101 protein-coding genes and 2 pseudogenes (2 of these 103 only partly in view) are annotated in these 115,343 nt (G+C 70.6%); 72 read left to right on the forward strand and 31 right to left on the reverse strand.

Features of this window, described 5'->3' with window-relative positions; genetic code table 11:
* The 6 genes from coaD to mutM form a co-directional block, all read left to right on the forward strand.
* On the forward strand, positions 1–439 hold the 3' portion of the coding sequence (gene coaD, locus ACVW19_RS24175) for a pantetheine-phosphate adenylyltransferase (RefSeq protein ID WP_202276186.1). It extends 41 nt beyond the left edge of the window; only the last 439 of its 480 coding nucleotides appear in the window; the start codon falls outside the window, past its left edge; it ends in the stop codon at positions 437–439.
* 132 nt (positions 440–571) lie between these two features.
* Positions 572–1,705 carry a cell division initiation protein gene (locus ACVW19_RS24180; protein WP_457461681.1) on the forward strand — a complete coding sequence of 378 codons (1,134 nt, stop codon included), beginning with the start codon at positions 572–574 and terminating at the stop codon, positions 1,703–1,705.
* A gap of 151 nt (positions 1,706–1,856) precedes the next feature.
* A complete protein-coding gene (locus ACVW19_RS24185) occupies positions 1,857–2,510 on the forward strand; it encodes a YceD family protein (RefSeq protein WP_457461683.1) in 654 nt (217 codons plus the stop codon).
* A gap of 2 nt (positions 2,511–2,512) precedes the next feature.
* Positions 2,513–2,686 (forward strand): 50S ribosomal protein L32, encoded by a 174-nt coding sequence (gene rpmF / locus ACVW19_RS24190; protein ID WP_003951102.1) that lies wholly within the window; start codon positions 2,513–2,515, stop codon positions 2,684–2,686.
* A 19-nt stretch (positions 2,687–2,705) separates the two neighbouring features.
* A complete protein-coding gene (rnc, locus tag ACVW19_RS24195; protein ID WP_457464764.1) occupies positions 2,706–3,554 on the forward strand; it encodes a ribonuclease III in 849 nt (282 codons plus the stop codon).
* 93 nt (positions 3,555–3,647) lie between these two features.
* Positions 3,648–4,505: a bifunctional DNA-formamidopyrimidine glycosylase/DNA-(apurinic or apyrimidinic site) lyase gene (gene mutM / locus ACVW19_RS24200; RefSeq protein WP_457461685.1), complete on the forward strand. Its 858-nt coding sequence runs from the start codon at positions 3,648–3,650 to the stop codon at positions 4,503–4,505.
* Here the strand turns inward: mutM and ACVW19_RS24205 are convergent.
* Together ACVW19_RS24205 and ACVW19_RS24210 are read right to left on the reverse strand one after the other, a co-directional pair.
* Entirely contained in the window at positions 4,481–4,879 is a 399-nt protein-coding gene (locus ACVW19_RS24205; protein ID WP_457461687.1) for a winged helix-turn-helix transcriptional regulator, read from the reverse strand. The genes mutM and ACVW19_RS24205 overlap by 25 nt on opposite strands.
* A 132-nt stretch (positions 4,880–5,011) precedes the next feature.
* A complete protein-coding gene (locus tag ACVW19_RS24210; RefSeq protein WP_457461689.1) occupies positions 5,012–6,379 on the reverse strand; it encodes a CAP domain-containing protein in 1,368 nt (455 codons plus the stop codon).
* Between the two features lie 161 nt (positions 6,380–6,540).
* Here ACVW19_RS24210 and ACVW19_RS24215 point away from each other — a divergent pair, with 161 nt between their 5' ends.
* The 5 genes from ACVW19_RS24215 (at position 6,541) to ftsY (ending at position 14,407) form a co-directional block, all read left to right on the forward strand.
* The gene (locus ACVW19_RS24215) at positions 6,541–6,822 is read left to right on the forward strand and encodes an acylphosphatase (RefSeq protein ID WP_109381744.1); all 282 of its coding nucleotides are present in this window, start codon (positions 6,541–6,543) and stop codon (positions 6,820–6,822) included.
* 379 nt (positions 6,823–7,201) lie between these two features.
* Positions 7,202–7,405, forward strand: coding sequence for a hypothetical protein (locus tag ACVW19_RS24220; RefSeq protein WP_109381746.1), 204 nt, complete (start codon positions 7,202–7,204; stop codon positions 7,403–7,405).
* Positions 7,406–7,674: 269 nt separating this feature from the next.
* Entirely contained in the window at positions 7,675–11,277 is a 3,603-nt protein-coding gene (gene smc, locus ACVW19_RS24225) for a chromosome segregation protein SMC (protein WP_457461691.1), read from the forward strand.
* A 236-nt stretch (positions 11,278–11,513) separates the two neighbouring features.
* A complete protein-coding gene (locus tag ACVW19_RS24230; RefSeq protein ID WP_457461694.1) occupies positions 11,514–12,932 on the forward strand; it encodes a sugar porter family MFS transporter in 1,419 nt (472 codons plus the stop codon).
* 275 nt (positions 12,933–13,207) lie between these two features.
* On the forward strand, positions 13,208–14,407 hold the full coding sequence (ftsY, locus tag ACVW19_RS24235) for a signal recognition particle-docking protein FtsY (protein ID WP_457461695.1): 1,200 nt from the start codon (positions 13,208–13,210) through the stop codon (positions 14,405–14,407).
* A 127-nt stretch (positions 14,408–14,534) separates the two neighbouring features.
* Here ftsY and ACVW19_RS24240 read toward each other — a convergent pair whose 3' ends face one another.
* Complete coding sequence (locus ACVW19_RS24240; RefSeq protein ID WP_457461696.1) at positions 14,535–15,200, reverse strand: bifunctional DNA primase/polymerase; 666 nt, start codon at positions 15,198–15,200, stop codon at positions 14,535–14,537.
* A gap of 443 nt (positions 15,201–15,643) precedes the next feature.
* Here ACVW19_RS24240 and nsdA point away from each other — a divergent pair, with 443 nt between their 5' ends.
* The 5 genes from nsdA (at position 15,644) to ffh (ending at position 23,512) form a co-directional block, all read left to right on the forward strand.
* Positions 15,644–17,137, forward strand: a complete 1,494-nt coding sequence (gene nsdA, locus ACVW19_RS24245) for a transcriptional repressor NsdA (RefSeq protein ID WP_457461698.1) — start codon at positions 15,644–15,646, stop codon at positions 17,135–17,137.
* Positions 17,138–17,593: 456 nt separating this feature from the next.
* Positions 17,594–18,934, forward strand: coding sequence for an ammonium transporter (locus ACVW19_RS24250; RefSeq protein WP_457461700.1), 1,341 nt, complete (start codon positions 17,594–17,596; stop codon positions 18,932–18,934).
* Positions 18,931–19,269: a P-II family nitrogen regulator gene (locus ACVW19_RS24255; RefSeq protein WP_457461702.1), complete on the forward strand. Its 339-nt coding sequence runs from the start codon at positions 18,931–18,933 to the stop codon at positions 19,267–19,269. Before ACVW19_RS24250 ends, ACVW19_RS24255 begins: the two co-directional genes overlap by 4 nt.
* Before the next feature lie 27 nt (positions 19,270–19,296).
* Positions 19,297–21,738 carry a [protein-PII] uridylyltransferase gene (locus tag ACVW19_RS24260; RefSeq protein WP_457461704.1) on the forward strand — a complete coding sequence of 814 codons (2,442 nt, stop codon included), beginning with the start codon at positions 19,297–19,299 and terminating at the stop codon, positions 21,736–21,738.
* A gap of 223 nt (positions 21,739–21,961) precedes the next feature.
* Entirely contained in the window at positions 21,962–23,512 is a 1,551-nt protein-coding gene (ffh, locus tag ACVW19_RS24265; RefSeq protein ID WP_457461705.1) for a signal recognition particle protein, read from the forward strand.
* 107 nt (positions 23,513–23,619) lie between these two features.
* Here the strand turns inward: ffh and ACVW19_RS24270 are convergent, their stop codons facing one another.
* Positions 23,620–24,501 carry a methyltransferase domain-containing protein gene (locus ACVW19_RS24270; protein ID WP_457461707.1) on the reverse strand — a complete coding sequence of 294 codons (882 nt, stop codon included), beginning with the start codon at positions 24,499–24,501 and terminating at the stop codon, positions 23,620–23,622.
* Positions 24,502–25,129: 628 nt separating this feature from the next.
* On the opposite strand from ACVW19_RS24270, the gene ACVW19_RS24275 reads away from it, so the two are divergent.
* The 14 genes and pseudogenes from ACVW19_RS24275 to ACVW19_RS24340 form a co-directional block, all read left to right on the forward strand.
* Complete coding sequence (locus ACVW19_RS24275; RefSeq protein ID WP_457461708.1) at positions 25,130–25,732, forward strand: hypothetical protein; 603 nt, start codon at positions 25,130–25,132, stop codon at positions 25,730–25,732.
* Between the two features lie 337 nt (positions 25,733–26,069).
* Positions 26,070–26,498 carry a 30S ribosomal protein S16 gene (gene rpsP, locus ACVW19_RS24280; protein WP_457461710.1) on the forward strand — a complete coding sequence of 143 codons (429 nt, stop codon included), beginning with the start codon at positions 26,070–26,072 and terminating at the stop codon, positions 26,496–26,498.
* 2 nt (positions 26,499–26,500) lie between these two features.
* Entirely contained in the window at positions 26,501–26,740 is a 240-nt protein-coding gene (locus tag ACVW19_RS24285) for an RNA-binding protein (RefSeq protein WP_005479813.1), read from the forward strand.
* 81 nt (positions 26,741–26,821) lie between these two features.
* Positions 26,822–27,397: a ribosome maturation factor RimM gene (gene rimM, locus ACVW19_RS24290; RefSeq protein WP_457461712.1), complete on the forward strand. Its 576-nt coding sequence runs from the start codon at positions 26,822–26,824 to the stop codon at positions 27,395–27,397.
* Entirely contained in the window at positions 27,397–28,230 is an 834-nt protein-coding gene (gene trmD, locus ACVW19_RS24295) for a tRNA (guanosine(37)-N1)-methyltransferase TrmD (protein WP_457464766.1), read from the forward strand. The genes rimM and trmD overlap by 1 nt, the downstream gene beginning before the upstream one ends.
* Positions 28,231–28,363: 133 nt before the next feature.
* On the forward strand, positions 28,364–28,714 hold the full coding sequence (rplS, locus tag ACVW19_RS24300; protein ID WP_109381761.1) for a 50S ribosomal protein L19: 351 nt from the start codon (positions 28,364–28,366) through the stop codon (positions 28,712–28,714).
* Positions 28,715–28,759: 45 nt separating this feature from the next.
* Positions 28,760–29,500, forward strand: a complete 741-nt coding sequence (gene lepB, locus ACVW19_RS24305; protein ID WP_457461714.1) for a signal peptidase I — start codon at positions 28,760–28,762, stop codon at positions 29,498–29,500.
* Positions 29,493–30,587 carry a signal peptidase I gene (gene lepB, locus ACVW19_RS24310; protein WP_457461716.1) on the forward strand — a complete coding sequence of 365 codons (1,095 nt, stop codon included), beginning with the start codon at positions 29,493–29,495 and terminating at the stop codon, positions 30,585–30,587. The genes lepB (ACVW19_RS24305) and lepB (ACVW19_RS24310) overlap by 8 nt, the downstream gene beginning before the upstream one ends.
* On the forward strand, positions 30,475–31,452 hold the full coding sequence (gene lepB / locus ACVW19_RS24315; protein ID WP_457461718.1) for a signal peptidase I: 978 nt from the start codon (positions 30,475–30,477) through the stop codon (positions 31,450–31,452). Before lepB (ACVW19_RS24310) ends, lepB (ACVW19_RS24315) begins: the two co-directional genes overlap by 113 nt.
* Positions 31,453–31,506: 54 nt before the next feature.
* A complete protein-coding gene (gene lepB, locus ACVW19_RS24320) occupies positions 31,507–32,286 on the forward strand; it encodes a signal peptidase I (protein WP_457461719.1) in 780 nt (259 codons plus the stop codon).
* Complete coding sequence (locus ACVW19_RS24325; protein ID WP_457461721.1) at positions 32,276–32,800, forward strand: NUDIX hydrolase; 525 nt, start codon at positions 32,276–32,278, stop codon at positions 32,798–32,800. Before lepB (ACVW19_RS24320) ends, ACVW19_RS24325 begins: the two co-directional genes overlap by 11 nt.
* 106 nt (positions 32,801–32,906) lie before the next feature.
* On the forward strand, positions 32,907–33,215 hold the full coding sequence (locus ACVW19_RS24330) for a DUF2469 domain-containing protein (RefSeq protein WP_003965949.1): 309 nt from the start codon (positions 32,907–32,909) through the stop codon (positions 33,213–33,215).
* 97 nt (positions 33,216–33,312) lie between these two features.
* Positions 33,313–33,714, forward strand: a complete 402-nt coding sequence (locus ACVW19_RS24335; RefSeq protein ID WP_457461722.1) for a YraN family protein — start codon at positions 33,313–33,315, stop codon at positions 33,712–33,714.
* Position 33,715: 1 nt separating this feature from the next.
* A pseudogene (locus tag ACVW19_RS24340) lies at positions 33,716–34,459 on the forward strand (magnesium chelatase domain-containing protein); the annotation flags it as partial.
* 55 nt (positions 34,460–34,514) lie between these two features.
* Here ACVW19_RS24340 and ACVW19_RS24345 read toward each other — a convergent pair.
* Complete coding sequence (locus ACVW19_RS24345; RefSeq protein ID WP_457461724.1) at positions 34,515–34,775, reverse strand: GntR family transcriptional regulator; 261 nt, start codon at positions 34,773–34,775, stop codon at positions 34,515–34,517.
* Between the two features lie 121 nt (positions 34,776–34,896).
* On the opposite strand from ACVW19_RS24345, the gene ACVW19_RS24350 reads away from it, so the two are divergent.
* Positions 34,897–35,202: a hypothetical protein gene (locus tag ACVW19_RS24350; RefSeq protein WP_457461725.1), complete on the forward strand. Its 306-nt coding sequence runs from the start codon at positions 34,897–34,899 to the stop codon at positions 35,200–35,202.
* 1,254 nt (positions 35,203–36,456) lie between these two features.
* Here ACVW19_RS24350 and ACVW19_RS24355 read toward each other — a convergent pair.
* The 7 genes from ACVW19_RS24355 to ACVW19_RS24385 form a co-directional block, all read right to left on the reverse strand.
* The gene (locus ACVW19_RS24355; RefSeq protein WP_457461727.1) at positions 36,457–36,663 is read right to left on the reverse strand and encodes a hypothetical protein; all 207 of its coding nucleotides are present in this window, start codon (positions 36,661–36,663) and stop codon (positions 36,457–36,459) included.
* A 281-nt stretch (positions 36,664–36,944) separates the two neighbouring features.
* A complete protein-coding gene (locus ACVW19_RS24360) occupies positions 36,945–37,370 on the reverse strand; it encodes a P27 family phage terminase small subunit (protein WP_457461729.1) in 426 nt (141 codons plus the stop codon).
* A 611-nt stretch (positions 37,371–37,981) separates the two neighbouring features.
* Positions 37,982–38,263 (reverse strand): hypothetical protein, encoded by a 282-nt coding sequence (locus ACVW19_RS24365; RefSeq protein ID WP_457461738.1) that lies wholly within the window; start codon positions 38,261–38,263, stop codon positions 37,982–37,984.
* A gap of 215 nt (positions 38,264–38,478) precedes the next feature.
* Positions 38,479–39,315 (reverse strand): phage major capsid protein, encoded by an 837-nt coding sequence (locus tag ACVW19_RS24370; RefSeq protein WP_457461744.1) that lies wholly within the window; start codon positions 39,313–39,315, stop codon positions 38,479–38,481.
* A gap of 206 nt (positions 39,316–39,521) precedes the next feature.
* The gene (locus tag ACVW19_RS24375; protein ID WP_457461746.1) at positions 39,522–39,983 is read right to left on the reverse strand and encodes a hypothetical protein; all 462 of its coding nucleotides are present in this window, start codon (positions 39,981–39,983) and stop codon (positions 39,522–39,524) included.
* The gene (locus ACVW19_RS24380; protein ID WP_457461748.1) at positions 39,976–40,233 is read right to left on the reverse strand and encodes a hypothetical protein; all 258 of its coding nucleotides are present in this window, start codon (positions 40,231–40,233) and stop codon (positions 39,976–39,978) included. The genes ACVW19_RS24375 and ACVW19_RS24380 overlap by 8 nt, the downstream gene beginning before the upstream one ends.
* A gap of 1,754 nt (positions 40,234–41,987) precedes the next feature.
* On the reverse strand, positions 41,988–43,538 hold the full coding sequence (locus ACVW19_RS24385; RefSeq protein WP_457461750.1) for a recombinase family protein: 1,551 nt from the start codon (positions 43,536–43,538) through the stop codon (positions 41,988–41,990).
* A gap of 29 nt (positions 43,539–43,567) precedes the next feature.
* On the opposite strand from ACVW19_RS24385, the pseudogene ACVW19_RS24390 reads away from it, so the two are divergent.
* The 4 genes and pseudogenes from ACVW19_RS24390 to ACVW19_RS24405 form a co-directional block, all read left to right on the forward strand.
* Positions 43,568–44,464: pseudogene (locus tag ACVW19_RS24390) on the forward strand (ATP-binding protein); the annotation flags it as partial.
* Positions 44,461–45,660: a DNA-processing protein DprA gene (gene dprA / locus ACVW19_RS24395; RefSeq protein ID WP_457461752.1), complete on the forward strand. Its 1,200-nt coding sequence runs from the start codon at positions 44,461–44,463 to the stop codon at positions 45,658–45,660. The pseudogene ACVW19_RS24390 and the gene dprA, both read left to right, overlap by 4 nt.
* A gap of 320 nt (positions 45,661–45,980) precedes the next feature.
* Complete coding sequence (whiG, locus tag ACVW19_RS24400; protein ID WP_109381784.1) at positions 45,981–46,823, forward strand: RNA polymerase sigma factor WhiG; 843 nt, start codon at positions 45,981–45,983, stop codon at positions 46,821–46,823.
* 119 nt (positions 46,824–46,942) lie between these two features.
* Complete coding sequence (locus ACVW19_RS24405) at positions 46,943–47,500, forward strand: TetR/AcrR family transcriptional regulator (protein WP_457464767.1); 558 nt, start codon at positions 46,943–46,945, stop codon at positions 47,498–47,500.
* Positions 47,501–47,537: 37 nt separating this feature from the next.
* Here ACVW19_RS24405 and ACVW19_RS24410 read toward each other — a convergent pair whose 3' ends face one another.
* Complete coding sequence (locus ACVW19_RS24410; protein WP_457461754.1) at positions 47,538–48,203, reverse strand: M23 family metallopeptidase; 666 nt, start codon at positions 48,201–48,203, stop codon at positions 47,538–47,540.
* Positions 48,204–48,496: 293 nt separating this feature from the next.
* On the opposite strand from ACVW19_RS24410, the gene rpsB reads away from it, so the two are divergent.
* The 10 genes from rpsB (at position 48,497) to ACVW19_RS24460 (ending at position 58,749) form a co-directional block, all read left to right on the forward strand.
* Positions 48,497–49,420, forward strand: coding sequence for a 30S ribosomal protein S2 (gene rpsB, locus ACVW19_RS24415; RefSeq protein WP_457461756.1), 924 nt, complete (start codon positions 48,497–48,499; stop codon positions 49,418–49,420).
* A 158-nt stretch (positions 49,421–49,578) separates the two neighbouring features.
* The gene (tsf, locus tag ACVW19_RS24420) at positions 49,579–50,415 is read left to right on the forward strand and encodes a translation elongation factor Ts (protein WP_457461757.1); all 837 of its coding nucleotides are present in this window, start codon (positions 49,579–49,581) and stop codon (positions 50,413–50,415) included.
* Between the two features lie 189 nt (positions 50,416–50,604).
* Positions 50,605–51,363 (forward strand): UMP kinase, encoded by a 759-nt coding sequence (pyrH, locus tag ACVW19_RS24425; RefSeq protein ID WP_361453077.1) that lies wholly within the window; start codon positions 50,605–50,607, stop codon positions 51,361–51,363.
* Between the two features lie 180 nt (positions 51,364–51,543).
* Entirely contained in the window at positions 51,544–52,101 is a 558-nt protein-coding gene (gene frr, locus ACVW19_RS24430; protein WP_055593130.1) for a ribosome recycling factor, read from the forward strand.
* Positions 52,101–53,225: a phosphatidate cytidylyltransferase gene (locus ACVW19_RS24435; protein ID WP_457461760.1), complete on the forward strand. Its 1,125-nt coding sequence runs from the start codon at positions 52,101–52,103 to the stop codon at positions 53,223–53,225. Before frr ends, ACVW19_RS24435 begins: the two co-directional genes overlap by 1 nt.
* 148 nt (positions 53,226–53,373) lie before the next feature.
* A complete protein-coding gene (locus ACVW19_RS24440) occupies positions 53,374–53,550 on the forward strand; it encodes a hypothetical protein (RefSeq protein ID WP_457461761.1) in 177 nt (58 codons plus the stop codon).
* Between the two features lie 66 nt (positions 53,551–53,616).
* Positions 53,617–54,723: a 23S rRNA (adenine(2503)-C(2))-methyltransferase RlmN gene (gene rlmN / locus ACVW19_RS24445; RefSeq protein WP_457461763.1), complete on the forward strand. Its 1,107-nt coding sequence runs from the start codon at positions 53,617–53,619 to the stop codon at positions 54,721–54,723.
* 247 nt (positions 54,724–54,970) lie between these two features.
* Entirely contained in the window at positions 54,971–56,059 is a 1,089-nt protein-coding gene (locus ACVW19_RS24450) for a thiamine ABC transporter substrate-binding protein (RefSeq protein ID WP_457461764.1), read from the forward strand.
* A gap of 68 nt (positions 56,060–56,127) precedes the next feature.
* On the forward strand, positions 56,128–57,729 hold the full coding sequence (locus tag ACVW19_RS24455) for an ABC transporter permease (RefSeq protein ID WP_457461766.1): 1,602 nt from the start codon (positions 56,128–56,130) through the stop codon (positions 57,727–57,729).
* Positions 57,730–58,749, forward strand: coding sequence for an ABC transporter ATP-binding protein (locus ACVW19_RS24460; protein ID WP_457461768.1), 1,020 nt, complete (start codon positions 57,730–57,732; stop codon positions 58,747–58,749).
* A gap of 64 nt (positions 58,750–58,813) precedes the next feature.
* Here the strand turns inward: ACVW19_RS24460 and ACVW19_RS24465 are convergent, their stop codons facing one another.
* The 6 genes from ACVW19_RS24465 to ACVW19_RS24490 all read right to left on the reverse strand — a co-directional run bounded on the left by ACVW19_RS24465 (position 58,814) and on the right by ACVW19_RS24490 (position 64,669).
* Positions 58,814–59,500, reverse strand: a complete 687-nt coding sequence (locus ACVW19_RS24465; protein ID WP_457461769.1) for an LAETG motif-containing sortase-dependent surface protein — start codon at positions 59,498–59,500, stop codon at positions 58,814–58,816.
* A gap of 372 nt (positions 59,501–59,872) precedes the next feature.
* Positions 59,873–60,280, reverse strand: a complete 408-nt coding sequence (locus ACVW19_RS24470) for a VOC family protein (protein ID WP_457461770.1) — start codon at positions 60,278–60,280, stop codon at positions 59,873–59,875.
* A 109-nt stretch (positions 60,281–60,389) separates the two neighbouring features.
* Positions 60,390–61,769, reverse strand: coding sequence for a hypothetical protein (locus ACVW19_RS24475; RefSeq protein WP_457461771.1), 1,380 nt, complete (start codon positions 61,767–61,769; stop codon positions 60,390–60,392).
* Positions 61,751–62,500 carry an ABC transporter ATP-binding protein gene (locus tag ACVW19_RS24480; protein WP_457461772.1) on the reverse strand — a complete coding sequence of 250 codons (750 nt, stop codon included), beginning with the start codon at positions 62,498–62,500 and terminating at the stop codon, positions 61,751–61,753. The genes ACVW19_RS24475 and ACVW19_RS24480 overlap by 19 nt, the downstream gene beginning before the upstream one ends.
* A gap of 265 nt (positions 62,501–62,765) precedes the next feature.
* Positions 62,766–64,154 (reverse strand): aspartate aminotransferase family protein, encoded by a 1,389-nt coding sequence (locus ACVW19_RS24485; protein ID WP_457461774.1) that lies wholly within the window; start codon positions 64,152–64,154, stop codon positions 62,766–62,768.
* Complete coding sequence (locus ACVW19_RS24490; protein WP_181383412.1) at positions 64,151–64,669, reverse strand: Lrp/AsnC family transcriptional regulator; 519 nt, start codon at positions 64,667–64,669, stop codon at positions 64,151–64,153. Before ACVW19_RS24490 ends, ACVW19_RS24485 begins: the two co-directional genes overlap by 4 nt.
* Positions 64,670–64,850: 181 nt before the next feature.
* Here ACVW19_RS24490 and ACVW19_RS24495 point away from each other — a divergent pair, with 181 nt between their 5' ends.
* A complete protein-coding gene (locus tag ACVW19_RS24495) occupies positions 64,851–66,290 on the forward strand; it encodes a gamma-aminobutyraldehyde dehydrogenase (protein ID WP_457461775.1) in 1,440 nt (479 codons plus the stop codon).
* Positions 66,291–66,428: 138 nt separating this feature from the next.
* Here the strand turns inward: ACVW19_RS24495 and ACVW19_RS24500 are convergent, their stop codons facing one another.
* Together ACVW19_RS24500 and ACVW19_RS24505 are read right to left on the reverse strand one after the other, a co-directional pair.
* Positions 66,429–67,133 (reverse strand): glycerophosphodiester phosphodiesterase, encoded by a 705-nt coding sequence (locus tag ACVW19_RS24500; RefSeq protein WP_457461777.1) that lies wholly within the window; start codon positions 67,131–67,133, stop codon positions 66,429–66,431.
* Between the two features lie 53 nt (positions 67,134–67,186).
* Positions 67,187–68,254 (reverse strand): adenosine deaminase, encoded by a 1,068-nt coding sequence (locus tag ACVW19_RS24505; RefSeq protein WP_457461779.1) that lies wholly within the window; start codon positions 68,252–68,254, stop codon positions 67,187–67,189.
* A 152-nt stretch (positions 68,255–68,406) separates the two neighbouring features.
* Between ACVW19_RS24505 and ACVW19_RS24510 the strand changes: the two genes are divergently transcribed.
* Entirely contained in the window at positions 68,407–69,297 is an 891-nt protein-coding gene (locus tag ACVW19_RS24510) for a DUF4190 domain-containing protein (protein ID WP_457461780.1), read from the forward strand.
* A gap of 14 nt (positions 69,298–69,311) precedes the next feature.
* Here the strand turns inward: ACVW19_RS24510 and ACVW19_RS24515 are convergent, their stop codons facing one another.
* Positions 69,312–69,899: an NADAR family protein gene (locus ACVW19_RS24515; RefSeq protein WP_457461781.1), complete on the reverse strand. Its 588-nt coding sequence runs from the start codon at positions 69,897–69,899 to the stop codon at positions 69,312–69,314.
* 223 nt (positions 69,900–70,122) lie between these two features.
* Here ACVW19_RS24515 and ACVW19_RS24520 point away from each other — a divergent pair, with 223 nt between their 5' ends.
* The 6 genes from ACVW19_RS24520 to ACVW19_RS24545 are packed head-to-tail and all read left to right on the forward strand — an operon-like array spanning position 70,123 to position 77,280.
* Complete coding sequence (locus ACVW19_RS24520; protein WP_457461783.1) at positions 70,123–71,658, forward strand: gamma-aminobutyraldehyde dehydrogenase; 1,536 nt, start codon at positions 70,123–70,125, stop codon at positions 71,656–71,658.
* A 50-nt stretch (positions 71,659–71,708) separates the two neighbouring features.
* Complete coding sequence (locus ACVW19_RS24525) at positions 71,709–72,956, forward strand: polyamine ABC transporter substrate-binding protein (RefSeq protein WP_457461784.1); 1,248 nt, start codon at positions 71,709–71,711, stop codon at positions 72,954–72,956.
* A 5-nt stretch (positions 72,957–72,961) separates the two neighbouring features.
* On the forward strand, positions 72,962–74,128 hold the full coding sequence (locus ACVW19_RS24530) for an ABC transporter ATP-binding protein (RefSeq protein WP_457461786.1): 1,167 nt from the start codon (positions 72,962–72,964) through the stop codon (positions 74,126–74,128).
* Complete coding sequence (locus tag ACVW19_RS24535; protein WP_457461788.1) at positions 74,128–75,060, forward strand: ABC transporter permease; 933 nt, start codon at positions 74,128–74,130, stop codon at positions 75,058–75,060. Before ACVW19_RS24530 ends, ACVW19_RS24535 begins: the two co-directional genes overlap by 1 nt.
* Entirely contained in the window at positions 75,061–75,870 is an 810-nt protein-coding gene (locus ACVW19_RS24540; RefSeq protein WP_457461790.1) for an ABC transporter permease, read from the forward strand.
* A 6-nt stretch (positions 75,871–75,876) separates the two neighbouring features.
* Positions 75,877–77,280, forward strand: coding sequence for an NAD(P)/FAD-dependent oxidoreductase (locus ACVW19_RS24545; protein ID WP_457461792.1), 1,404 nt, complete (start codon positions 75,877–75,879; stop codon positions 77,278–77,280).
* A 6-nt stretch (positions 77,281–77,286) separates the two neighbouring features.
* Here the strand turns inward: ACVW19_RS24545 and ACVW19_RS24550 are convergent, their stop codons facing one another.
* The gene (locus ACVW19_RS24550) at positions 77,287–77,937 is read right to left on the reverse strand and encodes a phosphatase PAP2 family protein (RefSeq protein WP_457461794.1); all 651 of its coding nucleotides are present in this window, start codon (positions 77,935–77,937) and stop codon (positions 77,287–77,289) included.
* A 476-nt stretch (positions 77,938–78,413) separates the two neighbouring features.
* Positions 78,414–79,748, reverse strand: coding sequence for a 4-aminobutyrate--2-oxoglutarate transaminase (gabT, locus tag ACVW19_RS24555; protein ID WP_457461796.1), 1,335 nt, complete (start codon positions 79,746–79,748; stop codon positions 78,414–78,416).
* Between the two features lie 272 nt (positions 79,749–80,020).
* On the opposite strand from gabT, the gene ACVW19_RS24560 reads away from it, so the two are divergent.
* The 3 genes from ACVW19_RS24560 (at position 80,021) to ACVW19_RS24570 (ending at position 85,756) form a co-directional block, all read left to right on the forward strand.
* The gene (locus tag ACVW19_RS24560) at positions 80,021–82,183 is read left to right on the forward strand and encodes an ATP-binding protein (RefSeq protein WP_457461798.1); all 2,163 of its coding nucleotides are present in this window, start codon (positions 80,021–80,023) and stop codon (positions 82,181–82,183) included.
* A gap of 256 nt (positions 82,184–82,439) precedes the next feature.
* The gene (locus ACVW19_RS24565; RefSeq protein WP_457461800.1) at positions 82,440–84,062 is read left to right on the forward strand and encodes a PucR family transcriptional regulator; all 1,623 of its coding nucleotides are present in this window, start codon (positions 82,440–82,442) and stop codon (positions 84,060–84,062) included.
* A gap of 233 nt (positions 84,063–84,295) precedes the next feature.
* A complete protein-coding gene (locus ACVW19_RS24570) occupies positions 84,296–85,756 on the forward strand; it encodes an aldehyde dehydrogenase family protein (protein WP_457461802.1) in 1,461 nt (486 codons plus the stop codon).
* 133 nt (positions 85,757–85,889) lie between these two features.
* On the opposite strand, the gene ACVW19_RS24575 is transcribed toward ACVW19_RS24570, so the two are convergent.
* Positions 85,890–88,754: a glycoside hydrolase family 3 C-terminal domain-containing protein gene (locus ACVW19_RS24575; RefSeq protein WP_457461803.1), complete on the reverse strand. Its 2,865-nt coding sequence runs from the start codon at positions 88,752–88,754 to the stop codon at positions 85,890–85,892.
* 376 nt (positions 88,755–89,130) lie between these two features.
* Here ACVW19_RS24575 and ACVW19_RS24580 point away from each other — a divergent pair, with 376 nt between their 5' ends.
* The 6 genes from ACVW19_RS24580 to ACVW19_RS24605 all read left to right on the forward strand — a co-directional run bounded on the left by ACVW19_RS24580 (position 89,131) and on the right by ACVW19_RS24605 (position 97,907).
* Complete coding sequence (locus ACVW19_RS24580) at positions 89,131–90,825, forward strand: extracellular solute-binding protein (RefSeq protein WP_457461805.1); 1,695 nt, start codon at positions 89,131–89,133, stop codon at positions 90,823–90,825.
* 27 nt (positions 90,826–90,852) lie between these two features.
* Positions 90,853–91,893 carry an ABC transporter permease gene (locus ACVW19_RS24585; protein WP_457461806.1) on the forward strand — a complete coding sequence of 347 codons (1,041 nt, stop codon included), beginning with the start codon at positions 90,853–90,855 and terminating at the stop codon, positions 91,891–91,893.
* Positions 91,890–92,825, forward strand: coding sequence for a carbohydrate ABC transporter permease (locus tag ACVW19_RS24590; RefSeq protein WP_457461808.1), 936 nt, complete (start codon positions 91,890–91,892; stop codon positions 92,823–92,825). The genes ACVW19_RS24585 and ACVW19_RS24590 overlap by 4 nt, the downstream gene beginning before the upstream one ends.
* Before the next feature lie 143 nt (positions 92,826–92,968).
* Entirely contained in the window at positions 92,969–94,936 is a 1,968-nt protein-coding gene (locus tag ACVW19_RS24595) for a beta-galactosidase (protein WP_457461810.1), read from the forward strand.
* The gene (locus ACVW19_RS24600) at positions 94,933–97,158 is read left to right on the forward strand and encodes a glycosyl hydrolase family 95 catalytic domain-containing protein (RefSeq protein ID WP_457461812.1); all 2,226 of its coding nucleotides are present in this window, start codon (positions 94,933–94,935) and stop codon (positions 97,156–97,158) included. Before ACVW19_RS24595 ends, ACVW19_RS24600 begins: the two co-directional genes overlap by 4 nt.
* A gap of 35 nt (positions 97,159–97,193) precedes the next feature.
* Positions 97,194–97,907 (forward strand): glycoside hydrolase family 12 protein, encoded by a 714-nt coding sequence (locus tag ACVW19_RS24605; protein ID WP_457461814.1) that lies wholly within the window; start codon positions 97,194–97,196, stop codon positions 97,905–97,907.
* A gap of 79 nt (positions 97,908–97,986) precedes the next feature.
* On the opposite strand, the gene ACVW19_RS24610 is transcribed toward ACVW19_RS24605, so the two are convergent.
* From ACVW19_RS24610 to ACVW19_RS24620, 3 genes are all read right to left on the reverse strand, one after another.
* Entirely contained in the window at positions 97,987–99,090 is a 1,104-nt protein-coding gene (locus ACVW19_RS24610) for a LacI family DNA-binding transcriptional regulator (RefSeq protein ID WP_457461816.1), read from the reverse strand.
* Positions 99,091–99,315: 225 nt separating this feature from the next.
* Positions 99,316–99,954 (reverse strand): response regulator, encoded by a 639-nt coding sequence (locus ACVW19_RS24615; RefSeq protein ID WP_457464769.1) that lies wholly within the window; start codon positions 99,952–99,954, stop codon positions 99,316–99,318.
* Positions 99,955–99,966: 12 nt separating this feature from the next.
* Positions 99,967–101,262, reverse strand: a complete 1,296-nt coding sequence (locus ACVW19_RS24620) for a sensor histidine kinase (RefSeq protein WP_457461817.1) — start codon at positions 101,260–101,262, stop codon at positions 99,967–99,969.
* 169 nt (positions 101,263–101,431) lie between these two features.
* On the opposite strand from ACVW19_RS24620, the gene ACVW19_RS24625 reads away from it, so the two are divergent.
* The 9 genes from ACVW19_RS24625 to ACVW19_RS24665 all read left to right on the forward strand — a co-directional run bounded on the left by ACVW19_RS24625 (position 101,432) and on the right by ACVW19_RS24665 (position 113,007).
* The gene (locus tag ACVW19_RS24625; protein WP_457461819.1) at positions 101,432–102,535 is read left to right on the forward strand and encodes an ABC transporter permease; all 1,104 of its coding nucleotides are present in this window, start codon (positions 101,432–101,434) and stop codon (positions 102,533–102,535) included.
* Complete coding sequence (locus ACVW19_RS24630; RefSeq protein ID WP_457461821.1) at positions 102,532–103,266, forward strand: ABC transporter ATP-binding protein; 735 nt, start codon at positions 102,532–102,534, stop codon at positions 103,264–103,266. Before ACVW19_RS24625 ends, ACVW19_RS24630 begins: the two co-directional genes overlap by 4 nt.
* A 102-nt stretch (positions 103,267–103,368) precedes the next feature.
* Positions 103,369–105,348, forward strand: coding sequence for an acyl-CoA dehydrogenase family protein (locus ACVW19_RS24635; RefSeq protein ID WP_457461823.1), 1,980 nt, complete (start codon positions 103,369–103,371; stop codon positions 105,346–105,348).
* An 88-nt stretch (positions 105,349–105,436) separates the two neighbouring features.
* The gene (gene dxr, locus ACVW19_RS24640) at positions 105,437–106,699 is read left to right on the forward strand and encodes a 1-deoxy-D-xylulose-5-phosphate reductoisomerase (RefSeq protein WP_457461824.1); all 1,263 of its coding nucleotides are present in this window, start codon (positions 105,437–105,439) and stop codon (positions 106,697–106,699) included.
* Positions 106,700–106,707: 8 nt separating this feature from the next.
* The gene (locus ACVW19_RS24645) at positions 106,708–108,000 is read left to right on the forward strand and encodes a M50 family metallopeptidase (protein WP_457464770.1); all 1,293 of its coding nucleotides are present in this window, start codon (positions 106,708–106,710) and stop codon (positions 107,998–108,000) included.
* 227 nt (positions 108,001–108,227) lie between these two features.
* Complete coding sequence (gene ispG / locus ACVW19_RS24650; protein WP_457461826.1) at positions 108,228–109,385, forward strand: flavodoxin-dependent (E)-4-hydroxy-3-methylbut-2-enyl-diphosphate synthase; 1,158 nt, start codon at positions 108,228–108,230, stop codon at positions 109,383–109,385.
* 155 nt (positions 109,386–109,540) lie between these two features.
* A complete protein-coding gene (locus tag ACVW19_RS24655; protein ID WP_457461827.1) occupies positions 109,541–110,389 on the forward strand; it encodes a GNAT family N-acetyltransferase in 849 nt (282 codons plus the stop codon).
* Between the two features lie 98 nt (positions 110,390–110,487).
* Positions 110,488–111,054 (forward strand): N-acetyltransferase family protein, encoded by a 567-nt coding sequence (locus tag ACVW19_RS24660; RefSeq protein ID WP_457461828.1) that lies wholly within the window; start codon positions 110,488–110,490, stop codon positions 111,052–111,054.
* A 252-nt stretch (positions 111,055–111,306) separates the two neighbouring features.
* A complete protein-coding gene (locus tag ACVW19_RS24665; RefSeq protein WP_457461830.1) occupies positions 111,307–113,007 on the forward strand; it encodes a proline--tRNA ligase in 1,701 nt (566 codons plus the stop codon).
* Positions 113,008–113,096: 89 nt separating this feature from the next.
* On the opposite strand, the gene ACVW19_RS24670 is transcribed toward ACVW19_RS24665, so the two are convergent.
* The 3 genes from ACVW19_RS24670 to ACVW19_RS24680 form a co-directional block, all read right to left on the reverse strand.
* Entirely contained in the window at positions 113,097–114,008 is a 912-nt protein-coding gene (locus tag ACVW19_RS24670; RefSeq protein ID WP_457461832.1) for an aminoglycoside phosphotransferase family protein, read from the reverse strand.
* A 62-nt stretch (positions 114,009–114,070) separates the two neighbouring features.
* Positions 114,071–114,535: a ferritin-like domain-containing protein gene (locus ACVW19_RS24675; RefSeq protein ID WP_457461834.1), complete on the reverse strand. Its 465-nt coding sequence runs from the start codon at positions 114,533–114,535 to the stop codon at positions 114,071–114,073.
* 3 nt (positions 114,536–114,538) lie between these two features.
* Positions 114,539–115,090 carry a hypothetical protein gene (locus tag ACVW19_RS24680; RefSeq protein WP_457461836.1) on the reverse strand — a complete coding sequence of 184 codons (552 nt, stop codon included), beginning with the start codon at positions 115,088–115,090 and terminating at the stop codon, positions 114,539–114,541.
* A 232-nt stretch (positions 115,091–115,322) separates the two neighbouring features.
* Between ACVW19_RS24680 and rimP the strand changes: the two genes are divergently transcribed.
* Positions 115,323–115,343 carry the 5' portion of a ribosome maturation factor RimP gene (rimP, locus tag ACVW19_RS24685; RefSeq protein WP_457461837.1) on the forward strand. The gene runs 546 nt beyond the window's last position, so 21 of the gene's 567 nt are visible here — the first part of the coding sequence; it begins with the start codon at positions 115,323–115,325; its stop codon lies beyond the right edge, outside the window.

Below are 115,343 nucleotides of genomic sequence, written 5' to 3' on the forward strand. Positions count from 1 at the left end.
CAATGGACATCTCGACATCATCGGCCGCGCCTCCAGCCTCTACGACGAGGTCTACGTCGCGGTGATGATCAACCAGTCCAAGAAGGGCCTGTTCGAGGTCGAGGAACGGATAGACCTGATCGGCCGGGTCACCGCCGAGTACGGAAACGTACGGGTCGAGGCCTTCCACGGTCTCCTCGTCGACTTCTGCAAGCAGCGCGACATCCCCGCGATCGTCAAGGGCCTGCGCGCGGTCAGCGACTTCGACTACGAGCTGCAGATGGCCCAGATGAACAACGGCCTCTCGGGTGTGGAGACCCTCTTCATCCCCACCAATCCCACCTACAGCTTCCTGTCGTCCTCCCTGGTCAAAGAGGTCGCCACCTGGGGCGGCGACGTCTCGCACCTGGTGCCCCCGGAAGTCCTCTCCGCTCTCTCCGAGCGGCTGCGCAGGGACTGAGCGCCGCCGGGGCGGCCGGCCCGGGGCGGCGGGGGCCCCGGCAATCCGACGGCCGGTGTTCCCCGTCCGGCCCAGGGCCGTACAGTCGTTGCGTCCGTCTCCAACACAGCTGTAGAGAGTGGCGAGCACACGGTGGACGTGCAGAAGAAGCTGGACGAGATCGTCGCCGCGGTCTCCGGTGCCCGGTCGATGCCCATGTCGGCCTCGTGCGTGATCAACCGCGCAGAGCTGCTCTCGATGCTCGAAGAGGTGCGCGCGGCGCTGCCCGACTCCCTCGCCCAGGCCCAGGAACTCATCGGCGACCGCGAGCAGATGGTCGAGCAGGCCCGCCAGGAGGCCGAGCGGATCATCGAGGGCGCGCACGCCGAGCGCGGCTCCCTGATCTCCGGCACGGAGGTCGCCCGCCGCTCCCAGTCCGAGGCCGACCGGATCCTCGCCGAGGCCCGCAAGGAGGCCGAAGAGGTCCGCGCGGAGGCCGACGACTACGTCGACTCCAAGCTCGCCAACTTCGAGGTCGTCCTCACCAAGACACTCGGCTCCGTCGGCCGCGGCCGCGAGAAGCTGCTCGGCACCGGGCCCGGCCTCGGCGAGCAGGGCTATGTGGACCCCGAGGAAGACGACGCCCCCGAGCGCAGTCACGACCCGGAGACCCTGCGCCGCAGCGCCGACGAGTACGTCGACGTCAAGCTCGGTGCCTTCGAGGCGGTCCTCGCCAAGACCCTGGAGGCGGTGGGCCGGGGCCGTCAGACCCTGCACGGCCGGATCGCCAGCGACGACCTCGGCGCCCTCGCCGAGGACCCCACCACGATCCAGCACTCCAGCGACGCCGACTACCTCGCCGACCTCGCGGCCATGCCGGACATCCCGGCCCAGCGGGCCCCGCAGCGGCCGCAGGAGGCTCCGCAGGTCCCCCAGCAGGCGCCGCACATCCCCCAGCAGGACCCGCAGCAGCAGGACTACGCCCAGCAGCAGGCGGCGTACGGCTACCAGGAGCCCGACCCGTACGGCGGCTACCAGCAGGAGTACGGCGGCGGGCAGGACCCGTACGGCTACCAGCAGCAGGCCGCCCAGCAGGACCCGTACGCCGCCTACCAGGGCTACGAGACCCCGCAGCAGCCGGCGTACGACCCCGGCCAGGCCCAGCAGGGCTACGTCCCGCAGCAGCAACAGACCCCGGCCGTCCTCGACGAGACCAGTTTCTTCGACACCAGCATGATCAGTGCCGAACAGCTGCGGGCCTACGAACAGGACCGCGGCAACGGCTGACCGGCCCGTCGCCGGTCGCCCCGGGACCGGATTGGGCGGAGAGCCGAAGGTCCAGTATCCTGACTCATCGGTCGTGTGCACCTCCGCGATCCACGCTGCCCGGGAACTCCACGGGTCGGCGTTCCCCCAAGCTCGAAGATCGAAAGCAGGAATGGCTCTGAACGCCCGCCTCGACCACCGCAATCCCCTCGTGTTCGACACGCACGAGCTGGGACGGAGGCCGGGCGCGCTGCAGCGGCTGACCCGCTCGGTCGAAGCGCCCAGGGACTTCGGTGTCCAGGGAGTCGTCGGAGTGCCGGAAGGCGCCCCGGTGGAGCTTGAACTCCGGCTCGAGTCGGTCATGGAAGGGGTGCTCGTCACGGGCACCGCCCGTGCCACGGCCGAGGGGGAGTGCGTAAGGTGTCTGGAGCCGCTCGAGCTGGAGCTCGTGGCGGATTTCCAGGAGATGTTCTCGTACCCTGACGCCGACGACCGGGGCCGTGTGATCGCGGAGCCGGGCGACGACGCCGAGGACGACGAGGACAGGTTCTTCCTCGAGGACGGCATGCTCGACCTCGAGACCGTGCTGCGTGACGCGGTGGTGCTCGCACTGCCGATGCAGCCGGTGTGCCAGGACGACTGCCCCGGCCTGTGTTCCGAATGCGGAGCCCGGCTCGCGGACGACCCGGACCACCACCACGACGCCGTCGACATCCGTTGGGCGGCACTGCAGGGACTCGCCGGTTCACTCGAAGATGGCGAGAAGGACGAGATGAGCGGCGACGGGCCAGGTCCTGCGAACGCCGCCGAGAAGCAGGAGAAGTAGCCGTGGCTGTTCCGAAGCGGAAGATGTCGCGCAGCAACACGCGCCACCGCCGGTCGCAGTGGAAGGCTGCGGTCCCCACCCTGGTTGCGTGCGAGCGCTGCCACGAGCCCAAGCAGCAGCACATCGCGTGCCCGTCTTGCGGCACCTACAACAAGCGCCAGGTCCTCGAGGTCTGAGCGGCCGGTGAGAGGCACTGTGTCCACGCCCAAGAAGCAGTCGTCCCGCGTGAGCGGGAGCGGATCGGCGGACAACAACCAGGCCTCGTCCCACACGCTTCTGGAAGGGCGGCTCGGCTACCAGCTCGAGTCCGCCCTTCTGGTGCGTGCGCTGACCCACCGTTCCTACGCGTACGAGAACGGCGGCCTGCCGACGAACGAGCGGCTGGAGTTCCTCGGGGACTCCGTGCTCGGCCTCGTCGTCACGGACACGCTGTACCGCAGCCACCCCGACCTGCCCGAGGGCCAGCTGGCCAAGTTGCGGGCCGCGGTGGTCAACTCGCGTGCGCTGGCGGAGGTGGGCCGCGGGCTCGATCTCGGTTCCTTCATCCGGCTCGGCCGCGGTGAAGAGGGCACAGGTGGCCGGGACAAGGCGTCCATCCTCGCCGACACCCTCGAAGCGGTGATCGGCGCGGTCTATCTCGACCAGGGCCTCGAGGCGGCCTCCGAACTGGTGCACCGCCTGTTCGACCCGCTGATCGAGAAGTCCTCGAACCTCGGTGCCGGCCTGGACTGGAAGACCAGTCTCCAGGAGCTCACCGCGACCGAAGGGCTCGGGGTGCCCGAGTACCTGGTCACGGAGACCGGCCCCGACCATGAGAAGACCTTCACTGCTGCCGCCCGCGTCGGAGGCGTCTCGTACGGCACCGGCACCGGCCGCAGCAAGAAGGAAGCGGAGCAGCAGGCCGCCGAGTCCGCCTGGCGGTCCATCCGGACCGCGGCCGACGAGCGTGCCGCGGCGGCGGCCGAGGCCGAGACGGACGAGCCGGCCGCCGACGTCGACGCGGGTGCCGAACCGGCCGCCGGCGCACCGTCGGCCTCCGCCTGACGCCACACACACGCCGAGTGCGACCCGAGCGCCCGCCCCTGGCGGGGTGGGCGCTCGGGTCGCACTCGTGGACCGATCCTCGGAGGGGGAACGATGCCCGAGTTGCCCGAGGTCGAGGTCGTACGGCGGGGACTGGAGCGGTGGGTCGCCCACCGGACCGTCGCCGAGGCCGAGGTGCTGCACCCGCGTGCGGTACGCCGCCACATCGCCGGCGCCGAGGACTTCACGCACCGTCTGAAGGGTCGTCGTGTCGGTGTCCCCAGCCGCCGCGGCAAGTACCTGTGGCTGCCCCTGGAGGGCACGGGCCAGTCCGTCCTGGCCCACCTCGGCATGAGCGGCCAACTGCTGGTCCAGCCGCACACGGCGGTGGACGAGAAGCATCTGCGGGTCCGGGTCCGCTTCACGGACGACCTGGACACCGAGCTCCGCTTCGTCGACCAGCGCACCTTCGGCGGGCTGTCGTTGCACGAGAACACTCCCGAGGGCCTGCCCGACGTCATCGCGCACATCGCCCGCGACCCGCTCGACCCGCTCTTCGACGACGACGCCTTCCACCGGGCACTGCGCCGCAAGCGCACCACCATCAAGCGGGCCCTGCTGGACCAGTCGCTGATCAGCGGCGTCGGCAACATCTACGCGGACGAGGCGCTGTGGCGGGCACGCATCCACTACGAGCGCCCGACGGAGACCTTCACCCGCCCGCGCTCCCAGCTCCTCCTGGACCATGTGCGGGACGTGATGAACGCCGCCCTCGCGGTGGGCGGCACCAGCTTCGACAGCCTCTACGTCGACGTCAACGGCGAGTCGGGCTACTTCGACCGGTCCCTCGACGCCTACGGGCGGGAGGACCTGCCCTGCCGTCGCTGCGGTACGCCGATACGCCGACGGCCCTGGATGAACCGGTCCAGCTACTTCTGCCCGAGGTGTCAGCGGGCTCCGCGCGCGTCGTAACTCTCCCGCGCCAGGAGCACGTCGTCCATGCTGTCCTCCAGGAAGTGGATGAGGGACAGCACGCGCCGCGCCGCCTCGTGGCCCAGCGGGGTGAGTTCGTAGTCCACCCGGGGCGGGTTGGTGGGCTGGGCCTCGCGGTGCACCAGGCCGTCGCGTTCCAGTGCGTGCAGCGTCTGGGACAGCATCTTCTCGCTCACACCGTCGACGCGGCGGCGCAGCTCGTTGAAGCGCAGCGAGCCCTCGGACAGCGCCCCGAGCGTCAGCGCGCCCCAGCGTCCCGTCACATGCTCCAGCGTGCCGCGTGAGGGGCACTCCTTGGCGAACGCGTTGTAGGGAAGCCCCGGATCCCCCGGGTACCGCCGCGTGGTCGTCATGCGATCAGCGTACTTCAGCGCAGCGCTTACCAGCAGAATGCACTAACCAGGAGTTAGTCCCGGGAGGCACGGACGGCGGCTCGGGAAGTCCCGAGCCGCCGTCCACGTACCGCACGTACCGCTGATGTCCGGCTAGTAGCCGAAGTTCTGGGTCCACCACGGGCCGCCCGGCCCGAAGTGCACGCCCACGCCCAGCGTCTTGAAGTCGCAGTTCAGTATGTTCGCCTTGTGGCCGGGGCTGTCCATCCAGGCTTCCATCACGGCCGCGGCGGTCGCCTGGCCGCGGGCTATGTTCTCCCCGCCGAGGTCGGCTATCCCGGCAGCCTTCGCCCTGTCCCACGGGGTGTCGCCGTCGGGGTCGGTGTGGTCGAAGAAGCCGCGTTCGGCCATGTCCTGGCTGAACGCCGCGGCCAGACCCGTCAGCGCGCTGTTCGCGGCGACCGGGCTGCAGCCCACCTTCGCCCGCTCCTGGTTGACCAACTGGAGCACCTGGGCTCCGGCGGCGGCCTCCTCGGAGACGGTCACCGGGCTGCTCGGCGTCTGCTTCTCCGGCTCCGGAGCGGTCTTGCGAGGCGGCGTCGTCTCGGGCTTCTCGCTCGGCGTCACCGCCGGCTTCTGCTGCTCCGGAGCCTTCTCCGGTGCCTTCGTCTCCGGCGTCTTCGACTGTTCGGCCGAGGGGACCGACGGCGAGGGCTCCGGCGAGGTGGAGCGCTCGGAGTCGCGGCTGGCGGGGGTGCCGGCCTCACGGCCCGGGCTCTCGAGGCTGCCCGAGGTGCCGCCCTGCTCGCCGGGTGTGTTGGTCGGGGTGCCCGCGGCCTCCACCGTCTCGCCGGGGGAGCTGTCGCCGCCGAGCTTGTAGTTCTCGAGGCCCGGCACCGCGCCCGTGGCCACCGCGACCGTGCCGAGGGCCATCGCGGCGGAGACCCCGAGCAGTCCGGTGCGCACCGGCGTCGCGGCCTTCTTCTTCCGGCGCCGCCCACCCGAACCGCCCGAGTGCCGGTCGCCGTCGCCGGGCGTGAAGCCGTCGTCGGGGAAACCGCCCCGCGGGGTGTTCCTGGGCGGGAGACCGTCGCTCGCGAAGACAGCCGTCTCGGCGGCGGCCCCGGAGCGGTCGGGTCCGGCCGGGAAGTCGCCGGGGCGGTCGTTCCCGTGGCTTCCCTGGAAGGCGGTTCCAAAGTGGTCGCCCTGAGCGAAGTCGCTCTGAGCGAAGTCGCTCTGCGCGAAGCCGCTCTGTGCGAAGCCGTCCTGCGCGAAGTCGCCGACGGCGTAGCCGTCGCCTGGGCCGTCCTCCGTCGCGAAGAGGTAGGCATCGCTCCTCGCGGACGTCTCGGCGTACGCCTCCGGGTTCAGGTAGGGGGCGATGCCCATCGTCGGGGCGTCAGCCACGTGTGCGCTCAGCGGGTCGTGACTCCCGTCGTACCGGCCGTCGTGCTGAGTGACCTCTGTGGCGGCGCGGCCCGTGGCGGCGCGGCCGGCGTCGGAGCGTCGGTGGCGTCCCATGTCCTGGCCTTCCTGGTCCTTGCGGTCGACCCGTCCTCGCGATCAACACGAAACTCACACGATCGAGTGAGTTTCATATGAGATTCGTTCGATCGGGACGGTACCGCATGGCGCATGGGGAGGGAGTGCCCCGAGTGACATTGTCCGGTTAGGTTGCAGTCATGAGCGAGGATGTGCGACTGGTCGCCTGGGTGCGAGGACGGGTCCAAGGTGTGGGTTTCCGCTGGTTCACCCGGGCCAAGGCGCTGGAGATCGGCGGCCTGAGTGGCTTTGCTCTCAATTTGGGTGACGGACGGGTCCAGGTGGTCGCGGAGGGCTCCCGGGAACGCTGCGAGGACCTGCTCGACTGGCTCCAGGACGGCGACACGCCCGGACATGTGGACGGGGTCACCGAGATATGGGACACACCCCGCGGCGGCTACGAGGGCTTCGCCATCCGCTGATCCCGCCGCCCTCCCGGAGCGCCCGGGGCCCGGGGAGGGAGTCCCGGTCGGTCCGAAAGCGCGGAAAGCTCCTGGTGATTGCCAAGAACGCCCCCGCCGTGGGAAGCTCGCCCGCACATCCGACCCACCACGCCCCGAGAGCCTGCACGAGCGGCGCCGCCACCGCCCGACGGCCGTGCGCGCTCGGCCATCCGCCGATACGGGGCGTGATCGTGTTGACCGTCAAACTTTTTGGTGAGACGCTGAAAGCCCCGCGCACCTTAGCTGTTTGGCATGGCTGAACGGCAGTACAACTCCAGGTCTGCCAAGCACCGCGGGTGCTCATCCCTCACGACCCACACCGCACAGGTCGGTCACGCATTGTGGAGGACCATCCATCATGGCAAAGGCGCTTCTCGGTTACGTCGGCGGCTCCGACCCGCGACTCCTCGCCGAGATGCGACGGCTCCAGCGGCGCGTCCAGGACCTGGAATCCGAACTCGTACGGATCCAGGCGGAGAACGACGAGCTCGCGGCTGCCGCTTCTCACGACAGGATCATGGAGAGCGTTGACGCACACCAGGCGGAGCCTGCGCTGACCTGATCGCTGCACCGCTCCACCCCGGCACGGCAGCGGTCGGTTCGCCCGTCACCACCGCCACGTTGTCAGAAGTGCAAGGGACGCCCCGGCGTCCCTTCTTTCCTGCCTCCGTACCCCCCGGCACTCCCTGCGCCGCCCGGTTTCCCCAGTTCCCCGGTTCCTTGACCCGCGCGTCCTTTCACCGTCTTTAACGTTTGGTTTGCCCTGCGCGTTCACCCGTGAAACCGCCGGTTCATGGAGTGGGACATCCCGGGCAGGTAAAGTCCGGCCACGTGCACCTCAAGGCCCTGACCCTCCGAGGCTTCAAGTCGTTCGCCTCGGCGACCACGCTCCGGTTCGAACCGGGCATCACATGCGTCGTGGGTCCGAACGGCTCGGGCAAGTCGAACGTCGTGGACGCGCTCAGCTGGGTCATGGGCGAGCAGGGCGCCAAGTCGCTGCGCGGCGGCAAGATGGAGGACGTCATCTTCGCCGGCACCACCGGCCGCCCGCCGCTCGGCCGCGCCGAGGTGTCGCTGACCATCGACAACGCCGACGGGGCCCTGCCCATCGAGTACGCCGAGGTCACCATCACGCGGATCATGTTCCGCAACGGCGGCAGCGAGTACCAGATCAACGGCGACACCTGCCGCCTCCTCGACATCCAGGAGCTGCTCTCCGACTCCGGCATCGGCCGCGAGATGCACGTCATCGTCGGCCAGGGCCAGCTGGACTCCGTGCTGCACGCCGACCCGATGGGCCGCCGCGCCTTCATCGAGGAGGCGGCAGGTGTCCTCAAACACCGCAAGCGCAAGGAGAAGGCGCTGCGCAAGCTGGACGCGATGCAGGCCAATCTCGCGCGCGTACAGGACCTCACCGACGAACTGCGCCGCCAGCTCAAACCCCTCGGCCGACAGGCCGCGGTCGCCAGGAGGGCCGCCGTCATCCAGGCCGACCTGCGCGACGTCCGCCTGCGCCTCCTCGCCGACGACCTCGTGCGGCTGCGCGACGCGGTCGCGGCGGAGATCGCCGACGAGGCCGCCCTCAAGGAGCGCAAGGACGCCGCCGAGCAGGAACTGCGCAAGGCGCTCCAGCGGGAGGCGGCCCTCGAGGGCGAGGTGCGCCGGCTCACTCCGCGCCTGCGCAGCGCCCAGCAGACCTGGTACGAGCTCTCCCAGCTCGCCGAGCGGGTGCGCGGCACCGTCTCGCTGGCCGAAGCGCGTGTGAAGAGCGCCACCTCCGCACCCCCCGAGGAGCGCCGCGGACGCGACCCCGCGGACATGGAGCGCGAGGCCGCCCGCGTCCGCGAGCAGGAGGCCGAGCTGGAGGCCGCCCTCGAGGCCGCCGAACACGCCCTGGAGAACACGGTCGCCCACCGCGCGGAGCTGGAACGCGACCTCGCCCTGGAGGAACGGCGACTGAAGGACGCCGCGCGTGCCCTCGCCGACCGGCGCGAGGGGCTCGCCCGGCTCACGGGCCAGGTGGGCGCGGCCCGTTCGCGTGCCGCGGCGGCCCAGGCCGAGATCGAGCGCCTGGCCGCGGCCCGCGACGAGGCCCAGGAACGGGCCGTCACCGCCCAGGAGGAGTACGAGGCCCTGCAGGCCGAGGTCGACGGCCTCGACGCCGGCGACGCGGAACTCACCGGACGGCACATGGAGGCCAAACAGCGGCTCGCCGAGGCCGAGGCCGCCCTCACCGCCGCCCGCGAGGCGGTCACCGCCGTCGAACGTGAGCGCGCCGCGACCCGGGCCCGCCACGAGGCCCTCGCCCTCGGCCTGCGCCGCAAGGACGGCACCGGCGCGCTGCTCGCGGCGCAGGACCGGCTCGCCGGACTGCTCGGCCCCGCCGCCGAACTGCTCACCGTCACCCCGGGCCACGAGGTCGCCCTCGCCGCCGCCTTCGGGGCCGCCGCCGACGCCCTCGCCGTCACCGGGCCCGCCACCGCCGTCGGCGCGATCCGCCTGCTGCGCAAACAGGAAGCGGGCCGCGCCACCCTGTTGCTCACCGGCACCTTTGACGACGGACCGCGGGAAGCGCCCGCCGACGCACCGCACGAGCCGCGCGCGGATGCTCCCGGCAGGCCGCCGTACGCGGCCGACCTGGTAGGTGGGCCCGCCGAACTCCTGCCCGCCGTGCGCCGGTTGCTGCGCGACATCGTCGTCGTCGGCACCCTGGAGGACGCCGAGGAGCTGGTGTACGCACGGCCCGAACTGATCGCTGTGACCGCCGAGGGCGACCTGCTGGGCGCGCACTTCGCGCACGGCGGCTCGGCGGGAGCCCCGAGCCTGCTCGAGGTGCGGGCGTCCGTGGACGAGGCCGCCGCCGAGTTGGAAGAGCTCGGTGTGCGGTGCGAGGAACTGACCCTGGCACAGCACACCGCGGCCGAGGAGCGCGGCCGGTGGGCGGCCCTCGTCGAGGAACTGGGGGAGCGGTGCCGGGCCGCCGACCGGGAAAAGTCCTCCGTCGCCCAGCAACTGGGCCGACTCGCCGGGCAGGCACGTGGGGCGGCCGGGGAGGCCGAGCGCTCCGCCGCCGCGGCCACCAGGGCACAGGAGGCCCTCGACGAGGCGCTCACCGATGTGGAGGAACTCGCCGAACGGCTCGCCGTCGCCGAGGAGAGTGCTTCCTTCGGGGAGGGAGGGATGGAGGAGCCCGACCCCTCCGTGCGTGACCGGCTCGCCGCCGACGGGGCCAACGCCCGCCAGACCGAGATGGAGGCCCGGCTCCAGGTGCGTACGCACGAGGAGCGGGTCAAGGGGCTCGCCGGGCGGGCCGACTCCCTCGACCGGGCCGCCCGCGCGGAACGCGAGGCACGCGCGCGTGCCGAGCAGCGGCGGGCCCGGCTGCGGCACGAGGCAGCCGTCGCCGAGGCCGTCGCGGGCGGTGCCCGTCAGTTGCTCGCGCACGTCGAGGTGTCCCTCGCGCGCGCCGAGGAGGAGCGCACCGCCGCCGAGGCCGCGAAGGCCCGCAGCGAGCAGGAACTCGCCCGGGCACGCACCGAGGGACGCGATCTCAAGGCGGAACTCGACAAGTTGACGGATTCAGTTCACCGGGGCGAGGTACTCGGCGCCGAGAAACGGCTGCGGATGGAGCAGTTGGAGACCAAGGCGCTGGAGGAACTGGGTGTCGAACCGGCCGGACTGGTGGCGGAGTACGGACCGCACCAACTGGTGCCGCCCTCGCCCCCCGCCGACGGGGAGGACCTCCCGGACGACCCCGAGCACCCGCGCAACATGCCTCGCCCCTTCGTACGGGCGGAGCAGGAGAAGCGGATGAAGGCCGCCGAGCGGGCCTACCAGCAGCTCGGCAAGGTGAACCCGCTCGCGCTGGAGGAGTTCGCGGCACTGGAGGAACGCCACCAGTTCCTCGGCGAGCAACTGGAGGACCTGAAGAAGACCCGCGCGGATCTGCTCCAGGTCGTCAAGGAGGTCGACGAGCGCGTCGAGCAGGTCTTCAGCGAGGCCTACCGGGACACGGCCCGGGAGTTCGAGGGCGTCTTCTCCCGGCTGTTCCCGGGCGGTGAGGGGCGGCTGGTGCTGACCGACCCCGACAACATGCTCACCACGGGCGTGGACGTCGAGGCGCGTCCACCGGGCAAGAAGGTCAAGCGGCTGTCGCTGCTCTCGGGCGGTGAGCGGTCACTGACCGCCGTGGCGCTGCTGGTGGCGATCTTCAAGGCGCGGCCGAGCCCGTTCTACGTCATGGACGAGGTCGAGGCCGCTCTCGACGACACCAACCTCCAGCGGCTGATCGGCATCATGCGGGAGCTGCAGGAGGCCTCGCAGCTGATCGTGATCACCCACCAGAAGCGCACGATGGAGGTCGCCGACGCGCTCTACGGCGTCTCCATGCAGGGCGACGGTGTCTCCAAGGTCATCAGCCAGCGCCTCCGCTAGACAAGTGCAGCCCGCATGCATTCATGACCGTCCACCCTGCGTCCCACATAGGTGACTTCGACTTTTGAACTCAATCTCACGGGATCCGAGAACATCTGTCCCGTACCCCCCTGTTGGCTTCGAAACTTGAACACATAGTCTTCGTCATGTTGCTTTTACCTTCAGGTACCTTCAGGTGGACCTCGAAGGGCTGACCCCCCATCCGGCGATGTTGCCGGTGGCCCGAGGAGTTACACGTGACCAGCTCAGCGCAGGCACAGACGTCAGGAGCCGGGACGGCTCAACCCGAGCATCTCGGGCACGTCATCTTCATCACGGCGGCAGCCGCCATGGGCGGCTTTCTCTTCGGCTACGACAGCTCCGTGATCAACGGCGCCGTCGAGGCCATCCGGGACCGCTACGACATCGGCTCGGCCGCGCTCGCCCAGGTCATCGCCATCGCGCTGATCGGCTGTGCCATCGGTGCCGCGACCGCCGGCCGCATAGCCGACCGCGTCGGCCGCATCCGGGTCATGCAGATCGCCGCGCTCCTGTTCACCGTCAGCGCCATCGGCTCCGCCGTCCCCTTCTCCCTCTACGACCTCGCCTTCTGGCGGGTCGTCGGCGGTGTCGCCATCGGTATGGCCTCGGTGATCGGCCCGGCCTACATCGCCGAGGTCGCCCCGCCCGCCTACCGCGGACGGCTCGGCTCCTTCCAGCAGGCCGCGATCGTCGTCGGCATCGCCGTGTCGCAGCTGGTCAACTGGGGCATCCTGAACGCCGCCGACGGCGACCAGCGCGGCATGCTGCTGGGTCTGGAGGCATGGCAGCTGATGCTCGGCGTCATGGTCGTCCCGGCCGTGCTGTACGGACTGCTCTCCTTCGCCATCCCCGAGTCCCCCCGCTACCTGATCTCCGTCGGCAAGCACGAGCGCGCCCGGAAGATCCTCGAAGAGGTCGAGGGCAAGAACGTCGACCTGGACGCCCGTGTCAGCGAGATCGAGACGGCGATGCACAGCGAGGAGAAGTCCCGCTTCAAGGACCTGCTCGGCGGCAGCTTCTTCTTCAAGCCGATCGTCTGGGTCGGTATCGGCCTGTCGGTCTTCCAGCAGTTCGTCGGCATCAACGTCGCGTTCTACTACTCGGCGACGCTGTGGCAGTCGGTCGGCGTCGACCCGGCGGACTCGTTCTTCTACTCCTTCACCACGTCGATCATCAACATCGTCGGCACCGTCATCGCGATGATCTTCGTGGACCGCATCGGCCGCAGGCCGCTCGCGATCATCGGCTCCGTCGGTATGGTGATCGGCCTCGCGCTGGAGGCCTGGGCGTTCTCCTTCGACCTCGTCGACGGCAAGCTGCCCGCCACCCAGGGCTGGGTCGCGCTGGTCGCCGCCCACATGTTCGTCCTCTTCTTCGCCCTGTCGTGGGGTGTGGTCGTCTGGGTCATGCTCGGCGAGATGTTCCCGAACCGGATCCGCGCCGCCGCGCTCGGCGTGGCCGCCGCCGCGCAGTGGATCGCCAACTGGGCCATCACCGCGAGCTTCCCGTCGCTGGCCGAGTGGAACCTGTCGACCACCTACGTGATCTACACGTTCTTCGCGGCGCTCTCCATCCCGTTCGTCCTGAAGTTCGTCAAGGAGACGAAGGGCAAGGCCCTGGAGGAAATGGGCTGACCGCGCCCGCGGGGCCGACGGTCCACGGACCCGTCCCGCACAAGCCCGAGGAGAGGGGTTCAAGTCCCCGCTGCCCCTCTCCTCGTACCCTGCCGCCCCGCTCCGGACAACCGTCCGGGCCGGGGCGGCGGTGTGTCCGTGCCGTGTGCCGCACGTCCTGACCCGCGCGTCGTCGGCCGCCGGCCACCGGGTCGCCGACCCGGGACGGCACGGGCCGTTCCACGGGGGTCGACCTAGGCCCGTCCGGGCTGCCCATGGCTGATACTGGACCCGTTATGGACATCGTCATCCTTGCTGTAGTCATCGCCGTGGTCGTGTTCGGTGTGCTCGGCGGGCTCATCGTCGGCAGCCGCCGCAAGAAGCAGCTGCCCCCGCCGCCGCCCACCGCGCCCGACATCACCGCCCCTCCGGCCGAGCCGCACGTCGGCGACGAGGCCGAGACGCCGCGGGAGGAACCGCGGCGCACCATCGAGGAGGTTGATCTTCCGGACGGCTCCGCCCCGGTCGTCGTCGAGGAGCCGCCCACCGAGGCTCCCGCGATCGAGATCCCGGAGCCCACCGCCGGCCGGCTCGTCCGGCTGCGCGCCCGTCTCTCCCGTTCACAGAACGCCCTGGGCAAGGGCCTGCTCGTCCTGCTCTCCCGCGAGCACCTCGACGAGGACACCTGGGAGGAGGTCGAAGACACCCTGCTCACCGCCGATGTCGGCGTGCAGCCCACCCAGGAGCTGGTCGAGCGGCTGCGCGAGCGCGTGAAGGTGCTCGGCACCCGCACCCCCGCCGAACTGCGCGGGCTGCTCCGCGAGGAGCTGATCACCCTGGTCGATCCCACGATGGACCGCACCGTGCGCACCGAGACCGAGACCGGTGGTCCGGGCGTCGTGATGGTCGTGGGGGTCAACGGCACCGGCAAGACCACCACCACCGGCAAGCTCGCCCGTGTCCTGGTCGCCGACGGCAACACCGTCGTCCTCGGCGCCGCCGACACGTTCCGCGCCGCCGCCGCCGACCAGCTCCAGACCTGGGGCGAGCGCGTCGGCGCCCACACTGTGCGCGGCCCGGAGGGCGGCGACCCGGCCTCCGTCGCGTTCGACGCGGTCAAGGAGGGCAAGGAGATGGGCGCGGGTGTCGTGCTCATCGACACCGCCGGCCGACTGCACACCAAGACCGGCCTGATGGACGAGCTCGGCAAGGTCAAGCGGGTCGTGGAGAAGCAGGCCCCGCTGGACGAGGTGCTGCTCGTGCTCGACGCCACCACCGGTCAGAACGGCCTGGTCCAGGCCCGGGTCTTCGCCGAGGTCGTCGACATCACCGGCATCGTGCTCACCAAGCTGGACGGCACGGCCAAGGGCGGCATCGTGATCGCCGTCCAGCGCGAACTGGGCGTCCCGGTCAAGCTGATCGGTCTCGGCGAGGGCGCGGACGACCTGGCACCGTTCGAGCCCGACGCGTTCGTGGACGCGCTCATCGGGGAGTGACTCCGAGGCGCCCCGCCGGACGGCACCCGCACCGACGCGAAGAAGCGCCCGCTTCCGGAAACCCGGAAACGGGCGCTTCGCCGTGCTGCTCCACGTACGGCTTCGGGGCCTACGCCTACGCCTACGCCTACGTCTGCAACCGATGCACGACGTACGCCAGCGTGCCCAGGACCAGACGGGCCTCGGGCGGGCGGGGAACCGAGTCGAGGGCGGGGGAGCGCAGCCAGCGCACCGGGCCGAGGCCGCCCCGGTCCGACGCCGGTGCCGTGATGTGCGTACCGGGACCGAGGCCGCGCAGGTCGAGGGCGGCCGGGTCGTCCCAGCCCATGCGGTAGAGCAGCTCGGGGAGCGCGGCGGCGGCGCCGGGGGCGACGAAGAACTGGGCCCGGCCGTCCGGGGTGGCGGCGACCGGGCCGACGGGCAGGCCCATGCGCTCCAGTCGGGCCAGGGCGCGGCACCCGGCGGGTTCGGCCACCTCGATCACGTCGAACGCCCGCCCGACCGGCAGCATCATCGCGGCGCCCGGGTACCCGGCCCAGATCTCCGTCACGTCGTCCAGCGGAGCCCCGGCGGGGATCTCCGGGGCGAGGTCCAGCGGATGTGCGCCCGGCGCCCGGCATCCCGCCCGGCCGCAGGAGCAGGCGCCGGCCGCGGCGCGGGCGCCCGGCACCACGTCCCAGCCCCACAGCCCGGTGTACTCCGCCACTCCGGTGCCGTCCGGCACGCGGCCCCGGCGGCGTGAGCCGGACCGGATGTCGCGGATGCCCCGGCTGATGCCGATCGTGAAGCCCATGCCCCCTCCAACGGGTCCGACGCACCGGTGGTTACGCAGCGGGCGCGACACGTGACTCTCTGTTCTCGACTTCCCCGTGCCGCGCGGCTCAGTCGGCGCCCGGAAGCGTCCGGGGTGGTGTGCGGGGCGGCTTGCACCCCCGAGTGCCTCGCCGCATCCACTGTGGCTGCCCTGTGTCAAGTGAATCGTGAGTCGGCCACCGTGAGTTCATTCGATGGGGTGGCGAATGGTGGCGATTACCGGTTCGCCATGGCTGGACGGGTGATCGTAGCGCTACGTTGTGTGCACGGCTTCTTGGGGCACATGCACACACGGGTATGCCGGAGGCAACTCGGCTTTCCGTTCGGTGGGTGGCATCCGCCGGACGGCGGCCCCGGCAACCGGCATTCTGATAGGGCTTGGCGCACTCAGCGGCGAGTGGTTTCAGGGATGGGGGCGTTCCAGTGAGCGGCAACGGCGGTGGCGGGACGAGCGCTGCGGGTACGGAGAAGCGTCCGAACGAGCTGCTCGCCTCGTGGTTCATCCGCAGCGGCTGGTCCAAGGGCGAACTCGCCCGCCAGGTCAACCGCAGAGCCCGCCAACTGGGCGCCAACCACATCTCCACCGACACCTCGCGCGTGCGCCGCTGGCTGGACGGCGAGAACCCGCGCGAGCCCATCCCGCGCATCCTGTCCGAGCTGTTCTCCGAGCGCTTCGGCGTCGTCGTGTCCGTCGAGGACCTGGGGCTGCGCACCACCCGGCCCTCGCCCTCCGCGACCGGCGTCGACCTGCCCTGGACGGGCCCGCAGACCGTGGCCCTGCTCAGCGAGTTCTCGCGCAGCGACCTCATGCTCGCGCGGCGCGGCTTCCTCGGGAGCTCGCTGGCCCTCTCCGCGGGCCCGTCCCTCATCGAGCCCATGCAGCGCTGGCTCGTCCCCACACCGTCCGCCGCCCCGTCCCGCCCGGAGTCCGAGTCCGCCGTCTTGGGGCAGACCCGCGGCCGGCTGTCCCAGCCGGAGCTGGACCTGCTGGAGACCACCACCGTGATGTTCCGGCAGTGGGACGCCCAGTGCGGCGGCGGCCTGCGCCGCAAGGCCGTCGTCGGGCAGCTGCACGAGGTGACGGACCTGCTCCAGGAACCCCAGTCCGACCCGGTCCGGCGGCGGCTGTTCAAGGTCGCCGCCGAGCTCGCCGAACTGGCCGGCTGGATGTCGTACGACGTCGGGCTCCAGCCCACCGCGCAGAAGTACCTCGTGCTCGCCCTGCACGCGGCCAAGGAGGCGGGGGACCGGCCGCTGGGCTCGTACATCCTGTCGAACCTGAGCCGTCAGATGATCCACCTCGGCCGGCCCGAGGACGCTCTGGAACTCATCCATCTCGCGCAGTACGGCAGCCGTGACTGCGCGAGCCCGCGCACCCAGTCGATGCTGTACGCGATGGAGGCCCGCGCCTACGCCAACATGGGCCAGCCCGGCCGGTGCAAGCGCGCGGTCAGGATGGCCGAGGACACCTTCGCCGAGGTCGGCGAGTGGGACGAACCGGACCCCGACTGGATCCGCTTCTTCTCCGAGGCCGAGCTGTACGGCGAGAACTCCCACTCCTTCCGCGACCTCGCCTACGTCGCCGGCCGCAGTCCCACGTACGCCTCCCTCGCCGAGCCGCTGATGGAGCGGGCCGTGGAGCTGTTCGCCCAGGAGAGCGCCGACTACCAGCGGTCGTACGCGCTCAACCTGATCGGCATGGCCACCGTGCATCTCCTCCAGCGTGAGCCCGAGCGGGGCGCGGTCCTCGCCACCGAGGCCATCAGGGCGGCCAAGAGGGTCCGCTCCGAGCGGGTCAACACACGTATCCGAAAGACGGTCGACACGGCCGTCCGTGACTTCGGGGACCTCGCCGAGGTCGTCGACCTCACCGAGCGGCTCGCCATCGAGCTGCCGGAGACCGCCGAAGCGGTCTGACTCCCGAAGCGGTCCGATCCCCGAAACTCGACAGGAACACCCCGAAGGACCGCAGGAATCTCCGGGAAAACCCCAGGCTCCGGCCGCGGCCGGCCCTCCCGAACTGCCCGACTCGGCTCCCCCATGCCAGGTCATCGGAAGGCCCGCCGCGGTCGGTTTTTTCGCGCCTGGACCGGTGCAGCTCTCGCGGACCTGATGCTCGCCGTCGGAGTTCCTCCATTGATGGTTGCGGCGCCCTGTGGCGAAGACTGCGTCACGACCAGGATCGGCACCCCCCCCGGATCCGGCGGTTCATCGGCCCGTAACACACGGGGTGCCTTCGTCACGGCGGTGAAACAGCGAGGGGCTTCCACCGAAACGGCGCTGCGCGAATCTCTTGGCGCAGAACCGGCCCACCCCTCACGACCCGCTCGGGTTTCGCCCGCACGGGGCCGTACCGACGACGAGGAGACGCCGATGGCAACAGCCGTCACCCTTGCCGCGGAGGCGCCCACGCTCTCTGCCGCCAACACAGGGTTCATGCTCATCTGTTCCGCCCTGGTGATGCTCATGACCCCGGGCCTGGCCTTCTTCTACGGAGGCATGGTCCGCGTCAAGAGCACCCTGAACATGCTGATGATGAGCTTCATCAGCCTGGGAATCGTCACCGTCCTGTGGGTGCTGTACGGCTTCTCCATGGCGTTCGGCACCGACTCCGGCGGCCTGGTCGGATGGAACTCCCACTGGGTCGGCCTCGGCGACATCGGCCTGACCGAGCTGTGGGACGGCTACACCATCCCCGTCTTCGTCTTCCTGGTCTTCCAGCTGATGTTCGCCGTCCTCACCCCCGCCCTGATCAGCGGCGCGCTCGCGGACCGCGTGAAGTTCACCGCGTGGGCGCTGTTCATCACCCTGTGGGTCACCGTCGTCTACTTCCCGGTCGCCCACTGGGTCTGGGGCGCCGGCGGCTGGGCCTTCGAACTGGGCGTCATCGACTTCGCCGGCGGGACGGCCGTCCACATCAACGCCGGTGCCGCCGCGCTCGGCGTGATCCTGGTCATCGGCAAGCGGATCGGCTTCAAGAGGGATCCGATGCGCCCGCACAGCCTCCCCCTGGTCATGCTCGGCGCCGCCCTGCTGTGGTTCGGCTGGTTCGGCTTCAACGCCGGTAGCTGGCTCGGCAACGACGACGGCGTCGGCGCGCTGATGTTCGTCAACACCCAGGTCGCCACCGCCGCCGCCGTACTCGGCTGGCTCGCCTACGAGAAGGTCCGCCACGGCGCGTTCACCACGCTGGGCGCCGCCTCCGGCGCGGTCTCGGGCCTGGTCGCCATCACCCCGGCCGGCGGCGCGGTCTCCCCGCTCGGTGCGATCGCCGTCGGCGCCGTCGCCGGTGTGCTGTGCGCCATGGCCGTCGGCCTGAAGTACCGGTTCGGCTACGACGACTCCCTGGACGTCGTCGGCGTCCACCTCGTCGGCGGCGTCATCGGCTCTTTGCTCGTCGGCCTCTTCGCCAGCGGCAAGGGCCAGTCGGACGTCCGAGGACTCTTCTACGGCGGCGGCCTCGACCAGTTCTGGAAGCAGTGCGCCGGAGTCTTCGGCGTCCTCGCCTACTCCCTGGTCGCCTCCGCGGTCCTCGCCTTCCTCCTGGACCGGACGATCGGCATGCGTGTCTCCGAGGACGAGGAGGTGGCCGGCATCGACCGGGTCGAACACGCCGAGACCGCATACGACTTCAGCGGCGCCGGCGGCGGTGCCGCCCGCAACGGCGCCCAGGCGCCCCTCGTCCCGGCCGAGAGCAAGAAGGTGGACGCATGAAGCTCATCACCGCCGTCGTCAAGCCGCATCGGCTCGACGAGATCAAGGAAGCCCTGCAGACCTTCGGGGTGCACGGCCTGACCGTCACCGAGGCCAGCGGCTACGGCCGCCAGCGCGGCCACACCGAGGTCTACCGCGGTGCCGAGTACACCGTCGACCTGGTGCCCAAGATCCGTATCGAGGTGCTGGTGGAGGACGAGGACGCCGAGCAGCTGATCGACGTCGTCGTGAAGGCGGCCCGCACCGGCAAGATCGGCGACGGCAAGGTCTGGTCGGTCCCGGTCGGGACCGCCGTACGGGTCCGCACCGGTGAGCGCGGCCCGGACGCGCTCTGAACAGGGCGAACAAAACAGAAACCACCGATGACGGGGACGGGCATGTACGACGAGACGAAGGGATCGGGGCCCGGCGGCTACGCGGCGGCCCGGCTGCACCTCCTCACCGAGGAGACGCGGTCCGGGCCGCCGCGCCGCGCCGCCCTCGCGAACCTCACGGACGACTGGCTCGCCGGGCTCTTCGCGGCGGGTGCCGAGAGGGTGCGCGGGGTGTCCCTGGTCGCCGTGGGCGGCTACGGGCGCGCGGAACTGTCCCCGCGCAGCGATCTCGACCTGCTCCTGCTGCACAACGGCGGCGACCCCAAGGCGGTCGCCGCCCTCGCCGACCGCCTCTGGTACCCCGTCTGGGACCTGGGCCTCGCCCTCGACCACTCCGTCCGCACCCCGGCCGAGGCACGCAGGACCGCGGGCGAGGACCTCAAGGTCCAGCTCGGCCTGCTGGACGCCCGGCACATCGCCGGTGACCTCGACCTCACCACCGCACTGCGCACGGCGGTGCTCGCCGACTGGCGCAACCAGGCGCCGAAGCGGCTCCCCGCCCTCCAGGAGCTGTGCGCCGAACGCGCCGAACGCGTGGGCGAGTTGCAGTACCTTCTGGAACCCGACCTCAAGGAGGCCCACGGCGGGCTTCGCGACGCCACCGCCCTGCGCGCCGTCGCCGCCTCCTGGCTCGCCGACGCCCCACGTGAGGGCCTGGCCGACGCCCGCCGCCGTCTCCTCGACGTACGGGACGCACTGCACCTGGCCACCGGGCGCGCCACCGACCGGCTCGCGCTGCAGGAGCAGGACCAGGTCGCGGCCGAGCTGGGCATGCTCGACGCGGACGTGCTGCTGCGGCAGGTCTACGAGGCCGCGCGCGTCATCGCCTACGCCGGTGACGTCACCTGGCGCGAAGTGGCGCGCGTGCTGCGCTCCCGTGCCGTACGCCCCCGGCTGCGCGCCCTGCTCGGCGGCAGCAGGCCCGGCGCCGAGCGCCGTCCGCTGGCCGAGGGCGTCGTCGAGCAGGACGGTGAGGCGGTGCTCGCCCGCACGGCACGACCCGAACGTGACCCCGTGCTCCCCCTGCGTGCCGCGGCCGCCGCCGCACAGGCCGGGCTCCCGCTCTCCTCGCACGCCGTCCGGCGGCTCGCGGCCACCGCGCGCCCGCTGCCCACACCCTGGGCCGCCGAGGCCCGCGAACAACTGGTGACCCTGCTGGGCTCCGGCCGGCCCACCCTCGACGTCTGGGCGGCGCTGGAGGCGGAAGGCATGGTCACACGGTTGCTGCCCGACTGGGAGCGGGTCCGCTGCCGCCCGCAGCGCAACGCCGTGCACCTCTGGACCGTCGACCGGCACCTCGTCGAGACGGCCGTCCGCGCCTCCGAGTTCACCCGACGCGTGCACCGGCCCGACCTGCTCCTCGTCGCCGCGCTGCTGCACGACATCGGCAAGGGGTGGCCCGGCGACCACTCCGTGGCCGGCGAGACCATCGCCCGGGACACGGCCGCGCGGATCGGCTTCGACCGCCACGACGTCGCGGTGATCGCCGCCCTCGTCCGGCACCATCTCCTGCTCGTCGAGACCGCCACCCGGCGCGACCTGGACGACCCGGCCACCGTGCGCGCGGTCGCCGAGGCCGTCGGCTCCCAGGGCACCCTCGAACTGTTGCACGCCCTCACCGAGGCGGACGCCCTCGCCACCGGACCGGCCGCCTGGTCGTCATGGCGCGCCTCACTCGTCGCCGACCTGGTCAAACGGGTCTCGGCGGTACTGGCCGGGGACCTCCCGGCCGGGCCCGAGGAGGCCGCGCCCACCGCGGAACAGGAACGGCTAGCCATCGAGGCCGTCGCCACGGGCGCGCCCGTGCTGTCCCTGCGGGCGCAGACCGAGCCGCCCGCCGAACCTTTTGGCGACCCCGAACCGCAGGGCGTGGAACTGCGCATCGCCGTACCCGACCAGGAGGGCGTGCTGCCCGCGGTGGCCGGGGTGCTCGCGATGCACCGGCTGACCGTACGGACCGCGGAGCTGCGGGCGCTGGACCTCCCGGCCGGCGTGGACGGCTCCGTGCTGCTGCTGGACTGGCGGGTCGCCGCCGAGTACGGCTCCCTGCCCCAGGCCGTCCGGCTCCGCGCCGACCTGGTACGTGCCCTGGACGGCAGCCTCGACATCGTCGGCCGACTCGCCGACCGGGACGCCGCGCACCCCCGCCGCCGGGGCGTGGTCGCACCGCCGCCGCGCGTGACGGTCGCCCCGGCCGCCTCCCGGCACGCCACGGTGCTCGAGGTCCGGGCGCAGGACGCGCCGGGTCTGCTGTTCCGCATCGGACGGGCGCTGGAGGACGCGGGGGTGCGGGTGCGGAGTGCACATGTGAGCACGTTGGGGGCGAACGCGGTGGACGCCTTTTACGTGACGCAGGAACAGGGTGTGCCTCTGCCGGGTGATGAGGCGGTGGCTGTGGCCCGGAAACTGGAGGAGACGTTGCGGGCGTGACCTTCCGGGAGGCCCTGCGCTTACCGGATACGCTCCCCGCTGCTGCGGGGATGACCCGGAGCGCGCCCTTGGCGCTGAGGTGTGCAATGCGTGCTCCCCGCCACTGCGGGGCTCCTTCCGTCCCTGCCCGCTCTCCCGAGCGGGCAGGGACGATTTGCTTGCGCGGCCGGATACCCTGGAGTGCGACCCGAAACTGCTCCCGACTCCAAGGACCGACGCCGCCGTGTTCGATACTCTCTCCGACCGCTTGTCAGCCACTTTCAAGTCTCTCCGGGGCAAGGGCAGGCTGTCCGAGGCGGACATCGACGCCACGGCGCGCGAAATCCGTATCGCGCTCCTCGAGGCCGACGTGGCCCTCCCCGTCGTCCGGGCATTCATCAAGAATGTCAAGGACAGGGCTTTGGGCGCCGAGGTCTCCAAGGCGCTCAACCCGGCGCAGCAGATCATCAAGATCGTCAATGACGAACTGATCACCATCCTCGGCGGCGAGACCCGGCGGCTGCGCTTCGCCAAGCAGCCGCCGACCGTGATCATGCTGGCCGGTCTGCAGGGCGCCGGTAAGACCACGCTCGCGGGCAAGCTCGGCAAGTGGCTCAAGGACCAGGGGCACTCCCCGGTGCTGGTCGCCGCCGACCTCCAGCGCCCGAACGCGGTCAACCAGCTCAGCGTCGTCGCCGAGCGCGCGGGCGTCGCCGTCTACGCGCCCGAGCCGGGCAACGGCGTGGGCGACCCGGTGAAGGTCGCCGAGGACTCCATCGAGTTCGCGCGGACCAAGGTCCACGACATCGTCATCGTGGACACCGCCGGCCGCCTGGGCATCGACCAGGAGATGATGAAGCAGGCCGCGGACATCCGCGACGCCGTCCGGCCCGACGAGATCCTTTTCGTCGTCGACGCGATGATCGGTCAGGACGCGGTCAACACCGCCGAGGCCTTCCGCGACGGCGTCGGCTTCGACGGAGTGGTGCTCTCCAAGCTCGACGGTGACGCCCGCGGTGGTGCGGCGCTGTCGATCCGGCAGGTCACCGGCAAGCCGATCATGTTCGCGTCGAACGGTGAGAAGCTCGACGACTTCGACGCCTTCCACCCGGACCGGATGGCCTCCCGCATCCTCGACATGGGTGACCTGCTCACCCTGATCGAGCAGGCGGAGAAGACCTTCAGCCAGGAAGAGGCCGCCCAGATGGCCTCCAAGCTGGCGTCCAAGAAGGGCCAGGACTTCACCCTGGACGACTTCCTGGCCCAGATGGAGCAGGTCAGGAAGATGGGCAGCATCTCCAAGCTGCTCGGCATGCTGCCCGGCATGGGGCAGATCAAGGACCAGATCAACAACCTCGACGAGCGGGACGTCGACCGCACCGCCGCGATCATCAAGTCGATGACCCCGGCCGAGCGCCAGGACGCGACCATCATCAACGGCTCCCGCCGCGCCCGTATCGCCAAGGGTGCCGGTGTCGAGGTCAGCGCCGTGAAGTCCCTTGTGGAGCGGTTCTTCGAGGCCCGCAAGATGATGTCCCGCATGGCCCAGGGCGGCGGCATGCCGGGGATGCCCGGGATGCCGGGCATGGGCGGCGGCCCCGGCCGGCAGAAGAAGAAGCAGAAGCAGGCCAAGGGCAAGCAGCGCTCCGGCAACCCGATGAAGCGCAAGCAGCAGGAGCAGGAGGAGGCCGCGCGCCGCGCGGCGGCCGCGGAGGGCGGCAACGCCTTCGGGCTGCCCCAGCAGGGCGGCCAGGACTTCGAGCTGCCCGACGAGTTCAAGAAGTTCATGGGCTGAGAAGTCCGGGGCTGACGGCCCCCTCCGTACGGCACGGGGCGAGGAGCCCCTTTGCCGGAGGGGGTCAAGTGGGGCCAAGGGGCGGCGAGGGGTGCCCCGTGACGGCGTCAGGGTGTCCGTGCGATCAGGTACCGGAACACGTTCGGCATCCACACGGTGCCGTCCTGCCGCTGGTACGGGTGCAGTGCCTCGGCCAGTTCCTTGTTCACCTGCACCTGGTCCGTCGCGGCGATCGCCGGGTCGAACAGCCCTGTCGAGAGCAGTCCCCGTACGGCGCTGTCCACGTCGGCGTATCCGAAGGGGCAGGCCACCCTTCCCGAGCCGTCCGGCCGAAGCCCCGCGCGCTGGGCGACCTGCTCCAGATCGTCGCGGTGCGCGGGACGCCAGGTGCCCGTGCCGCGCACCGGCTCCGCCAGCCTGGTGGCCACCCGGAGCACGGACGCCGTGGCGCAGCGTTCCGGCGGGCCCCAGCCGGTGAGGACCACGGCCGCTCCGCGTCCGGCGAGCGGCGTCGCCTCGGCGAGCAGTCCTCCCAGTTCTTCCGCGTCGCCCGCGAGGCATCCGATCGGTTCGAAGGCGGTCACCACGGTGTACCCGGCGGCGTCCGCTCGGGCCGCCCCGGGGGAGCCGTCCACGATCCGGGTGTCCGCACGCCCCCGCGCGCGTGGGTCCCGCCCGGCGGGCAGCAGTCGTTCGCGCGCGTGGGCCAGCCGGTCGGACGAGGTGTCGACACCGGTGACCGCGGCGCCCCGGGAGGCCGCCATCAGCAGGGCGAGCCCCGCACCGCAGCCGAGGCCGAGCAGCCGTGTCGCGGGCCCCACGTCCAGCCGCTCGTAGACGGCCTCGTAGAGCGGTACGAGCATCCTCTCCTGTATCTCGGACCAGTCACGCGCGCGTGCCCGTCGGTCCACGCGAGGACCGGGCTCCGCAGGACCGTGTCCCGTACCAGTACTACGAGGAAGGTGCTGCCCCACGAGCGTAGGTGTCATAGGTAAGCGCCCCAATCAGCCGAGAGTTGCCGCCGTGCCCGATTACGTGCCCCCCGTGCAGTGCGCTCGCACTCCCCCGTATGCCAGGAAACTCCGCCCTCGACCCGGCGTCCAGTGGAACGGGGCGGCGGCTTGGGAGTCGCTCGTGCCAGTGGCAAGAATTCACATTCCGGCAATCGGGGGGCGATGAGCCGGTTTTGGCCAAGGTCCGCAAACCCCTGATCGAGGTCGTGTCCGGTCGTGTCCGGTCGCGTCCCCTCATAAGGGCCGGGCCGGTGTCGGGTGCCGTCGACGGACCCGGTAACGTCGCGGTCGTGGCACTCGTCCACCGGGCGTCGTGGCACTCGTCCGCCGGGCTGAGGTGCTCCGCCGCGAGAGAGCGGCCGAAACGCCTCTTGCGTACCCGTGGATCGCAGACGCACCGGCGCGCGGGCCCCGCGTACGCGCCGGGCCGGGGGACGGTGTACGTCGGCCTACGCACCACCTTGAGGTGAGCTGCGAGGCTTCTCCGCAGATCAGCGCACCCGCCCGTCGTCGGGACGCATGAGCGGGTACTGACGGGTAAGGGCAAATTATTTGGGATGCCCCGGAATCGGAACACAGAGGCACCCCGGCTCGTTGTCATTACGTGAGCACGACACAGACACCACCTGTACTCGCCGCAGAACTGGCGCAGGCGTGGGCCGATATTCAGCGGTACCACCCCGAGCTGCCCGATCTTGCCGCGCCCGAGTCCCTGATCGGGGAGTCGTCGTCCGCGTGCGGTCACGAACTCTCCTTCGAGCGACTGCTGCATGAGGCAGTCCACGGTGTCGCCGCCGCGCGCGGCGTACGCGACACCTCCCGCGCCGGCCGCTACCACAACCGCCGTTTCCTCGCGATCGCCGAGGAACTGGGCCTGGACCATCCCGACGAGCCGCATCCCAGCAGCGGCTTCTCGCTGGTCGCACTCACCCCGGAGGCGAAGCGCCGCTACCGCCCGACGGCGGAGCGTCTCCAGCGCGCCCTGAAGGCGCATTCCGCCGCGACCGCGGGTGACACCGCCCGCAGCTTCCGAGGTCCGGCGGCACGGCACGGTTCGTCCGGCGGTGGTGTGCGCGTCAAGGCCGTCTGCGACTGCGGTCGCAATGTGCGCGTCGTCCCGTCGGTGCTGGCCCAGGCTCCCATCGTCTGCGGCGGCTGCGGCAAGCCGTTCAGGATCCCTGAGACGGTGGCCTCGGCGGCGAGCTGACAGCGACCCGGCATCTCGTGGGTGCCGGACGCATCGGGACGGGCCCCGAAGGCGTGCGGGTGCCGTTCCGCACACCGCTCCGGGGCCGGTCGCGCCGCAGGGCGGCCCCGCCCGGCGCGATGGCGCCACCGTGCCGGGCGGGTCTGCGGCCTGCCCGCGTGCGGGCCCGCGGTCCCGGGTGCCCCGCGGTGTGTGGCACAATGGCTAGCTGTACTCGACAGCCGCACAGGAACCCTCTCGCCTCCGGCTGACGCGTCCATCGGGCAATCGGGTACCGCAACCCCACGCGGCCGTCCCGCCGTGCCCAACCACGTCAAATCCAGGAGAACTCACTCCCGTGGCAGTCAAGATCAAGCTGAAGCGTCTGGGCAAGATCCGTTCGCCTCACTACCGCATCATCGTCGCCGACTCCCGTACCCGCCGTGACGGCCGGGCCATCGAGGAGATCGGCAAGTACCACCCGACGTACAACCCGTCGGTGATCGAGGTCGACGGTGAGCGCGTGGCGTACTGGCTCGGTGTCGGCGCCCAGCCGACCGAGCCCGTGCTCGCCATCCTCAAGAAGACCGGCGACTGGCAGAAGTTCAAGGGCGAGCCCGCCCCGGCTCCGCTGCTGCAGCAGGCCGAGAAGGCCGCGCGCCCGTCGTTCGACGTGCTCGGCGGCGAGGACGAGGGCAAGGGTGAGGCGATCACCCAGAAGAAGAAGACCGAGAAGAAGGACGAGGCCGCCGCTGAGTCCTCCTCGTCTGCGTCGACCGAGGCCTGAGCATGCTCGAGGAGGCTCTCGAGCACCTCGTGAAGGGCATCGTCGACAATCCTGACGATGTGCAGGTCGCCTCGCGCGACCTGCGCCGCGGTCGGGTGCTCGAGGTCCGGGTCCACCCGGACGACCTCGGCAAGGTGATCGGCCGCAACGGCCGCACCGCACGCGCTCTGCGGACCGTCGTGGGCGCCATCGGCGGCCGCGGTGTCCGTGTCGACCTCGTCGACGTGGACCACGTCCGCTGACGCTCAGCGCAACCGGCTCGGGCCGGGGAGGGCCTCAGGGCCGTCCCCGGCCCGTCGTCGTACGACAGGAGATCAAGCACAGTGCAGCTGGTAGTCGCTCGCATCGGCCGTGCCCACGGCATCAAGGGCGAGGTCACCGTGGAGGTCCGCACCGATGAGCCGGAGCTGAGGCTCGGGCCCGGCGCCGTCCTGGCCACCGATCCCGCCACCGCCGGTCCGCTCACCATCGAGACCGGCCGGGTGCACAGCGGTCGCCTCCTGCTGCGTTTCGAGGGCGTCCGCGACCGCACCGGCGCCGAGGCGCTGCGCAACACCCTGCTCATCGCCGAGGTCGACCCGAACGAGCGGCCCGAGGACGAGGACGAGTACTACGACCATCAGCTGATCGACCTGGACGTCGTCACCGAGGACGGGCAGCACGTCGGCCGGATCACCGAGATCTCCCACCTGCCGACGCAGGACCTGTTCGTGGTGGAACGCCCCGACGGCAGCGAGGTGTTCGTGCCGTTCGTGGAGCAGATCGTCACCGGGATCGACCTCGAGGAGCAGCGCGCGGTCATCGACCCGCCGCCGGGCCTGATCGACGGCACCCCGGACGGCGGCGGCCCCGACGAAGCCGCCGAGGAACACGGTGCCTCCCCGCGGGACGAGGCGTGATGCGGCTCGACGTCGTCACCATCTTCCCCGAGTACCTCGAACCGCTGAACGTCTCCCTCGTGGGCAAGGCACGCGCGCGGGGACAGCTGAACGTCCGGGTGCACGACCTCCGCTCGTGGACCCACGACCGGCACAACACCGTCGACGACACCCCGTACGGCGGCGGCCCCGGCATGGTCATGAAGACCGAACCGTGGGGCGAGGCGCTCGACGAGGTCCTGGCGGAGGGCTACGAGGCCGGCTCGTACGCGCCCGTCCTGGTCGTCCCCACTCCCAGCGGCCGCCCCTTCACCCAGGAACTCGCCGTCCAGCTCTCCGAGTGTCCCTGGCTGATCTTCACGCCGGCCCGTTACGAAGGCATCGACCGGCGCGTCGTCGACGAGTACGCGACCCGTATGCCCGTGCACGAGGTGTCCATCGGCGACTACGTCCTGGCCGGCGGAGAGGCGGCCGTCCTCGTGATCACCGAGGCCGTGGCCCGGCTGCTGCCCGGCGTCCTGGGCAACGCCGAGTCCCACCGGGACGACTCCTTCGCCCCGGGCGCGATGGCGAGCCTCCTGGAAGGACCTGTCCACACCAAGCCACCCGTCTGGCGGGGCCGGGGGATTCCCGAGGTGCTGCTCAGCGGGCACCACGGGAAGATCGCCCGTTGGCGGCGCGACGAGGCGCTCAGGCGCACCACCGCGAACCGGCCCGATCTCATCGAACGCTGCGATCCGGGGGCCTTCGACAAGAAGGACCGCGAGATGCTCTCCATCCTGGGCTGGGAACCGGACCCGGAGGGGGAGCCGCACGGCCGATTTTGGCGCAGGACCGGCGGCGTGGAAGAATAGGCCGCTGTCGTGCGCCGTCCGGCGTGCGCCCCTGCCGCAGGGGGACACGACGCCCGCCCCGGACCGCACACCCGAGATCCGAACCCCTAGTTGCCGTTGATGACCTGCGGCATCAGCGAAGAAAGCAGACGAAATGTCTCACCTGCTCGACTCCGTCGACTCCGCGTCGCTGCGCAGCGACGTCCCGGCCTTCCGTCCCGGTGACACCGTCAACGTCCACGTGCGCGTCATCGAGGGCAACCGCACTCGTGTGCAGCAGTTCAAGGGCGTGGTGATCCGCCGCCAGGGTGCCGGCGTGCGCGAGACCTTCACGGTCCGCAAGGTCTCCTTCTCCGTCGGCGTCGAGCGCACCTTCCCGGTGCACACCCCGATCGTGGAGAAGATCGAGCTCGTCACCAAGGGTGACGTCCGTCGCGCCAAGCTGTACTACCTGCGTGACCTGCGCGGCAAGGCGGCGAAGATCAAGGAGAAGCGCGAGAACTGAGCGCTTTTCCGAGGTGAGCCCGGGGCCGGATAACATCTGGCCTCGATGGACACCGAAGCACAGCCGACGGAGCGCGACCGCTCCTCCCACCCGGCCGGACCCGAGGAGACCTCGGAGGCCCCGGGTCCGGAGGAACGGTCGCGTTCCTCGTTGGTGCCGCGTCTCGTGGGCGGGCTCCCCGGAGGGTGGATCACCGCGACCCTGCTGTCGGTGCTGCTGCTCCTGCTGGTGCTCAGCACGTTCGTGGCACGGCCGTTCCAGATCCCCAGCGGATCGATGGAGCCCTCGTTGAGGGCCGGGGACCGCGTTCTCGTACTGAAGTCGGCATACCTTTTCGGAGCCGGGCCGCAACGTGGCGACGTGGTTGTGTTCGACGGCACCGGGTATTTCGGGGACACCGACTACATCAAGCGCGTTGTCGGTGTGGGCGGGGACCACGTGATCTGCTGCGACAGGGAGGGGAGGATCCGGGTGAACGGCCGGTCGGTCGACGAGTCGGGCTTCCTGTTCCCCGGCGAGAGCGCGTCCACCGTACCCTTCGACGTCGTCGTGCCCGAGGGGCGCCTGTTCGTCCTCGGCGATCACCGCGGCGACTCCAGCGACTCCCGCGACCATCTCGGATCGCCCGGCGGCGGCATGATCCCGGTGAGCGCGGTGATCGGCCGCGCCGACTGGATCGTCTCGCCCTTCGACCGCACCACCCGGCTGCGCCGTCCCGACGCCTACGCGCGCGTGCCGGCACCGGGGACGGACGCGGCACACCCCGGGGAGGGGGCCCATGGGTAACCGGGGCAAACCCCGCGGCCTCCCGGTGAGCGCCGCGGAGAACCTGCTGCCCACCGGCGCTCGCCGCGCGGTCAGCTCGGCCGACGGACGGAGCCGGGCCGACCGGCGCAAGCTCCAGCGGAAGGTCAAGCGGCGGCGCAGGCGCGGCGCGGTCAAGGAGATACCGCTCCTGATCGGGGTCGCCGTCGTGATAGCGCTGGTGCTGAAGACGTTCCTCGTCCAGGCCTTCGTCATCCCGTCCGGCTCCATGGAGCAGACGATCCAGGTCGGCGACCGCGTCCTGGTCGACAAGCTCACCCCGTGGTTCGGCTCCAAGCCGCAGCGCGGGGACGTCGTCGTGTTCAAGGACCCCGGCGGCTGGCTGCAGGACGAGCAGACCACTCCCACGAGGGACGACCCGGTCGGCGTCAAGCAGGTCAAGGACGGGCTCACCTTCATCGGGCTGCTGCCGTCGGAGAACGAGAAGGACCTCATCAAGCGGGTCGTCGGAGTCGGCGGCGACCAGGTCAAGTGCTGTGACACACAGGGCCGGGTCACCGTCAACGGCGTACCCCTGGAGGAGGGCGACTACCTCTACCCGGGCAACGCCCCGTCCACGACGCCGTTCGAGGTCACCGTGCCCGAGGGGCGCCTGTGGGTGATGGGCGACCACCGGTCCAACTCCGCCGATTCCCGCTCCCACCAGGACACCGACTACGGCGGCACCGTCTCCGAGGAGGAGGTGGTGGGCCGGGCCATGGTCATCGCCTGGCCGTTCGCTCACTGGAACACTCTGGACGAACCGAAAACCTATGCGTCCGTGGCTGACCCGACGCGCGGGTCGACCGCTGCCGCCCCGCTGTCGCATAGGGTTGCCCAGGACCATTCGAACGGAATGGTTCAGCTCCCGAGCCCTGCGGAACTCCCGCTCGTTATGGGAGTGGTGGGCCTGCGCCGCGTATGGGGCAGGCGGCGGCACAGAGTGAGGAGCTGGCGTGGGGGATGTGGCGGTTGGCGCACGATCCGGAGCCGACGGCGAGGAGCACCGCGATCGAACCGCGGGGCCGGACGTCCCGGCCGAGGACAGCGCCGCGACCTCCGGGAATGACTCCCCGGCGGTCGAGGAGGGCAGCGTGAGGGACTACCGGACGAGGACCGGGGACCAGGGGCCGGGCGAGCCGTCCCGCCAGGAGAAGAAGCCACGCTCCTTCTGGAAGGAACTGCCCGTCCTGGTCGGTATCGCGCTGGTGCTGGCGCTGCTGATCAAGACATTCCTGCTGCAGGCGTTCTCGATTCCGTCGGACTCGATGCAGAACACCCTCCAGCAGGGTGACCGCGTCCTGGTCGACAAGCTCACCCCCTGGTTCGGTTCCGAGCCCGAGCGCGGCGAGGTCGTGGTCTTCCACGACCCCGACAACTGGCTGGCGGGCGAGCCGACGCCGGAGGCCAACGCGCTGCAGAAGGTCCTCAGCTGGATCGGCCTGATGCCGTCCGTGGAGGAGAAGGACCTGATCAAGCGGGTCGTCGGAGTCGGCGGAGACGTCGTCGAGTGCAAGGGCACCGGGCCGCTGACGGTCAACGGCGTCGCCCTGAACGAGGCGTCGTACGTCTACCCGGGCAACACACCGTGCAGCCAGGACGACCAGGGCGGCCAGTTCAGGGTCGAGGTGCCCGAGGGCCACATCTGGGTCATGGGCGACCACCGGCAGAACTCCCGGGACTCCCGGTACAACCAGGCCGACAAGAACAACGGCATGGTCCCGGTGAAGGAAGTCGTCGGCCGTGCCGTCGTCATCGGCTGGCCGGTCAACCGCTGGGACTACCTCGAGGTCCCTGACACCTTCGACCAGCCCGCGCTGAACAACGAGGCGTCGGCCGGGGCGGCCCGGTCGGTGGCGCCCCAGGGGCTCGCGCTGGTGGGCGCCGTGCCGCTGGTGCTGTGGCGGCGCAGGCCCGGTGGTGGCGAGCGCTGAGCGCCGCCGAGGAGGGGCTGACCCGGTTCGGTACCGCCGGGTAGGGTGCCGTCCATGACTGGTCGGAGCACGACGCGTACGGCTTCGCGGGGCGGCGGTGCGGGCCGGGGACCGGCGGGCGGCCGGACCGGGCAGCGACTGTCCTCACTGGCCGTGGCGCTGGGCATGGTGCTCTTCCTCGGCGGGTTCGCCTGGGGAGCGGTCGTGTACCGGCCGTACACCGTGCCCACCACCTCGATGGCGCCGACGATCGGCGCCGGTGACCGGGTGCTGGCCCAGCGCACCGACAGCGGTGCCGTCCGCCGCGGTGACGTCGTGGTCTTCGAGGACACGAACTGGGCGAACGTACCGGTCCTCAAGCGGGTGGTCGCCGTCGGCGGCGACACCGTCTCCTGCTGCGAGGACGGTCGGCTGAAGGTCAACGGTACGTTGATCGACGAACCGTACCTCTCCGAGGACGAGGTGGCCGGGTTCAGCGGCTTCCCGGAGGTGACCGTGCCGAAGGGGCGGCTGTTCCTGCTCGGTGACGAGCGCGCCGGTTCCGTGGACTCCACCTCCCATCTCACCGACGCCGCGAACGGCACCGTCTCCCGCAAAGCCGTCCAGGCCCGGGTCGACGCCGTGGTCTGGCCGATGGAGGGCATGCTGAAGGCCCCCACCGGCTTCGAGGAGCTCGGCGCCCTCTCTGCGCCGGGGCCGCTGCGGACGATCGTCGCCCTGGTGATCGCCGGCGCGGTGCTCATCTTCGGCGGCGCCGCGTACGGCCCCCTCGCCGAGCGGGCCGGAGCCTCCCGGGCGCGGAAGGCGGACGTGGGGGCGTCCGGTGGCCGCTGAGCCGGCCCGGCCGGCCGAGGACTCCTACGACGGCGGACTGCGCAGGGTCGCCCGCGTGGTGCTGCTCGACCCGCGGGACCGCATCCTGCTGCTGCACGGCCATGAGCCGGACGACCCGGCCGACGACTGGTGGTTCACACCCGGCGGCGGCGTGGAGGGCGACGAGACCCGGGAACAGGCCGCGCTGCGGGAGCTCGCGGAGGAGACGGGCATCACCGAGGTGGAGCTGGGGCCCGTGCTGTGGCGGCGGCAGTGCTCCTTCCCGTTCGCGGGCCGCCGCTGGGACCAGGACGAGTGGTACTACCTCGCCCGCACCACCCGGACGGCCACCGGAGCCACGGCGCTGACCGAATTGGAGCGGCGCAGTGTCGCCGGAGCGCGCTGGTGGACGTGCCCGGAACTGGCGCGGGCGCATGAGACGGTGTACCCGACCAGACTCGCCGAACTGCTGCGCACGCTGCTCGAGGAGGGCCCTCCGGCCGGACCCGTGACCCTCGACACCGAGATCGTCTAGCGGAAGGTCCCGGGAGCTGTCCGGCAGGGCGGACCGGCTTCAGAAAACGGAGGCCCACGGGACTGGCGCACAATGGTGGGATCGCACGGGTGAAGGGGAACATGCCATGAGCGCCGAGGACCTCGAGAAGTACGAGACCGAGATGGAGCTCAAGCTCTACCGGGAGTACCGCGACGTCGTCGGTCTGTTCAAATACGTGATCGAGACCGAGCGCCGCTTCTATCTGACCAATGACTACGAGATGCAGGTGCACTCGGTCCAGGGCGAGGTGTTCTTCGAGGTTTCCATGGCGGATGCCTGGGTCTGGGACATGTACCGGCCGGCCAGGTTCGTGAAACAGGTGCGCGTCCTCACGTTCAAGGACGTGAACATCGAGGAGCTCAACAAGAGCGATCTGGAGCTCCCCGGCGGATGACAGGAGCTCTGGGCGGGTGACAGGGCCCCCGGCGGGTGACGGAGTTGTCCACAATCCCCGGGTTGTCCACCAAGATCCACTTCGGGCGGCCGACTGCGTGACGGTTGGCGCCGGAGGTGGTGCCGACATGTACACCCAGCAGGCACGCAGCGCACTCGGCAGGTACGGCGAGGCGCTGGCCGCGCGGCGGCTGGCGCAGGCCGGAATGACGGTCCTGGAACGCAACTGGCGCTGCGGTAGAACCGGCGAGATCGACATCGTGGCCAGGGACGGAGACGTCCTCGTCGTCTGCGAGGTGAAGACCCGCAGGGCCGCGTCCTTCCAGCACCCCATGGCGGCCGTCGACCCCGCCAAGGCGAGCCGCCTGCGGGACCTGGCGCAGCGCTGGCTCCAGGCGCACGGGGGAGCGCCGCCCGGCGGCGTCCGCATCGACCTGGTCGGCGTCCTGCTGCCGGAGCGGGGCGCGCCCCGGGTCGAGCACGTCCGGGGGGTGGCCTGAGATGGGGTTCGCCCGTACCTGCTCGGTGGCGCTGGTGGGCGTCGAGGGCGTGGTCGTGGAGGTCCAGGCCGACCTGGAACCGGGAGTGGCGGCGTTCACCCTGGTGGGGCTGCCGGACAAGAGCCTGACGGAGAGCCGGGACCGGGTCAGGGCCGCCGTGGTCAACTCCGGTGCGGAGTGGCCGCAGAAGAAGCTCACCGTGGGGCTCAGCCCGGCATCGGTGCCGAAGGCCGGCAGCGGCTTCGACCTGGCCGTCGCCAGTGCCGTCCTGGGCGCCGCCGAGCGGATCGATCCTCGGGTGCTCGCCGACCTCGTGATGATCGGTGAGCTGGGACTGGACGGCAGAGTGCGACCGGTCCGGGGCACGCTGCCCGCAGTCATCGCGGCGGCCGACGCGGGATACGAGCAGGTGGTGGTGCCCGAGTGCGCCGCCGCCGAGGCCTCGCTGGTGCCGGGTGTGTCGGTACTGGGTGTCCGCAGCCTGCGCCAGCTGATCGCCGTCCTCACCGACGAACCCGTTCCCGAGGAGGAACCGGGCGGCCGGGGGCGGCCCGATCCGCTCCTGGCCGGGCTGCGGGTCCCCGGCACCGGTGCGGCCACCGGTATGCACAGCGCCGGCGCGGCCCACTACGACCCCGGCCACGACCTCTCCGACGTCGTCGGCCAGCTTCCGGCGCGGACCGGGGTGGAGGTGGCGGCGGCCGGCGGGCACCACCTGTTCCTCGAAGGACCGCCCGGCGCGGGTACACACTGAAGGAGACAGACTAGCAGCATGCGCCAAACAGGCCGCTGACCAGGGGTTATGTGCGCGGCAGCGGGTCCACGACGAAGGTTCCCAGCCCAACCTCTCCGCGCGTCCACCCCTCCTCGCGGACATGCCGCATGGCCTTCGCTGCCGTGGCATTGACGACGTCGAACTCTTGGGCAATCTCCAGCGTGGACGGCACACGGCTTCCCGGCGGATAGGTGCCGTCCTGAATCCGCCGGATGATCTCCGCTGCAATCTGCCGCCACAGTGGGCGCGTGCGGTCAAGCTCCATAATCTCAGCGTGGGTGACCATGGTTTTCTATGCATCCGTAGATAACCGTGGATAACTACGGGTACCGTGGCAGACGCAAAAAGACCCCGGCGACGGGGGCAACCGTCCCGGGGCGTGGCAGACACGATCGGAGCGTGCCCACATGAGCGAGAGTATCGAAGCGATTTCCGGCCTTCGCCGTCTTCCGTGGCGAACCGATAGCGGCAAGCCCGCATACCTGGACAGCGACGACCCGAACAGTCTCCTGTCTCTCATGGCTGACAGCGTCGAGAGCCAGCAGATCGAGAGCGCTGAAACCATGCTGGGGCTTGTCCGGCCCATGTACGCGCCTGAGGCACGCCTGACGGCCGCTGAAGCCCTGTTCATGCTGCGACGCACGGCGGAGTGCCTGAGCGACGTAATCGACGTGGCGCGGATGCGTGGCGAACGGTTGGGGACAGCGGACTGAGTCAAGGCACAGCGAAGCCCCTACCCGCTGATCAGTAGGTAGGGGCTTCGTCATGGCCACCAGCGGCCCTCTGAGCGGCCACCAGTAGCTAGGTGGGGCACAGGGCCGGACAGCGCCTAGGGAGCCCTCAGCGGGGCGGCAACGGCGCCGGGGCAGCAATGGCAAATGTCCGATATGGCGCCAGGCGACTCGATGCTTACGCATAGTGCATAGGTATTGAGCGGAGAGTTATCTAATATCACCCCTGTTCGGATCCTGCAAGTTTGCATACGCGTGACAGTGAATCTCTCATGCATGGAATGCAGGATCTGTCAAGTCGCTAGGTCAACACGCCGTTTGGATCGTCGATACGTTCTGTCGAGTTGCCAGCGGGAAGTACCTGCAAACTTGATGCTGTGTCAGCACTGCACTTGTCAAGCTATTTGACGTAACATCATAAACTGACTGATCACATAGAAGCGGAGATGTCAAGCAATCTGACTTGCTGTTAGGAACTGAGTGGTCACTCAGGGAACGTTCTGTCAAGCCCTTGAGCGCCGAAGCCACGCCACCGACAAACACCAGGCACACCGACGAAGAATGCCCCGCACCGGCCACCAGGAAAGGCAGCGGGTGCGGGGCACGGTCATGCGGCCATCGTCAGATATCGGCGGCCAGTCCGTTCGGACACTCCGAAGTGGTCAGCCATCATGCGGCCGGTCACGGGTCGGCCATTCCGGGATGCGAGCACGGCCACAGCAGCGCGAATGTCCTCAGCGGAAGGCGGAGTTACCGGGAGTGCATCCGCACTGTCCGGTTCGCTGTCCTTGAAGTCTTGCCACAGGTCATCAGTCGGCCAACTGTCCGGCAAGCCCTGTGCGCCGTTCTGAGGGGCTATCACTGACGCGCTGGGCTCAGGCTCCGCCAGGGTGACCGTAGGGCGCTCAGGCAGCCGCTCAGGGCTTTCTGTGCGATGCATCCGCCAGACGGTCAGCGGGAAGACGGCATGCAGCCCAGCGGCCACCCATGTACCTACGGCCGTAAGGCTTTCTGTCGTAAGGACACCAGCCACATTCGCGGCCACGGCAACGGACACGGCCAGCGCGATATCCCGCCGTGACCGGACAGCCCAAACCATAAACAGATCAATGGCCACGGGTACGGCCGGAGCAACGGACTCAGGGACACCATGAGCCAGCGCCAAATCCCGCTGTGTCGCATAGCTGATCACCATGGCCGCAGCAAGGGCCGCGTACCGGACAGCGTTAGTGAAAGTCATTCGGTAGCGCTCCATTCGGTCACGCGCTGGTGAGCTTCCGGCATTTGGAAATCATCGCCCTGGACGAATTGGCGCCGGGTGCGCGCTGACAGGAAAGCCTTACGGTCATTCCAGGGGACTTCCCACAGTGGCTTACCTAGGTCTTCGTCGGGCAACGCCAGGAAGGCGGCAACGCGCGCCTTGAAATCGGGGGTCATGGTCACTCTCAGGGCATACGAAAGCCCCGGCCAATCGCCGACCGGGGCTCAGGGGTTATCGCTTCATCTTCCAGCCATCGGGTTTCAACGCTGTCAGCCAATCCGGATCACGCTGCGCAAACGGGTCCAGTGCGTTGCCCCAATTGATGGCCCTCAGAATGTCAGCTTCCCGCGCTGTAATGCGCCCAGCGTCGGCATGCCTGGCGATAGCCGCGTGAAATGCCTGAGCCGTAGGCCGGTCAATTGAGCCAGCGGAGCGGAAGGCAGCATGCAGCGCGCCGAAGGTGCTAGTCATCAAGACCAGCCACCAGCCTTAGCGCTGCCGCACTGGCATCCGTAGGGCCAGCGTCACCATAGTCTTCGTACGGTTCACGGCCGTTCTTTACCATGGCACGATTACGGGCAGCCGCATACGGGTTAAGCCCCAGGGAGTTTTGCAGCGCGCGAATACCGGCCGAATACATGTTGATGATGGTTATTGCCGGATGCTTGACGGGAACGCCGTTGGCGCCGGTAAGGATCATGCCGTCACGGCTCAGTTGGCGCTCAGCCTCAGCGACACGGGCGACCGACAGGCAATAGGTCGTTGCCGCATCCCGTTGACTCGCCGGAATGTCAATGTCAGCGGTCATGCGCTGCCATGCTGCGGAAGCATCGGCCGTTGTCTGGGGGTCCGTACCAAATTCAGCGGACCAATCAGGTTCGATAATCAAGGTTTGCATCATCCTTTGTGCCACGAAAAAGGTCTTACCCCCCTACGCGATAACTTCCCCTCCCTGCCGCGCGGACAGGATGAGGGTCGGGAGTCACCCCCCAGGGGGTAGGGCTCAGAACGGCGGCTCTTCCGTCCGGGCCTCATGCTCTGCTGTCCAGCGTTGCCATTCACGCTGAGCCTGTGTCTGCCTCTGCCGCTCAGCCACAACACCACCAGGCTGCGCACGGCCAGTCTCGCGGTTATGACAGCTGACGCACAATGCCCTCAGGTGCTCATGGGCATTCGGGTCAGCGACGCCACGCGCCTTTAGTTCCTTCCTGCTCACAGGAAAGTGATCGGCAACACGCGCTTCGCGCCCGCACAACACACACCATGCGTTTAGGTAAAGGAATGACTCCCGTCTCCGTGGCCAATCCTTGCCGTATGCGCTGGTTCCCTTCTCGGCGCGATTGGCAGTCAACATGTGCGCATGGTCAGCGCATGCCCGCGCCTTGCCGGTTAGCAGGTTCGGGCAATTGGGGGTGGCAGTGCAACGGCGACGGGGGAGGCTTGGCATAGGGGGTATTCCTTCGGAAGGAGGTGGGGGGCTTAGCACCAGCACGGGGGCACCTACGGATTTCCGGAGGTGAGGGCGCGGAATAGCTCAGCGTCGCTCAGGCCGTGGATTGCTGCCCCGGCGTCTAGCTCTGTCTGTACGTCGTCCAGTTGGTCTAGCTCATCTTCCGCAGCACACAGCATGTTCCGAATGGCTTGCACCAGTCGCGCGGCTTTCTCAGGGTCGGGCTTCCCCTCTTCGAGCATGCGGCGAATGTCTTCGGAATAGGTACGCGCATAGCTCAGGGCTTCCACCAGCGAAGCGGCATGCGAAGGTGCACAGTCATCGGACAGCATGGAATTCCGTTCACGTCAGCACACGCGCCAGCAACGTTACGGCGCGTCATAAGTGCAGGTCAGGAAATGGGTAGATTCTCGCCGACTGAGGGTGCCTGGTAACACCAGCGAACGGCTACGAATACAAAAAAGCCCGGTAGTTGCCCCTGACTCGAACCCTGCAAAGGGGGAAACAGGATTGGGCAACTACCGGGCTAGATCATGTGGCTACGCCATTAGGCGGCAGCATTGGTAATGCGGACGTGAGCACCAGCAACCGGCATTCCGAAAGCCACCCGCATGGTGCCTCGCACGGCGACACGGTCAGAGGAGAAATACGCCGAGGTGTCGACGTCAAGGCGCGTATCCTCGCGGGTCACAACGAGGAAATCATCCTTGCTGACGCCGTAAACCGTGTCAGCCGGAACGTACGGGCTAACAACGATCGGACGGCCGAGAATGGTACGCCGACCATCAGCGGTCAGGTCCGGGTTTAGAAGAGCCTTATTGGAGCCGGTTGCATCCTTGAGCTTCGCGATTTCCAGCGCGGTAGCCGCACCGGTAACCCACGAAGTGATCCGTCCCCCGGCAGCCTCGCTGAGCGAAACAGCCTCCTCGAACGGGTCAAGGTTGGCGTAAGTCGCCGGAGCCTCAACCGTCGAGATACCGGCCAGCGAAGCGAAGCCAGCAGGGTTCGGAGCGGAAAGCACATTGAATAGCGCGTTATCCACGCTGTTGGCAATCTGCCGCGCGATGCTCTTACCAACCTGGTCAGCCGCAGAAGGGTTGGAGTCGTCGTGAAGCTCACGGCTAACGATGCTCAGACCCGCGAACTTGACCGGAGCGACGACCAGTTCATCGAACGTGGCGTCAGAAGGGGTGATCTCTGCACCCTCAGCGACAGCGCCAACGTTCACGTCAGACGCGAGAATAGGGATGCGGTAGTTGTGCGCGCTGGTGGTGACCTTCGTACCGGTCAGGTAGGCGACAGAAAGAGCCTCAACAGGCTTCGTGACAAGTTCGCCGTAATCAGCCGGAGTCAGGCCAGCAGCGTCCGCATTGAGCAGAGTCATTGTGCGTTGCACATCCTTAGTGTTTGAACCGAAATGGATGCCCGCTGTACCTGACAGCGAGGGAGAGCGGGCAACCAGGCCCAAACGCGAGAAATCCGCCGCCCACCTGGGGCAATAGCGGATTCTCAGAAAGCACCTACAGATATCCGTAGGCCGGTATTCAGTTATGCGTGCGGTCCGGGACCATGCATAGCCCCGGAACGTTGTCAGCGCTTCGCATTCCTTAGGGCGTCATGCATCGTCAAGGGGCGTTCCGAGACTCCGCCCCGGTGGCCCCCGCCAACGCTGCCCCATGGGGCGGTATTGCTGCGAAGACCAGGGCGCGTCTTAAGCAATGCCTCAACGGCAGCGTCAATGGTCTCTGTGTCGGGATTGCCTTCGGCATCCAGAAGGTCAGTCACGGCCACTTCGCCCAGCGTAAAGAGGTCAGCGCCAACGGCCAGTTCCTTACCGGCATACGCCTCAATCTCCTTGCGCAGTAGCGCCGTAATACGGGCTTCGGCAGCCTCTAGCTTGCCTTCGGCTTCGCGCAGCTTCGTCCGGTACTTCGCGGCTTCTCGATTCGCCGAATTTCCCTCACCTGACGCACCATCAGCTCCGGCAGCCGGCTTGGATATCGGGGAATTCTGGTCCGGCGTACCCTCATCAGGAGTAGGAGCCTCAGACATTCGCCTTTACCCCCTCTTCGTAAATGAACGTGAGAAGGTGCGACGCCGGGCAGTTCCGCACGTACGCAACGACTTCGCCAGCGGTCATGTGGTCGCCATACAGCGTGCGCATGTCGTCTTCATCAAGGAAGAGCGCCTGAGCCAGCGCAGAAACGGGAAGCTGAGCATCCGGCGCGCTGTGGGCTATCGCTGCGACTATTTGGCATGCCGCAAACTGGGAATCTCCCAGTTCTTCAAGAAGAGTCTTCATATTTCAGCGTCCTTATCGAGGGTTCCCCGCCGCTCAACCGAACCAGGACGCATAGCCCGGGAGCGACGGGGAAGAATGTGAGCCCACCCCTGGTCAGGCATCGCGCCTCAAGGAAAACCAGGGGTGGGAACATGCGGGGCACTACTCCCGCTCTTAGGAGACTGGGCTATGACACTAGCCCTGACCGCTGATTCCAGCGGAGTATGTGAGCACCTACGGATATCCGGAGGTGACTAGATAACCCCTATAGCGCGGTAGAACAGTGATCCTGCAAGGGCAACGATGAACGAGTCAGCAGCCACGTAGGCAATGCGCGTCATCGCTGATCACCAGACCAGCGAACCCAGGAAGCGCGCTGGGCTTCCGGAGAAATTCCAGACGGCCCATGTTCGTAAGCACGACGCAATAGCGCCCGAGTAGCACGGACAGCTTCGGGGGACGGCCTATCAAGACCACGCTGCCGCTTCTTTGCCAACTCACGCTCACGGGCACGCCAAAGGGTCTCAGCTCTAGCCTCAACAGCCTGCCGCCGCTCTTCGTAGAGATCCTGCCAAGACTTGCGCAGCGACTCAGCGAAGGCGGGTAGTGCTGCCTTGCCGTGCTGGCGGAACGCCCGGTCATAGTCCCTGTGGTGCCTACGGCAAGCCGGGAAGTAGTGCGCTGTGGAGCTTGACCACAGGAAACCATCCCGGTAAATCTCTGCCGGGTCCATGTGGTCATAGCACCAGTCGGCCGCGTATGCCCCGCAGAAAGCACAGGGCTTGTGGCTGGCCGGTCCCTTAACGTCAACAACACGCCTATGCGCAGTGTCGTACTCAGCGCGGGCAGTAGTCATGGCGGTAAGTCTTTCTATGTGGCGGAACAAGAAAAGCCCCCAACTTGACAGGGAGTTCCCTCACTGACGCTCCGCCACAGGGCATCAGAAGGGCTCAACCTGTCAGGTTGGGGGCTTGGTATGTGGGGCAGGCGTTAACAGTGGCGGGCCCGCAATGGAGGCGTAACACGCGCTCCTAAGGGGTATCTAGCGTGTCGATTGCCTGGTCTAGGGAATTGAGGACCCAAAAGGTGAGATTCTGAGGGTCCGGCATAAAGTGTGACCACTCTCACGCGAATAGGAATGCCCCGTGGCCTCAAAACTGGCAGAAATGCGGCTGCGGCAGCGAAAAGGGGCTCGAAAAGCTACCCCACCAGGGCAGAGTGTAGGAATGTACTTTCAGGGGTCGACTCTGGCTTTGCCTGTAAGCCTCGCGAGGTAAGTCTGAAGTGGGGGTCAAAAATACATTCCTACACTGGAGATGAGTTTATGCAGGTCAGAAGGGGTCTAACTGATGAGGTGTCAGGTAAGGGAGTGTAGTTTCGCCCTTCCCGCTGACCATGAAAGGTCTAGACCAATCTCGCTCGGTGAGATATCAACAGGAAGTGTGGATAACTCCGTCCGCATGCCGGGATATCCGCAACCCCTGTGGAAGCCCCCTTGCCTGCCGGTCACCAAACGTCCTGAGCGCCCGTCTGGGCGCCCGCCAGCCTGCCGCCGGTACCCAGCGCCAGCGAAGCCCTGAAAGCCGCTCACAGGGGCACGGGAAGCCCCGCCGGGCATCGCTGTCTGACGGCCCCTGTAACGCACTCTGAGCCTGCCGCCGGTACCGGGCGCCACCAGGGCAACGAACGGCGCTCACAGGGCCGCACGGGGCGCTTCGCGGGCATGAGAAAGCCCCCGCCCGGCAAGTGCCAGACGGGGGCTCAGTGATGGTGCGTCAGGAGTCGGCTAGTGCCTCTTCGCGGGCGACTGCCTCAAGTGCTTCTGCCTCAGGATCATCGAAGTGCAGACCTACGCTGACACGCTCCGGGTCCCACTTCCGGCCCTTTGTCGCTGGCGCGATATTCGCCCGTACGTGCATGGCCAGCAGGAGTAGCCGCTTCCCCGCTGTGTCGGCATTCTCCCAGCGCTGTGCGACGGTTTCGCCAGTCGGTACCCACTTCCATTCGGGTTCGGTCACAGGCTCCGCCTGAGCCTCTTCTAGCGCTTCCTGGCGTGCCTCAAGCTGGGAAAGCACGGCGGCCTTTGCGACACCCCGCAAGCCAACAAGCGAAGCGGCAAGCTCCGCAATATCGGATTCGAGTTCTTCGATCACTGCTGCTGTGTCGTTACCACCGACCAACACCCGTTCTGAGTAAGGGGTGTTACCGAACTTCGTCAGAAGCCACTTCTCTACTTCGGCTTCTACCCGCTCGGCGTTCACGCTGATTCCCGCGCACTTGTCACGCCGGTTCTTGTCGCGCGCTGCCGGGCACGCGTACTGATCCATGCGGCGGCCTTGATAGACCCGCGTGTTGTAGTGCATGGCGTCATTGCACAGCGGGCACCATGCCACGTGCAGGAGCATGGTTGCCTTCTTACGCGGCCGTTTCGTCTCAACTCCGTTTGCGTCCAATGTGGCTTGCAGCGTGCGCCACGTCTTGTCATCTATCAGCGCCGGACCGACCCGGACGGGCTTGCCTTCGCTGTCTCGCACCACGCGCCGTTCATCGCGCTTCCCCTGTACCCGATACCCACGGAGTACTTCGCTGCGCAAATGCTGGTACAGCGCCGAATACGTCCACTGAGCGCGCTTTTCCTCCAGCTCTTCCCCGCGCTGTACCTTGCGATAGTCACCAGGCGATAGCTCACCGGAAGCATTCAACCGCTCCACTTCGGCGCTGAGTCTGTGCCCCTCGTTCACGCGGTCGATTACATTGCGGAGCACGGTTGCGGCTTTCTCGTCTATGTCCAGCCGCTTATTTCCGTCGGCATCCGGCACGATGCGATAGCCGTACGGCGCTGCACCCCCCAACCATTTACCACCCTGCCGGAGTTCAACCCGGCTCCGAAGGATGCGCTGTTGGATCGTTTCCCGTTCAAGCTGAGCGAAAGCAACCATGAGCGTCACGACGAAGCGGCCGTATGGGCTTGTGAGGTCTGCCTGCCCCTGTACGTCGGCAAGGGTGGTGCCTCGCTTGTCCAGCAATTCGACCAGAGTCGCGAAGTGCGAAGTTACGCGCGAGAAACGGTCAACGCTGCGAGCGACCACCACATCAATGCCGCTGAGCGCAGCAACGATCTCCCCGAACCCTTCGCGGTCTTCCGGCCGGACACTGCCGCTGACCCCTACGTCATGCCGGACCATGACCACTTCATAGCCGCGAAGCTGGCACCACGCCCGTGCGTCCTGCTCCTGCGTAGTAATAGAGGTAGAGGAGTCGTCGTCGCGAGAGATGCGACAGTAAATAGCGGCGCGCAACGGGCGGCTTGCCTGAGCTGGGATCACTGTTCCTCCTGTGTCTCGAACAGTGTGCACCGCCGGGCGCGGGCAAGACCATGCTCGCGGAGCGGCTGCCCTCGCTCCTGCCCCCGCTCGACCGGCAGGAGTCGCTGGAGGTCACGGCGGTGCACTCGGTGGCCGGCCTGCTGCCCCCGGGCAAGCCCCTGATCGACACCGCCCCCTACTGCGCCCCGCACCACTCGGCCACGATGCAGGCGCTCGTCGGCGGCGGCCCCGGAATCGCCCGGCCCGGAGCGGTGTCCCTCGCGCACCGGGGTGTGCTCTTTTTGGACGAGACCCCCGAGTTCGGCGGCCGCGCCCTGGACGCCCTGCGCCAGCCGCTGGAGGCCGGGCACGTGGTCATCGCGCGCAGTTCCGGCGTGGTGCGCTTCCCGGCGAGGTTCCTGATGGTGCTGGCAGCCAACCCCTGCCCCTGCGGCCGCTTCTCGCCGAAGGAGGCCCTGTGCGAGTGTCCGCCCTCGTTGATCCGCCGCTACCAGGCCCGGCTGTCCGGCCCGCTGCTCGACCGGGTCGACCTGCGGGTCGAGGCCGAGCGCGTCACACGCGCCGAACTGACCGCCGACGGAGCCCGCGGCGAATCCACCGCCACGGTCGCCGACCGGGTGCGCGCGGCCCGCGAACGCGCCGCCGCGCGGCTCACCGGCACCCCGTGGCGCACCAACGGCGACATCCCCGGACGGGAGCTGCGCCGCCGCTGGCACGCGGCGCCCGGCGCGATGGAGGACGCCGAGCGGAGCCTGGAGCGCGGTGTGCTCAGCGCCCGCGGGCTCGACCGGGTGCTGCGGGTCGCCTGGACCGTCGCCGACCTGGTCGGCCACGACCGGCCCGACGCCACGGACGTCGCCCTCGCGCTGCAACTGCGCACCGGCGTCCCCCGTGGCGTGCCCATGGCCATCGGAGCGCTGACATGAGCCGCGCCGACGAGCCCGCGGGCGGGCGGCCCGGCCGCGAACCGGCCGACGGCCGCGGTGACGAGTTCCTCGCCCGGATCTTCCTCACCCGTGTCCTCGAACCCGGCGACGAGACCGGTGGGCGGTGGGTGCGGGAACTGGGCGCGCGGGAGGTGGTGTCACGGCTGCGGGACGGAGCCGAGCCGCTGCCGGGGGTGAGCGGCCGGCGGTGGGCCGGACTGCTGGCGCGGGCCGAGCGTGCCGAACCGGGCCGGGATCTCGCCGTCGCGCGGGACGCCGGGACGCGGTTCGTGTGTCCCGGGACGGCCGAGTGGCCCCGGCAACTCGACGACCTGGGGGACGGCCGGCCCCTCGGGCTGTGGGTGCGCGGACCCGCCGACCTGCGGATGTGGGCGCTGCGCTCGGTCGCCGTCGTCGGTGCCCGCGCCTGCACCGAGTACGGCGCCCACATGGCCGCCACCCTCTCCGCCGAACTCGCCGAACGCGGCTGGGTCGTGGTCTCCGGCGGCGCCTACGGGGTCGACGGCGCCGCCCACCGCGGTGCGCTCGGCTCGGGCGGCGCCACCGTCGCCGTACTCGCCTGCGGAGTCGACCGGCCCTACCCGCGCGGACACACCGGACTGATCACCAGGATCGCGGAACAGGGACTGGTGGTCGGCGAGCTGCCGCCCGGTGATCACCCGACGCCGAGCAGATTCATCCTCCGCAACCGGGTCATCGCCGCGCTCACCCGGGGCACCGTGGTCGTCGAGGCCGCCCACCGCAGCGGCTCCCTGGTGACCGCCAGGGCGGCCCGGCGCCTGGGACGCCACACGATGGGGGTACCCGGGCCGGCCACCAGCGGGCGCTCCGCCGGGGTGCACGAACTGCTGCGGCAGGAGGCGGTACTGGTCACCGACGCCGCGGAGGTCATCGAACTGGTCGGAGACATGGGCGAACTGGCCCCGGACCGGCACGGCCCGGTACTGCCCCGCGACCTGCTGGATCCGGCCACCCGCCAGGTCCTCGACGCGCTGCCGGCGCGGGTGGCGGCCGACGTGGAGGGGATCGCGCGCGGTGCGCGCACCACCCGCGACGACGCGATCGCGAGACTGTACGAACTGCGAGCACTTGGATACGTCGAACGACACGGCGACGACTGGAAGTTGACACGCCAGGCGGTGATCCCGGTCGGGGACGGCTCCGATGATCACTGACGGAGTGTGTTCGGCCGTCCGGGGGAACGTCCACGCCCCTTGGAAAATACGTCAGTTGGGACACCCGGGTGAACACGCAGAGCGACGAGCGCGACCCGGCGGGGCCGGGGTCGGGGAACCTCCACGCGCGCCCCGACCTCACTTCTTCGCGCACCGCGACCCCGCAGTCACGCTACGCTCACAAGCGTCCCGATACGGAAAGACAGCACGGGAGGACACCACGGCAGGCGATCCGGGCAGGCGCAGACGGGCGGCTCGGTATCGGACGGACAGCTCACGCAGGCGGCAACGGTCCGCTGCAGAACGGCACAAGGCGACGAATGCCCCAGCACACCTCCGGGTCCGACCGGGCGGCGATCCCCCCAGCCGCCCGTGACGGTGGCAGCGTGCGGCCGCCCGCTCCCTCGACGCTCGACGAGCTGTGGCGGTCGTACAAGGCGACGGGGGACGAGCGACTGCGGGAACAGCTGATCCTGCACTACTCGCCGTTGGTGAAGTACGTCGCGGGCCGGGTCAGCGTGGGGCTGCCGCCCAATGTGGACCAGGCGGACTTCGTCTCCTCCGGGGTGTTCGGGCTGATCGACGCGATCGAGAAGTTCGACGTCGACCGGGAGATCAAGTTCGAGACCTACGCGATCACCCGCATCAGGGGCGCGATGATCGACGAACTGCGGGCCCTGGACTGGATTCCGCGCTCGGTACGGCAGAAGGCGCGCAACGTCGAGCGTGCGTACGCGACGCTGGAGGCCCGGCTCAGGCGCACGCCGACGGAGAGCGAGGTCGCCGGCGAGATGGGTATCGCCGTGGAGGAGCTGCACGCGGTTTTCAGCCAGCTGTCCCTCGCGAACGTCGTCGCCCTGGAAGAGTTGCTGCACGCCGGAGGCGACAGCGGCGACCGGCTCAGCCTGATGGACACCCTGGAGGACACCGCCGCCGACAACCCGGTGGAGGTGGCCGAGGGCCGGGAACTGCGACGGTTCCTCGCACGGGCGATCAACACGCTCCCGGAGCGGGAGAAGACCGTGGTCACGCTGTACTACTACGAAGGGCTCACCCTGGCGGAGATCGGCCATGTGCTGGGGGTCACGGAGAGCAGGGTCAGCCAGATCCACACCAAGTCCGTACTCCAGCTGAGGGCGAAACTGGCGAGCTTCGGCGGCTGAGCCGGCGGCTCGGCAGGCTGCGGGTGCACCCGCCCCACCTGCGGTTTCGGCCCGAGGACTCCCCCCTCGCGCGGGGCGTCCGTAAAGTGGTGGGCGTGCCAAGGATTCGAGCGGCCTCCGTGGCCGAGCACCGGTCGATGCAGCGAGCCGCCCTGCTGGACGCGGCACGCTCCCTGCTGTCCGAAGGCGGTACGGAGGGGCTGACCTTCCCCGCCCTCGCCGAGCGCACCGGCCTGGCGCGCTCGTCCGTGTACGAGTACTTCCGCTCCCGCGCGGCCGTCGTCGAGGAGCTGTGCGAGGTCGACTTCCCGGTCTGGGCGGCCGAGGTCGAGTTCGCGATGGCCGCGGCCGACGGCGCCGAGGCCAAGGTCGAGGCGTACGTCCGCAAGCAGCTGGAACTGGTCGGGGACCGGCGTCACCGTGCCGTGGTGGCCATCTCCGCGAGCGAACTCGACGCGGGGGCCCGGGAGAAGATCCGCGCGGCGCACGGCGGACTCGTCGCGATGATCGTCGAGGCGCTGGGCGAACTGGGCCACGAACAACCCCGGCTCGCGGCGATGCTGCTCCAGGGCGTGGTCGACGCCGCCGTGCGCCGGATCGAACTGGGAGCCGCGGAGAGTCCGGAGACGATCACGGAGGCGGCGGTCGCCATGACCCTCCGGGGCGTCCGGCCCTGACTCCTCCGGCCCTGACCCCGCTCCTTCGGTGTCCCGGTCACTTTGGCAGCGGTACGCCGAGGACCGGGAGGAGTCTTGAGGGGCCGCCGAGCAGGTGGGGCGGGAGCAGGGCGAGCGGGTTGAGGTAGACGTCCGCCCTCAGCAGGCCCCAGTGCAGGCAGGGGGCCGTGCAGTGGGAGCCCGTGGCCGCCACCGTGCCGATCACCTCGCCCGGCGCCACCTCGGTCCCTTTCTCCACCGACGGCAGGACCGGCTCGTAGGTCGTACGCAGAGGTGGAGCGCCCGTGCCGGACAGCTCCACCGAGACGACGCCCCGGCCGGCCACCCGGCCGGCGTAGGAGACCCGGCCCGCCGCCACCGCCCGTACCGGTGTCCCCGGCGCCGCCGCCAGGTCCACACCGCGGTGTCCGCGCCCGTACCTGGTCTCCGGCGGTTCCCAGCCGCGCAGCACCCGTGGGCGTACCCCCACGGGCCAGGCCCGCCCGACGGCCGGAACCCCGGACCCGGGGACCTCCGCCCCGGCACCGGAACCGGAACCGGTATCGGCGGTATCGGCGGCATCGGCAACCGGCGGAGCCGTGTCACTCGTCCGAGCCACGGGCAACGGCAGCGAAGGGGGCGGTGGTGACAGCAGCACCGCCGGCGTCAGGACCAGCAGGACGGCCATGCGCGCACACGACCTCGGAAATCGGCTCACTCGCATGCGGGGAGCCTCTCCGAGATCCGTGATCACTGCCGGGACCTGTGGACCACCGGCCGGTTGTGGACAACGACGTCACCCGGTGCCCCGCGGGTCCCGTACACTTCTGGGTGGCGATCCGGGTCACCGGGTCGACTTCGCACGCCCCGACATCAGGTCCGGTCATGACCGCACGGTCGCGACCGCTCCCGGTGTCAGCGCCCCTCGGTCCTCTGTGGCAACGGCGCGTCGTGGGCGTCAGGCGCGGGAACCGCCGGCTCCCGCGGCACAACCGAGAAACCCAAGGAGATACGGCCATGGCCGTCGTCACGATGCGGGAGCTGCTGGAGAGCGGCGTCCACTTCGGTCACCAGACCCGCCGTTGGAACCCGAAGATGAAGCGCTTCATCTTCACCGAGCGCAACGGCATCTACATCATCGACCTGCTCCAGTCGCTGTCGTACATCGACCGCGCCTACGAGTTCGTCAAGGAGACCGTCGCCCACGGCGGCACGGTCATGTTCGTCGGTACGAAGAAGCAGGCGCAGGAGGCCATCGCCGAGCAGGCCACCCGCGTCGGCATGCCCTACGTCAACCAGCGCTGGCTGGGCGGCATGCTCACCAACTTCTCGACCGTCTACAAGCGTCTGCAGCGCCTCAAGGAGCTCGAGCAGATCGACTTCGAGGACGTGGCCGCCTCCGGCCTCACCAAGAAGGAGCTGCTGGTCCTCTCCCGCGAGAAGGCCAAGCTGGAGAAGACCCTCGGCGGTATCCGCGAGATGCAGAAGGTGCCCAGCGCCGTCTGGATCGTGGACACCAAGAAGGAGCACATCGCGGTCGGCGAGGCCCGGAAGCTCAACATCCCGGTCGTCGCCATCCTCGACACCAACTGCGACCCCGACGAGGTCGACTACAAGATCCCGGGCAACGACGACGCGATCCGCTCGGTCACCCTGCTCACCCGCGTGATCGCCGACGCGGTCGCCGAGGGCCTCATCTCCCGCTCCGGTGTCGCCACCGAGGGCAAGGGCGAGAAGGCCGCCGGCGAGCCCCTCGCCGAGTGGGAGCGCGACCTGCTCGAGGGCGAGAAGAAGGCCGACGAGACCCCGGCCGCCGCCGAGGCCGAGAAGCCGGCCGAGGCTGCTGAGGCCCCGGCCGCTGAGGCTCCCGCCGCCGAGGCCCCGGCCGCCGAGGCCCCCGCGGCCGACGCCGCCCCGGCCGCCGAGGCCGACCAGGCCTGACCGGCCCGTCCGTGCGGATACGGCGGGAGCGGGCCACATGAAGTCCGCTCCCGCCGTTCACCCGTAGGTCAGCGGTGAGTCCGCGATCTGCGTCTACACGTGGATCGCGGACCCGCGGATCTCCGAACCTCCAGACTTCGAGAAAGACTCACAGACTCATGGCGAACTACACCGCCGCCGACGTCAAGAAGCTCCGGGAGCTCACCGGCGCCGGCATGATGGACTGCAAGAAGGCGCTGGACGAGGCCGAGGGCAACGTCGAGAAGGCCGTCGAGGCGCTCCGTATCAAGGGCCAGAAGGGTGTCGCCAAGCGCGAGGGCCGCTCCGCCGAGAACGGCGCCGTGGTCTCGATCATCGCCGACGACAACTCCTCCGGCGTCCTCGTCGAGCTGAAGTGCGAGACGGACTTCGTCGCCAAGGGCGAGAAGTTCCAGGGCGTGGCCACCGCCATCGCCGAGCACGTCTCCAAGACCTCCCCGGCCGACATCGAGGCCCTGCTCGCCTCCGAGATCGAGGCCGGCAAGACCGTCCAGGCGTTCGTGGACGAGGCCAACGCCAACCTGGGCGAGAAGATCGTCCTGGACCGCTTCGCCCAGTTCACCGACGGCTACGTGGCGGCGTACATGCACCGCACGATGCCCGACCTGCCCCCGCAGATCGGTGTCCTCGTCGAGCTCGACAAGCCGAGTGCCGAGGTCGCCAAGGGCGTCGCCCAGCACATCGCCGCGTTCGCGCCGCAGTACCTCTCCAAGGAGGACGTGCCGGCCGAGGTCATCGAGACCGAGCGCCGCGTCGCCGAGGAGACCACCCGCGCCGAGGGCAAGCCCGAGGCCGCCCTGCCGAAGATCGTCGAGGGTCGCCTCAACGGCTTCTTCAAGGAGGCCACGCTGCTCGGCCAGCCCTACGCGCTGGACAACAAGAAGTCCGTCCAGCAGGTCCTGGACGAGGCCGGTGTCACCCTGAAGCGCTTCACGCGCATCAAGGTCGGCATCTGAGTCCGTACCGCGACGGGCGCGCGACCCCGATAGGGTCGTCAGCAGTCGTTCGGACACGCCGTCACGCACGGGCGCGTGCCGGGTGACAGCAGATCTGACGAGGAGGCCATTGCCGCATGGGATGCGAAGCACACCCCACCGGCAGTGGCCTCCTTCGTATGTGCAACAGGTGAAAGAGGCGGGATCCCCATGACCACCAAGGCCGAGAAGAGCGACGACGGCAAAGTACGCGGCCGGTTTCTGCTGAAGCTGTCCGGAGAGGCATTCTCCGGTGGCGGCGGCCTTGGCGTCGATCCCGACGTGGTGCACGCCGTGGCACGCGAGATCGCGGCGGTCGTCCGTGACGGCGCGCAGATCGCCGCCGTCATCGGCGGCGGCAACTTCTTCCGCGGCGCGGAACTGCAGCAGCGCGGCATGGACCGGGCCCGCTCCGACTACATGGGCATGCTGGGCACCGTGATGAACTGCCTGGCGCTCCAGGACTTCCTGGAGAAGGAGGGCGTGGACTGCAGGGTGCAGACCGCCATCACCATGGGCCAGGTCGCGGAGCCCTACATCCCCCTGCGAGCCGTACGGCACCTGGAGAAGGGCCGCGTGGTCATCTTCGGCGCCGGTATGGGCATGCCGTACTTCTCCACCGACACCACCGCCGCCCAGCGCGCCCTGGAGATCGACGCCGAGGCGCTGCTGATGGGCAAGAACGGCGTGGACGGGGTCTACGACTCCGACCCGAAGACCAACCCCGACGCGGTGAAGTTCGACCACCTCGGGTACGGGGAGGTCATCACGCGTGACCTGAAGGTCGCCGACGCCACGGCCGTCACCCTGTGCCGCGACAACAAGCTCCCGATCGTCGTCTTCGAGCTGCTGACGGAGGGCAATATCGCTCGCGCCGTCAAGGGTGAGAAGATCGGCACACTTGTGGGTGACCAGACGGACCGGAACTGACCGGACCAGAACCACCCGTCCGAGTCAGGACACTCCTGGGGACGGACGGGACGGGCCGGGCCGGGGGATGGACAATGTCCCGCCGGTCGGGAACCGTGCAGGAAGAAGACGCGACGCAGCCGGCCGCCGCCCCGCCAGGGAACCGCGGCCGGGCCTACTCAAGACACGCAGGAGCAAGTGGTGATCGAAGAGACCCTCCTCGAGGCCGAGGAGAAAATGGAGAAGGCCGTCGTGGTCGCCAAGGAGGACTTCGCCGCGATCCGCACCGGCCGTGCGCATCCGGCGATGTTCAACAAGATCGTGGCCGACTACTACGGCGCGCTGACGCCGATCAACCAGCTGGCCTCGTTCTCCGTGCCCGAGCCGCGCATGGCCGTGGTGACGCCGTTCGACAAGAGCGCCCTGCGCAACATCGAACAGGCCATCCGCGACTCCGACCTGGGCGTCAACCCGAGCAACGACGGCAATATCATCCGAGTGGTGTTCCCCGAGCTCACCGAGGAGCGCCGCCGCGAGTTCATCAAGGTCGCCAAGGCCAAGGCTGAGGACGCCAAGGTCTCCATCCGTGCCGTGCGCCGCAAGGCCAAGGACGGCATCGACAAGATGATCAAGGACGGCGAGGTCGGCGAGGACGAGGGCCGCCGTGCGGAGAAGGAGCTCGACGACACCACCGCGAAGTACGTCGCGCAGGTGGACGAGCTCCTGAAGCACAAGGAAGCGGAACTGCTCGAGGTCTGATGAACGACTCTTCCTGGGGGGCGCCGCCGCAGGCCGGGTACTGGGGGCCGCCCGAGCAGGGGCCCGTCCAGGGAGCTGTCCCGGCGGGTCCCACGTACGATGCGCACTACGCGCAGCAGACTCGCCCCATGCCCGTCGTGCCCGACCTGCCCGAACACGGCGCCGATCAGGACATGGACCGGGAGACCGCTCGGCTGAGCGGCCCTCTGTTCCCAGACGAGACGACGCGGGCACGCCCCCATCCGGGGGAGATGCCGCAGAATCCGGAGCCCATGCCCGACGCCCCGCAGCCGGCGCCCCCGCCGCAGAAGAAGAGCGCGGGACGCGACCTGGGTGCCGCGATAGGGGTCGGTGTCGGGCTCGGCGCGGTGATCGCCGTGTCGCTCTTCGTCGTCAAGGCGGTCTTCGTCGGCGTCGTCGCGGCCGCCGTCGTGGTGGGCCTGTGGGAGCTGACCAAGCGGCTGGAGGAACGCAAGGGGATCCGGGCGCCGCTCGTGCCGCTCGCGCTCGGCGGGGCCGCCATGGTCGTCGCCGGGTATGTCCGGGGCACCGAGGGCGCGTGGATCGCCATGACGTTCACCGCGCTGGCGGTACTGGTCTGGCGGATGACCGGGCCGCCCGAGAACTACCTCAGGGACGTCACGGCGGGGGTCTTCGCCGCGTTCTACGTGCCGTTCCTGGCGACCTTCGTCACGATGATGCTGGCCGCGGACGACGGGCACTGGCGGGTCCTGGTGTTCCTGCTGCTCACGGTCATCAGTGACACCGGTGCGTACGCCGTCGGCTGGCGCTTCGGCACGCACAAGCTCGCCCCGCGCATCAGTCCCGGCAAGACCCGCGAGGGCCTGCTGGGCGCGGTCGGGTTCGCGATGGCGGCGGGCGCGCTGTGCATGCAGTTCCTGATCGACGGCGGCACCTGGTGGCAGGGGCTGCTGCTCGGCCTCGCGGTCGCCGTCAGCGCCACCCTCGGCGACCTGGGCGAGTCCATGATCAAGCGGGACCTGGGCATCAAGGACATGGGCACCCTGCTCCCCGGCCACGGCGGCATCATGGACCGCTTGGACTCCCTGCTGCCCACGGCTCCGGTGGTGTGGCTGCTGCTGGTGATCTTCGTCGGCGGCTGACCCCACCGGTCCCGGACCTCCTCGAGCCCCCGCGTCCCGCCGGACGCGGGGGCTCGGCCCGTCGCAGGAGGGGCCCGGCCGCCCCGAGCACGTCCGCGGCCGTTCTTCCGCCCTGTCCGGCGCGTGCACCCGTGGGTAGGTTTCCGCCATGGCGCAGGAACGGCTGGGGGACGACGGCAGGTACCGGGGTGAACTGTCGTGCCGATGGTGCGACACCTTGATCGACCAGGGCGGTCGGCGCAAGCCGCGTCTGTACTGCCGGACGTCCCACTGCTGGAAGAGTTACGGCTCATGGGCCGCAGCTCTGGTCGGCGGGCTGTTCTGAGCGGTCCCGGGCGCCCTCGGACGGCTCGCGCGGTCACCCGATTGGATCTGCCACACTGGTACCGCCATGCCTAAGCCCGGAGAACTCACTTTTGTCGCGCCGCGCGGAGCCAAGAAGCCGCCGCGGCACCTTGCCGACCTCACGCCTGCCGAGCGCAAGGAGGCGGTCGCAGCGGCCGGTGAGAAGCCGTTTCGCGCCAAGCAGCTCTCGCAGCACTACTTCGCGCGGTACGCGCACGACCCGGAGCAGTGGACCGACATTCCCGCCGGTTCCCGCGCCAAGCTCCAGGAGGCGCTGCTTCCCGAGCTGATGACGGTCGTCCGGCATATGTCGACCGACCAGGGCACCACCCGCAAGACGCTGTGGAAGCTGTTCGACGGAACCCTCGTCGAGTCGGTGCTCATGCGGTATCCGGACCGGGTGACGATGTGCATCAGCTCGCAGGCGGGCTGCGGCATGAACTGTCCCTTCTGCGCGACCGGGCAGGCCGGGCTCGACCGCAACCTGTCCACCGCGGAGATCGTGCACCAGATCGTGGACGGCATGCGGGCGCTGCGGGACGGCGAGGTCCCCGGAGGGCCGGCCCGGCTGAGCAACATCGTCTTCATGGGGATGGGCGAGCCGCTCGCCAACTACAACCGGGTGGTGGGTTCGATCCGCCGCCTGACCGACCCGGAGCCCGACGGGCTCGGGTTGTCGCAGCGCGGGATCACCGTCTCGACCGTCGGGCTGGTGCCGGCGATCAACCGGTTCTCCGACGAGGGCTTCAAGTGCCGCCTCGCCATCTCCCTGCACGCGCCCGACGACGAACTGCGCGACACCCTCGTCCCCGTGAACACGCGGTGGAAGGTGCGCGAGGTCCTCGACGCCGGTTTCGAGTACGCGGCCAAGTCGGGGCGACGGCTGTCCATCGAGTACGCGCTGATCCGGGACATCAACGACCAGGCGTGGCGCGGCGACCGGCTCGGGCGGCTGCTGAAGGGCAGGCCCGTGCACGTCAACCTCATCCCGCTCAACCCGACGCCCGGCTCCCAGTGGACCGCCTCACGGCCCGAGGACGAGAAGGCGTTCATGGACGCGATCGCCGCGCACGGTGTGCCGGTGACGATCCGGGACACCCGTGGACAGGAGATCGACGGGGCCTGTGGCCAGCTCGCCGCGAGCGAGAGGTAGCCTGACCGGCGTAGAAGACGTTGCAAGGGCAACAACTTCATATCGGGTCAACACACGTTCATATTCCGACAGGGGAGCGCTACAGCGCTGAGAGTGCGGCATCGGCCGCAGACCCTCCGAACCTCGCCCAGGTCATTCTGGGTAGGGAGATCGGTCATCACTCGAGCTGTTGTGCCCTGCCCGGGGTACCCGTGAGGGGTCCCGGACAGGGCCGCGTCTCTTCCTGGTCACCCCCAGGAGGAATCCGGTGAGCATCACCAAGAAGGTCACGATCCTGGCCGTCGGGCTGGGCCTGGTCACCCTGTCCGCCTGCGGCTCGTCCGGCGGCGACGACCAGGGGTCCGGTGCCGACGGGTCCGGGACCGTGACTCTCGTCAGCCACAACTCGTGGGCCGCGTCGAAGGACGTCATCGCCGCCTTCGAGAAGAAGTCCGGCTACAAGGTCAAGATCCTGGAGGACGGCGACGCCGGATCGGCCGTGAACAAGGCCATCCTGACCAAGGACAACCCCCAGGGCGACGTCTTCTTCGGCGTCGACAACACCCTGCTGTCCCGCGCTCTCGACAACGGGCTGTTCCAGTCGTACGAGGCCAAGGACTCCGACCTGATCCTTCCCGAGTACCGCGTCGACGAGGACAAGCACCGGGTCACGCCGGTCGACACCGGCGACGTCTGCGTCAACTACGACAAGGAGTGGTTCAGCGAGCGCGACCTGACCCCGCCGAAGACCTTCGACGACCTGATCAAGCCCGAGTACGAGAACCTCCTCGTCGTCGAGAACGCCTCCACCTCCTCGCCCGGCCTCGGCTTCCTCCTCGGTACGGCCGCGAAGTACGGGGACGAAGGCTGGACGGACTACTGGAAGAAGCTCAAGGCCAACGGCGTGAAGGTGGTCGACGGCTGGGAGCAGGCCTACAACGAGGAGTTCTCCGGCTCGGCCGGCGGCAAGCAGGCCAAGGGCGACCGGCCGCTGGTGGTGTCCTACGCCTCCTCCCCGCCCGCCGAGGTGATCTACGCCGACCCGAAGCCGGCGACCGCTCCCACCGGTGTCGCCGACGGCACCTGCTTCCGGCAGGTCGAGTACGCGGGGCTGCTCAGCAACGCGAAGAACCCCGAGGGCGGCAAGGCACTGCTCGACTTCCTGCTCACCAAGGAGTTCCAGGACGACATGCCGCTCAACATGTTCGTCTACCCGGTGCGGGAGGGCGCCCAGGTGCCCGAGGAGTTCACGAAGTACGGGCCGCAGGCGAAGGACCCGGAGACGATGGACCCGGCGAGGATCGCCGACAACCGTGACCAGTGGGTCAAGTCGTGGACCTCGCTCGTACTGAAGTGAGCCGGACCGCCGCCGTGCGAGAGCGCGGGCAAAGGCGGCGGCGCGGGACCGCGGCGCGGCTCGGCCTGATGGCCGTGCCCGTCGCGTTCTTCGCCGTCTTCTTCGCCTACCCCGTCACCGCGATCGTCGCGCGCGGTCTGAAGGCCGACGGGGTCTGGCAGCTCGGGCGGATCGGGGACGTACTGGCGCAGTCCGACGTCCGGCAGGTGCTGTGGTTCACCACCTGGCAGGCGTTGGTCTCCACCGCCCTCACCCTGCTGATCGCCCTGCCCGGCGCGTATGTCCTCGCCCGCTTCGACTTCCCCGGCAGACGACTGCTGCGGGCGGTGGTCACCGTCCCCTTCGTGCTGCCGACGGTCGTCGTCGGTACGGCGTTCATGGCGCTCGTCGGGCGCGGTGGCCTCCTCGACGAGCTGTGGGGCGTCCGGCTGGACACCACCGTGTGGGCGATCCTGCTCGCGCACGTGTTCTTCAACTACGCCGTCGTCGTGCGGACCGTGGGCGGACTCTGGGGGCAGCTCGACCCGCGGCAGGAGGAGGCCGCGCGGATGCTCGGCGCCTCACGGTTCACGGCCTGGCGGACCGTCACCCTGCCCGCGCTCGCGCCCGCCGTGGCCGCCGCGGCGCTGATGGTCTTCCTGTTCACCTTCACCTCCTTCGGCGTGGTGCAGATCCTCGGCGGGCCCGCCTTCGCCACCCTCGAAGTGGAGATCTACCGGCAGACCTCGGAGATCTTCGACCTGTCCACCGCCGCCGTCCTGACGATGATCCAGTTCGTCGCGGTGGGCGCGATCCTCGCCCTGCACGCCTGGACCGTGCGGCGGCGGGAGACCGCGCTGCGCCTGGTGGACGCCTCCGTCACCGCACGCCGGCCGCGCGGGACCGGGCAGTGGGCGCTGCTCGCCGGGGTCGTCGCCACCGTCGCCCTCCTGCTGCTCCTGCCCCTCGCGGTGCTGGTGGAACGGTCCTTCGGCGACGTCGGGGCCGGCTACTACCGGGCGCTGACCCGGGACGACGGGGGAGTGTTCCTGGTCGCGCCGATCGAGGCGGTCGGCAACTCCCTGCAGTACGCGGCCGCGGCCACCGTCATCGCCGTGGTGATCGGCTCCCTGGCGTCCGTCGCGCTCACCCGGCGGGACGCGGGACGGCTGGTGCGCGGCTTCGACGCCCTGCTGATGCTGCCGCTCGGGGTGTCCGCCGTGACCGTCGGCTTCGGGTTCCTGATCGCTCTCGACGAGCCGCCACTGGACCTGAGATCCTCCTGGATCCTGGTGCCGCTCGCCCAGGCGCTGGTCGGTGTCCCGTTCGTCGTACGGACCATGCTGCCCGTGCTGCGGGCCGTGGACGTGCGGCTGCGGGAGGCGGCGGCGGTGCTCGGGGCGTCGCCGTGGCGGGCCTGGCGTGAGGTGGACCTGCCGATGGTGCGGCGGGCGATGCTCATCGCGGCCGGGTTCGCCTTCGCGGTGTCGCTGGGCGAGTTCGGCGCGACGGTGTTCATCGCGCGGCCGGACCACCCGACCCTGCCGGTGGCCGTGGCGCGGCTGCTCAGCCGGCCGGGGGACCTCAACTACGGCCAGGCGATGGCCCTGTCGACGATTCTGATGATCGTGTGCGCGGTGGCGCTGCTGGCGCTGGAGCGACTGCGGACCGACCGATCCGGGGAGTTCTAGATGCTGTTGAGCCTTGAGGCCGCCACCGTCCGGTTCGGCGGACGGGCGGTGCTGGACACCGTCGACCTGGGGGTCGCCGAGCACGAGATCGTGTGCGTGCTCGGGCCCAGCGGCAGCGGCAAGTCCACGCTGCTGCGGGCGGTGGCCGGGCTGCAGCCCCTCGACGCGGGGCGGATCTCGCTCGCCGGGCGCGACCAGGCGGACGTGCCCGCGCACCGGCGCGGGGTCGGGCTGATGTTCCAGGACCACCAGCTGTTCCCGCAGCGGGACGTGGGCGGCAACGTGGCCTTCGGGCTGCGGATGCGCGGCACGTCTCGGACCGAACAGGCTGACCGTGTACGGGAGTTGCTGAACCTCGTCGGACTCCCCGGGGCGGCCGGGCGGGCGGTGGCGGCGCTGTCCGGCGGAGAGCAGCAACGTGTCGCCCTGGCCCGCGCCCTGGCGCCCAGCCCGAGGCTGCTGATGCTCGACGAACCGCTCGGCCAGCTCGACCGGACGCTCAGGGAGCGGCTGGTCGTCGAACTGCGGGAGCTGTTCGGCAGGTTGGGCACCACCGTGCTCGCCGTGACGCACGACCAGGGCGAGGCGTTCGCGCTGGCCGACCGGGTCGTGGTGATGCGGGACGGACGAATCGCCCAGTCCGGTACGCCCCTTGAGGTGTGGCAGCGTCCGGCCGACGCGTTCGTGGCCCGCTTCCTGGGTTTCGAGAACGTGGTCGAGGCGACGGTCGGCGCGGACGTCGCGGTGACGCCGTGGGGCAAGGTCCCGGTGCCGGCGGACACCCCGCAGGGCACGCGGACACTGCTCGTCCGGCCCGCCGGGGTCCGGCTGGTCCCGGCCGAGACGGGCCTGCGCTGCACGGTGACCGCGCGTACCTTCCGGGGCACCCATGTCGCGGTCCGCCTCCAGCCCGGGCAAGCGCCCCGGCTGGAGGCCGCCTGCGCGCTCCGAGCGGCACCGGAGGTCGGGGACGAGGTCGGGGTGGAGTTCGACGCGGCCGAGGTCGTCGTACTGGACTGACCCGCGGCGGACGCGCGATGGCCCGCCCCCGGCGGGGACGGGCCACCCTGCTGTGCGTGAGGTGTCAGCTGTCGCTGCTCGTCCCGCGACGGCGCATGCCGAAGAAGACCGCACCGCCACCGACGGCGACCAGGACCACCGCGATACCGGCGATCAGACCGGTGTTGGAGTCCGCGCCGGTCTCGGCGAGGTTCGAGTCACCGACGGCGGGTGACGGAGCGTTGTCCGAGGTGTCCGCCGGGGCGGGGCTCTCGGGCTCCGACTCCGACGGAGTCGGCGTGCCGGGCTCCTCGGCCTCCTCGGCCGGGGTCGAGGTGGAGGCCGAGGTCTCCGGAGCAGGGGTCTTCGGAGCCGGGGTCCCCGGAGCCGGGGTCTCCTCCTCTCCCTTGCAGGCCGTGGCCGGGGTGGTCAGGTTCGGCTTGATGTCCTCGTCCACGTAGGGCGCGGCCTTGACGTGGATGCGGTACTCGGCGCTGGGCTTCCAGTCCTCCTCGAAGGTGATGGTGACGCCCTTGCGGGAGCCCCTGACCACCTGCTCGCCGACCTTCTTCTCGTCGGCGCCGTTGTTCTCCAGGAACACGGTGACGGTGGCGGGAACGCCGGCCGGGTCCACGTCGGTGACGGTGATGACACCGTTGTCACCGACGCACTTGGCCTCGGCCGAGAACTCGTTGATGTTGCAGGCGGCCGCGCTGCCTGCGAGACCGACGGTGAGCGCGGCCGACGCGGAGACGACACCGAGGGCGCGCACGGTACGTGCGACGGTACGGCGCGGGGCCGTACGACGTGATACGGGCAGAACTGCCACGTTTGTCCTTTGCGGGATACGTAAATGCGGGGGGTTGAGGGAGAGTTGACGGAAGATCAGCACTCCCGTGGGGCTCCCAGGTCTATAAGCGGCGCATAAGTAGTGTCAACGCGTATGCCGACAGCAGGACATGGCTTTGCCTTTTTATTGCCCGCCCGGGCGTTTCAACGTCTCCGAAGCCGCCTCGATCCGCTCCGGGGAGCCGGGGAGCCGGGGAGCCGGGGAGCCGGGGAGCCGGGGAGCCGGGGAGGAGGGGAGCATGAGCGGGGAGCGTCTCCACCCGCTCATGCCGGGCCGTGCCGTACGGGCCTCGCCTCAGCCCTCCACGACGGACGGGTCCATCCACACGATCTCCCAGGTGTGGCCGTCCGGGTCGTCGAAGGCACGGCCGTACATGAAGCCCTGGTCCTGGGTCTCGCCGCTGACCGAGCCGCCCGCCGCGACGGCCTTCTCGACCAGTTCGTCGACCTTCTCGCGGCTCTCGGAGCTCAGGGCCAGCAGCACCTCACTGGTCTTCGCGGAGTCGGCGATCTCCTTCTTCGTGAACTCCGCGTAGCGCTGCCTGGTGTGCAGCATCGCCACGATGGTGTCGCTGATCACGACGGAGGCGGTGTTCTCGTCGCTGAACTGCGCGTTGATCGAGTAGCCGAGCTCGGTGAAGAACTTCTTCGAGGCGTCGAGGTCGTCGACGGCCAGGTTCACGAAGATCATCTGCTGGTACACGTCGGGTCTCTCCCTGGGGGTGCCGGGTTCCGTGGTGTTCGACGGGTAGACCGGGGGCCGGCCCGGAACTCATCGCCCGGCGGGGATCCTCTTCGCCTTCTCCCGCCCCTCAGACGGACAGGGGCAGCGCCGACAACCCGGCCACGGTCACGGTCAGCGGCCCGAACAGGGCGAGGAGCGCGCCGGCCCTGAGGGCCGCGGCCCGGCGTGGGGCCGAGGCGGGAGCGCCCAGACGCAGCAGCGCGGCCGTGGTACCGGCGTGCGCGTGCTTGGCCTCGACGGCGGCCGTCAGCAGGGTCGCCACCGTGCACCCCGTCACCACCAGCACCCCGAGCAGGGTGAGCGGCCCTGCCGACAGGCCGTCGGCGTAGTGGTGCCGGCCCATGGCGTACGCGGCCGACAGCACGGCGCAGACCACGCCCAGCGGGCGGCCGATCCGGGTGGCCTCCGTCATGAGGACCCGACCGGCCAGCAGCCGCAGGGCGCCCGGGCGGACCGACTGCAGCAGACGGCCGCACAGATGGGTGAGACCGGGGCCGATCAAGGTGAGGCCGACGACGGTCAGCGCCAGACCGGCCAGGGCCCCGGGCCGGTCCCCGGGGGAGGCGGCGGCACCGCCACGGCTCGCGTAGGTCTCCACGGCCAGTCCCGCGGCCAGCGCGGCGATGCCCCAGGGCAGACCGGAAGGTGCCGAGCGGGCGCCGGTCGGGACGGCAGCCGGGACGGTGGCCGGCTCCCCGGCGGCCGGCGCGGGGCCGTCGCCCGCACCGTCCGGCCCGTGCACCGGCACCCGCGTCTCCTCCGGGACGGCCTCCGGTTCCTGTCGCCGCCCGCCGTCGGTAGGCCGTCGGCCGTGGGTCGCCGCCGCCAGGTGCCTGCCGAAGCGTCCGTACGCCCCGAACGTCTCCCGCTCCGCGGTACTCCGGTACGCCCCGAAGCGGCCGTACGCCCGCCCCGCAGGGGACGCGTTCGTGGCCTGCTCGCGTGGACGCAGCGCCCAGGCCACCGCCGCCGACGCGCTCACCGGCAGCAGCGCCAGCAGCGTCAGGGCCGCCGGGAGCGGCAGGGGCCTGCCCGTGGCCAGGGACTCGGTGGCGGCCCCGCCGAGGGGCGTCCCGGTGAGGTCGCCGCGCAGCTGGAGGAAGACGAGGAGGGCGACCACCGACCCCAGGGCGCAGGCCAGGGCCGTGGTCGTCGCGGAGACGGCCATCAGCCGCACGGGGCCGAGGCCGATCGCCGAGAGCCCGGGCCGGGGTCTGGTCGCCGGGTCGGTCCGGGCCACCGCGACGGCGAGGTACACCGTGGCCGCCAGCGGGGCCGCGCACCAGGCCAGCCGGAGCAGTGAGACGGACGGAGTGTCCGGGTGGCCGATCGCGTGGGCGAGAGCGCACAGGAGCAGAAAGCCCGTGCCCGCGGAGGCGGCTGCGACCAGAAGGCGGCGCAGCTGGACGGCGGAACGGGCGCCTCGGGTCAGACGGAGAGCGAGCACGTGGCCCGGCCCTCCGTCTCGACGGTCTCGGAGACCGGAGGCAGATGTACGGTGCGCACCTGGCGCCCGTCGAGCAGCGAGACGGTGCGGTCGGCGAGGGCCGCGATGTCCGCGTCGGAGGTCGCGAGGAGCACCGTGATGCCGTGCGAACGGGCCGCCGTGGTGAGCGTGCGCAGGACGTGCCGGCGGTCGGTGCGGTGCAGCGGCGCGGTCGGCTCGTCGGCGAACAGCACCGAGGGGGCCGGGGCGAGGGCGCGGGCGATGCAGACCCGCTGGCGCTCCGCGTGCACCAGGTCCGCGGGGCGCTTGCGGGCCTTGTCCCCGATGTCGAGGCGCTTCAGCCACTCCATGGCCGTCGACTTGGCCCGGCGCCGGGCGGTGCCGCGCAGCATCAGGGGGAGGGCGGTGTTCTCCCAGACGTTCAGCTCGGGGACGAGCACCGGTGCAGGATCGATCCAGCCGAAGCGTTCCCGGCGCAGCCGCTCGCGGGCGGCGGGGTTCATCGTGTGCACGGGCGCGCTGTTGAACCAGACCTCGCCGCTGCGCACGGGCACCAGTCCGGAGAGACACCGCAGCAGGGTCGTTTTTCCGCTGCCGCGCGGGCCCCCGACGGCGAGGATCTCGCCCTCCCCGACGCCGAGCGAGACCCCGCTCAGACCGGGAGAACCGTCCTTGTGCCGGAAGTGCAGGGCGCGTGCCCAGAGTACGTCGTTGTCCGGTGGGGCCACCATGGCGTACACCTCGGTTCGGATCAGAAATGCCGTGCGAGATCTGTGAAATCCCCCATGCGGGGGAACGAAGGCAAGGCCGATCGGTCACTGGGCACGCTAGGCAGGGCGCGGCGGGAGGCCCGACAGCACGCGGCCCCGGACCGCCGTTTCTCACTCGAACGGGCGGCACCGGGGCCGTAATTGATCATTCCAGCCGAAGATCACAGCGGCGGATCACAGCGGCGGATCACAGCGGCGGATCACGGTGGCGGATCACAGCAGTGGGTCACAGCTTCGTCCATGCCTCCGACAGCGTGGCGCGCAGGATCTGCTCGATCTCGTCGAAGGTCTCCTGGTCGGAGATCAGCGGCGGGGCGAGCTGGACGACCGGGTCGCCGCGGTCGTCGGCACGGCAGTACAGGCCGTTCTCGTACAGCTTCTTGGACAGGAAGCCGTACAGGACGCGCTCGGTCTCCTCGTCGTCGAAGCTCTCCTTGGTGTGCTTGTCCTTGACCAGTTCGATGCCGTAGAAGAAGCCGTTGCCGCGGACGTCGCCGACGATCGGCAGGTCGTACAGCTTCTCCAGCGTCGAGCGGAAGGCGCCTTCGTTGTCCAGGACGTGCTGGTTGAGGCCCTCGCGCGCGAACAGGTCGAGGTTGGCCACGGCCACCGCGGCCGAGACGGGGTGGCCGCCGAAGGTGTAGCCGTGCAGGAAGACGTTGTCGCCCCGGTAGAACGGCTCGGCGAGGCGGTCCGAGATGATGCACGCGCCGATGGGCGAGTAGCCCGAGGTCATGCCCTTGGCGCAGGTGATCATGTCCGGGACGTAGCCGAACTTGTCGCAGGCGAAGGTCGTGCCCAGACGGCCGAAGGCGCAGATGACCTCGTCGGAGACGAGGAGCACGTCGTACTGGTCGCAGATCTCCCGGACCCGCTGGAAGTAGCCGGGCGGCGGCGGGAAGCAGCCGCCCGCGTTCTGCACCGGCTCCAGGAAGACCGCGGCGACCGTGTCCGGGCCCTCGAAGAGGATCTGCTGCTCGATCTGGTCGGCGGCCCAGCGGCCGAACGCCTCCGGGTCGTCGCCGTGGAGCGGAGCCCGGTAGAAGTTGGTGTTCGGCACCTTGTGCGCGCCCGGCACCAGCGGCTCGAACGGGGCCTTGAGGGCCGGCAGTCCGGTGATCGACAGGGCCCCCTGCGGGGTGCCGTGGTAGGCCACCGCGCGGGAGATGACCTTGTACTTGGTCGGCTTGCCGGTCAGCTTGAAGTACTGCTTGGCGAGCTTCCAGGCGGTCTCCACCGCCTCACCGCCGCCCGTGGTGAAGAAGACCTTGTTCAGGTCGCCCGGGGCCTCGTCGGCGAGCCGCTCGGCCAGCTCCACGGCCTTGGGATGGGCGTAGGACCAGACGGGGAAGAAGGACAGTTCCTGCGCCTGCTTGAAGGCGGCCTCGGCGAGTTCGACGCGGCCGTGTCCCGCCTGGACCACGAACAGGCCGGCGAGACCGTCGAGGTACCGCTTGCCCTTGTCGTCGTAGATGTGGGTGCCCTCGCCGCGGACGATGGTGGGGACGGGGGAGTTCTCGTACGAGGACATGCGGGTGAAGTGCATCCACAGGTGGTCGTACGCGGACCTGCTGAGGTCGCTGGGTTCCTTGGGGCTGTCGGTGCTCACGATCATCGGGTTCCCCACATGTAGGTCTGCTTCTTGAGCTTGAGGTAGACGAAACTCTCGGTGGAGCGCACCCCGGGCACGGCCCTGATGCGTCGGTTGATGACTTCCAGAAGGTGGTCGTCGTCTTCGCAGACGATCTCGACCATGAGGTCGAAGGAGCCCGCGGTCATCACCACGTACTCGCACTCGTCCATGGCGCTCAGCGCGTCGGCGACGGACTCCACGTCCCCCTCGACGTTGACGCCGACCATCGCCTGCCGGCGGAAGCCCACGGTGAGCGGGTCCGTGACGGCGACGATCTGCATCACGCCGTGGTCGAGCAGTTTCTGGACGCGCTGGCGCACGGCCGCCTCCGACAGACCGACGGCCTTGCCGATCGCGGCGTACGGCCGCCGGCCGTCCTCCTGGAGCTGCTCGATGATGGCGAGGGAGACGGCGTCCAGGTGGGGACCGCCGCCGTTCTTGGACTCGCGGGAGTCCCTCGGTTCTGCGCTTCGACTGGCCACATGGTCACTGTGCACGACGTCTCGACCGTTTCGCAAGGCGCATTCGATGAAATCCGTTGTCTCAGGGGTTTCAGTTTGCGGATTTCGCAGGTGCGGGACGGGTGGGGGTGTTGAAAACGTCAGCGGTCCGTCTAGGGTGGGTGTCTCAGAGGTTGGACACCTCGGACACCCACGAGGAGCACCAGGAGGGCCTGCAGTGAGCACCGAGCTGCGTCGTCTGCGCAACTACATCGGCGGTGAATTCCGCGACGCCGCCGACGGACGGACCACCGAGGTGGTCAACCCCGTGACCGGTGAGGCGTACGCGACCGCGCCGCTGTCCGGGCAGGCGGATGTGGACGCCGCGATGGCGGCCGCCGCCGAGGCCTTTCCCGGCTGGCGCGACACCACGCCGGCCGAGCGGCAGAAGGCCCTGCTGAAGGTCGCGGACGCCTTCGAGGAGCGCGCCGAGGAACTGATCGCGGCCGAGGTGGAGAACACGGGCAAGCCCATCGGGCTGACCCGCACCGAGGAGATCCCGCCGATGGTCGACCAGATCCGCTTCTTCGCGGGTGCGGCACGGATGCTGGAGGGCCGCTCGGCCGGCGAGTACATGGAGGGCCTGACCTCCATCGTGCGCCGCGAACCGGTCGGCGTCTGTGCCCAGGTCGCCCCGTGGAACTACCCGATGATGATGGCCGTGTGGAAGTTCGCCCCGGCGATCGCGGCGGGCAACACGGTCGTTCTGAAGCCGTCCGACACCACGCCGGCCTCCACCGTCCTGCTCGCCGAGATCCTCGGCTCGGTCCTGCCCAAGGGCGTCTTCAACGTCATCTGCGGCGACCGCGACACCGGCCGCATGATGGTCGAGCACGAGACCCCGGCGATGGCGTCCATCACCGGTTCGGTGCGCGCGGGCATGCAGGTCGCCGAGGCCGCTTCCAAGGACCTCAAGCGCGTCCACCTGGAGCTGGGCGGCAAGGCTCCGGTGGTGGTCTTCGAGGACACCGACATCGCCAAGGCCGTCGAGGACATCTCCGTCGCGGGCTTCTTCAACGCCGGCCAGGACTGCACGGCCGCCACCCGCGTCCTCGTCCACGAGTCGATCCACGACGAGTTCGTCTCCGCGCTCGCCAAGGCGGCGGCCGACACCAAGACCGGCATGCCGGACGACGAGGACGTGCTGTTCGGCCCGCTCAACAACCCCAACCAGCTCAAGCAGGTCGAGGGCTTCATCGAGCGGCTGCCCGCGCACGCGCGCGTGGAGGCCGGCGGCAAGCGCGTCGGGGAGCAGGGCTTCTTCTACGCGCCGACCGTCGTCTCGGGCCTGAAGCAGGACGACGAGATCATCCAGAGGGAGGTCTTCGGCCCGGTCATCACCGTCCAGACCTTCGCCGACGAGGACCAGGCCGTCGAGTACGCCAACGGCGTCGAGTACGCGCTGGCCTCCTCGGTGTGGACCAAGGACCACTCCCGCGCGATGCGCATGTCCAAGAAGCTCGACTTCGGCTGTGTGTGGATCAACACCCACATCCCGCTGGTCGCGGAGATGCCGCACGGCGGCTTCAAGAAGTCGGGCTACGGCAAGGACCTGTCGGGGTACGGCTTCGAGGACTACACGCGCATCAAGCACGTGATGACGTCGCTGGACGCGTAGCGCTCCGCTGGGGAGAGCCGGAGGAACTACCTCCTGGGCGCCGTTCGGGCCTGCCGTCCGGAGTGCGCGGGCCGTCCGTGGCTGGTCGCGCAGTTCCCCGCGCCCCTTTGGGGCGGGGGAACTGTCACGGCTGGGCGTTCACGGCCGTGGGTGGCCCGTCCCGCCGTCCCGCAGGGCGCGCAGGACGTCGACGCGGTTGGTCGTGATCGAGTCGGCGCCCATCGCCAGCAGGCGGCGCATGGAGCGGCGGGTGTCCGGGGTCCACACGGACAGCAGATAGCCGTCGCGGTGGACGCGGTCGGCCAGGGCCCGGTCGACCAGGCTGAAGCGGTAGTTCAGCCAGCGCGGGCGGATCGCCTCCAGGAGGCCGGCGCGCGGCGGGGCCAGCGTCGTGCGGGTGAGGGCGATCTCGGCGGACGGGTCCGCCGCGCGCACGGCGAGCATGGTGGCGGCGCCCGCGCAGTAGTACACGCGGTCCCGGGCCCCGTGCTCCCGTACGACGTCCACGATCCGGCGCACCGCCCGCGGGTGCGGGGCGCCCGGCAGGTCCAGCAGGAGCCTGCTGCCCTCGGTCGCCGACAGCGCGTCCGACAGGGCCGGCACGCCGCCGTCGGTCAGGCCGCGCACCTCCTCCCAGGACAGCGACCGCAGCGGGCGGTCGTGCTCCCAGAGCCGCTTCAGCGTCTCGTCGTGCAGCAGGACCGGCACGCCGTCCCGGGTGAGGCGTACGTCGAACTCGACCGCGTCCGCGCCCCGGTGGAGCGCGGAACGCAGCGAGGCGAGCGTGTTCTCGCGGACGCGGTAGGGGTCGCCGCGGTGGGCCACGGCGGTCACGTTGTGCATGGCGGCCCTTCGCAAGGTCGGTTCGTCATGGGGTGGCCGGTTCGCCGGGGCGGTCAGCGGGCGAGCCAGGACGTGGTGTAGGAGTCGATCTCGGCGGCCAGCCCCGCCTTGGCGGGCCGGTCCAGGAAGGACGCCTCCACCGCGTTCTTCGCCAGCTCGGCCAGGCCCCGTTCGTCGAGGTCCAGCAGTCGCGCGGCGATCAGGTACTCGTGGTTGAGGTCGGTGCCGAACATCGGCGGGTCGTCGGAGTTGACGGTCACCAGGACACCGGCCCGGACGAACTCCTTGATGGGGTGTTCGTCGAGGGTGGTGACCGCGCGGGTGGCGATGTTGGAGGTGGGGCACACCTCCAGCGCGATGCGCCGCTCGGCGAGGTGCGCGAGCAGCTCGGGGTCCCGGGCGGCGCTGGTGCCGTGCCCGATCCGCTCGGCGCGCAGGTCGCGCAGGGCGTCCCACACCGTTTCCGGGCCGGTGGTCTCACCGGCGTGCGGCACCGAGCGCAGGCCCGCGGCGATGGCGCGGTCGAAGTACGGCTTGAACTGCGGCCGGGGCACCCCGATCTCGGGCCCGCCCAGGCCGAAGGAGACCAGGCCCTCCGGGCGCAGCCGGTCGTCGGTGGCGAGCCGCGTCGTCTCCTCGGCGGACTCCAGACCCGCCTCGCCGGGAATGTCGAAGCACCAGCGCAGCACCGTCCCGAACTCGGCCTCGGCCGCCTTGCGGGCGTCCTCGATCGCGTCCATGAAGGCACGCTCGTCGATCCCGCGGCGGGTCGACGAGAACGGGGTGACGGTCAGCTCGGCGTACCGCACCTGCTGCCGGGCCAGCTCACGTGCCACCTCGAAGGTGAGCAGCCGGACGTCCTCGGGTGTGCGGATCAGGTCGACGACGGACAGGTACACGTCGATGAAGTGGGCGAAGTCCGTGAAGGTGAAGTAGTCGGCGAGCGCCTCGGGGTCGGTGGGGACCCTGGAGTCGGGGTGGCGGGCGGCCAGCTCCGAGACGATGCGGGGGGAGGCGGAGCCGACGTGGTGCACGTGCAGTTCGGCCTTGGGCAGTCCGGCGATGAAGGCACGCGGGTCATGGCGCGGTGTTCCGGTGGCCGTGACGAGGTGGTCGGTCATTGTTCCTCCCCCAAGCGGCGTCCTCGGCCGGTGTGCGGCGGGACGCGGGTGATCGGCTGATCGGTGGATCGGGGATCATCGTAGGACGGGTGCGCCCGACGGGGCGCCGGGGCCGTAACATGGCGGGACGTTCGACGGAGGGGGTCCAGCGCATGTCCGACGACGCGCAGGCGCCGGAGGCGCGGGGGAGTACGACGGGCGGTACACCGCCCCGCAGCCCGCAAGACCATGACGACGTGTGGGCCGCGCCGGCCGACAGCGGGGCCGCTCGGGCGCAGCCGCCCCAGGCCCCGCCGCGGGACGTGGCGCCCCCGGTGACGCAGATCGATCTGGGCGGGCAGGTCACACCCGGCCCGCCGGACTCCACCGGAGCCGTCGACCCGTGGGCGCTCCCGGAGTTCGACCCGCCGGCCTCCGGCGCGGGTCCGGCCGCTGCCTCGGCCCCCGGCGCACCATCCGTGCACGAGCAGCAGACGATGGCGTCCTTCCCCGCGATGGACGCCCCCGCCCCGCCGCCCGCCCAGCCCTGGGCCGGCCCCGCCACCCCACAGGCACCGATACCGCCCGTCGGCCCCGGCGCGGCGGCCCCCAACCCCTTCGCGCCCCCGGTCGCCGACCCGCTCCCGCCACCGCCCGTCGCCCCCGACGGCCCCGGCCAGGTTCCGTACGGCTACCCGGGCCCCCAGAGCGGTTACGGCTACCCGGCCCCGCAGCCGCCCGGTTACGGCGGCGCACCCGGTTATGGCGGCGCGCCCGCCCCGGGCTACCACGGCTGGACCGGCATGGCGCCCATGCCGAGCAACGGCATGGGCGTCACCGGACTCGTGCTCGGCATCATCTCGGCCGTGCTCTTCTGCTTCTGGCCGCTGGCCATCGGGCTCGGCGTCATGGCCGTGATCTTCAGCGCGCTGGGCCGGGGCAAGGCGGCCCGCGGCGAGGCCACGAACCCGGGATACGCCCTGGCCGGCCTCATCTGCGGCGCGGTCGGCATCGTCCTGGCCGCCGGCTTCGGCGCGCTCGTCATGTTCACGTCCTCCTACTGACCCCGGACACCACCTCAGAGCCCCGGCCCGCCCTGGTTCTTCCGGAGGCGGGTGCGGGCCCGCATCAGGGCGAAGCCCAGGAGGTTCGGGCCGCGCCACTGGTCGGGGTCCGTCGCCCTTTCGTCGGTGGCCGCGAGCCCGATGCCCCACACCCGGTCCAGCGGGCTCGCCTCGACCAGCACCCTCTCGCCCGTGCCCAGCAGGAAGGCGCGCAGGTCGGCGTGGGCCGCGAACTTGTGCACGCTGCCCTCGACGACGACACGGAACCGCTCCCGTCGCCATGTCTCATCGTCGAAGCCCCGCACCAGCCGCCCCGCCTCCTTCGCCTGCGCCGGGTGCTCCGCGGCCAGCACCCGCCGCTCCCCCTCCGGGTCCGCGAACAGCCGGGCCTTGGCCGCCATCATCCAGTGCTCGGCGGTCGCGTACCGCACCCCGTCCACCGTGAACGGCGACGGCCACCACTGGCTCAGACAGCTCGCTCCGATCCGGCCGTCGGGCAGCGGCCGGTGCCCCCAGAAGTACAGGTACTTGACCCGCCGGCCGGCCCGCAGCGCCTCGACCAGAGTCTCCCTGGAACCGATGGTCCCCGCCGTCCCGTTCATCGCCACCCCTCGTGAACCCTCCCTGCCCGCGCGAGTCTGGCACGCACCACTGACACCCCGTCCTGTCCTTTCCGCCGCCCCTCGACGCCCGGTCGACAGATTTCGTCGCGTAACCAAAAGGCAACAACGGAATCACTTGTTGGAGTGCCGTTGCTCTGTCAGGATCGGCACTCAAATCGAGCTGGAGCCACGCCGCCCCCTCGGGGAGACGGAGGAGAGCGACATGCACAACCCGGGCAACGCCACCCCGGAACGATTCCCGGCCCAGGACCGGTTCGCGGACGGGGCGCAGTTCATCGCGGGACGTCCGGCGAAGGGCACCTCGGGCCGTACGCACACGGTGGTCGACCCCGCCACCGGGCAGGAGGTCCACACCTACGCACTCGCCGGCACCGACGACGTGGACGCGGCCGTCGCCGCGGCGCGCGAGGCGTTCCCGGCGTGGGCCGACGCCACCCCCGGTGAGCGCTCCGACGCCCTGCACCGGTTCGCCGCCGTCGTCGCCGAGCGCGCCGAGGACTTCGCCCGCGCCGAGTCCCTGCAGTGCGGCAAGCCGCTCAAGCTGAGCCGTGAGTTCGACGTCCCGGGGACGATCGACAACATCGCCTTCTTCGCCGGCGCCGCCCGGCAACTGCAGGGCCAGTCCGCCGGCGAGTACTCCGGCGACCACACCTCCTACGTCCGCCGCGAGCCCATCGGCGTCGTCGGCTCCGTCGCGCCCTGGAACTACCCCCTCCAGATGGCCGCGTGGAAGATCCTCCCGGCGATCGCGGCGGGCAACACCGTGGTCCTCAAGCCCGCCGAGCTCACCCCGCTGACCTCCCTCCTGTTCGCGCGGGCCGCCACCGACGCGGGCATCCCGGACGGCGTGATCAACATCGTCACCGGCACCGGCAAGGAGGCGGGCGAACACCTCGTCGGCCATCCCGACGTCGCCATGACCTCCTTCACCGGCTCGACCGCCGTGGGCAAGCGGGTCGCCGAGATCGCCACCGCCACCGTCAAGCGCATCCACCTGGAACTCGGCGGCAAGGCCCCCTTCGTCGTCTTCGACGACGCCGACCTCGACGCCGCCGTCAACGGAGCGGTCGCGGGCGCGCTCATCAACACCGGCCAGGACTGCACGGCCGCCACCCGCGCGTATGTGCAACGGCCCCTCTACAAGGCGTTCGTCGAGCGCACGGCGGCCCTGATGGAGACCGTGCGGCTCGGCGACCCCTTCGCTCCCGGCACCGACCTCGGCCCGCTGATCTCGCACGCCCAGCGCGACCGCGTGGCCGGATTCGTCGACCGGGCACGTGCCCGCGCGCGGGTGGTGACCGGCGGCGAGGCTCCGGAGGGGGACCTGAAGCACGGCGCGTACTACCGCCCCACCCTGATCGCCGACGCGCCGCAGGACAGCGAGGTCGTGCAGTCCGAGATCTTCGGGCCGGTGCTCGTCGTCCTGCCCTTCGACACCGACGACCAGGGCATCGCCCTGGCCAACGACACGCCGTACGGGCTCGCCGCCTCCGCGTGGAGCCGCGACGTGTACCGGACGGGCCGTGCCACCCGCGAGATCAAGGCGGGCTGTGTGTGGATCAACGACCACATCCCGATCATCAGCGAGATGCCCCACGGCGGCTCCAAGGCGTCCGGCTTCGGCAAGGACATGTCCGCGTACTCGTTCGAGGAGTACACCCAGCTCAAGCACGTCATGTTCGACAATACGGCGGTGGTCCGCAAGGACTGGCACCGCACGATCTTCGGGGACCGATAGCAGCCGGGCCGCCCGACCCGCGGCCCCTCTCCCGAAAGGGCATCACGCGCATGGAGCAGTACGAGCCCGACCGTCTCTCCCCGGCCCAGGTGGCCGCCATGCGGCGCAGTTTCCGCAACGGCCGGGCGGCACTGACCCGCCGGTCCTTGTTGCGCGCCTCCGCCGGCGGCGCGCTCGCGACCGGCGGACTCGGGGCGCTGAGCGCCTGCGGCATCCCCGCGGCCGGCCGGACCCAGGGCGGCACCTCCGCCGAGGACCATTCGGCCAAGGAGAAGACCGTCAACTTCTCCAACTGGCCCGTCTACATCGATGTCGACGAGAGCGGCAAGCAGCGTCCCACGCTCGACGCGTTCACCCGGCAGACCGGCGTCAAGGTCGAGTACACCGAGGACGTCAACGACAACACCGAGTTCTTCGGCAAGATCAAACCGCAGCTCGCCGCCGGGCAGGACACCGGCCGCGACCTGATCGTCCTCACCGACTGGCTGGCCGCGCGGATGATCCGCCTGGGCTGGGTCCAGAAACTGGACCCGGCGAACCTGCCGCACGCCTTCGCCAACCTCTCCGGGCAGTTCCGCAGCCCGGACTGGGACCCGGGGCGCGCCTACTCCTACCCCTGGCAGGGTGTCTCGGCCGTCGTCGCCTACAACAAGAAGGCGCTCGACGGCATCGAGGTGAAGTCGGTCTCCGACCTGCTGGACAACCCCAAGCTCAAGGGCCGGGTCTCCTTCCTGTCCGAGATGCGCGACAGCATCGGCATGACCCTGCTCGACATGGGCAAGGACCCGGCCAAGGTCACCGACGACGACTACGACGCGGCGATCGACCGCCTGCAGAAGGCCGTCGACAAGGGGCAGATCCGCCGCTTCACCGGCAACGACTACACGTCCGACCTGACCAAGGGCGACATCGCCGCCTGTGTCGCCTGGGGCGGTGACATCGTCCAGCTCCAGGCGGACAGCGACGACGTCGGGTACGTCATCCCGGACGCCGGTTTCATGACGGCCACCGACAACCTGCTCATCCCCAACAAGGCCCGCCACAAGGCCAACGCCGAGCGGCTGATCGACTTCTACTACCAGCCGCCGCAGGCGGCCCGGCTCTCCGCCTACGTCGCCTTCGTGAGTCCCGTCGACGGCGCGCGGGAGGAACTCGCCAAGATCGACAAGTCGGCGGCGGAGAACCCGTTGATCATCCCGACCAAGGACGTAGCGGCCCGAACCCACTCCTTCCGCGCCCTGAGCGACAAGGAAGAGGCGGCCTACGAAGCGAAGTTCGCGAAGCTCACAGGGGCGTGACGACGATGAAGACGACAACACAGACCAACGGCGACGTCCGCCTGAAGCAGATCGGCAAAACCTACGGGAACTTCACCGCCGTACACCCCCTCGACCTGACCGTGCCCCAGGGCTCCTTCTTCGCCCTGCTCGGCGCGTCCGGCTGCGGCAAGACCACCACCCTGCGGATGATCGCCGGCCTGGAGGAACCCACCGCGGGCACCGTCCACCTCGGCGACCAGGACGTCACCGCGCTCCCGCCGTACAAGCGGCCGGTGAACACCGTCTTCCAGTCCTACGCCCTCTTCCCGCACCTCGACGTCTTCGAGAACGTCGCCTTCGGTCTGCGCCGGCGCGGCATCAAGAGCGTGAAGAAGCAGGTCGAGGAGATGCTGGAGCTGGTGCAGCTCGGCGAGCAGGCGCGCAAGAAGCCGCACCAGCTCTCCGGCGGCCAGCAGCAGCGCGTCGCGGTGGCCCGGGCCCTGATCAACCATCCCAAGGTGCTGCTGCTCGACGAGCCGCTCGGCGCCCTCGACCTCAAACTGCGCCGTCAGATGCAGCTGGAGCTCAAGCGCATCCAGACCGAGGTCGGCATCACCTTCGTGCACGTCACGCACGACCAGGAGGAGGCCATGACCATGGCCGACACGGTCGCCGTGATGAACGCCGGCCGGGTCGAGCAACTCGGCCCGCCCACCGACCTGTACGAGAACCCGCGCACCACCTTCGTCGCCAACTTCCTGGGCACGTCCAACTTCATCGAGGCCGACGTCGACTCCAGGTCCGGCGACGACCTCGTGCTGAAGGCGGGCGGCGGCAAACTCGTCCTGCCCTCGGCGCGCAACAGCGGCCCCACCACGACCGGCGGCAAGGTGCTGCTGGGGGTGCGCCCGGAGAAGATCTCCCTCGCCCACGCGGACGACGCCGGACGGATCCCCGAGGGCCGCAACCGGATCACCGGCCGGATCGCCGACTCCAGCTTCATCGGTGTCTCCACGCAGTTCGTCGTCGACAGCCCGGTCTGCACCGCGTTCGAGGTCTACGTCCAGAACATCGACCGCGACGACCGCCTGGTGCCCGGCGCGGAGGTCGTCCTGCACTGGAACCCGGCGCACACCTTCGGCCTGGACGCCGCGCAGGACGCGGACGCGGGCGTCGAGACCGTCGAGCCCGTCGAGGGTGAGGTCGCCTGATGGCCACGGCCACCGGGGCGCCGCCCCTGGCGCCCGCCCCGGAGAAGAAGGAGAAGAGACCGCCGCGCAGGCGGGGTCGCTGGACGCCGTACCTGCTCCTGCTGCCCGGCCTGCTGTGGCTGGTCGTCTTCTTCGCGCTGCCGGTGATCTACCAGGCCTCCACCTCCGTCCAGACGGGGTCCCTGGAGGAGGGCTACCGGGTCACCTGGAACTTCACCGTCTACTGGGACGCACTGTCCACGTACTGGCCGCAGTTCGTCCGCTCGGTGCTCTACGCGGCCTCCGCGACCGTGCTGTGCCTGCTGCTCGGCTATCCGCTGGCGTATCTGATCGCCTTCCGCGCGGGACGCTGGCGGAACCTGATCATGATCCTGGTGATCGCGCCGTTCTTCACCAGCTTCCTGATCCGCACCCTCGCCTGGAAGACGATCCTCGCCGACGGCGGCCCGGTGGTCGACGCCCTGAACACCCTGCACGTCCTGGACGTCACCGCCTGGCTCGGCTGGACGGCGGGCGACCGGGTGCTGGCCACGCCGCTCGCCGTGGTCTGCGGTCTGACGTACAACTTCCTGCCGTTCATGATCCTGCCGCTCTACACCTCGCTGGAGCGCATCGACCCGCGGCTGCACGAGGCGGCGAACGACCTGTACGCCAGGCCCTCGACCACCTTCCGCAGGGTCACCTTCCCGCTGTCGATGCCGGGCGTCGTCTCCGGCACGCTGCTGACCTTCATCCCGGCCACCGGCGACTACATCAACGCGGACCTGCTCGGCTCCACCGACACCCGCATGGTCGGCAACGTGATCCAGACGCAGTTCCTGCGCGTCCTCGACTACCCGACGGCCGCCGCGCTCTCGTTCATCCTGATGGCCGCGATCCTCGTCATGGTCACGCTCTACATCCGTAGGTCCGGCACGGAGGATCTGGTGTAAATGCCCTTCGTCAACTGGCTCAAGAGCCGTCTCGTCGTCATCGCGGGACTGCTGACGCTCGCGTACCTCCTGCTGCCGAACGTCGTCGTCACCGTGTTCTCCTTCAACAACCCGAAGGGCCGCTTCAACTACCAGTGGCAGGAGTTCTCCACGGACGCCTGGAGGGACCCGTGCGGGGTCGCCGGCCTGTGCGGGTCCCTGGCGCTCAGCCTCCAGATCGCCCTGTGGGCGACCCTCGGCGCCACCCTGCTCGGCACGCTGATCGCGTTCGCGCTGGTCCGCTACCGGTTCCGCGCCCGCGGCGCCGTGAACTCGCTGATCTTCCTGCCGATGGCGATGCCCGAGGTGGTGATGGCGGCGTCCCTGCTGACCCTGTTCCTCAACATGGGTGCCCAGCTGGGCTTCTGGACGATCCTGATCGCCCACGTCATGTTCTGCCTCAGCTTCGTCGTGGTCGCCGTCAAGGCCAGGGTGATGTCCATGGACCCGCGCCTCGAACAGGCCGCCCAGGACCTGTACGCCGGCCCGTTCCAGACGTTCTGGCGGGTCACCCTGCCGATCGCCGCACCCGGCATCGCGGCGGGCGCGCTGCTCGCCTTCGCGCTCTCCTTCGACGACTTCATCATCACCAACTTCAACGCGGGCTCCACCGTCACCTTCCCGATGTTCGTCTGGGGCTCCGCCCAGCGCGGAACCCCCGTGCAGATCAATGTCATCGGTACGGCCATGTTCGTCGTCGCCATGCTGCTGGTGCTGGTCTCCATGGCCTTCACCAAGCACAGCAAGCGCCGCGACCGGCAGAAGGCGTAGGCCACCATGAGCCGTTGGACGGCATCCCTCGCCGAGGCCCGGCCCCTCGCGTACTGGCTGGACGACCCCGGCAGGCCGCGGCCCGAGCCCGCCCTCACCGGCGCCGAGACCTGCGACCTGCTGGTCGTGGGCGGCGGCTACAGCGGACTGTGGACGGCACTGATCGCCAAGGAGCGGGATCCCGGCCGGGACGTCGTCCTGGTCGAGGGGCGGGAGGTGGGCTGGGCCGCCTCGGGCCGCAACGGCGGATTCTGCGCCGCCTCGCTCACCCACGGCCTGGCCAACGGCCTGGCCCGCTGGCCCGACGAGATCCACCGGCTGGAGCGGCTGGGCGCCCGCAACCTCGACGCCATCGAGGAGACGGTCGCCCGCCACGCCATCGACTGCGACTTCGAACGCACCGGTGAGATCGACGTCGCCATCGAGCCCCACCAGGAACGGGAACTGCGGGACTGGTACCAGGAGATGGACCGCCGGGGGCTCTGTGACGGCGTGGAGTTCCTGGACGCCGACGCGGTCCGCGCCCAGGTCGACTCGCCCACCTTCCGGGCCGGCCTGTGGGACCGCCGGGGCGTGGCCATGCTCCACCCGGCGAAACTCGCCTGGGGGCTGAAACGGGCCTGCCTCGGCCTCGGCGTCCGCGTGTACGAGCACACCCCCGCCCTCGGCCTGCGCACGGACGGCGCCGGACTGGCCGTACGCACCCCCCACGGGCAGATCCGCGCCCGGACCGCGGCACTCGGCACCAACGTCTTCCCCAGCCTGGTCCGACGGGCCCGCGCCTACACCGTCCCGGTCTACGACTACGCCCTGATGACCGAGCCGCTCACCGCCGACCGACTGGCGTCCGTCGGCTGGCGGAACCGGCAGGGCCTCGCGGACACCGCCAACCGGTTCCACTACTTCCGGCTGACCGCCGACAACCGCATCCTGTGGGGCGGCTACGACGCGGTCTACCCGTACGGCGGCCGGGTGCGCGCCGAGTACGACGACCGCCCCCAGACCCATGCGAGGCTCGCGGACCACTTCTTCACCTGCTTCCCGCAACTGGAGGGCGTCCGCTTCACCCACGCCTGGGGCGGCGCGATCGACACCTGCTCCCGCTTCTCGGCGTTCTACGGCACCGCCCACCGGGGCAGGGTCGCCTACACGGCGGGCTACACGGGGCTCGGCGTCGGCGCCACCCGCTTCGGCGCCGAGGTGATGCTGGACCTGCTGGCGGGGGAGCGCACCGAGCGCACGCAGCTGGAGATGGTGCGCAGGAAGCCGCTGCCGTTCCCGCCGGAGCCCTTCGCCTGGACCGGTATCGCGCTCACCCAGTGGTCCCTGGCGCGGGCCGACGCGCACGACGGGCGCCGGAACCTGTGGCTGCGCACGCTGGACCGGCTGGGGCTGGGCTTCGACAGCTGAGGCCCGTCAGCGGGAACCGGGTCCGGCGCCGGGAGATCCGGCGGACCGTGGCCGGCTGTCTCCACCGACCGGACGGCCGACCAGCAGTGACAGGCAGATCAGCAGGACCGCGCCCAGGCACCAGCCGGCCGCCACGTCCAGCGGCCAGTGGTAGCCCCGGCGCACCAGACCGAAGGAGACGGCGGCGACGAGGGCGGCACAGAGCAGCACGAGCGCACGGCGGACCGCCGCCGAGCGCAGCAGCGGAAGGAGGAGCAGGGCCGCCGCGCCGTACGCCACGACCGCGGTGACGGTGTGGCCGGAGGGGTAGTAGCCGACCGCCGGGGGCACGGCCGGGGTGCCGGGGCGGTCGGTCCACGCCTTCAGGGGCACGACGAGCACCGGCACCAGGGCCATCGCCACGCCTCCGGCAGAGGGTGTCAGCCACCAGCGGTCCGTACCCGCGGCACGCCCGTGCCACGCGGCGTACCCCAGGGCGATCACCAGAGCGGGTACGGCCACCTCGACGTTGCCGAGGTCGGCGAGCACCTCGGAGGCCCGGTCCGGATGGACGAGGGCCCCGCTCAGCCGCTCGTCCAGGCCCACCAGGGGACCGTCGACGACGACCTGCCAGGTGATCAGCGCGAAGAGGAGAACGGGCGGTCCGAGCAGCAGCATGGTGCCCAGCTTCGCAGGCGGGGCCGGTGCGGACCGAAGGGCGGTGTGTCGTGGCAGGCCGAAGGGCCAGTGCAAGGGGGGTGAGCACTGGCCCTTCGGGGAACGGCCTGTCGTCCGTGATGCGCGGGCGGCCGTCCGGATCGGAACGCCGCGCGCCCCGGGGGGTTTGGGGCGGGCGGCCGTCCGATCGGTGAGGAGACCCGGAACCCGAAGGCTCCGGTTGTGTGCGCGAGGGCACGACCAGGTCGAAGCCGGGGGAGGCCTCGGCCCGAACCGTTCACAGTCCCCTGTGAGCGGGTGTGTCTCTCATCTCGGTAGAACCTACGGCAGGGGGTGGGTCCGCGACAGGGCCAGCGGGCACCTGCCATCCACCCCGCACACGTTCTTCACACGCTCTGCCGCCGGTCGCCCCGGTGGAGAAATCCCGGGGCGGCTCACCCGCTCCTGCGACGGCCCGGATGCGCGCGAACGCCTGATCAGACGCGTGCGAACGCCTGCTCGATGATGTCCAGGCCCTCGTTCAGCAGGTCCTCGCCGATGACCAGCGGCGGCAGGAAGCGCAGCACGTTGCCGTAGGTGCCACAGGTCAGGACCAGCAGGCCCTCGGCGTGGCAGGCCTTGGCCAGCGCGGCGGCCGCCTCCGGGTTCGGCTCCTTGGTCGTACGGTCCTTGACCAGCTCGATGGCGATCATCGCGCCGCGGCCCCGGACCTCGCCGATGGCGGCGAACTTCTCGGCCATGGCGGTGAGGCGGGCCTTCATGATCGCCTCGATGTGCTTCGCCTTGGCGTTGAGGTCCAGCTCCTTCATCGTCTCGATGGAGCCGAGCGCGCCCGCGCAGGCCACCGGGTTGCCGCCGTAGGTGCCGCCGAGGCCGCCCGCGTGCGCGGCGTCCATGATCTCGGCGCGGCCGGTGACGGCGGCCAGCGGGAGGCCGCCGGCGATGCCCTTCGCCGTGGTGATCAGGTCCGGGACGATGCCCTCGTCCTCGCAGGCGAACCACTGGCCGGTGCGGCAGAAACCGGACTGGATCTCGTCCGCCACGAACACGATGCCGTTGTCCTGGGCGAACTTGCTGATCGCGGGCAGGAAGCCCTTCGCCGGCTCGATGAAGCCGCCCTCGCCGAGCACCGGCTCGATGATGATCGCGGCCACGTTGTCCGCGCCGACCTGCTTGGTGATCTGGTCGACGGCCTGCGCGGCGGCCTCCGGACCCGCGTTCTCGGCGCCGGTCGGCCAGCGGTAGCCGTAGGCCACCGGGACGCGGTACACCTCGGGGGCGAACGGGCCGAAGCCGTGCTTGTACGGCATGTTCTTCGAGGTCAGCGCCATGGTGAGGTTGGTGCGGCCGTGGTAGCCGTGGTCGAAGACCACGACCGCCTGACGCTTGGTGTAGGCACGCGCGATCTTGACGGCGTTCTCGACGGCCTCGGCACCGCTGTTGAACAGGGCCGACTTCTTGGCGTGGTCGCCGGGCGTCAGCTCGGCGAGCGCCTCGGCCACGGCCACGTACCCCTCGTAGGGCGTGACCATGAAGCACGTGTGCGTGAAGTCGGCGAGCTGGGCGGAGGCACGGCGTACGACGGCCTCGGCGGAGGCGCCGACGGAGGTCACCGCGATGCCCGAGCCGAAGTCGATCAGACGGTTGCCGTCGACGTCCTCGATGATCCCGCCGTCCGCCCGCGCGGCGAACACGGGCAGCACCGAGCCCACGCCCTGCGCGACCGCGGCGGTACGACGGGCCTGCAGCTCCTGCGACTTCGGGCCGGGGATGGCGGTGACGACGCGGCGCTCCTGCGGAAGTGCGGTCATGCGGGGCTCCTGGGGGGTGGAACGGACACTTGCTTTCTTTTCTCGCAGGCTAGGGCGGGGAGGAGGAGCTGGGCATGCTCCATGTGGGCGTTGTTCCGGGGGCCGGGTTGTCCGTGGTGGACATAGCGGCGGGGCGGGGCACGGCGGGGGCTCGGTGCGGACGGGCCTTCCCCGTGGCGCGACCCGGTCGGGGAAACGGTGAACTCGCCCTGCCGGGGCGTTAGATTGACTCGCTGACGGTGAACGGCGCGGCTGGTCAGGGGGCAAGGGCGATGGACAGCGACGGGACGCAGGACGCTCGGAGCACGCATGCGAACCCCGTGCCGCGCCCTGCGGGGCCGCCGGAGGTGCCCTCGGTGCCCCCGAGGCCGGCCAGGGCGCCGGGCATCCCGCCACTGCCGGACGGGTCGGCGTTCCTGACCTGGCTGCGCACGCCCCGCCCGGAGGCACTGCCCGGCGTGTGGCGGTTCGGACACCGGCCGCGCCCGGAGGAGGAACCGGAGCGGACCCCGGGGCGGCAGCTGCTGAGCGGGGCCCTGATCGCGTTGCTCGTGGGCTGGCTGATCTGGTCGCTGCTGTGGAACGGGTACCTCGGCGGCTGGTGGCTGCTGCCGCTCTACGCGATGGTCCCCGACTCCTGGGCCGAACCCCACAGCTTCGGCGCCGTCGTGGTCGTCTACGCCTACTACCTGCTGATCGCGGGCGCCCTCATGATCGGCGTGGGGCGGCTCGGCCGCTGGGGCGAGGTCTGGCGCCGCTACGGACCGCCCGCATGGCGCCGTACACCTCCGGAGAGCGGGCACCCACCCGCTTCCGAGGCCGACCCCGCCACCTGGCCCGCCCTGCGCGCCGCGGGCGCGGCGGACGCCGCGGAGCGGCTCGCCGCCGACGCGCGCGCGGGACTGATGCGGGACGTCGACCACGCCCGCATCGTCCGCGCCTGGCAGGGCGTACGCACCGGCCGGCACCCCCTCGCCACCTTCACGAGCGCGGTACTCAGCCACGGCGCCGCCGCCTGCCCGCACCCCTCCGGCGCGCGCGACCTGCCCGCCCGGCAGGCCCGGCACGACCTGGTCACCGGGCAGGTGCGGATCGGCACCACCGCCGACGACGTCCGCAACCCGTACGTCTACCGGGGCGCCGGCCTCGCGCTCGGCCCCGAACTGCTCGGCACCTCCCTGCTCGCGGTCGGACCGGCCGGCTCCGGCAAGACCGGCGGTGTCGTCCGGCCGCTCGCCGAATCGCTGTGCCTGCACGCGCTCGCCGGACGGGCCGCCGTGGTCGTCGTCGGCGCCGCGGGAGCGGGGATCGGCCCGGCCGACGCGTACGACGTCGTGGTACGGATCGGCAACCCCGACTCCGAGTACGACCTCGACCTGTACGGCGGGACCACCGACCCCGACGAGGCCGCCGCGGTGCTCGCCGAGGCGCTGGCCGGCGACCTGGCCGACCCGCACCCCGGCAGCGACAGCCGGCGCGCCACCACCGTCCTCGCCCAGCTCCTCGGCCCCTTCCGCGCGGTGCACGGCCGCTTCCCCTCCGTTCCGGAACTGCGCGGGCTGCTCGACGGCTCGCCCGGCCCGCTGGCCGCGCTGCGCCAGGGCCTGACGGAGACGGGACAGGAGTCGCTGCTGCGCGAACTCGACGCCCGGGAACGGCAGATGGCACACCCGGGCGATGTGGGCGGGGTTCTCGCCGACCGGGTGGCACTGCTGGACCGTCCTGCCTTCGCCACGTTTTTCCACAGCACGGCCTTCGAAAGCGCGGCAGCCAAGAACACAGCCACCGCCGGACAGTCCCGGCCGTTCAGCCTCAAGGCGCTGGACCACCCGGTGCGGGTCCGTGTCGACCTGCCCGAGCGGGGCCACGCCGACGCCTCACGGGTGCTGGCGCGGCTGGTGCTGGCGCAGTTCACGGCAAGCGTGACGGTACGGGAGGACAGGTCCCTGTTCGCCTGCCTGGTGCTGGACGACGCGACCGGCGTGATCACCCCCGAGGCCGTGCGCGGCATCCAGCGGCTGCGGTCGGCCAACGCCGGGGCGGTGCTCACCCTGCGCACCCTGGACGACGTGGCGAGGCCGCTGCGCGGACCGCTGCTCGGGACCGTCGGGTGCAGGATGGCTCTGGCCGGGCTCACTCCGTGGGACGGACAGGACTTCGCCGAGGTGTGGGGCAAGGAGTGGACCGAGGCCCGGGACGTCACCGACCGGCAGATCATCGCGGACAGTCCCGCGGGCAAGGCCTGGCACGCGGTGCGGCGGGCCATCACCGGCAAGGCGCCGACCGCGCGGGCCGTCACCGTGCGGCAGGTCGAGCGGGAGCGGTGGTCCGCGTCCGAACTGGCGCACGCGATGCCGGCGGGGCACGCGGTGCTCTCCCTGACCGACGTCAAGGGCGAGCACGCGCCGCCGCTGCTGGTGGACCTGCGGGGCTGAGCCGCGGCTGCCCGGCCCTGCGGGAGCCGTTCCGGCATGCGGTGACGCCACGACCGTACGGTGGGGCAGAATCGACATAGGCCGTTCATACGCGGCGGCCAAAAATCCACAACGCTCACCTGATGACCTGATGTTCGTGTTGTCTGCGTCAACCGTTTCGTCAGCTCTCCCGGCCCCGACCACGCGCATGCCCGATCACCGAATATCGGCTCCTCCGATCGCCGGATCCGCCGATCTCCGCCGACCTGAAGGCCCCATGCCACCGACGCTCGCTTCGCTCGTCCACCACTCCACGCTCAAACTGACGGTGCGTGCGGGTGAGGACGGCCTCGACGTGCCGGTCCGCTGGGCGCATGCCAGTGAGCTGGCCGACCCCGTGCCCTACATGGAGGGCGGGGAACTGCTGCTGATCACCGCCCTGAAGCTGGACGCGGAGGATCCGGAGGCGATGCGCCGCTATGTGAAACGCCTGGTGGAGGCGGGTGTCGTCGGGCTCGGCTTCGCCGTCGGCGTCCACTACGAGGACATCCCCGAGGCGCTCGTGGACGCGGCGAGGAAGGAGGGGCTGCCGCTGCTGGAGGTGCCGCGCCGCACCCCCTTCCTCGCGATCAGCAAGGCCGTCTCCGCCGCCATCGCCGCCGACCAGTACCGCGCGGTGACCGCGGGGTTCGCGGCCCAGCGGGAGCTGACCAAACAGGGGCTGACCGGCGGACCCGAGGGGCTGCTGACCGCGCTCGCCTCCCAGGTCGAGGGCTGGGCCGCGCTGTACGACGCCTCGGGCGCCGTGGTCGCCGCGGCACCCGAGTGGGCGGGCAGGCGCGCGGCACGGTTCACGGACGATGTGCGCCGGCTGCGGGAGCGGCCCGCGCCCGCCTCGTCGGTGGTGGCCGGGCCGGAGAACCCGGAGATCGACGACCGGGTCGAACTGCACTCCCTCGGCACCGGCCGGCGCCCCCGGGCCGCGCTCGCCGTGGGCACGGCCACCGCGCTCGGCACCGCCCAGCGGTACGCCGTCCACTCCGCCGTCGCGCTGCTCACCCTGACCACGGAACGCTCCGGCTCCCTGCGCGCGGCCGAACAGCGGATCGGTGCCGCCGTGCTGCGCATGCTGCTCGCCGGGGAGCCCGACCACGCCCGCGCGGTGGCCGGAGACCTGTACGGGGGCCTCCTGGACGCGCCCTTCCGGATCATCGTGGCCGAGACGGGGGCGGCGCCCGTCGCCCGTGCCCAGGGCGACCCGAACGGCGACGCCCTCGACGCCCTGGCGGAGACCGTGGAATCGGCCGCCGCCCGCTCCGGCGAGGCGGTCCTGGTGGTGCCGGAGCGCGAGCGGCTGGTGGTGCTGGCCGCCGACGGCGGCGCGGCGGTGGCCGCGTGCTGCGATCACGCGGCCGGCCTGGAAGCGGTCCGGAACGGCGGGGGAGCCCACGAGCCCCTGGTCGGCGCCGACGAGGACGAGCTGGTCGTGGGCCTGTCCGCACCGGCCGGCCCCATCGCCGCGTCCGCCGCCTACAAGCAGGCCGGACAGGCGCTGTCGGTGGCGCGGCGGCGGGGGCGGGTGCTGGTGGAGCACGAGCAGATGGCCGCCGGTTCCGTGGTGCCGTTGCTCGCCGACGACGCGGTCCGGGCGTTCGCCGACGGGCTGCTGCGGCCCCTCTACGAACATGACGCGACCGGACGTGGCGACCTCGTCGCCTCGGTGCGTGCCTGGCTCTCCCGGCACGGGCAGTGGGACGCCGCGGCGGCCGACCTCGGCGTGCACCGCCACACCCTGCGCTACCGGATGCGCCGCGTCGAGGAGATCCTCGGCCGCTCCCTGGACGACCCGGACGTACGCATGGAACTGTGGCTGGCCCTCAAGGCGACCTCGTCCGACTGACGACTGACGACTGACGACTGACGACTGACGGCTGACGACTGACGGCTGGCGACAGGCCGAGAGGCAGGGCCGCTGTCGGGCGCGGCGGGCTTGCCGACGAGCGATCTGCCAAAGAGGCGCGCGAAGGCGGCCGACTGCTACGGCTCGGACAAACGACCCGCTGTCACCCCGGCCCTACCGTGGATTCAGCAAATCAAGCAACCACCCCCAACGCGGAAGGGCCGGGACTCGCCATGCCAAAGGAAGAATCGGCAGCCACCCACGCCTTCTGGCTCGCCGGCCGCCAGGCCACCGGCGAGGCTGCCTTCGACGTCACCTCTCCGTGGGACGGCCGAACCGTCGGCACCGTGAGCGTGCCGTCCGACGCCCAGGTCGAGGAGGCCGTGGCCGCCGCGTACGCCGTACGGGACGAGTTCGCCGCCACCCCCGCCCACGTCCGCGCCGCCGCCCTCGACCACGTCAGCCGGCGACTGGTGGAGCGCACCGAGGAGATCGCCCGGCTGATCTCCGCCGAGAACGGCAAGCCGATCAAGTGGGCGCGCGGCGAGGTCGGCCGGGCCGTGTCCGTGTTCCGGTTCGCCGCCGAGGAGGCCCGCCGGTTCAACGGCGGCGAGGCCCAGCGGCTCGACACCGACGCCGGCGGCCAGGGACGGCTGGCCCTCACCCGCCGCTTCCCCAAGGGCGTCGTGCTCGGTATCGCGCCGTTCAACTTCCCGCTGAACCTGTGCGCCCACAAGATCGCCCCGGCCGTCGCCGCCGGCACCCCCATCGTCCTCAAGCCCGCCCCGGCGACCCCGCTGTCCGGGCTGATCCTCGGTGAGCTGCTCGCCGAGACCGAGCTGCCGGCCGGTTCCTGGAGCATCCTCCCGGTCCCCAACGACCGTATGCCCGCCCTCGTCCAGGACGAGCGGCTGCCGGTGATCTCCTTCACCGGTTCCGAGCAGGTCGGCTACGCGATCATGGACTCGGTGCCGCGCAAGCACTGCACCCTGGAGCTCGGCGGCAACGGCGCGGCCGTCGTCCTCGCCGACTGGGCGAGCGACGAGGACCTGGACCGGGCGGCGAGCCGCATCGCCACCTTCTCCAACTACCAGGGCGGCCAGTCCTGCATCTCCGTGCAGCGGGTCATCGCGGACGCCTCCGTCTACGACCGGCTGCTGCCGCGCATCGTCGCCGCCGTGGAGGCCCAGGTCACCGGCGACCCGGCCGACGACGCCACCGACGTCGGCCCGCTGGTCAGCCAGGCCGCCGCCGAGCGCGTCGAGGCGTGGGTGCAGGAGGCCGTCGACGCCGGTGCCACCCTGCTGACCGGGGGCAAGCGCGACGGCGCCTCCTACGCGCCGACCGTGCTCACCGACGTCCCGGCCGACGTGACGATCTCCTGCGAGGAGGTCTTCGGGCCCGTCCTGACCGTGCAGAAGGTGGACGGCGAGGCCGCGGCCTTCGCCGCCGTCAACGACTCCAAGTACGGCCTCCAGGCAGGGGTGTTCACCCACGACCTGCAGGCCGCCTTCCGGGCCCACCGCGTCCTGGAGGTCGGCGGCGTGGTCGTCGGCGACGTGCCCTCCTACCGTGCCGACCAGATGCCGTACGGCGGCGCCAAGCAGTCCGGTGTGGGCCGCGAGGGCGTGAAGTTCGCGATGGACGACTACACCTACGAGCGGGTGCTGGTCCTGACCGGCCTCGCCCTGTGAGGCGGACCGGACCCCGGTTTTCGACAACCGCTCCCGGCTGACTCCGCGGGGACGCGAGCCCGTCGTCCGAAGGGGCCCGGCACCGATGTCCTGCGGTGCCGGGCCCCTCCTGGCGTCGGCCGTCCCCGGACCCTCAACCGGGGAGGAAGCCGACCCGCGCGAGCCGCAGCGGGCCGCGCAGCCTCAGGCGCAGGTCCTGTACGCCGCGCACGCCGTCGGCGGCGACGGACGCGCCGAGCGTGACGTAGTCGTACGGGCCGGATGTCGGGGTCCGCGGGGACAACGTGGTGAGCACCGGACCGCCGTCGAGGGACAGTTCGACGGTGCCCCCGCCGGACACCTCGGCGGTCACCTCCGCCACCCCACTTCCGAAGTCGCAGCGACAAAAGAGCAGTTCGCCCGACTTCCCGGCCACCGGTGTCACCGCGTCACCCGACTCCCTGGTCCGGTCGACGATCTCGGTGCCGCACTGCTCGTCGAAGTCCGCCGCGTCCAGGCCGCGTTCGAGGACCGCGCGGGGGACGCCGGGTTCGCCGTCGAGGGTGAGGGCGGTCCGCTGCCGGACGTCCGCACTGGAGGCACCGGCCAGCAGCTCGTACCGGCCCGGTTCCACCCGCCACCGGCCCACCGCGACGTCCCAGAACGCGAAGGCTGACAGGGGGAGTTCGAAGGCCACCTCGGCCGTCTCGCCGGGTGCGAGGGTCAGCCGCCGGTGGGCCACCAGCTCGCGGCGCGGACGCGGCACCGACGGGTCCACGGCCCGTGTGTAGAGCTGGGCCACTTCGTCGGCCGGGACGGCACCGGTGTTGGTGACCGTGAAGGAGACATGCACCGCCTCCGCCCCGACCCGGGCTGTCAACTCGCCGTAGGCGAAGGCCGCGTAGGAGAGGCCGTGGCCGAAGGGGAACAACGGCGTGCCCTCGAAGTACAGATAGGTCTGGCGGGAGCCGATCACGTCGTAGTCGAGGAGGCCGGGCAGATCGGCGTCGTCGGCGTACCAGGTCTGCGGCAGCCGGCCGGCGGGGGAGACGTCACCGGCGAGCACGCGGGCCAGCGCGGTGCCCGCGGCCTGACCGCCGTGCGCGGTCCAGAGCACCGCCGGCAGGTCCGTCGGATCGACCGCGTAGGGGTAGGCGGAGACCAGCGCCAGCACCGTGTTCTCGTTGGCGGCGCGGGCCGCGCGCAGCAGCAGCTCCTGCTGGGCGGGCAGCCGGAGCGTCGTACGGTCCTCGGTCTCACGGCCGTTGATGTGCGGATCGTTGCCGGCGACCACCACGACCGTGTCGGCCCGTGCCGCGGCCCGCGCCACCGTCTCCTCGCCGTGCTCGGTGACGATCACCCCGAAGACCTCGGGAATCGGCTCGTCGGCCGCGTCCTGTGCGGCAACCTTCACGCCGTCGGCGGCGACCAGCACATGGCGTCCTGTTCCCATGTGCCGAAGGAGGTGACCGCCACCGTGCGGTTCCAGCCGGAACGTCTCCCGCACGATCCAGCCGCCCGGCTGGTCGGCGGAGGCGCGGAGGTAGCCGTCCTCGGCGACCGAGAGGTACCGGCCGTCGGGGGCACGCAGGGTCAGCAGGCCCTCGCCCCAGTCGGCCAGGGCGAGTTCGGTGCCGTCCGGGCCGGCGGTGAGCGGGGCCAGGTCGGTGCGGCCCGCGAGCAGTGCCGGGTCCAGCGCGCCCTCGGCGCCGGGCGCCGCGTCGGGGGTGTCGGGTGCCGGCGGGACGTGCAGGAACGTGCCGGCGGAGGTCCGCAGCAGCACCCGGTCCACGCCCTCCGCGAACTCCACCCGTTCGGCGCCGAACCGCTCGTAGAGCCCCTCCAGCGGAGTGGAGCGGTGGATGAGGGTGCCGCTGTACCAGTCGAGCTTGCACTCGTCCGCGAGCAGGCCGACGACGGCGATACGGGTGCCCGCCGGAGCCAGCGGCAGCAGGCCGTCGTTCTTGAGCAGGACGACCGCCTGCTCGGCGACCTCCTGCGCGAGGGCCCGGTGCTCCGGGGTGTCGAAGGCGTGCTCCTCGGCGGGCGGGTCCTGGTCGAACTCGCCGAGCCGGAAGCGCACCGAGAGCTGCCGGCGGACGGCGGTGTCGATGTCGGCTTCCGTCAACAGCCCTTTCCGCAAGGCCGACTCGAGGCGCCCCACGATGACCGAGCTGTCCGTGCCGTGGTCGGTGAAACTGTCCACGCCGGCCCGCAGCGAGGCCGCGACGGCCTCCTCGTGGGTGTCGAAGTAGTGCTCGGAGTCCACCAGGTTGGAGGGAGCGCCGGCGTCGGAGCAGACCAGCAGTTCCTCGTCGGTCCAGGTGCGCAACTGCTCGCGCAGATACGGCGAGACATGGTTCGGGCGGCCGTTGACCAGGTTGTAGGCCGGCATCACCCCGGCCACCGCGCCCGCCTTGACGGTGTCGCGGAAGGCGCGCAGGTCGTACTCGTGCAGTACGCGCGGGCGGACCGAGCTGGAGGTGGTGTCCCGGTCCGTCTCGTTGTTGTGCGCGAGCCAGTGCTTGAGCACCGGGGCCGTGCGCCAGTACACCGGATGACCGCCGCGCAGGCCGAGGGTGTAGGCGGTGGCGATCGCCGAGGTGAGCCGGGGATCCTCCGAGTAGCCCTCCTCGTTGCGGCCCCACAGGGGGTGGCGCAGCAGGTTGACGGTCGGGGCCCAGACGTTGAGACCGACCCGCTCGTCCAGGGCGCGCATCGCGCGGGCCTCCCGGGACACCGCCTCGCCCACCCGGCGCACCAGCCCGGGATTCCAGGTCGCCCCCATTCCGACCGCCTGCGGGAACACCGTCGCCGGGCCCATCCAGGCGACGCCGTGCAACGCCTCCTGGCCGGTGCGGAAGGCGGCGATGCCGAGGCGCTCGACGGCGGGGGTGAACTGGTGCAGGGCTTTGATCCTCTCGTCGGGGGTGAGCCGCGACAGCAGGTCGTCGACGCGCTTCGCGAACGGCAGACGCGGATCGCGGAAAGGCGGGGTGGGCGGCGTGTGTGCGGTCACGTGGAAGTCCCCTTGCGGTGGAGCGATGAGGTGCTTTCGAAGCGCTTCGATGCTGATTCCGGGCAGGGGTGGGTGTCAAGGATGCGGGAGTGCCGGATCGAGTGTTCCGCGGTGCATCCCGGGCATTCAGCGGCGAGCGCCGATGAGTTGCGATCGGGCGGGTCGGCGTCATGCCTCCGAGGAATCTTGGAAGTGGCTCTTGTGCGCCCTTGGGCGTTCACTTAACCTCGCACCGACATCGAAGCGCTTCGACTGCGAGGCCGCCTCCCCGGCACGTTCCCTCCGAACGACCGCTTCGGCTCAGCCGGTTCCAGTGAAGACACCGCAGCCGACGGCCACCGCCGGGTGTCCTGGTGCGCCATGAAGGGTTGACGCAATGACGCCGAACTCAGCCTCCACCTCCTCCGGGCCCAGCCGGAGAAGCTTCCTCGCCTCCACGGCGGCCGCCACCGCGGCGGTGGCGGGGGGAATGCCGCTGCTCGCCGCCTGCGGTGGTGCGGACGGGGGCTCACGGGACGGCACCACGTCGGGCAAGGACGCCAGGAAGCTGCTGCCGGCCTATGTGGCGAGCAACGTGGTCACCCCCGACATCCCCAGCAGGAACGGCTCCGCGGTCGGCTTCACCGGCAAACTCGACCTCTCCGGCCTGAAGACCTCGGTGCCCGAGAAGCTCGGCAAGGGCAACAAGATCACCGTCATGTCGCCGTTCTGGGGCTCCCCGCCCAAGGACGGCAACGCCTACTACAAGGCGATGAACGACCTCATCGGCGTCGACGTGGTCTGGCAGAACCAGGACGGCAACACCTACGACCAGAAGCTCGGCGCGGTCCTCGCCTCCAGCGACGTGCCCGACGTGGTGGTCGTGCCCGGCTGGAACATGACGGGCAAGATCCCCAGCGCAGTCATCGGCAAGTTCGCCGACCTCGGCCCGTACCTCTCCGGCGACGCGGTCAAGGACTACCCGAACCTCGCTGCGATCCCCACCGACGCCTGGCAGCGGTCCATCTTCGGCGGCAAGCTGCGTGGCCTGCCCATGCCGTCCTCGTACGTCACCGGCATCGTGCCGCTCTACCGCCAGGACATCTTCGAGAAGGAGGGGTACGAGGTCCCTCGCTCCTGCGACGAGTTCATGGCGCTGGCCAAGGACGCCACGAACGCCAGGGCCAAGCGCTGGGCCTGCCTGGACATGAAGTGGACCGCCTTCAACGCCTTCGGTGTGCTCTCCGGAGAGGAGAAGTCGCTCGGCTGGAACCAGGTCGACGGCAAGCTGCTCCACCGCATGGAGACCGACGAGTACCTCGAAGCCCTGGAGTGGACGCGCAAGCTGTTCGCGGCCGGCGTCGTGCACCCCGATGCCGAACTGGGCAAGAGCAACGCGACCGACCCCGGGCCCAAGTTCGCCGCCGGCGAGTTCCTGATCTACAACCAGGACTCCTCGCAGTGGTGGAGCCGCACCGCCGAACAGGCCGATCAGAACCCGGAGTTCAAGATCTGGGGGATGGACGTGTTCGGCCACGACGGCGGCGACCCCGCCCTGTGGGCCAAGAACCCGGCCGGCATCTTCGCCTTCGTCAACAAGAAGGCGTCGAAGGCGGTGATCCGTGACGTGCTGGCCGTCGCCAACGTCACCGCCGCGCCGTACGGCACCAAGGAGTACATGCTCACCAACTACGGCGTGGAGGGCACCCACTACGCCGTCAAGGACGGCGTGCCCACCAAGACCGACCAGGGCAACATCGACGTGATGAACGCCTATGTGATGATCGCGAGCCCTGCCGCGACCATCGCCCATCCCGACTTCCCCGAGGTCGCCAAGGGCCAGGTCGAGTGGCAGCAGCGGATGGGCGCGTTCACCAGGAAGTCGGCCTTCTACGGCATGCAGATCACCGAACCCTCCCGCTGGACCAACCTCTCCAACGACTTCGAGCAGTTGGAGGACGACGTCGTCCGGGGCCGCAAGAAGATCGGGGACATGCAGCAGGCCGTCTCCGACTGGAAGAGCAAGGGCGGGGACAAGCTGCGCGACTGGTACCGAAAGATCCTCGACGAGAACGGCCCGACGGCCGGCTGACCCCGTACCGAGGCAAGGAGAACCGTCGTGTCGCACAGCACGGTGCCTCGGAGTGAATCCGAGGCCACTACGCCGGTCCCGAAACCGGTGTCCTCCGGTGGAGCCGGCACCGCCCGCCCCCGGAGAGCACCGCGCCGGGCAAGGCTGAGCCCGCGGCTCAGATACCGGCGCGACCGCGTCCTGCTGCTGATGACCCTGCCGGCCGTGGCGCTGGTCCTGGTCTTCAACTACCTGCCGATCCTCGGCAACGTCGTCGCCTTCCAGGAGTACGACCCCTACATCAGCGACAACGGCGTCGTCTCGATGCTGAACAGCCCGTTCGTGGGACTGGAGAACTTCCGGCGGATCCTCGAGGACTCGGCGTTCTGGAACGCCTTGAAGAACACCCTGGTGATCTTCTTCCTCCAGCTCGTGCTGTACTTCCCGATCCCGATCCTGCTCGCGCTGCTCATCAACAGTGTGATCAGACCCCGCGTGCGGGCCGTCGCGCAGGCCATCCTGTACCTGCCGCACTTCTTCTCGTGGGTCCTGGTCATCGCCGTCTTCCAGCAGCTGTTCGGCGGCGCGGGGATCTTCTCGCAACTGCTGCGCCAGAACGGTCACGACGGCCTGGAGGTCATGACCAACCCCGACACCTTCGTGTTCCTGATCACCGCGCAGAGCGTGTGGAAGGACGCCGGGTGGGGGATCATCGTCTTCCTCGCGGCCCTGGCCTCGGTGAGCCCCGACCTGTACGAGGCCGCCGCCATGGACGGCGCCGACCGCCGGCGCCGGATGTGGCACGTCACCCTGCCCGCGCTGCGGCCCGTGATCGCCCTGCTGCTGGTGCTGCGGGTGGGCGACGCGCTCACCGTCGGCTTCGAGCAGATCCTGCTGCAACGCGACGCCGTCGGTCCCGGGGCGGCGGAGGTGCTCGACACCTTCGTGTGGTGGAACGGCGTGCGCAACCAGGACTTCGGCTACGCGGCGGCCGCCGGCCTCATCAAGGGCGTGGTCAGTCTCGGCCTCGTCCTCGCCGCGAACAAGGTGGCCCATCTCATGGGCGAGCAGGGGGTGTACAAGAAGTGACCGCCGTGATCGACGAACCCGCGCGCCGGCCCGGACGCCGGTCCGCCCCGCCCCGCCCGGTGTGGGAGGAGGCGCCCGGCAGGGCGGGGCTCGCGGGCAAGGGGATCGTCCTGCTCCTCGCCTGCCTGGCGATCGTCTTCCCGCTGTGGATCGTGATCGTCACCAGCCTGTCCACCCGCAGGACCATCGACGAGGCGGGCGGCCTGGTCATGGTGCCCCAGGACATCACCTTCATCGCCTACCAGGAACTGCTCAGCGGCGGCCAGGTCACCCGGGCCGCGCTCGTCAGCGTCGGAGTCACCCTGGTCGGCACCCTGTTCTCGATGACCGTGTCCGTGCTGTGTGCCTACGGTCTGTCGCGCACCGACTCGCTGGGCCACCGCTGGATCCTGATGACACTGCTGGCGACCATGTTCTTCAGCGCCGGCCTCATTCCGACGTATCTGCTGGTGCAGACCCTCGGGCTGACCGACAGCTACCTGGCGCTGATCCTGCCCAGTGCCGTGAGCGTCTTCAACATCCTCGTGCTGCGCGGCTTCTTCATGAACATCTCGCAGGAGCTCGTCGACAGCGCCCGCATCGACGGGGCGGGCGACTTCCGCATCCTGTGGCAGATCGTCATGCCGCTGTCCCGCGCGGTGATCGCCGTGATCACGCTCTTCTACGCCGTCGGCTACTGGAGCGCCTGGTTCAACGCCTCGCTGTACCTCAACGACCAGACCATGCTGCCGCTGCAGAACGTCATGATCCAGCTCGTCCAGAAGCAGGAGGCGCCCGTCGGCCTAGGCCAGGCCATCAAGACGGGGGAACTGTCGGGCCTGGCCGTGCAGATGGCCGTGATGGTGATCGCCCTGCTGCCCGTCGCCGTGCTGTCCCCCTTCGTCCAGAAGCACTTCAGGAAGGGCATGCTCACCGGTGCCGTGAAGGGCTGACGGGCCGGGGACCGCGTGCTCTCCGGTCACCCCCTCCACCCCTTCGGCCGGCCCCTTCACCCCGACACCCGCAGAGCGAGGTAGACCATGCACGCGTCCCGCACACCCTGTACGTCCCCCACCCCGCTCCGGGAGCGCGGCTGATGCCCGGCCTGAGCGACGCCGGCCGCGGGCGCATCCTCTACGGCGGCGACTACAACCCGGAGCAGTGGCCCGAGGAGACCTGGCCCGAGGACGTCCGCCTGATGCGGCAGGCCGGCGTCAACTCCGTGACGCTCGGCGTCTTTTCCTGGTCCAAGCTCGAACCACGCCCGGGCACAAGGGACTTCGGCTGGCTGGACCGGCTGATGGACCTCATGCACACCTCCGGCATCGGCGTCGTCCTCGCCACCCCGACCGCCTCGCCACCGCCCTGGATGGGGCACCTCCACCCGGACACCCTGCCCCGCGACGAGGACGGCCGGACCGAATGGTGGGGCGGCAGACAGCACTTCTCGCACTCCAGCACCACCTACCGCCGCTACGCCGCCGCCCTCACCGAGGACCTGGCCGCCCGCTACGCCGGCCACCCCGCCCTGACCATGTGGCACATCAACAACGAGTACTGCACCTACGACTGGGGCGACCAGGCCGCCGTCCGCTTCCGCGACTGGCTCCGCGACCGGTACGGCACCCTCGAAGGCCTCAACACCGCCTGGGGCACCGCGTTCTGGAGCCAGGGCTACGGCGACTGGGCCGAGGTCCTGCCGCCCCGCCGCCCGCACTACCTGAAGAACCCCACCCAGGTGCTGGACTTCAAACGGTTCACCTCCGACATGCTCCTGGAGTGTTACACCGCCGAACGCGACATAGTCCGCCGTCACACCCCGCACCTCCCGGTCACCACCAACTTCATGCCGCTGTGGGCGGGGCAGGACGGCTGGCGCTGGGCCGAGGAGGAGGACGTCGTCTCCGTCGACCTCTACCCCGACCCGCGCGACCCCTTCGGAGCACAGGAGGGCGCCCTGGTCCAGGACATGACGCGCTCCCAGGCACGCGGCCCCTGGATGCTCATGGAGCAGGCGGCCGGACCGGTCGACTGGCGCAGGGTGAACCACCCCAAGCCCCGCGGTCTCAACCGGCTGTGGTCCCTGCAGGCCGTGGCGCGCGGCGCGGACGCCGTCTGCTGTTTCCAGTGGCGCCAGTCCCGGCAGGGCGCGGAGAAGTTCCACTCCGGGATGGTGAGCCACGCGGGCGAGCAGGGCCGCACGTACCAGGAGGTCGTACGGCTCGGCGCGGACCTGGCGCGGATCGCCCCGCACGTGGCCGGCCGTCACCGCGTCGCCGAGGTCGCCGTGCTGCACGACTGGCACTCCTGGTGGGCCGGCGACCAGGAGGCCCGGCCGTCCCACGAGGTCGACCACCCCGGCGTGCTCCGCGCCTGGCACCGCGCCCTGTGGCAGGCCCACCTCACCACCGACTTCGCCCACCCCGAACACGACCTGTCCGTCCACCCGTTGGTCGTCGTCCCACAGCTCTACCTCCTCACCGACGCGGCCGTGGAGAACCTCCTGATGTACGTGAACGGGGGCGGCACCCTAGTCTGCGGCTTCCTGACGGGCATCGCCGACGAGGACGACCGGGTGCGGCCCGGCGGCATGGACGCCCGGCTGCGGGAACTCTTCGGCATCCGCACCCTGCACGAGTGGTGGCCGCTGGAGGCGGGGGAGACCGTCGAGTGCGAGGGCTTCCGCGGCACCCTGTGGTCCGAGGAACTGGAGACCGACGGCACCGTCGACGAGACGACGCCCTACAAGGGCGGGGAACTCGACGGACTGCCCGCCGTGCTGCGCAAGGGCCGCGCCTGGTACGTCTCCACGCTCCCCGAGCCCGGGGCGCTGCGCGAGCTGCTGACCCGGATCGCCGCAGGCGCGGGGGTGCGGCCGGTGCTCGACGGGCTCCCGGACCAGGTCGAGGCGGTACACCGGGGGGAGCTGCTGTTCCTGCTCAACCACGGCCGCGAACCGGTCGCCGTCGACGTGCCGGGCAGCCACCGCGACGTGCTGACGGAGACGACCGTGACCGACCGGCTCACCCTCGGCCGCCACGGCGTGGCGGTGCTGCGGCCATGAGCGCCACGCCCGTCCACGGAACCTGGGAACCACGGCCCGCGGCCCGCTGGGAGGACGGCTTCCTGAGCGGCAACGGCCACCACGGCGCCCTTGTGTTCGGCGACCCGGACGACGAGCGGGTCGTCGTCACGCATCACACGTTGGTCCGTCCGGACGGTGGTGGGGACGAGCATCGGCTGCCGCCCCGGCTGGCCGACCAACTCCCCGCCCTCCAGGACCGGTTGCTCTCCGGCGAACTGACCGCCGCCGAGAACTTCACCGACGGCCGCCCGCTCCGGTGGGTACGGTCCTTCCACCCGGCCTTCCAAGTGCGCCTGCGCCGCCCGGGCGACGACCGGGGCGATCGAGGCGACGGCCGGGCCCGGTACCGCCGCACGGTCGACTTCACCACCGGCGTCACGGAGACGACCCGCGCCGACCGGACCGGCCGCGTCTTCGTCTCCCGCGCCGACGACGTCGTCGTCCAGCACGTCACGGACCCGGGGCCCACCCTCGGTATCACCCTGGACCACCGCCTTCCCGGCGCCCCCACCGCACTGGGCGTCGGCCACGGCACCGTCCTCACCCCCGAGGGCGCCCTGCTGAGCCTGCGCGCCCGGTACCCGGACAGCGACCTCGCGTACACCGGCGTCACCCTGGTCGTCGTCACCGGCGGCACGACGACGCCGGCCCCGTCGGGGGTGCGCATCGAGGGCGCGCGGTCCGTGCTGCTGCTCACCCGGGTGCGGCGGCACACCGGGGAGGCGGACGTGGTCGCGCAGGGCCGCGCCCTGCGCGGTCTGCTCGGCGAGGGACCGGACCCGTACGACGACCTCCTGGCCCGCCATCTGCCCCCGCACCGCACCGCCTACGACCGCGTCACCCTGGACCTCGCCGCCGACCCGGCCGAACGCGCCCTGCCGGGATCCGAGTTGCTGGGCCGCCCACACAGCGCCGCGCTGCTCGAACGCCTCTTCGCGGCCGGCCGCTACCATCTGCTGTCCGCCGGCGGCCTGCTCCCGCCCCGCCTCACCGGACTGTGGACCGGCACATGGGACACCGCCTGGTCCGGAGCCTTCACCAACGACGCCAACCTCAACCTCCAGACGGCCTCCGCCGCTGCCGCGGCCCTCCCCGAGGTCACCGAGGCGCTGGCCGCACTGATCCACCGCCAGCTGCCCGACTGGCGGGACAACGCCCGCGCGGTCTTCGGCACACGGGGCGTGGTCGCGCCCGCGCACAGCGACGGCGAGTCCGGACACTCGTACCACTTCAGCCGCGAGTACCCCCTCCACCTGTGGACGGCCGGCGCCGACTGGCTTCTCAAGCCCCTCGTCGACCACGACGAGACCCGCGGCGAGCGGGATCCGCGCACCGCGACGGCGCTCGCCGAAGTCGCCCTGTTCTACGAGGACTTCCTCACCCGCACCGACGACGAGGGCCGACTGGTCGTGGTCCCCTCCTACTCGCCCGAGAACCGTCCCGCGAACGCGAGCTGGGGCGCGGTCGACGCGGCCATGGACCTCTCCGCGGCCCGGCACGCCCTGCTGACCGCCGCCGCGTACCACCCGGAGCACGCGGACCGCTGGCAGGCGCTCGCCGACCGGATCCCGCCGCACCGCGTCAACGCCGACGGAGCGCTCGCCGAATGGGCCCGGCCGGGGCTGGCGGACTCCTACGACCACCGCCACCTCAGCCACCTCTACGGAGTCTGGCCGCTGGACGAGATCACCCCCTACGACACCCCGGACCTGGCCGCCGCCGCCCACCGCGCCCTGGAACTGCGCGGACCCGAGAACGACTCCGCGCACGGCCATCTGCACCACGCCCTGATCGCCGCCCGCCTCCGCGACGCCGACCGGGTCGCGAACGCCCTCGACCGCGTCCTCGACGGCGACTTCTTCCACGACTCGCTGATGAGCGCGCACTACCCGCACCGCGACGTCTACAACGCCGACGCCGCCCACACCCTCCCCGCCGTGCTGATCGAGGCGCTCGTGCAGTCCACCCCCGGCCGGCTGGCCCTGCTGCCCGCGCCGCCACGGGCCTACCCGCGCGGCTCGTTGCGCGGCGTGCGGACCCGGTTCGGCGCCACGCTCGACCTCACCTGGGCCCCGGACGGCGCCATCGCCGTGCTGCGCCCCACCCGCACCGTCCGCATCGAACTTTGGACTTCCGACGGCGCCGAGCCCCTCGACCTCGTCGCCCACGAAGACCGCGTCCTCACCCTGAAGGCGCGGTGACCCCAGCGATTCCCCCCACCCATGGAAGGACCCCCATGGCACCAAGCATCCCGAGCAGGATCGGCACGGTCCTGGCAGCGCCCGCCCTCGCCCTCGGCATCACCGTCGGCATGGCCTCCGTCCCCGCCCACGCCGCGATCTGGAGCTCCTGCGACCAGTGGGGCAACACCACCCTGAACGGTTACATCCTCTACAACAACATCTGGGGCTCCGGCGCCGGCGGCCAGTGCGTCTGGGCCAACTCCGGTACCAACTGGGGTGCATGGGCCAACCACCCCGACACCGGCGGCATCAAGTCGTATCCGAACGCCAAGAAGGTGGTCAACAAGCCCATCGACTCGCTCCGTTCGCTGACCAGCAGCTACAACGTCACCGTCCCGTCCGCGGGCGCGTACAACACGTCGTACGACATCTGGGACACGGACTACGACTACGAGATCATGCTCTGGGTCAACCGGTACGGTCCCGTCGGCCCGCTCGGCGGTCCGCAGGGCACGGTCAGCCTCGGCGGCCACACCTGGAATGTCTACAAGGGCGACAACGGCGCCAACCAGGTCTTCTCGTTCCTGCGCACGTCCAACTCCACTTCCGGGACCGTCGACATCCTGCCGATCCTCGACTGGATCAAGGACACCAAGGGCTGGATGGGCAACGAGACCATCGGTGACGTGCAGTTCGGCTATGAGATCACCTCGTCGTCCGGTGGCCTGGACTTCCGCACCGACAACCTGACGGTCAGCAGCAGCTGACCCCTGCCTCCGCCCGGTGGGCGGTCGGTCGCCCACCGGGCGGAGGAGCGGGAACGAGGCGGGGCTGTGCGCGGGCGGGCTACGCGCGGGCGGGTGCCGGGCCCGAGCTCGCCCGTACCGTCAGCTCGGGTGCGATCAGGACGACTTCCTCGTCACCCCGCCCGCCGAGCTTGGCGACCAGGTGCTCCACGGCGTACCGGCCCATCTCCTGCGCGGGGATGGCGACCGAGGTCAGCCGCACCGAGGCCTGGACGGCGACCTGTTCGGGGCAGATCGCGACCACCGAGACGTCCTCCGGCACGGCCCGCCCCTGCTGCCGCAGCAGGGCGAGCAACGGTTCGACCGCCGACTCGTTCTGCACGACGAACGCCGTGGTGCCCGGACGTTCGTCGAGGATCCGGGCGAGGGTCACGGCCATCGCGGCGTACCCGCCCTCGCACGGCCGGTGCAGCAGCCGCACCCCCGACTCCCGTGCCTGCGAACGCAGCCCGTCGAGGGTGCGCTCGGCGAAGCCGGTGTGCCGTTCGTAGACCGCGGGGGCCTCGCCGATGACGGCGATGTCGCGGTGCCCCAGCGTCGCCAGATGTTCCACGCAGAGCGCGCCGGTGGCCCGGAAGTCGAGGTCCACGCAGGTCAGGCCGGTGGTGTCGGCGGGCAGCCCAATCAGCACCGCCGGCTGGTCGTCCCCCACTCTCGACTTCTCCCCCACTCTCGACTTCGCTCGAGCGGGGGGACCCCCATGAGCGGGGGGACCCCCATGAGCGGGGGCACCCCCACCCCGCAGCAACGGCAGCCGCTCGTCGTCGAGTTCGACGTCCATCAGGATCATCCCGTCGGCGAGTCCGCTGCCGGCGACGCGGCGCACCGCGTCGGGGCCCTCCTCGCCGGTGAGCAGCAGCACGTCGTAGCCGTGGGTGCGGGCCGTGGTGGCCACCGCGATGGCAATCTCCATCATCACCGGCACGTACATGTCCGTACGCAGCGGGATCATCAGCGCGATGACGTTGGACCTGCTGCTGGCCAGGGCGCGGGCCCCGGCGTTCGGGTGGTACCCGAGCCGGCGGATGCTCTCCTCGACCCGCCGGCGGGTGTTCGCGGAGATGGACCGCTTGCCGCTGAGGACATAACTCACCGTGCTCGCCGAGACTCCGGCGTGCTGGGCGACCTCGGCGAGGGTGACCATCCAGCTCTCCAATTGTTGTGAAGCGCTTCGACAGTGCGCCGTACGTACAGGGGCAGGTGGGGGCGGTTTGACAGTAGTCCCAGTAAGGACGGGTGTCCATACGCTGTCGAAGCGCTTCGACGGTCTTTCCCTCCCGCCACCCCGAGGGTGGGGCAGGAGCCGTCCCCGGCCCAGCCAGGTTCCCACGACCCCTCCGGTGCGGCGTCGAGGGGGCCCGGCCCGCTCTCAGCGGCGGATGACGCCCAGCGCGAGAGCGGCGGCGACCGCGGCGGTACGGGAGTCCACGTCGAGTTTCGCGTAGGCGTGGGCCAGGTGCGACTTCACGGTGGCCTGGGTGAGGCTCAGCCGCGCGCCGATGGCCTGGTTGGACAGGCCCTCGGCGACCAGGGAGAGCACTTCCGTCTCGCGCCGGGTCAGCGCGGCGTGCGGTGTGCGCAGCCGGTTCATCAGCCGGTCGGCGACCGCCGGCGCGAGAGTGGTGCGTCCGGCGGCGGCGGTACGGACGGCGGCGGCCAGTTCCTCGGGCGGGGCGTCCTTGAGCAGGTATCCGGTGGCGCCGGCCTCGATGGCCGGGAGGGTGTCGGCGTCGGTGTCGTAGGTGGTGACGATCAGCACGCGGGGTGCTCCGGGGCGGGCCGTGATGGCGGCGGTGGCCTGCGTTCCGTTCATCCCGGCGCCGAACTGCAGGTCCATCAGGACGACGTCGGCCCCGCCGACCGCCGCGAGGGCCACGGCCTCCTCGGCGGTGGCGGCGGCCCCGACGATGCTGAAGCCGGGCTCGGTCTCCAGCACGGCGCGCAGGCCCGCGCGGACCACCGGGTGGTCGTCGGCGATCAGGATGCGGATGGGGGTGGGGGCGGGGATGTCGTTCACCGGTCACACCTCGCTTTCGTCCCGGGACAGGGACGCGCTCTCGGCCCGGACCTCGTTCGCGGCCCGCTGTTCGTCCCGGATCAGGTGTTCGTCCCGGGCCGGGTGTTCGTCCCCGGCCTCGGTGGCCCGGAGGGGGAAGCGGGCGGACAGCGCGGTGCCCCGGCCCGGTGACGACTCGATGACGAGGGCACCGCCGAGGGCGCGGCTGCGGGCCCGCATTCCGGCGATGCCGAAACCGCCCGCGGCCGGGTCCGGGGCCCCCGGGCGCTCGGGATCGAACCCGGTGCCGTCGTCCACCACGTCGAGTGCCACGGCGTCGTCCAGGTAGGAGAGCGTGACCGTGCCGCTCCGGGCCCCGGAGTGCCGGACGGTGTTGGACAGCGCGGACTGCGCGATGCGCAGCAGGGCCACCTCCACGGCGGTGGGCAGCGTCAGCGGTGCACCGGTACGGCGGAAGCGGACCGTGACGGGGTGCTGGGCGCTGGTGGTGGAGCACAGCCGCTCCAGGGCGCCCGCCACAGTGGTGCCCTCCAGCGCGGGTGGGCTGAGGGCGGCCACGAACCGGCGGGCTTCGGCGAGGTTGTCGACGGCCGCCTGCCGGGCCTGCACGACATGCGCGCCGGCCGCTTCGGGCCGCTTCGGCAGCGCGCGTTCGGCGGCGCGCAGCAGGAGCTGGATGCTGGACAGACCCTGGGCCAAGGTGTCGTGGATCTCCCGGGCCAGCCGCTCACGCTCGGCCAGGACACCGGCGGTGTGCTGGGCGGTGGCCAGATCGGCGCGGGTGACGGTGAGCTCCTCGATCAGCCGACGACGCTGTTCACTCTCCCGGTACAACGCCTGGTACCCCCACACCACGGCGACCGCGACGGCCGCCCCCAACGCGGGCCCGACCGCCCCGGCGGGGGAGAAGGCCTGCTCATGGACGGCGAACGCGGTGATCGCGGCGACGGCGGTGGCGGCGACCGCGACCAGCCCGCCGCGCCGGGACAGCAGGTGCAGCTGGAGGAAGTACAGCGGGAACGCCAGCCACACCGCGTCCGGGGTCAGCGCCAGCAACAGCAGCCAGACCGCGCCCAGCCCCGCGAGCCACCACCCGGCGGCCCGGCGGGAGACGGACATGAGCGGCGTCAGCGGGCCGACCGCGTAGACCCCCGCCACGGCGGCGCACACCGCCACGACGGCACCCGCCTGCGGATCGTGCGTGACGAGTGCCCGCGCGGTGGTCAGGCCGAGGAGCCCGGCCACGAGCAGATGCAGGCACCGGGCGAGAGGCCGAGTGGTGGGAGTGAGGACGTTCATCACCCATCACCCTACGAAGAACTCCCCTCACCGGGCATCGATCAAAAGGTGGAGTCGTGCCCCGACCCTTCGATTCGCAAAGTCCGGCCCTGTGTGCGATGCCAGGCCCCGGGCCGTGCCGCGAGGGTGGGACGTGCCGCTTCCACCGATCGAAAGGACAGGCCGGGGCATGTTCGTCGCCTGGAGGGATCTCACATTCGCCAAGGGGCGATTCGCACTGATGGGAACCGTGGTCGTGCTGATCACCCTGCTGGTCGGGCTGCTCTCCGGCCTGACCGCGGGGCTCGCGCGGCAGAACGTCTCGGCCGTGACCGGTCTGCCGGCCGACCGGATCGCCTTCGCCGCCCCCGCCGACGGCCAGGACCTCTCGTACGCCGACTCCACCGTCACCGAGGAACAGTGGCGGACCTGGGCGGCGGCGCCCGGTGTGACCCGCGCCCAGCCGCTGGGCATCACCACCACCCGGGCGAGCGCCGGGGAACGGACCGCCGGGGTCTCGGTGCTCGGCGTGCCGGCGGGTTCGCCGCTCGCCCCCGAGAGCGACCGGATCGACGACCGCGCGGTGGTGCTGTCCGGCACCGCCGCCACCGAACTGGGGGCCGGGCCGGGCGACACCGTCACCCTCGCCGACCGGCGGCTGACCGTCGCCGCGGTGAGCGGGGACGCCTCCTTCAGCCACACCCCCGTGGTGTGGGCCACGCTCGGCACCTGGAACGGCATCACCCCGCCCGCCGGTGCCACCGCGGACACCGCCGCCGACGGCCGCACCGCGACCGTCATCGCCCTGAACACCGGCCCGGACGCGGACATCGCGTCCATCGACCGGGCCGCCGGCACCCTGACCGTGGAGAAGGACGACTCCCTGTCCGCGATCGGCTCCTACACCTCCGAGAACGGCTCCCTGCAGCTGATGCGCGGCTTCCTGTTCGCGATCTCCGCACTGGTGATCGGCGCCTTCTTCACCGTGTGGACCATCCAGCGCAGCGGTGACGTCGCCGTTCTCAAGGCGCTGGGCGCCCCCACACGCAACCTGCTGGCGGACGCCCTCGGCCAGGCCCTGGTCCTGCTGACCGGCGGAACCCTCCTCGGTACCGCTCTCGCCGCCGCGACCGGCGCCGCCCTCTCCGGCTCGGCCGTCCCCTTCGAGCTGACCCCCGGGACCGTCCTCGTCCCCGCCGCCGTGATGGTCGTCCTCGGCGCTCTCGGGGCCGCCCTCTCCATCCGCCGCATCACCTCCGTCGACCCGCTGACCGCCCTGGGGAGCGCCCGATGAGCCTCGAACTGACCGACATCACCCTCACCTACCCCGACGGCGACTCCCGGCTGACCGCTCTCGAGCGCGTCGGTCTCGACGTGCCCAGGGGCAGCCTCACCGCCGTGGTCGGCCCGTCCGGCTCGGGCAAGTCCAGCCTGCTCGCCGTCGCCGCCACCCTCGTCGCACCCGACTCCGGGACCGTCACCGTCGACGGCACCCCCACCACCGGGATGAGCCGAGGCGACCTCACCGACCTGCGCCGCCGCAGCATCGGCATCGTCTTCCAGCAGCCGAACCTGCTGCCCTCCCTCACCGCCGCCGAACAACTCCAGGTCATGGCCCACATCGACGGCCGAAGGCCGCGCGACGCCCGTGCCCGGGCCATGGAACTGCTCGACGCCGTCGGGCTCGCCGACCGGGCCGGGCGCCGCCCGCACCAGCTCTCCGGCGGCCAGCGCCAGCGGGTGAACATCGCCCGCGCCCTGATGAACGAACCCACCGTGCTCCTGGTCGACGAACCCACCAGCGCCCTCGACCACGAACGCGGCGCAGCCGTCATGGAACTCATCACCCGGCTCACCCGCCAACGGGCCACCGCCACCGTCCTGGTCACCCACGACCGAGCCCTGCTCGCCGCCGCCGACCGGATCGCCGAGGTCCACGACGGACGCCTCGCGTCGGCATATCAGCCGAATGGACGCACAAAGGGTGGTGGGGCGGCTGCGCATCAGGTACATACGAACGAGTAGCACCAGTCAGTAACGTAAGTCACCCCACAGGCCCACAAGATCACGCACATCGGTCCCACGGGCCGTCGTCCACGCATCCCGATTCGCGGCGAGGTGAGCCTCATGTCCGCAACACCCGAGTCACCCCGGACACCCCGGACACCCCAGGCACCCCGGTCTGGGTATCGACCCACCGTCACCGAACGCGAGGCCCGCCAGGTCGCGGAGGCCGCCCGGGAACAGGACTGGCGCAAGCCCAGCTTCGCCAAGGAACTGTTCCTGGGCCGCTTCCGGCTCGACCTCATCCACCCCCACCCCCTTCCGGCCACCGAGGACGCCGAGCGCGGCGAGGAGTTCCTCGCCAAACTCCGCGACTTCTGCGAGACGAAGATCGACGGCGCCCGGATCGAACGCGAGGCGCGGATCCCCGACGAGGTGGTCACCGGGCTCAAGGAGCTCGGCGCCTTCGGCATGAAGATCGACACCAAGTACGGCGGCCTCGGCCTGACGCAGGTCTACTACAACAAGGCCCTCGCCCTGGTCGGCTCCGCCAGCCCCGCGATCGGCGCGCTGCTCTCCGCCCACCAGTCGATCGGCGTCCCCCAGCCGCTGAAGATCTTCGGCACCCAGGAGCAGAAGGACACGTTCCTGCCGCGCTGCGCCCGCACCGACATCTCGGCCTTCCTGCTCACCGAGCCCGACGTCGGCTCGGACCCGGCACGGCTCGCCACCACCGCCGTCCCGGACGGCGAGGGCGGCTACGTCCTCGACGGCGTGAAGCTGTGGACGACCAACGGCGTGGTCGCCGACCTCCTCGTCGTCATGGCCCGCGTGCCCAAGGGCGAGGGCCACCGGGGCGGCATCACCGCGTTCGTGGTGGAGGCGGCCTCCGAGGGCATCACGGTCGAGAACCGCAACGCCTTCATGGGCCTGCGCGGCCTGGAGAACGGCGTCACCCGCTTCCACCGGGTCCGCGTCCCGGCCGGCCACCGCATCGGTGAGGAGGGCCAGGGCCTGAAGATCGCGCTCACCACGCTCAACACCGGACGGCTGTCCCTGCCCGCGATGTGCGTCGGCGCCGGAAAATGGTGCCTGAAGATCGCCCGCGAGTGGTCGGCGGCCCGGGAGCAGTGGGGCAAGCCGGTGGCGCTGCACGAGGCGGTCGGCTCGAAGATCGCGTTCATCGCGGCGACCACCTTCGCCCTGGAGGCCGTGGTCGACCTGTCCTCCCAGATGGCCGACGAGAACCGCAACGACATCCGCATCGAGGCGGCGCTCGCCAAGCTGTACGGCTCGGAGATGGCCTGTCTGATGGCCGACGAGCTGGTCCAGATCCGCGGCGGACGCGGCTACGAGACCGCCGACTCCCTCCGGGCGCGCGGCGAGCGGGCGGTGCCCGCCGAGCAGATGCTGCGCGACCTGCGCATCAACCGCATCTTCGAGGGCTCCACCGAGATCATGCACCTGCTGATCGCGCGGGAGGCCGTCGACGCCCATCTGTCGGTCGCCGGCGATCTCATCGACCCCGAGAAATCCCTGGGCGACAAGGCGAAGGCGGGCGCGAACGCGGGCGTCTTCTACGCGAAGTGGCTGCCCAGACTGGTCGCGGGTCCAGGACAGCTCCCCGGAACCTACGGAGAGTTCAAGCACGGGGTCGACCTCTCCCCGCACCTGCGGTACGTCGAGCGCGCGGCCCGCAGACTCGCCCGGTCCACCTTCTACGCCATGTCCCGCTGGCAGGGCCGGATGGAGACCAAACAGGGCTTCCTGGGCCGGATCGTCGACATCGGCGCCGAACTGTTCGCGATGAGCGCCGCCTGCGTCCGCGCCGAACTGCTGCGCCGCCGCGGCGACCACGGCCGTGAGGCCTACCAGCTCGCCGACGCCTTCTGCCGCCAGTCCCGCGTCCGCGTCGACGAACTCTTCGACCGGCTGTGGACCAACACCGACGACATCGACCGCAAGGTCGTCAAGGGTGTGCTCTCCGGAACCTACGAGTGGCTGGAGCAGGGTGTCCTCGACCCTTCGGGTGACGGCCCCTGGATCGCGGACACCACGCCCGGCCCCAGCGCACGGAGCAACGCGCACCGGCCGATCCGCTGAGGCGGGCCGGGGCGGGGGCGTCGGACAGGACGCACGAGCTGCCGGGGCGGGGCCCCGGCAGCACCCGCGACCGGACACAATGGGGTCCATGACCGACGCTCCAGCTCCGCTCGCCGACCCGCACCTGGTGTACGACCCCGTGGCGGGGGACGGCCCCAAGGACGTGGTGATCCTCGGCTCCACCGGGTCGATCGGCACCCAGGCCATCGACCTCGTGCTGCGCAACCCCGACCGCTTCCGGGTCACCGGACTGTCCGCCAACGGCGGCCGCGTCTCCCTCCTCGCCGAGCAGGCCCACCGGCTGCGGGTGCGCACGGTCGCCGTCGCGCGCGAGGACGTCGTGGGCGCGCTGCGCGAGGCGCTGTCGGCGCGGTACGGACCGGGGGAGCCGCTGCCCGAGATCCTCGCCGGAGCGGACGCGGCCACGCAGCTCGCCGCCTCCGACTGCCACACCGTCCTCAACGGCATCACCGGCTCCATCGGACTGGCCCCCACGCTCGCCGCCCTCGAGGCCGGCCGCACCCTCGCGCTCGCCAACAAGGAGTCGCTGATCGTCGGCGGCCCGCTGGTCAAGGGGCTGGCCGGGCCGGGGCAGATCATCCCGGTCGACTCCGAGCACGCCGCGCTGTTCCAGGCGCTGGCCGCCGGAACCCGCGCGGACGTGCGCAAGCTCGTCGTCACCGCCTCCGGCGGCCCCTTCCGCGGCCGCACCAGGGACGAACTGGCGAACGTCACCGTCGAGGACGCCCTCGCCCACCCCACCTGGGCCATGGGCCCGGTGATCACGATCAACTCCGCCACCCTCGTCAACAAGGGCCTCGAAGTCATCGAGGCGCATCTGCTGTACGACATTCCCTTCGATCACATTGAGGTCGTCGTGCACCCGCAGTCGTATGTCCACTCGATGGTTGAGTTCACGGACGGATCGACACTGGCCCAGGCGACGCCCCCCGACATGCGCGGGCCCATCGCCATCGGCCTCGGCTGGCCCGAAAGGGTCCCCGACGCCGCCCCGGTCTTCGACTGGAGCAAGGCGTCCACCTGGGAGTTCTTCCCCCTCGACAACGAGGCGTTCCCCTCGGTGAACCTGGCCCGGCACGTGGGCGGGCTCGCGGGCACCGCTCCGGCGGTGTTCAATGCGGCGAACGAGGAGTGCGTGGAGGCGTTCCGCGCCGGCGCGCTGCCGTTCAACGGGATCATCGACACCGTCACCCGGGTGGTCGAGGAGCACGGCACCCCGCGAACGGGAACCTCTTTGACTGTGCCCGACGTCCTCGAAGCGGAGACCTGGGCGCGAGCGAGGACCCGGGAACTGACTTCCCTTACGGCGAGCGCGGAGGCGCGTGCATGACGACCTTGATGTTCATCCTCGGCATAGTCGTCTTCGCGGTCGGCCTGCTGCTCTCGATCGCCTGGCACGAGCTGGGACACCTGTCCACCGCCAAGCTCTTCGGCATCCGGGTCCCCCAGTACATGGTCGGCTTCGGTCCGACCCTCTGGTCCCGGCACAAGGGCGAGACCGAGTACGGCGTCAAGGCGATCCCGTTCGGCGGCTACATCCGCATGATCGGCATGTTCCCGCCCGGCGCCGACGGACGGCTGGAGGCCCGCTCCACCTCGCCGTGGCGCGGCATGATCGAGGACGCCCGCTCCGCCGCCTTCGAGGAACTGCAGCCCGGCGACGAGAAACGCCTGTTCTACACACGTAAACCGTGGAAACGGGTCATCGTGATGTTCGCGGGCCCGTTCATGAACCTGATCCTCGCGGCGGTGCTGTTCCTCACCGTGCTGATGGGCTTCGGCATCCAGCAGCAGACCACCACCGTCAGCTCGGTCTCCCCGTGCGTCATCTCGCAGAGCGAGAACCGCGACGAGTGCGTGAAGTCCGACCCCCGGTCCCCGGCCGCGGCGGCCGGCATGGAGGCGGGCGACAGGATCGTCGCGTTCGACGGTGTCAGGACCGACGACTGGGGCACGCTCTCCGACCTCATCCGCGACAGCGCCGGCCAGGCCGTGCCGATCGTCGTCGACCGCGACGGCCAGGAGGTCACCCTCCAGGCGAAGATCGCCACGAACCAGGTCGCGAAGAAGGACTCCAACGGGGCCTACGTCGAGGGTGAGTACGTCAAGGCCGGCTTCCTCGGCTTCAGCGCGGCCACCGGCGTCGTCAAACAGGACTTCGGGGACTCCGTGGTCTGGATGACCGACCGGGTCGGCGACGCCGTCGACTCCCTCGCCGCCCTGCCGTCCAAGGTCCCCGCCCTGTGGGACGCGGCCTTCGGCGACGGTCCGCGCGAGCCGGACTCCCCGATGGGCGTCGTCGGAGCGGCCCGGGTCGGTGGCGAGATCGCCACCCTCGAGATCCCCGCCTCACAGCAGATGGCCATGTTCGTGATGCTCCTCGGAGGCTTCAACCTCTCCCTGTTCCTGTTCAACATGCTCCCGCTGCTCCCGCTCGACGGCGGGCACATCGCGGGTGCCCTGTGGGAGTCGCTGCGCCGCAACCTCGCCAGGGTGCTGCGCCGCCCCGACCCGGGCCCGTTCGACGTGGCGAAACTGATGCCGGTGGCCTACGTGGTGGCCGGGATCTTCGTCTGCTTCACGCTCCTCGTCCTCGTCGCGGACGTGGTGAACCCGGTACGGATCTCCTAGACGGACCGGACGGACCGGTACGGACCCCGCCCCGCCACCGGGTGCGAATCCGCCGGACATCTGCCGTTCACGATGGCCTGGAACCCTTTTGTTCCGGGCCATCGCCCTTTGGGTGGGTTTGCGGACGGGATGTGCTAGGGCCAACGCCCGTGCCGTAATCTCGGATCGCGGAGCCCGCTGCTCACCGGGAGCCGGACCTTGATCCACGACTTGGGGTTGCACAGCAGATGACTGCGATTTCTCTCGGCATGCCGTCCGTTCCGATCACCCTGGCCCCGCGCCGCACGAGCCGGAAGATCCAGGTCGGATCGGTGGCGGTGGGCGGCAACGCGCCGGTGTCGGTGCAGTCGATGACCACCACCCGCACCGCGGACATCGGCGCGACGCTGCAGCAGATCGCCGAGCTGACCGCCTCGGGCTGCCAGATCGTGCGGGTGGCCTGCCCCACCCAGGACGACGCGGACGCGCTGGCCACCATCGCCCGCAAGTCGCAGATCCCGGTGATCGCCGACATCCACTTCCAGCCCAAGTACGTGTTCGCCGCGATCGAGGCCGGCTGCGCGGCGGTGCGGGTCAACCCGGGCAACATCAAGCAGTTCGACGACAAGGTCAAGGAGATCGCGCAGGCGGCGAACGAGCACCGCACGCCGATCCGGATCGGGGTCAACGCCGGGTCGCTGGACCGGCGGCTGCTGCAGAAGTACGGCAAGGCCACCCCGGAGGCGCTGGTGGAGTCCGCGCTGTGGGAGGCGTCGCTGTTCGAGGAGCACGGCTTCCGGGACATCAAGATCTCCGTCAAGCACAACGACCCGGTGGTGATGGTGGAGGCCTACCGGCAACTGGCGGCGCGGTGCGACTATCCGCTGCACCTGGGGGTGACCGAGGCGGGTCCGGCGTTCCAGGGCACCATCAAGTCGGCGGTGGCCTTCGGCGCGCTGCTCAGTGAGGGGATCGGCGACACCATCCGGGTGTCGCTGTCGGCGCCGCCGGCCGAGGAGGTCAAGGTGGGGCTGCAGATCCTGGAGTCGCTGAATCTGCGGCAGCGGGGTCTGGAGATCGTCTCGTGTCCGTCCTGCGGGCGGGCGCAGGTGGATGTGTACAAGCTGGCCGACGAGGTGACCGCCGGGCTGGAGGGGATGGAGGTGCCGCTGCGGGTGGCGGTGATGGGCTGTGTGGTCAACGGTCCGGGCGAGGCCCGTGAGGCCGACCTCGGGGTGGCCTCGGGCAACGGCAAGGGGCAGATCTTCGTGAAGGGCGAGGTGATCAAGACCGTCCCGGAGTCGAAGATCGTGGAGACCCTGATCGAGGAGGCCATGAAGATCGCCGAGCGCATGGAGGCCGAAGGCATCGCCTCCGGCGAACCCCAGATCTCGGTCGCCGGCTGAACCGGTCGACCCGGCCGGTCAGACCGTTGGTCAGGCCGTTCCTGCCCGGGGGCGTCCCGGGCAGGAAACGTTTCCCCACCGCGGGGCGGCAGCACACAAATTCGGCAGGTACAGTGCGGAAACCAGCAGACCCAAATGTGTGAGGCCCCCCGCGCGTGTTGACGCAGACCACTTCCCGGGTCCTCGAACCGAGTGACCTGGACGCCGCGCTCGCCGTCCTCGACCGCGAGCCGGTGGCGAACGCCTTCGTGACATCCCGGGTGCAGGTCGCGGGCCTGGACCCGTGGCGGCTCGGCGGTGAGATGTGGGGCTGGTACGAGGGCGGCATGCTCACGTCCCTCTGCTACGCCGGCGCCAACCTGGTCCCCATCTGCGCCACCCCCCGGGCCGTCCGCGCCTTCGCCGACCGCGCCCGCCGGGCCGGCCGCCGCTGCTCCTCGGTCGTCGGCCCCGCGGCACCCACCGCCGAGCTGTGGCGGCTGCTCGAACCCCAGTGGGGCCCCGCCAGGGAGGTCCGCGCCCACCAGCCCCTCATGGTCACCGACCAGCTGTCCGACACCATCGCCCCGGACCCCTACGTCCGCCGCGTCCGCAAGGACGAGATGGAAAAGATCATGCCGGCCTGCGTGGCGATGTTCACCGAGGAAGTCGGGATCTCCCCCCTGGCGGGCGACGGAGGCCTGCTCTACCAGGCCAGGGTCGCCGAACTCGTCGGCGCCGGACGCGCCTTCGCCCGCTTCGACGCCGACGGAAAGGTCGTCTTCAAGGCCGAGATCGGCGCCGCCACCGACCGGACCTGTCAGATCCAGGGCGTATGGGTGGCCCCCGAGCACCGGGGCAGGGGCATGGCCGCCCCCGGCATGGCGGCCGTGCTCCGCTACGCCCTCGCCGACATCGCCCCCGTGGCCAGCCTCTACGTCAACGACTTCAACACCCCCGCGCGCCGGACCTACCGGAAGGTGGGTTTCCAGGAGGTCGGCGCGTTCATGAGCGTCCTGTTCTGAACCGGGGCCGCCCAGGGCCACGCACCCTGTGCCCCGGCCCCGAAGCGCGGTCCGCCGCGCAGTCCCGGCCCGTGCCGACGCCCTGTAGTCTCCCCGGCATGCTGCGCTTTCCCGGTCACGGGCACCCCCGTCCCGACGACATCGTGATCGGCCCCCTCGACCTCGCCGCCCACGTCGACGAGGCACTGGCGGTCCAGGCGGCGGCGTTCGGTCTCGGCCCCGACGAGGTGGCCGTACGCCGGCAGATCGTGCTGCGCCACATGACCCTGCACGGAGCCAGAGCCCTGGGCGCCACCCTCGCCGGCCGTCTCGTCGGCTTCGTCTACGGCATGCCCAACGACCGTGCCCACTGGTGGTCCACCGTCGTCGAGCCCTACCTGCGCGCCCAGAACCGGGACCACTGGCTCGACGACTCCTTCGTCATCACCGAACTGCACGTCCACCCGCGCCACCAGAAGCACGGCACCGGCCGCGCCCTGATCACCACGATCACCGACGGGGCCGACGAACCCCGCTCGATCCTCTCCGCCATCGACATCGAGAGCCCCGCCCGCGGCCTGTACCGCTCCCTGGGGTACGAGGACCTCGCCCGCCGGGTCCATTTCCCCAGCGCCCCCAAGCCGTACGCCGTGATGGGAGCACCTTTGCCGCTCCGGCGCCCGTAGGGCCTGTCCGGCGGATCCTGCCGCAGACGCGGGGGCCGGCACGCACATCTGCCGCGTTGCCGTCACGCTCCCCCACGCTCGGCTGCGCTCGCGCGGGAGGGACCCCCATCGTCCCCGCTCACCGGCGCTGATGAGGGCGCCGTCGATTTCCTGCGACCTGATCCGCCGGACAGGCCCTAACCGATTTCCACCGCCCCGTCCCACCCGGCTAACCTCCTGTCATCACCTAGACGCAGCAGGAGTACGAGAACCATGGCGAACGCACCGGTCCAGCGCATGTCCCAGTTGATGGCGAAGACGCTGCGCGACGACCCGGCGGACGCCGAGGTCCTCAGCCACAAGCTCCTCGTCCGGGCCGGCTATGTGCGCCGCACCGCCGCCGGCATCTGGAGCTGGCTGCCGCTCGGCAAGAAGGTCCTCGCCAACGTCGAACGCGTCGTCCGCGAGGAGATGGACGCGATCGGCGCCCAGGAGGTGCTGCTCCCCGCCGTCCTGCCGCGTGAGCCCTACGAGGCGACCGGCCGCTGGGAGGAGTACGGCCCCGAGCTGTTCCGCCTCCAGGACCGCAAGGGCGGCGACTACCTCCTCGGCCCCACCCACGAGGAGATCTTCACCCTCCTGGTGAAGGACCAGGCGTCCTCCTACAAGGACCTGCCGGTGATCCTGTACCAGATCCAGAACAAGTACCGCGACGAGGCGCGCCCCCGCGCGGGCATCCTGCGCGGCCGCGAGTTCCTGATGAAGGACTCCTACTCCTTCGACCTCGACGACGAGGGGCTGTCCCGGTCGTACGCCCTGCACCGCCAGGCGTACCAGCGGATCTTCGAGCGCCTCGGTCTCGACTACCGCATCTGCGCCGCCACCGCCGGTGCGATGGGCGGCTCCAAGTCCGAGGAGTTCCTCGCCCCCGCCGCGGCGGGCGAGGACGTCTTCGCGGACTGCCCGAACTGCGACTTCGCCGCCAACACCGAGGCGATCTCCTACGAGGTGCAGTTTGTCGACGGCTCCGCCGTCCCGGCCGCCGAGGACATCCCGACGCCCGACACCCCCACCATCGAGACCCTCGCTGCCTCGCTCGGCGTCCCGGCCTCGGCCACGCTGAAGAACCTGCTGGTCAAGGTCGGCGGTGAGATCGTCGCCGTGGGCGTTCCCGGGGACCGCGAGGTCGACATGGGCAAGCTCGAGGCGCACTTCGCCCCGGCCGCCGTCGAACTCGTCACCGCCGAGGACTTCGTCGGCCGCCCCGACCTGGTCCGCGGCTACGTCGGCCCGCAGGGCCTGGAGAAGGTCCGCTACATCGCCGACCCGCGGGTGGCACCGGGCACCGCCTGGATCACCGGTGCCAACAAGGCCGACACCCACGCCAAGAACGTGGTGGCCGGGCGCGACTTCGAGGTCGACGCGTACGTGGACGTCGTGGTGGTCAACGAGGGCGACCCCTGCCCGAAGTGCGGCACCGGCCTGAGGCTCGACCGCGCCATCGAGATCGGCCACATCTTCCAGCTGGGCCGCAAGTACGCCGACGCCCTCAAGCTCGACGTCCTCGGGCAGAACGGCAAACCGGTCCGCGTCACCATGGGCTCCTACGGCATCGGCGTCTCCCGCGCGGTGGCGGCCCTCGCCGAGCAGACCGCCGACGACAAGGGCCTGTGCTGGTCCAAGGAGATCGCCCCGGCCGACGTCCACGTGGTCGCCGCCGGCAAGGCGTTGCAGACCGAGCTCGCCCTCGAGATCTCCCAGAAGCTCGCCGCCGCCGGGGTCCGCGTCCTGGTCGACGACCGCGCGGGTGTCTCCCCGGGAGTGAAGTTCACCGACTCCGAGCTGATCGGCGTCCCGCAGATCCTGGTCGCCGGCCGCCGCTCCGCCGAGGGCGTCGTCGAGCTGAAGGACCGCCGTACCGGCGAACGCGAGGAGCTCACCGTCGACGAGGCCGTCACCCGCCTCACGGTCTGACCCACCCGGTGGCCCCGCGCGGAACCACTACCGCGCGGGGCACCCTTTTGGGACTCGTCCCGACGGCGGGCGGGGCGGCGGGTGCGGGATCAGAGCCAGGTCGCGAACTCCAGGAGGAGTTCGGCGTCCTGGCCGCGGCCCACCCGGCGGGCGCGTACGCCGGACTCCACCGCGCGGAACAGCGTCCAGCCTCGCAGACGTTCCTGGTCGACCTCCAGGGACTCCGCGAGACGCTTCACCCGGCGGCGGGTCGTCGCCGCGCCGGAGGTCTGGGCGACGAGGTCCTCCACCCGGTCGCGGACCAGCCGGGCCAGGTCGAAGGCGCACTCCCCGATCAGCGGGTCCGGGCCCACCGCCAGCCACGGCATCCGCTCGCCGGAGAGCACCTTGCTCTGCCGGAACGTGCCGTGCAGCAGCCGGTGCTCGGGCGGTCCGGCCACCAGCTCCTCGCGGACCGCCAGCGCCGCCGAGACCAGTGGTCCCACCTCCGGGTCGCCCGCGGCGGACGCCCGCATGGCCTCGGCCTGCCGACCGGTCCGCTCCGCCACCGTCTCGAAGGGAGGGGCGGCATCGCCCGAGGGCGGCTCGACCCACAGCCGCCGCAGCGTCCCGGCGGCCTCCAACAGCGCCTTCGCCTCCGGCAACGACCGCACCGAGACATCCGGATGCAGCCGCTCCAGCAGCAGCGCGCCGTCGGCGGACGGGGAAGGCTCCAGCAGCCGGACCGCGCCCAGGCCGTTCCAGTGGGCCAGCGCGGCCCGCTCACTCTCCGGCCGGGCCCTCGCCGGAGCCAGCTTCAGCACCGCGGGGCCGCCGTCGGACGTCCGCACCAGCACCACCAGGCTGCTGCGGCCCCCGGGCACCTGCACCCGTTCCACGGTCAGCTCGCGCGCCGCGACGGCCTCGCGTGCCGCCTCGGGCAGCCTCTCCAGCCACCGGGCACCGTCGGGAGCCGTCTCACCGAGCGCCCTCACCAGGCGCTGCGGCGGTTCGAAGACCATGCGCGAGTAGTTCCCTTCGTGCTGTGAGCGATGCCTGCCGCCGCTTCCGGCCCGTGGCCCCGTCACGCCGTCGGCGTCGGAGCCCCCGAGGCCGGGTCGGCCCGCTCGGCGAGCCCGGGGAAGGCTACGCTCTCCCCGCTCCAGCGCACCGCCCGCACCGCGGCTTCCCGCAGCGCCTCGGCTGCCGCCCGGCGCCGCTCACCACGGCTCGCGCGCACCAGGTCGGAGTACACCCCGGCCACCCGGTTCTCCAGCTCCGCCGCGAGCCGTACCGCCGCGGCCGCGTCCGGCACCGGGAACGGCAGCGCGTAGCCCGCGGCGGCCGCGACCGGCTCGCCGCCCGTGTCCTTCACCTCGCGCACCAGCGCGTCCCGGCGCGCGCGGTGCGCGTCGTACGCCGCGCGCGCGTCCGTACGGCGCTCCTTCGCGATCCGCCCGCCGACGACCCCGTAGCCGTACACCGCTGCGTGCTCCGCAGCCAGGGCCGCCTGGAGCGCCCGCAGTTCCCGGTCCTTCGCCTCGCTCACCCGTCACCCCTTCGTCAGCAGATACACGTGCGCCGCCCCGGCCGCCGCCACCGAGGCCAGCAGCCGGGCCAGCTCGGCCGGCGCGTCCAGCAGTTCCTCCAGACGCCGGTCGGCGATCTCCCGCTCCGCGGCGGCGAGCCCGGCGAGGGCGTCCTTCTCCGTCGCGGGCCCGGAGGCCGTCGGCGAGGCGGGCCGCTGGGCCCCGGAGGGGGACGGCGACGCCTGCGGTCCAGCCGCCTCCTGTGACTCCGTGGACATCGCCGTGCTCCCGAAGGCCTTCGCGTGCCGTACGACCTCCTCGCGCAGCGGACGCAGCCGTGGTGCGAGCCGGGCATGCGCCGCGATCACGGCGTCGTACCGCTCGGCCAACTCCCTGCTGTCGCCCGCCGCACGCGCGCGTACCCGCTCGGCCGGCGAGGGACGACTGCCGGCGGTGGTGTCGGGCTTCTCGGACCCGGCGGAACAGCCCGTCACGAGCAGGGCCGTCGAGGCGACGGCGAACAGGCTCCTTCTGCGCGGCCCCGAGCGGGCGCGTGGAGCGTGGGGGAACGGCACGGCAGACGTCCTCGGGGGCTCGTACGAACGTGGCGACGGAATGAAGCGTGGCGACGGAAAGAACGGAAGGAGGGCCACCGGCCCGTGATCACGGTACCCGTGCATCCGCCCGACGATGGTCAGCGGCACCCTCCGTGAGCGGGTGGACGGCACCACCCCCCGCGACCGGATACCCTTTGACCAGACACGCGCACCGTCCCACAACAGCACACGCGGCCGAGGAGTCACCCGGATGAGCAGCACCCAGAGCGAG

The sequence above is a fragment of the Streptomyces sp. TE5632 genome, from assembly GCF_054061295.1.

Bases quoted from the DNA above. Each gene is read 5' to 3' on its own strand.
- ACVW19_RS24185 (WP_457461683.1), top strand. From the start codon at position 1,857: ATGGCTCTGAACGCCCGCCTCGACCACCGCAATCCCCTCGTGTTCGAC.
- mutM (WP_457461685.1), top strand. From the start codon at position 3,648: ATGCCCGAGTTGCCCGAGGTCGAGGTCGTACGGCGGGGACTGGAGCGG.
- ACVW19_RS24205 (WP_457461687.1), bottom strand. From the start codon at position 4,879: ATGACGACCACGCGGCGGTACCCGGGGGATCCGGGGCTTCCCTACAAC.
- ACVW19_RS24210 (WP_457461689.1), bottom strand. From the start codon at position 6,379: ATGGGACGCCACCGACGCTCCGACGCCGGCCGCGCCGCCACGGGCCGC.
- ACVW19_RS24215 (WP_109381744.1), top strand. From the start codon at position 6,541: ATGAGCGAGGATGTGCGACTGGTCGCCTGGGTGCGAGGACGGGTCCAA.
- ACVW19_RS24220 (WP_109381746.1), top strand. From the start codon at position 7,202: ATGGCAAAGGCGCTTCTCGGTTACGTCGGCGGCTCCGACCCGCGACTC.
- ftsY (WP_457461695.1), top strand. From the start codon at position 13,208: ATGGACATCGTCATCCTTGCTGTAGTCATCGCCGTGGTCGTGTTCGGT.
- ACVW19_RS24240 (WP_457461696.1), bottom strand. From the start codon at position 15,200: ATGGGCTTCACGATCGGCATCAGCCGGGGCATCCGCGACATCCGGTCC.
- ACVW19_RS24250 (WP_457461700.1), top strand. From the start codon at position 17,594: ATGGCAACAGCCGTCACCCTTGCCGCGGAGGCGCCCACGCTCTCTGCC.
- ACVW19_RS24255 (WP_457461702.1), top strand. From the start codon at position 18,931: ATGAAGCTCATCACCGCCGTCGTCAAGCCGCATCGGCTCGACGAGATC.
- ACVW19_RS24260 (WP_457461704.1), top strand. From the start codon at position 19,297: ATGACGGGGACGGGCATGTACGACGAGACGAAGGGATCGGGGCCCGGC.
- ACVW19_RS24270 (WP_457461707.1), bottom strand. From the start codon at position 24,501: ATGACACCTACGCTCGTGGGGCAGCACCTTCCTCGTAGTACTGGTACG.
- ACVW19_RS24285 (WP_005479813.1), top strand. From the start codon at position 26,501: ATGCTCGAGGAGGCTCTCGAGCACCTCGTGAAGGGCATCGTCGACAAT.
- trmD (WP_457464766.1), top strand. From the start codon at position 27,397: ATGCGGCTCGACGTCGTCACCATCTTCCCCGAGTACCTCGAACCGCTG.
- rplS (WP_109381761.1), top strand. From the start codon at position 28,364: ATGTCTCACCTGCTCGACTCCGTCGACTCCGCGTCGCTGCGCAGCGAC.
- lepB (WP_457461714.1), top strand. From the start codon at position 28,760: ATGGACACCGAAGCACAGCCGACGGAGCGCGACCGCTCCTCCCACCCG.
- lepB (WP_457461716.1), top strand. From the start codon at position 29,493: ATGGGTAACCGGGGCAAACCCCGCGGCCTCCCGGTGAGCGCCGCGGAG.
- lepB (WP_457461719.1), top strand. From the start codon at position 31,507: ATGACTGGTCGGAGCACGACGCGTACGGCTTCGCGGGGCGGCGGTGCG.
- ACVW19_RS24330 (WP_003965949.1), top strand. From the start codon at position 32,907: ATGAGCGCCGAGGACCTCGAGAAGTACGAGACCGAGATGGAGCTCAAG.
- ACVW19_RS24345 (WP_457461724.1), bottom strand. From the start codon at position 34,775: ATGGTCACCCACGCTGAGATTATGGAGCTTGACCGCACGCGCCCACTG.
- ACVW19_RS24350 (WP_457461725.1), top strand. From the start codon at position 34,897: ATGAGCGAGAGTATCGAAGCGATTTCCGGCCTTCGCCGTCTTCCGTGG.
- ACVW19_RS24365 (WP_457461738.1), bottom strand. From the start codon at position 38,263: ATGCTGTCCGATGACTGTGCACCTTCGCATGCCGCTTCGCTGGTGGAA.
- ACVW19_RS24370 (WP_457461744.1), bottom strand. From the start codon at position 39,315: ATGACTCTGCTCAATGCGGACGCTGCTGGCCTGACTCCGGCTGATTAC.
- ACVW19_RS24375 (WP_457461746.1), bottom strand. From the start codon at position 39,983: ATGTCTGAGGCTCCTACTCCTGATGAGGGTACGCCGGACCAGAATTCC.
- ACVW19_RS24380 (WP_457461748.1), bottom strand. From the start codon at position 40,233: ATGAAGACTCTTCTTGAAGAACTGGGAGATTCCCAGTTTGCGGCATGC.
- dprA (WP_457461752.1), top strand. From the start codon at position 44,461: ATGAGCCGCGCCGACGAGCCCGCGGGCGGGCGGCCCGGCCGCGAACCG.
- whiG (WP_109381784.1), top strand. From the start codon at position 45,981: ATGCCCCAGCACACCTCCGGGTCCGACCGGGCGGCGATCCCCCCAGCC.
- ACVW19_RS24410 (WP_457461754.1), bottom strand. From the start codon at position 48,203: ATGCGAGTGAGCCGATTTCCGAGGTCGTGTGCGCGCATGGCCGTCCTG.
- rpsB (WP_457461756.1), top strand. From the start codon at position 48,497: ATGGCCGTCGTCACGATGCGGGAGCTGCTGGAGAGCGGCGTCCACTTC.
- tsf (WP_457461757.1), top strand. From the start codon at position 49,579: ATGGCGAACTACACCGCCGCCGACGTCAAGAAGCTCCGGGAGCTCACC.
- pyrH (WP_361453077.1), top strand. From the start codon at position 50,605: ATGACCACCAAGGCCGAGAAGAGCGACGACGGCAAAGTACGCGGCCGG.
- ACVW19_RS24435 (WP_457461760.1), top strand. From the start codon at position 52,101: ATGAACGACTCTTCCTGGGGGGCGCCGCCGCAGGCCGGGTACTGGGGG.
- ACVW19_RS24440 (WP_457461761.1), top strand. From the start codon at position 53,374: ATGGCGCAGGAACGGCTGGGGGACGACGGCAGGTACCGGGGTGAACTG.
- rlmN (WP_457461763.1), top strand. From the start codon at position 53,617: ATGCCTAAGCCCGGAGAACTCACTTTTGTCGCGCCGCGCGGAGCCAAG.
- ACVW19_RS24455 (WP_457461766.1), top strand. From the start codon at position 56,128: ATGGCCGTGCCCGTCGCGTTCTTCGCCGTCTTCTTCGCCTACCCCGTC.
- ACVW19_RS24460 (WP_457461768.1), top strand. From the start codon at position 57,730: ATGCTGTTGAGCCTTGAGGCCGCCACCGTCCGGTTCGGCGGACGGGCG.
- ACVW19_RS24480 (WP_457461772.1), bottom strand. From the start codon at position 62,500: ATGGTGGCCCCACCGGACAACGACGTACTCTGGGCACGCGCCCTGCAC.
- ACVW19_RS24485 (WP_457461774.1), bottom strand. From the start codon at position 64,154: ATGATCGTGAGCACCGACAGCCCCAAGGAACCCAGCGACCTCAGCAGG.
- ACVW19_RS24500 (WP_457461777.1), bottom strand. From the start codon at position 67,133: ATGCACAACGTGACCGCCGTGGCCCACCGCGGCGACCCCTACCGCGTC.
- ACVW19_RS24505 (WP_457461779.1), bottom strand. From the start codon at position 68,254: ATGACCGACCACCTCGTCACGGCCACCGGAACACCGCGCCATGACCCG.
- ACVW19_RS24510 (WP_457461780.1), top strand. From the start codon at position 68,407: ATGTCCGACGACGCGCAGGCGCCGGAGGCGCGGGGGAGTACGACGGGC.
- ACVW19_RS24515 (WP_457461781.1), bottom strand. From the start codon at position 69,899: ATGAACGGGACGGCGGGGACCATCGGTTCCAGGGAGACTCTGGTCGAG.
- ACVW19_RS24520 (WP_457461783.1), top strand. From the start codon at position 70,123: ATGCACAACCCGGGCAACGCCACCCCGGAACGATTCCCGGCCCAGGAC.
- ACVW19_RS24525 (WP_457461784.1), top strand. From the start codon at position 71,709: ATGGAGCAGTACGAGCCCGACCGTCTCTCCCCGGCCCAGGTGGCCGCC.
- ACVW19_RS24530 (WP_457461786.1), top strand. From the start codon at position 72,962: ATGAAGACGACAACACAGACCAACGGCGACGTCCGCCTGAAGCAGATC.
- ACVW19_RS24535 (WP_457461788.1), top strand. From the start codon at position 74,128: ATGGCCACGGCCACCGGGGCGCCGCCCCTGGCGCCCGCCCCGGAGAAG.
- ACVW19_RS24540 (WP_457461790.1), top strand. From the start codon at position 75,061: ATGCCCTTCGTCAACTGGCTCAAGAGCCGTCTCGTCGTCATCGCGGGA.
- ACVW19_RS24545 (WP_457461792.1), top strand. From the start codon at position 75,877: ATGAGCCGTTGGACGGCATCCCTCGCCGAGGCCCGGCCCCTCGCGTAC.
- ACVW19_RS24550 (WP_457461794.1), bottom strand. From the start codon at position 77,937: ATGCTGCTGCTCGGACCGCCCGTTCTCCTCTTCGCGCTGATCACCTGG.
- gabT (WP_457461796.1), bottom strand. From the start codon at position 79,748: ATGACCGCACTTCCGCAGGAGCGCCGCGTCGTCACCGCCATCCCCGGC.
- ACVW19_RS24560 (WP_457461798.1), top strand. From the start codon at position 80,021: ATGGACAGCGACGGGACGCAGGACGCTCGGAGCACGCATGCGAACCCC.
- ACVW19_RS24565 (WP_457461800.1), top strand. From the start codon at position 82,440: ATGCCACCGACGCTCGCTTCGCTCGTCCACCACTCCACGCTCAAACTG.
- ACVW19_RS24570 (WP_457461802.1), top strand. From the start codon at position 84,296: ATGCCAAAGGAAGAATCGGCAGCCACCCACGCCTTCTGGCTCGCCGGC.
- ACVW19_RS24580 (WP_457461805.1), top strand. From the start codon at position 89,131: ATGACGCCGAACTCAGCCTCCACCTCCTCCGGGCCCAGCCGGAGAAGC.
- ACVW19_RS24595 (WP_457461810.1), top strand. From the start codon at position 92,969: ATGCCCGGCCTGAGCGACGCCGGCCGCGGGCGCATCCTCTACGGCGGC.
- ACVW19_RS24600 (WP_457461812.1), top strand. From the start codon at position 94,933: ATGAGCGCCACGCCCGTCCACGGAACCTGGGAACCACGGCCCGCGGCC.
- ACVW19_RS24605 (WP_457461814.1), top strand. From the start codon at position 97,194: ATGGCACCAAGCATCCCGAGCAGGATCGGCACGGTCCTGGCAGCGCCC.
- ACVW19_RS24610 (WP_457461816.1), bottom strand. From the start codon at position 99,090: ATGGTCACCCTCGCCGAGGTCGCCCAGCACGCCGGAGTCTCGGCGAGC.
- ACVW19_RS24620 (WP_457461817.1), bottom strand. From the start codon at position 101,262: ATGAACGTCCTCACTCCCACCACTCGGCCTCTCGCCCGGTGCCTGCAT.
- ACVW19_RS24625 (WP_457461819.1), top strand. From the start codon at position 101,432: ATGTTCGTCGCCTGGAGGGATCTCACATTCGCCAAGGGGCGATTCGCA.
- ACVW19_RS24630 (WP_457461821.1), top strand. From the start codon at position 102,532: ATGAGCCTCGAACTGACCGACATCACCCTCACCTACCCCGACGGCGAC.
- ACVW19_RS24635 (WP_457461823.1), top strand. From the start codon at position 103,369: ATGTCCGCAACACCCGAGTCACCCCGGACACCCCGGACACCCCAGGCA.
- dxr (WP_457461824.1), top strand. From the start codon at position 105,437: ATGACCGACGCTCCAGCTCCGCTCGCCGACCCGCACCTGGTGTACGAC.
- ACVW19_RS24645 (WP_457464770.1), top strand. From the start codon at position 106,708: ATGTTCATCCTCGGCATAGTCGTCTTCGCGGTCGGCCTGCTGCTCTCG.
- ispG (WP_457461826.1), top strand. From the start codon at position 108,228: ATGACTGCGATTTCTCTCGGCATGCCGTCCGTTCCGATCACCCTGGCC.
- ACVW19_RS24660 (WP_457461828.1), top strand. From the start codon at position 110,488: ATGCTGCGCTTTCCCGGTCACGGGCACCCCCGTCCCGACGACATCGTG.
- ACVW19_RS24665 (WP_457461830.1), top strand. From the start codon at position 111,307: ATGGCGAACGCACCGGTCCAGCGCATGTCCCAGTTGATGGCGAAGACG.
- ACVW19_RS24670 (WP_457461832.1), bottom strand. From the start codon at position 114,008: ATGGTCTTCGAACCGCCGCAGCGCCTGGTGAGGGCGCTCGGTGAGACG.